The following is a 115343-nucleotide window of genomic DNA, read 5'->3' on the forward strand; positions in this document are numbered from 1 at the left end:
CGATGACGGCGTCGCCGCGCTGCACTGGATCGCCGACCAGCCCTGGTGCGACGGCAATATCGGCATGATGGGCATCAGCTGGGGCGGCTTCAACGCGCTGCAGATCGCCGCGATGCAGCCGGAGCCGCTGAAGGCCATCGTCACGGTCTGTTCCAGCGACGACCGCTATGCCGACGACATTCACCACATGGGGGGCGCGCTGCTGGGAGACAGCCTGTCGTGGTCGGGCGTGATGTTCTCCTTCAACACGATGCCGCCGGATCCGGCGCTCGTCGGCCCCAGGTGGCGTGACATGTGGCTGGAGCGTCTGCGCGGCTCGGGGCTGTGGCTGAAGACATGGTTGCAGCACCAGAGGCGTGACGCCTATTGGCGGCATGGCTCGGTCTGCGAGGATTTTTCGGCGATCCGCATCCCCGTCTACGCGGTCAGCGGTTGGCAGGACGGCTATACCAACAGCGTCTTTCGTCTGATGAGCAATCTCGACACGCCGCGAAAGGGTCTCGTCGGGCCGTGGGGGCACATCTATCCCCAGTTCGGCCGGCCGGGGCCGGCGATCGACTTTCTCTCGGAACTCCTGCGCTGGTGGGACCGCTGGCTGAAGGGGCGCGACACCGGGATCGAGGACGATCCGATGATCTGCGCCTGGATGCAGGACAGTGCGCCGCCCAACCCCGAATACGATCACCGCCCCGGTCGGTGGGTCGGGGAGGAGGCCTGGCCGTCGCCGCGCATCGAGGAACGCCGCTATACCATCGCGCCCGCCCGCGCTCTGGTCCGCGACGGCGCGGCCGAGGTCTGGCCGATGGACGTGCAGTCGCCGGTCACGCTCGGGCTGGCCTCCGGCAAGTGGTGTTCCTACGCCAATGCGCCCGACCTTGCGGGGGACCAGCGCACGGATGACGGTGGCGGCCTGGTGTTCCAGACCGACCCGCTGGACGAGGAGGTCGAGATCCTCGGCGCCCCGGAGGTCGAGCTGGAACTGGCCGCGGACCGGCCGGTGGCCCAGGTGGCGGTGCGGCTGTCGGACATGCGCCCCGACCACCAGGTGACGCGGATCACCTACGGCATCCTGAACCTCACGCACCGCAACAGCCGCCAGTGGCCCGAGGCGCTGGAGCCGGGCGAACGCTACCGGGTGCGCGTGCCGATGAACTACATCGCGCAGACCATCCCCCGTGGCCATCGTATCCGCCTGTCGGTCTCGACGGTCTACTGGCCGCTCGCCTGGACCCCGCCCGAGGACGTGAAGCTGACCGTCTGGACGGGGCTCAGCACCGTGACGATCCCGTGCCGGCCGCGGCGCGACGCCGAGGATGCCAACATAGCCTTCGGCGAGCCCGTCCAGGCGCCGGGCCCCGACCTGACGGCGATCGAGGTGCCCGAGCATCGCTGGCTCGTGCACCACGATCTCGGCGCCCAGAGGTCCGAGCTCGAGGTGATCGACGACCGCGGCACGTTCCGGCTGGAGGACATCGACCTGACCGTCGGCGCCCATTGCGTCGAGCGATACAGCGCCTCGCCGGGCAATTTCACCTCGCTGGTCGGAGAGGCCGAGTGGACCCGCAGCCTCGCGCGCGGGGCCTGGTCGGTGCGCACAAGGACCCGGACCCGGCTCACCTCGGATACCGAGAACTTCTACATCAGCGCCGAGCTCGATGCCTATGAGGGCGACACCCGGATCGAGTGTCTCAGTTGGAGCGAAACCATCCCACGCGACTTCCTGTGAGCCGGTGGGCTTTGGTGTGTGGGGGGCTGCGTTTGCCGTCGAACGTCGCCCGAATTCACATTCCGCAATCGGTGCAACATCCCGCCGGAACGGTGCGTTTGCACCCCACCCGCCACGCAGACGGTCCGGTGCGGTCGCTGTACCCGGGCCGCTCACGCACAGAATTCGACAGGAGACGATACCGATGCCCCAGCCCTTTCACGTCCCGGCCGAAGCACCCGAAGTCAAGGTGATGCAGGAGGCGCAACGCGGCGGGCTCAAGTATCGCCTGATGGTCGACGCCTCCGGCGGCCCGTCCGGCGAGGTGTGCCAAGGCTACTTCTACCTCTACGACGGTCACACCGAGAGCATGCACCGCCACGACGTGACCGAAACCATCTCGGTCGTGGAGGGGACGGGCACGGCGTGGCTCGGGGCGCGGGAGATCACGATGCGTCCGGGCGACTCCCTTTTCATCCCGGCGGGCCACATGCACGGCTTCGCGGCGGACGAGGACATGACCCTGTTCTTCACCTTCCCGACCGAAAGCTTCGACCAGGTGGGATACGAGTACGGCGAGGCCGCGTGACGCAGCTGACGCTGACGCGCCGTCGCGGCCAGTCGGGATGAATCGCGAGGGGGACTGGAGGGTCGCGCCGACCACGCGACGGTACTCACTACGGAGGGAAAGTGGCGGAGAGACAGGGATTCGAACCCTGGGACCCCTTGCAGGGTCAACGGTTTTCGAAACCGCCCCGTTCGACCACTCCGGCACCTCTCCGCGGTCTGGCGGCGAGATAGTGAATGTCCGGCGGGCATGCAAGCCGATTTTCTTCACCGTGTTCACCGGACATTTATGGCTGTGCCCTTGGCACCCGGTCGGGGCGTGCCTACTCTTTTCGGAACGCTTCAAAAACGAGGTCATCATGCGTCTTGCCCTAGCGCTTCTCTGTGCGACCGCAGCCGCTCCGCCCGTACTGGCGCAGCAGACGGACGCCGACGCGCTCTATGACGCGCTCGACCTCGGCACCGTGATCGAGGTGATGCGCGAGGAAGGGCTCGACTACGGCGAGGACCTGGGTCAGGACCTGCTGGGCGGGCAGGGTGGTACGGCGTGGACGAACCTCGTCGACGGGCTCTACGACACCGGGCGCATGGGCGACATCGTGCGGGCCAGGTTCACCCAGGAGCTCAGCGACGTGGACACCGCGCCGCTGGTGGAGTTCTTCAAAGGCGATCTCGGCCAGCGGGTGATCCGGCTGGAGAACGAGGCGCGGCAGGCGCTGACCGACGAAGAGATCGAGGACGCGGCGGCGGCGCGCGTGACGCAGATGCGGGCCGACGACGATCCGCGCATCGACCTGATCGGGACGTTCATCGAGGCAAACGATCTGGTCGAGTCGAACGTCGTCGGGGCGATGAACTCGAACTATGCCTTCTACACCGGGCTCCTGGACGGCGATGTCGTCGACGGCGGCATGACGGAAGAGCAGGCATTGAGCGATGTCTGGGCGCAGGAAGAGGCGATCCGCGAGGACACGCGCGACTGGGTCTATTCCTACCTGACGCTCGCCTACCAGCCGCTCTCCGACGAGGAGCTGAACCGTTACATCGACATCTCGCGCACCGACGCGGGGCAGGCGATGAACCAGGCGCTGTTCGATGCCTTCGACGAGATGTATGTCGACCTCAGCCGCCGGCTGGGCGAGGGCGCCGCGCGGATGATGGCCTCGGAGGATATCTGAGGCGCTCCGCCCCTTGACTTCGCGGGCGGTTCTGACGATAAGCCCGGCTCTGGCAGGCGGGGATTCCGCCTGTTTTCGTTCAAACCGACGTCCCCGACGGGACGCGCTGTCCAAGGTGGCCCGCACGACGGGCCGTGAACACCCCGGCACGGGGGACCAGCGGGCGCGGCAGAAAAGGAAGAGACGCAATGTTTGCGGTGCTCAAGACCGGCGGCAAGCAGTACCGGGTTCAGGCGGGAGATGTGCTCCGCGTCGAGAAACTCGCGGCCGATGCCGGTGAAAAGATTCAGTTCAACGACATCCTGATGGTCGGCGGCACCGTCGGCACGCCGCTGGTGGACGACGCCGGCGTGCAGGCCGAGGTCATCGACCAGATCAAGGGTGACAAGGTCATCAACTTCGTCAAGCGGCGCCGCAAGCACGGCAGCCAGCGGACGAAGGGCCACCGCCAGCAGCTGACGCTCCTGCGCGTGACCGACATCCTCGAATCGGGCGCGAAGAAGTCCGGCGTGAAGGAAGCGGTCGGCGCGGGCATCGCCGGCTATACCGGCGTCGCGTCGGACAAGGGCGACCTCGTGCACAATCGTACCGGTCAGGCCGAGATGGAAAAGCGCGTGAAGGCGGAGCCCACGCAGGAGAAGTCGGCCGAGCCCGCGGGCGCCGAGGACGACCTCAAGAAGCTGACCGGCGTCGGCCCGGCACTGGAAAAGAAGCTGGTCGAGGCCGGCATCACCAGCTTCGAGCAGATCGCATCGTGGTCGGCCGATGACGTCGCCGAGTGGGACGAGAAGGCCAACCTCAAGGGCAAGATCGAGAAGGAAGGCTGGGTCGACCAGGCCAAGGCCATCCTCGCAGAGAAGGAGTAACGACCGATGGCACACAAGAAGGCAGGCGGTTCGTCCAGGAACGGACGCGACTCCGCGGGACGCCGTCTGGGCGTCAAGAAGTACGGTGGCCAGGAGGTCATCCCCGGCAACATCATCGTCCGTCAGCGCGGCACGCGCTGGTGGCCCGGTGAGGGCGTGGGCCTTGGCAAGGATCACACCATCTTCGCCACGGCCGAAGGCCGCGTGACCTTTCACAAGGGTCTGAAAGGCCGTACGTTCATTTCGGTGCTTCCGCAGGCGGAGGCCGCCGAGTAAGCCGGACCCGAAAACCGCGTTACTTTTCAGGGGATCGGCAGACCGCCGGTCCCCTTTTCAATTAGAGCCGCGAGGCACGCGGCACCCGTTCGGGGCCGAAATGACGGAGGTCGGCCCCGTGCCGTCGTCCTTTCGCCATTCGGCGCGCGCCGCCGGTGTTAAACTGGATGACGGGGATTGCGTCCGCGACGGGGTTTGCGGCGTTGTCAGGGTGAAACCCGCCGGATGGCGGGCGCCGATGCTTCTCGGAGGAGGGAGGGCATGATGCTGGATAAGAGTCCCGAACAGCCGGTGATCGAGACCGAGCGGTTCGTTCTGCGGCCGCTGAGGAGGTCGGACGCAGGTCTGCTGTCGATGTATGCCGGGGACGAGAGGGTCGCACGGGGCACACGCTCCATTCCGCACCCGCTGCCGCCCGGCGCCATCGAGGCGTATATCGACCGGGCCGGCCAGCCGGAACGGACAGAGGATGTGTGGGCCATGGATGCCAGCACGAGCGGCATGTCCGAGGTTGTCGGCGTGATCTCGTTGCAGCGGCTCGACCGGCAGCAATCCCAGATCGGATACTGGGTGGCGCCGATGGTGTGGAACACCGGGATCGCGTCGGATGCCGTGCGGTCCATCCTCGTGGCCAACCCGCACCAGTCCGCCACGATCTTCGCCGAAGTCTTCCAGGACAACGCCCCGTCCGCGCGGGTGCTGACGAACGCGGGGTTCGTGTATCTCGGCGATGCCGAGGCCTACTCCGTGGCGCGCGGCGCGATGGTGCCGACCTGGACCTACACGGTCACCCCCAGCTGACATGAGACGCGGCGCCGGGCATACGTTGCGGACCCGGCGCCTGACCTTGCGGCCGGTGAACGCGCATGACGCCGACGACATCGCGGCAGGCGTGGGCAACTACGACGTCGCGCGCTGGTTGTCGGCCGTGCCGTATCCCTATGGCGTCGAGGACGCGCACCGCTTCATCGCATCCTCCGCGGCGGCGCCGGGGGGATGCTGGGCGATTTGCGACGCGGGCGGGTTCTGCGGCCTGATCTCCACCGGAGAGGAGCTTGGGTACTGGCTCCACCGCCGCGTCTGGGGCTTGGGTTATGGCACCGAGGCGGGCGTCGCCGTGATCGACGCCTGGTTCCGGGGCACACGCCGCCGCGACTTGGAGGCCACGTATTTCGAAGGCAACAGCCGCTCGGCGCGTGTGCTGGGCAAGCTGGGGTTCGTTCCCGAAGCCACCCAGCAGCGCTTTGCCCGGCCATTGCAGCAGGATGTGCCGACGGTGGTGATGCGCCTGACGCGGCAGCGCTGGCGGGCGATGCGACGGTTCCGCGTTGCGACGCCGCGCCTCCGCCTGCGCGAGGTGCGTCCCGGCGACGCTGCGGCGCTGGCCCGGATCGGCGGCGATCCCCGCGTGGCACCGATGTTGGGCGCGGTGACGTCGCCGTGGCCCGTCCATGCGGCGGCGGCGTGGATCTCGGAGCGGCGCTATCACGGGCAGCCCGGTTTCGCCGCTGCGATCTGCCTCAGGACCGGCCAGGTGATCGGCGCGGTCGCGCTTGGCCGCGAGGGTGCGGTGATGATCTTCGTCGATCCCCGGTACCAGGGTCGCGGCTACGGGACCGAGGCGCTTCAGGCATTTGCCGCGGATACCCTGTCGCGGTTCGACCTCGGGCATCTCACCGCCGACCAATTCACTTGCGGTGCCGCATCCGACCGCCTGCTTGCCGCCGCAGGCTTCCGCCCCGAGGGTGATGGCACGTCCCGCTCGGACGCACCGCTTGAGCCGGCGCCGATTGTGCTTTATCGGCTTGACGCCCACCAGTTGAGGCCCACGCCATGAAATTCCTCGATCTCGCCAAGGTCCAGATCCGCTCAGGCGCGGGCGGCTCGGGCTGTATCAGTTTCCGCCGCGAGAAATACGTCGAGTTCGGCGGTCCGAACGGCGGAGACGGCGGCCGGGGCGGCGACGTCTGGGCCGAGGCCGTCGACGGTCTGAACACCCTGATCGACTTCCGCTATCAGCAGCACTTCTTTGCCAAGTCCGGGCGACCGGGCGAGGGTCAGCAGAAGACCGGACGCGATGGCGACGACATCACCCTGCGGGTGCCTGTCGGGACCGAGATTCTCGACGAAGACCAGGAAACCGTGATCGCCGACATGACCGAGCTGGGGCAGCGGGTGCTGCTCGCCCGCGGCGGTAACGGTGGATGGGGCAATGTCCATTACAAGACCTCGACCAACCAGGCTCCCCGACGCGCGAATCCGGGGCAGGAAGGGATCGAGCGCAACATCTGGCTGCGGCTCAAGCTGATCGCTGATGCCGGACTGGTCGGCCTTCCCAATGCGGGCAAATCGACGTTCCTGTCGGCCACGTCCAACGCGCGGCCCAAGGTGGCCGACTATCCGTTCACCACGCTGCACCCGAATCTCGGCGTGGTCGGCGTGGACGATGCCGAATTCGTCATCGCCGACATCCCCGGCCTGATCGAGGGCGCGCACGAGGGACGGGGCCTGGGCGATACCTTCCTCGGCCATGTCGAACGCTGCGCGGTGTTGCTGCACCTGGTGGATGGCACCGCCGACGATCCGGCCGAAGACTGGCAGACCATCGTCGATGAATTGCAGGCCTATGGCGGCGGAATCCTGGCCGACAAGCCGCGCGTGACGGCGATGACCAAGGTCGATTCCCTCGATGCCGAGCTACGGCAGATGCAGCAGGAGGCGCTGGAGACCGTGGCGGGGCCGGTCTACCCGATCTCCGCCGTCAGCCGAGAGGGGCTGGCCGAGGTGCTGCGCGCGCTGCGGTCGCAGATCTCGGGAGATCGTCTGCGTCAGAAGGCTAGCGAAGAGGACGAGGACGCGCCGTGGAGCCCGTGAGCGGCCGCCCGAGCCTGAAACAGGCCAGGCGTCTCGTCATCAAGATCGGCTCGGCCCTGCTGGTCGATCGCGACAGCGCCACCCCGCGCGACACCTGGCTGCGCGGACTGGCCGAAGACGTTGCGGCGCTGCGGGCGCGGGGCACGTCGGTGATCCTGGTGTCCTCCGGCTCTATCGCGCTGGGGCGCGGCGTGCTGGGCCTGACCGCCGGGACGCTGCCGCTGGAACAGTCGCAGGCGGCTGCGGCCGTGGGCCAGATCCGTCTGGCCCGCGCCTATGAAGAGGCGCTCGCCCCGCACGGCATCACGGCGGCGCAGGTTCTGGTGACGCTCGAGGACAGCGCCGACCGCCGGCGCTACCTGAACTCGCGCGCGACGCTGGAGCAGCTGATCAGCTTCGGCGTGGTGCCGATCGTGAACGAGAACGATACCATCGCCACGGACGAAATCCGCTTCGGCGACAACGACCGGCTCGCCGCGCAGGTGGCGGTGACGGTCGGCGCCGACCAGCTGGTCCTGCTGTCGGATGTCGACGGGCTCTATACCGCCAATCCCCGCGAGGATCCGTCCGCACGGCGGCTCGACGTGGTCGACAGCGTCACACCCCAGATCGAGGCGATGGCCGGCGATGCCGGGTCGGGGCTGTCGAAAGGCGGCATGAAGACCAAGGTCATGGCGGCCAAGACGACTACCGGTGCGGGCTGCGCGCTGGCGATCACCGAAGGCTCGGTGCTGCGCCCCCTCGCGGCGCTGGAGGACGGGGCCCCCGCGACGTGGTTCCTGCCCCATGGCGACCCACAGGCCGCCCGCAAGCGCTGGATCGCCGCGATGAAGTCGCGCGGTGAGGTGACGGTCGATGCGGGCGCCGAGATGGCGCTGGGACAGGGCCGGTCGCTGCTGCCCATCGGCGTGACCGAGGTGATCGGCCGCTTCGGACGGGGCGACCCGGTCGATATCCGCGGTCCCGGCGGCGCGATGCTGGGCCGCGGGCTGACCCGCTATACGGCCGAAGAGGCCCGCGCCATCCGTGGCTGCCGCTCGGACCGCATCGAGGAGATGCTGGGCTACCCCGGCCGCGCGGCGCTGATCCACCGCGACGACATGGTTCTGTAGCCCCGATCAGACGCCGTAGATGGCGCCGAACTTGTGCTCGAGATAGTCCAGCAGCGGCGCCTCTGACGGGGCGAAGCCGCAGGCGCGCTCCACCACCTCGCGCGGACGGTAGAGGCCGCCGTGACGCTGCAGGTTGTCCCGCAGCCAGCCTGTCGCCGGTGCGGTGTCGCCCGCCGCCAGCGCCCCGTCGAGATCCGGCACCGCCTCGCGCAGCGCGGCGTGCAGGCAACCGGCATAGACGTTGCCCAGGCTGTAGGTCGGGAAATAGCCGAACAGACCCACCGACCAGTGCACGTCCTGCAGGCAGCCGTTCGAGGGCCTGTCCACCGGATAGCCGAAATCGGCCTCGAACCGTGCGTTCCAGGCTTCTTCCAGATCCGCGACCGCGAGCGATCCGTCGATGAGCTGCCGCTCGATGTCGAACCGCAGCAGGACATGGAGGTTGTATTGCACCTCGTCGGCCTCGGTGCGGATGAAGCCGCGGTGGACGCGATTCACGCACCCGAAGAACGCCTCGGGATCGTCGATGCCGATATCGCCGAAGGTGTCGACCATGCGCCCGTGCAACCAGCCCGTGAACGCGCGAGAGCGGCCTATCTGGTTCTCGTAGAGCCGGCTCTGGCTTTCGTGGACGCCCATCGAGACGCCGCCGCCCACGGGCGTCATCGCATAGGCCGGATCGATCGCCTGTTCGTAACAGGCGTGCCCGGTCTCGTGGATCGTCGAATAGAGGCAGTTGAACGGATCGTCCGCGGCGGTGCGCGTCGTGATGCGCACGTCACGACCCGAGCCGGACGAGAACGGATGGACGGCCTTGTCGATCCGCCCGGTGTGGAAGTCATAGCCGAAGGCGCCCGCAAGCTCACGCGACAACGCCAGCTGAGCGGCCTCGGGGAATTCTCCCGCTACGGCCGGCGGCTGATGCGCGGCGCCGAGAATCCGGTCGCGCAGGTTGACGAGCCGGGGGCGCATCGCGCCGAACATGCCCGTCAGGCTGTCGGCCGTCGCGCCGGGTTCGTAATCGTCGAGCAGCGCGTCGTAGGGATCGCCGCCATCGGCCAGGCACTCGGCCTGTTCCCGTACCAGCGACACGACCTTTTCCAGCGTCGGCGTGAAGGCCGAGACATCCTCGGCCGCCCGCCCCTCGGCCCAGACGCCCTGCGCCACCGATGTCGTCCGGGCCAGTTCCGCGGCCAGACGCGCCGGCACGCGCCGCGTCCGGTCATAGCTGCGCCGGATGTGGCGCAGTTGCGCCTCGCCGACGGCGTCGGGGGCTTCGGCCTTGTCCAGCCATTCGCCCACCCGCGGATCGATCCTGCGGGCATGCAGGACGCCCTCGATCGCGGCCATCTCCTCGCCGCGCTGCTCGGCCGCGCCGCGCGGCATGACGGTTTCCTGGTCCCAGGACAGGCGGCCCGCGATCGATCCCAGCGCTTCGGTCTCGCGCTGGAAGGCCATCAGGTCGTCATAGGCGCTCATGCAGAGGCTCCTCTGAGGGATTGGGCGCGCGGGAAGCGCGACTGGTGGCGGCTGCGCAGGATCAGCACCCACAGCACCACGGCGCCGATCTGGTGCACGATCGCGATGTGCCACTGCGCCTGGTAGATCACCGTGACGATGCCCAGCACGACCTGGAGCGTCATCATCGCCATCACGGCGTTGAAGGCAAAGCGCGTGGCGTTGAACGACGACCGGCGCGAGCGCAGCCAGGCGACGATGCCGAAGACGAACAGCAGGTAGCCGGCCATCCGGTGCATGAACTGCACGAGGCCCGCATTCTCGAAGAAGTTGCGCCACCAGGGCTGGATGTCGAACGGGTAGGGCGGAAGGAACCCGCCCGCCATCAGCGGCCAGTCGGGAAAGGCGCGGCCCGCGTCGATGCCGGCGACGAGCGCGCCCAGCAGGATCTGCAGGAAGGCGAAATGCATCAGCCCGGTGGAGAGCGAGACCATCTTGGGCTCCTGCGCCCGGCGGGCCTGAAGTAGATCGGCCTCGCTTCGGCCCAGCTGGAAGACGTACCACGCGATCAGGCCGAGGATGACAAAGGCCAGCCCCAGATGCGTCGCCAGCCGGTAGGACGCCACATCCAGCGCGTCGCCGCTCAGGCCCGACGACACCATCCACCAGCCGATCGCGCCCTGGATGCCGCCCAGCACGCCCGGCAGCAGCAGCCGCCCCGTCCATCCCGTCGGGATCTTGCGCGCGGCGAGGAAGCCTGCGAAGCCCACCGCCCACACAAGGCCGATGACCCGCCCGAGCTGCCGGTGGCTCCATTCCCACCAGTAGATGAACTCGAACTCGGCCAGCGTCATGTCGCTGTTCTGCAACTCGAATTCCGGGATCGCCTGATAGCTCTCGAACTCGGCCTGCCAGTCCGCCTCGGACATCGGCGGCAGCGCTCCGGTGATCGGTTTCCATTCGGTGATCGACAGGCCGCTGTCGGTCAGGCGTGTCAGGCCGCCCACCGCGATCATCACGACGACCAGCGCGAACAGCACCATCAGCCACGCCCGGATCGCCCGCCGCGCGCCGCGCGGCTTGGCGTCGATCGTGCCTGTGGTGCGGGGGGCCTTGCGGGTGTCCTCAGAGGACACCTCTTCGAAGATGGAGCGTTTCTGGGCCATTGGCGTCCCCTTGCGGAAGGCTGACGCCTAGGTATCGGGCGCGCGGGGGGCCTTCAAGTCACTCGCCGCGCTCTTTCCACCGCACCATTTGACGCATCATGCCGTGCAGCGTCTGCACATCGGCGCGGGTCAGCGGCATCCGACTCCAGAGATTGCGCAGCGTCCGCTTCATCGACTCCGCCTTGGCCTCGGGAAAGAAGAACCCAGCCTGATCCAGCCGCTCTTCGTAGTGCTGGGCGAGCCGCTCGACCTCGATGCCGGTGGCGGGCTCGGTGCCGGCCATCTCGTCGCTGCGGGCGGGCGCTGGCAGGGTGCGGCGGCGCCACTCGTAAGCCGTCAGCAGCACGCATTGCGCGAGGTTGAGTGAGGGGAAGTCCGGATTGACCGGCACCGATATGATCGCGTTGGCCCGGATGATGTCGTCATTCTCCAGCCCCGCGCGTTCGGGGCCGAACATGACTGCGACCTTCTCGCCGTGCGCCAGCCGCGTGCGCGCCTCGTCCATCGCGGCCTCGGGTGTGAAGACTGGCTTCGTCAGGCCGCGGGGCCGCGCGGTGGTGGCGAAGACGTAGGTGCAGTCTCCCAGGGCGTCGGGCAGCGTGTCGTAGAAAGGCGCGTTGTCCAGCAGCCGTCCCGCCCCGCTCGCCATCGCGACCGCCTTGGGGTTCGGCCAGCCGTCGCGCGGCGCAACCACGCGCATCCGGTCGAGCCCGAAATTCCACATCGCCCGCGCCGCCGCACCGATGTTCTCTCCCATCTGCGGGCGGACGAGGACGAAAGCGGGCTGGTCGGGCATTGCGGAGTCTCCGGCTGGGTGTCGGGCGTGATAGGCTGCGAGATGTTCGGCTGCAAGGAGGCGGGTCCATGGCCTATGACGAGGGTGTCGCGCAACTCTTCCGGGATGATTTGTTCGACTACGACGAGTTGAAGGAAAAGCACATGTTCGGCGGGCTGGCCTTCCTGTGGCGCGGTCACATGCTGGCCGGGGTCCGCGACGACGGCGTGATGGTGCGGGTGGGCAAGGCGAACGAGACGGCGGCCCTGTCGCTGGCCGGTGTCGAGCGCTTCGTGAATGCCGGCCGCGCGATGGGCGGCTACGTGGTGCTCGACGCGGTGGCGGCGGTGGATGACGGGGTCAGGCTGCGGCTTCTGACGATGGCGACCGAGTTCATCGGAGAGATGCCGCCGAAGTAGCCATTTCCGCCGCTCTCGGTTATGTGCGGCCTCGCAGCCAGCCAACGGAGAGCCGAAATGGCCGAAGACGCGCAGCCCCAACTCTACCTCATCACGCCGCCCGACCTGGATCTGGAGACATTTCCGGACGTCCTGTCACGGGTGCTCGACACGCACGAGATCGCCTGCCTGCGTCTGCGCCAGGCGGCCCGTGACGAGGATCGCCTGATCCGCGCCGCCGACACGCTGCGCGAGCTCACCCATGCGCGGGACATCCCCCTGGTGATCGAGGAGCATCTGCAACTGGTCGAGCGTCTCGGGCTCGACGGCGTGCACCTCAACGACGGCGCGCGCTCGGTCCGCGCGGCCCGCAAGCAACTGGGACAGGACCCGATCGTCGGCGCCTTCTGCGGCGGCCAGCGCCACGAGGGCATGAACGCCGGCGAATCCGGCGCCGACTACATCGCCTTCGGCCCGGTGGCCGAAACCAGCTTCGGCGACGGGCGCGTGGCCGAGGACGAACTGTTCGCATGGTGGTCCGAGATGATCGAAGTGCCGGTCGTGGCCGAGGGCGCGCTGGCGCCCGACCGTGTCGCCGCGCTGGCCCCGATGACCGACTTCTTCGCCATCGGGGACGAGATCTGGACGGCGGACGATCCCGTCTCCGCGCTCACCGGCCTCGTCTCGGCGATGCGCTAGTCGATGTGACGATCGAGACCCGCCCGCACGGCGGCTTCGGCGCGGCGGGCGAGAGTCTTGCGGTCGCCCGCCGCCGACGCTGCGATCGGCGGGTGATACACGAGCGTCACGTCGCCCTGACGCGGGGCTGCCAGCACCTTCAGCAGGTGGTCCCCGAATTCCATCTCGCCCCACCAGCCGTAGAACCGCGGATCGCCGCCCCGCGGCCCGCGATAGACGAGCGTCACGGGTTGAATCGCGGGTTCAGGGTTGAGGTCATCTTTGAAGAATGCAGCGAAGAGCGTTGAGTTGAAAGGAAGAACGCGCTTTCCGTCCGTCGATGTTCCCTCGGGGAAGAACAGCAGACGGTGACCGGCCGCAAGGCGGCGGCTGAACAGGTCGCGCTGGTCCGCCGCCTCGCGCGCGGCGCGGTTGATGAAGATCGTCCCGGTCGCCCGCGCCAGCCAGCCGATGCCGGGCCAGCCGCGTACCTCGGACTTGGACACGAAATAGATACGGTCGCCCGCGTTCAGCGCGAAGATGTCCAGCCAAGAGGCGTGGTTCGCCACCACGGCCCCCCGCTGCCGCATGGGGCGCCCCTGGCGCGAGAACCCGAGGCCGAGGATCACGAACGCCACCCGGCAGACCCCTTGGGTGAGCCACGGGGTAACCGGGCGTGACTGACCGCACAGCGGACGCTCGATCAGCCGCAGCGTCAGCAGAAGTGCCAGCCCGCCGAAGGTGACGGTGCCGAGCGTCACCCCACGCAGCACGACCCGGACCCACCCCGCAAGCGTGATCGGTGGCGTCGGGGCGGGCTCTGTCCCGTTCCAGGTGCGGCTCATCGCGCTCCGCCGGTATAGATCGCCGTCTGTTGCGCGTTCAGCTTTTCGGTGTCCATCACCAGGCAGATGTCGGTGGTGTTGAACGGGTGGTCGACGAAGGCGCCGTCGCCCACGAAACCGCCGAGCCGCAGGTAGGCCTTGATCAGCGCAGGCACGGCGCGCATGGCACGGGGGCGGTCGATGGCGCTTTCGTCCATCAGGTTCATCGGCTGATAGGTGCGCGAGCGGACCCGCAGTTCCGGCGGGGCCAGGTGCCGATGGTGCAACAGCGACAGCGGCGCGGCCAGCGCGTCGGAGTCGGTGCCGTGGAACGACGCCACGCCGAACAGAACCTCGATCCCGCGCTCCCGCACGTACCGCGCGAGCCCGCCCCAGAGATGCAGCATCGCCGTTCCGCCACGATAGTCGGGGTGCAGACACGAGCGGCCGAGTTCCAGAAGCGGCCGGCCGCTGTCGCGCAGCACCGTCAGGTCGTACTCGTCCTCGGAATAGAACTGCCCCATCCGCGCGGCGGCGGTGTCGGTCAGCAGGCGATAGACGCCGACGACATGGTCCAGCGCCTCGACGTCGCGCTGCCGGTCCACCAGCACGAGATGCTCGAAATAGGGATCGAACCGGTCCGTTTCGCGCCGCGCATCGTGGTCCACCATCGGCCCGTCGCCGCCCAGCTCTTCGACGAATACCGCGTAGCGCAGCCGCTGCGCCGCCGCGAGATCCCGCGGGTCGCTGGCAAGGCGCAACTCGAACTGGAGATCGGATACGAGCATCGTATGGGTGTCGGGCCGGGGGTGTCTGACCGGGGTTCTAGGGATCGGTCCCGGTGTTGGCAACAGTGGACGCCGCGGCGGTCATTGACGGTTCAGTAACGAATATTAGGCTGACTGAGCGCGATGATCGCTCTCATGGCGTGATGACGATCTCTAGTTCAACTCTGGTGGCGTCGATGACAACCTTTCCCTCGTCCTCGAACATGACGGTAACCCGTCCATTGATGTTGCTCTGCACCTGTCCCAGGCCCCATTCGGGCTTTTGCGGGTGGCGGACCAGCATTCCCGGTTCAAGGAGATCTTCCATTCCGTTCAAAACGTTACCTCGATGAGTGATGATCTTTCACATCTTGTCTGTGCCCGGATCTGCCACGATCTGGTCAGCCCGCTCGGCGCCATTTCCAACGGTGTCGAGCTCTTGTCACTCTCCAACGAGGGACAGAGCGCTCCGGAACTCGACCTGATCTCGCAATGCGCCGACGAGGCCAATGCGCGGCTTCTCCTCTATCGCGTGGCGTTCGGCCTCGGCTCCGACACGGTCATGAGCGACGCCGAGATCCATGAGACCCTTGCGCCGCTGACCCGTCATGGTCGGCTGACCCTGCAATGGGAGATATCGGCCCCAGTCACCCGCTCCGAACTGCGACTTGCCGCGCTCATCCTGATGGCGCTGGAGCGTGAGATGCCCCATGGCGGGCATGTCGTCGTCCAGGCCGGGGAAGACGGTCGATGGTACATCACGGCACAGTCTCCGCGGTTGGAGATTCGTTCGGAGCTGTGGGCCGGCATGACACAGCACGCCGAACCGCCCGAGGCGTGCGAGGCGCCGTCGGTTGTGCAGTTCCCGCTGGCCGGGCGCGTGGCCGCCTCCCTCGGACGGACGATCGACATTCGATTCGAGCCCGAGAGGATCACGATCACGGCCTGACCGTTCCCGCGCCGCGCACGAGGTACTTGAAGCTCGTCAATTGCTCGGCGCCGACGGGACCGCGGGCATGCATCTTGCCCGTGGCGATGCCGATCTCTGCGCCCATCCCGAACTCGCCGCCGTCGGCGAACTGGGTCGAGGCGTTGTGCATAAGGATCGCGCTGTCGAGCCGCTGGAAGAAGCGATCGCGCGCCGAAGTGTCTTCGGTGATGATGCAGTCGGTATGGCTCGACCCGTAGCGGCGCACATGGGTGATCGCGTCGTCGATGTCGTCCACCACCCGTGCGGCAATCTTCATGTCGAGGTATTCGCGGCCCCAATCGTCGTCGCCGGCGGGTTCGGTGCCCTCGATCGCCGCCAGCGTCTCGTCGGCATAGACGGTGACGCCCGCCTCGATCAGCGCGCGTATCACGTCGCGCCCCAGCGTGTCGGCCACGTCGCGGTGGATCAGCAGACACTCGGCCGCGCCGCAGATTCCCGTGCGCCGCGTCTTGGCGTTCATCACCACCTTCATCGCCGTGTCGGCATCGGCCGCGGCGTCGAGATAGATGTGCACGATCCCCTCGAGATGGGCAAAGACCGGCACGCGTGCCTCGCGCTGCACCAGCCCGACCAGCCCCTTTCCGCCGCGGGGAACGATCACGTCGATCGTGTCGGTCATCGTCAGCATCTCGGTCACGGCGGCACGGTCGCGCGTGGGCACGAGCTGGATCGAGTCCAGCGGCAGCCCGGCGGCCTCCAGCCCCTCGACCATGCAGGCATGGATCGCCGAGGATGAATGAAAACTCTCGGAACCGCCGCGCAGGATCACAGCGTTGCCGGCCTTGAGGCACAAGGCCCCGGCATCGGCGGTCACGTTGGGGCGGGATTCGTAGATCACGCCGACGACGCCCAGCGGCGTGCGCACCCGCTCGATCTGCAGCCCCGAGGGCATGTCCCAACTGGCGATGACGCCGCCCACCGGATCCTGCTGGTCCGCCACGGCGCGCAGCGATGCGGCGATCCCGGCGACCCGGTCCTCGGTCAGGGTCAGACGGTCCATCATCGCCTCGGACAGACCCTTGTCCCGGCCAAACACGAGATCGTCGGCATTGGCGGCGATGATCCGGTCGCTCTGCGCCTCGACCGCATTGGCGGCGGCGTGCAGAGCCCGTGCCTTGGCCTCTGGTGACGCATACGCCAGCTCGGCAGAGGCGGCGCGGGCACGCGCGCCGATCGAGGCCATGAGGGCGGGAATGTCGTCGAGGTCTTTCATCACGGGGGCTCTGGCTGTCTTGAGTGGGTGTGACGTCTTGGTAAGATAACGCCGCGGCACGCCGGGTTCCAGCGGTTCAGTCGAGCGGTCGGATCTTCAGGCGCGTGATGCGGTTGTCCTTGCGGCTCACGACCTCGAACCGGAAACCGTGGAAGCTGAACTTCTGGCCCTGTGTCGGGATCATCTGAGCCTCGTGGATGACCAGCCCCGCGATCGTGTTCGCCTCTTCGTCGGGAAGCGTCCAGTCGGTCGCGCGGTTGAGGTCGCGTATGGTCATCGCGCCGTCGACGATCACGTCACCGGACTCGGTCCGGCGCAGCGGGTGCTCGGCGTCGATGTCGAACTCGTCGGTGATCTCGCCCACGATCTCTTCCAGGATGTCCTCGAGCGTGATCAGCCCCTGCAACGCGCCGTATTCGTCCACGACGAGGGCGAAGTGCGTGTGGCGCCGCAGGAACTGGCGCATCTGGTCGTCGAGCGTGGTGGTCTCTGGCACGAAGTAGGGTTTCATCGCGACGGCGGCGATGTCGAAGCCCTTGAACGGATCCTCGGGGCCGCTGTCGCGGCGGAGCGCGAACAGCGACCGTAGCAGGTCCTTCGCGTGGATCACGCCGATGATGTTCTCGTGGCTCTCGCGGTAGACGGGCAGGCGGGTATGCGACGAGTTCAGGCACTGTTCGAGGATCTGCGCCGGTTCCATGTCGACATCGATCATCTCGATCTTCGAGCGGTGCAGCATGATCTCCTCGACCGTCCGGTCCGAAAGGTCCAGCGCGCCGAGGATACGGTCGCGGTCCTCCTTCTCGACCACGCCTTCGGAATGGCCGAGGTTCAGCGCGCCCTCGATCTCTTCGCGCACGGCGAGGACCTGGCTGTCGGGATCGGTCCGCACGCCGAAGATGCGCAGCACGATCCGGACGAAGGCGCGCACCGCCATGACCAGCGGGGCGAAGATGCGGATCACCACGGCGATCGGCCCCGACACGCCCGAGGCCGCCGTCTCGGCATTGGTGATGGCGTAGGTCTTGGGCAGCACCTCTGCAAAGATCAGCACCAGGAGCGTCATCACCAGCGTGGCCACCGCGACGCCCGATTCCCCCAGTGCTCGGGTAAAGAGCGCCGTGGCCAGCGAGGTCGCGAGGATGTTGACGAGGTTGTTGCCCAGCAGGACCGAGCCGATCAGCCGCTCGTTGTCCTCGGTGATCCGCAGCGCCCGCGCCGCGCCCTTGGACCCCTTGTCGGCCTGGGCGCGCAGCTTGCCGCGCGAGGCGGCCGTCAGCGCCGTCTCGGAGCCCGAGAAGAAGGCCGACAATACGAGAAGCCCAATAATGGCCGCGGCAATCATCCAGAAGGCGGCGTCAAGCGTCTGTGAGTCGGCGGCGTCCATGTCCACTTTCTTTCATCGGGAATTGCGGAGTTATGTGGCCCAGTGCGCCGGCTTTCAAGAGTGCGCCGGCGCCTGTTTCGCGGTCAGTCGCCCTGTGCCAGCGGGTGATGGTCCAGCACCAGGTCGCGCAGCCGCTCGTCCAGGACATGAGTGTAGATTTCCGTGGTCGACACGTCGGCATGGCCCAGAAGCGTCTGGATCGAGCGCAGGTCGGCGCCGGCGGCCAGCAGATGCGTTGCAAAGGCGTGGCGCAGGGTGTGCGGCGTGACCTTGTCGGGCGACACCCCGGCGGCCACCGCCAGCTCCTTGATCAGCACGTAGAAGCGATGGCGCGTCATGTGCCCGGCTTTCCCGCGCGACGGGAAGAGGTGGCGCGATGGCGCGGCGCCCGCCTTGGCCGCCTTGGCATCGGCGGCGTCCCGCAGGGGCAGCCAGGCCGCGAGGGCGGCCCGCGCGGGGGCCGAGAGGGGCACCATGCGCTCCTTGCCGCCCTTGCCCTTGACGAGCAGCATCCGCGGATCGCCCCGCGCGGCCGCCGCGGGCAGCGAGACAAGCTCGGTCACGCGCATGCCGGTCGCATAGAGCAGCTCCATCAGGCAGGTGTTGCGCACCCTGTCGGCCTCGGTCCGGCCGGTCTCTCGCGCGGCCTGAAGCAGGCGGTCGACCTCGGACAGGTCCAGCGTCTTGGGCAGCCGGCGCGTCCGGCCCGGCCCCTTGATCTGGATCGCGGGATTGTCGGCCCGCCAGCCTTCCTCGAAGGCGAAGCGATAGAGCTGGCGGATCGCGGACAGCCGCCGCGCCCGGGTCGACTGGGCGAGGCCCTGCGCGTCGCAATGGACGAGGTAGTCCTCGATGTCCTCGCGGGCGGCGCTGTCGAAGTCGCGTCCCTGGCCATCGAGCCAGCCGGCGAAGTCCTTGAGGTCGCGGGCATAGGCGAGCTGGGTGTTGTCCGCCGCGTCCAGTTCGGCGGCCTGCGCTTCGAGAAAGGCCTGGATGCGGTGGGCGGCGGTGGTCATGCCCCGCGGTCCAGCATCAGGATCTCCAGCGCCGTGCGCCGGGCGGTGCCGTCCAGCCCCATCTGCACGAGAAAGGCGAGGGAGGGCGCAAGCTCGTCGAGGTCGCCGGCGGCGCCCCGGTCGATGTCCTCGGCGGCCAGCAGCAGTGCCTCACCCGTCCGGTCCTCGTCGACCAGGCGCGTCAGCCGCTCGGGCGGCGCGACCTCGCCGGCGAGGCCCTCGCGCAGGGCCGTCACCTTTGGAGAGGCGTCGTCGGGCAGCGGCGCGCGTCCCAGAACGATGGCAACGTCACGGGGCAGCGCGTCTCCGGCGGAATCGGCGGCCGCGGCGTAGTCGTCGGTGAGCAGCGCCATCTCCAGCGCCGCCTCCTGCGCGGCCCCGTCGAGCGGCATGTTCGACAGGTCGGGCGACAGGTGGCGGGCAAAGACGCTGGCCAGTCCGGCGGCCTGCATCTCGGTCCAGGCGTCGGGCAGCGTGGCGTTCACCGCGTCGGGCATCGAGCCCGAGATCGCGCGCATCGCGTCCTGCACGGCCTCGACCCTGTCCCAGGTCCCGCCCGAGGCCGGGGGCTGTCGGTCATCGTAGACCTCGAACAGCCGCGCGGGCGCGATCGCCCCGGCGCGAGCCAGGCGCTCGGCCGCGGCGATGCGGTGGCTCCAGCCGGCGGTGGGCCGCAGATCGAAATGGGCGAAGGCGAGGGGCAGGCCGGTGGTGCCCATGGGTTCGCCGATCGCGGCGAGCATGGCGAAGGACAGCGGCGTCGGATCGCGCGGCGGCGGCAGCGACACCGTGGAATCGGCGATGGCGGGATCCAGGAAGCGTGCCAGCAGCCGGTCCTCGGCCGAACCGATGACGCCGAGCGCGTCGCCGGCCTCGAGCGTCAGCGCCGCGGCGCGCCAATCGCCGCCGCGCGCCAGGCAGAACACCCGCGCGGCATAGGTTGGCGCGATCTCGGGCGCCCGGCGCATGCGGGCGCAGGCGCGGTTCTCGGACCCGTTCAGCAGGGCCACATCGAAGGCCCGGCGAAACAGCCGGGGATCGGTGCCGCCCGCGCGTTCCAGCAGGCGTCCGGCGCGGTCGATGTCGCCCATCCGCAACAGCGCGTCGACGCGGGACAAGAACAGGCTGGCCCCGTCTCCGGGAGGCGGTGCGGCGCGCGCGCTCAGCAGATCCTTTGTCATCCGCCGCAGGCTCGGCAGGGCATCAACGGGCAGGCCGGCGAACAGCTCGGACAGGTGCCCGGTCTCGGCGCCGGACCACAGCGCGTCGGGCAGGCCCACCGCCTCTGGCGCGAACAGCCCGACGTCGTTGGGCCGTGGCGCGTCGAGCGGTTCGACCGTGATCTTGCCGGGCAGGGCGCCGTTGCTGACGGGCGCGTCGTCCTGCGACGGCTGGGCCGCGGTCGTCACGCTGTCGGAGAGCCAGTCGATCGCGGACAGGGGCTCCTGCGCGCTGGCGGCGGTGGTCGTCGTCAGCAGAAGAGCCAGGGCGGCGAGGTCACTGCGCATCCAGGATCACCGGCGCCTCGATGCGAACCTGCTCGGGCGACAGGTTGCCGAGATAGGCGAATCCCGCCAATCCCACGAACGCCGCCACCAGCAGAACCAGCAATAGCTTGAATACCCGCCCCATCATGCCTGCACCTTCGCCCCGGTTCCGTTGCAGGGGCGTCTGCGTCCCCCGTCAAGTTGAATTGTATATGGTCTTTCCGGGAAGATCACGCCATTCAGTGCCTTCGGAGGATTTTTTGAGCGAGAGGCCGCCATCTTGGCCGTGAAGCTGAAAAAGACAGTCGCGCTCGTCGGCATGATGGGCGCCGGCAAGACGGCCGTGGGAACCGCGCTGGCCCGCAAGCTGGGCGTGCCGTTCCGCGATTCGGATGCCGAGATCGAGACGGCCGCGAACCGCACCATCGCCGAAATCTTCGCCCGCGACGGCGAGGCGTTTTTTCGTCAGAAGGAGGCGCAGGTTATCTCGCGGCTGCTGGACGACCGCCCCTCCATCCTGTCCACCGGCGGTGGGGCGTTCCTGCAGGACGTCAACCGCGAGAATATCCATGCCCGCGGCCTGTCCGTCTGGCTGGACGCGCCGCTGTCGCTGTTGTGGCAGCGGGTGAAGCATCGCGACACACGACCGCTTCTCAAGACCGCCGATCCCTATGGAACGCTGGCCGACCTCTACGAGAGTCGGGGGCCGGTCTATGCGCTGGCCGATGTCACGGTGCGGTCGCGCCCGGCGTTCTCGGTGGACGACACCGCGATGGCGGTCATCGACGCGCTGACCGCGCGCCCGGACGTATTGGAGAGCAAGTGATGATCGAGACGGTTCACGTCGACCTCGGAGAGCGCGCCTACGACGTGCGGATCGGGCCGGGGCTCCTGTCCCGCGCGGGGGCGGAGATCGCGCCGGTCCTGTCGCGGCCCCGCGTCGCCATCGTGACCGACGAGACTGTCGGCGCCCGCCACCTCGCGGCGCTGCAATCCGCACTCGGCGCCGAGGGGATCGAAAGCACCGCGCTGACGCTGCCGCCGGGCGAGGCGACGAAGAGCTGGGCGCAGCTGTCGCGCACCGTCGAATGGCTGCTGGATCAGCGGATCGAGCGGCGCGACGTGGTCATCGCCCTTGGCGGCGGGGTTATCGGCGACCTCGTGGGGTTCGCCGCCGCGATCCTGCGCCGGGGGGTGCGCTTCGTGCAGATCCCGACCTCGCTGCTGGCGCAGGTGGACAGTTCCGTCGGAGGCAAGACCGGCATCAACGCGCCGCAGGGAAAGAACCTCGTCGGCGCGTTCCACCAGCCGACGCTCGTGCTGGCCGATACGGACGTCCTGTCGACGCTGGCCCGGCGCGATCTGCTGGCGGGCTATGGCGAGGTGGTGAAGTACGGGCTGTTGGGCGACGCCGCCTTCTTCGAATGGCTCGAAGGCGCGGGCCCTTTGCTGGCCGACGGCGACGGCGCGGCGCGGGTCCGCGCGGTGCGCCGGTCGGTCGAGATGAAGGCCGACATCGTGGTGCGGGACGAGACCGAGCAGGGCGACCGCGCGCTTCTGAACCTCGGCCACACCTTCTGCCACGCGCTCGAGGCCGCGACGGGGTATTCCGACCGACTGCTGCACGGCGAAGGCGTGGCGATCGGCTGCGCGCTGGCGTTCGAGACCTCGGCCCGCCTGGGGTTCTGCGCGCAGGAGGCGCCGTCGCGTGTGCGGGCGCATCTGCGCGAGATGGGCATGAAGACCGACCTGTCGGACATTCCCGGCGACCTGCCCGACGCCGCCGCGCTGCTCGACCTGATGGGGCAGGACAAGAAGGTCGTCGACGGCAAGCTGCGGTTCATCTTGGCCCGCGCGATCGGCGACAGCTTCGTGGCCGACGACGTCGACGGCGCGGTCGTGCAGCGTGTCCTCTCGGACGCGCTGGCCCAGCGGCGCTAGCGCCGGACGTGCGGGAAATGGACCGAGCGCATGCGCTGCTCCATCGCCTTGGCTTCGGCGCTGGCGGCCATGAAGACGAAGACGGCGATCAGCACCAGCAGCGGGTTGCCCGAGGTGACTCCCCAGACGGCAAAGCCGACGGCCAGCGCCTGACCCGCCCCTGCGGCGATCTTGGTGGCGCGCAACCGGTCGAAGCGTAGCGCCAGAACGGCCCGTAGCACGCGCCCGCCGTCCATCGGGAAGGCCGGGATCATGTTGAACAGGACGAGGAACAGGTTCACCGCCGACAGGCTGCCGAGGAAGCTGGCGCCGCCATCGCCGAAGAACATTCCGGTATCGGCCGAGGCGCCGAACGCCGTGAGAACCGCCCAGATCGCCACGTTCACCGCCGGTCCCGCGAGGGCGACCGCGATCTCGGCGCTCGGACGTTCGGGCATCCTTGCCAGCCGGGCGAGGCCGCCGATCGGCAACACCGTGATGTCCGGCGTCGGGATGCCATAGCGCCGCGCCATCAGCGCGTGCCCGTACTCGTGCGCCACGACGCAGAGGAACAGCGACAGCACGAAGCCCACGTTGATCGCCGCCGCCATCGGTCCGGCGGCCATGTAGGCTTCGCCGCCGATCCACGCGAGCAGCAGGAAGAAGGTGACGTGGACGCGCAGCTCGGATCCGAACAGCCGCCCGATGGGAAAGGACCAACTCATATCGGTCACATAGTCATTCCGGGCGGGATCGCACAGAGGCGCGTGGCGGCTATCGCGGGGTCAGCGGCGCGTGGCGGTTCACATCCTTGTAGAGCAGATAGCGGAACCGTCCGGGGCCGCCGGCATAGCAGGCCTGCGGGCAGAAGGCGCGCAACCACATGTAGTCGCCGGCCTCGACCTCGACCCAGTCCTGGTTGAGCCGGTAGACGGCCTTGCCCTCGAGGACATACAGCCCGTGCTCCATGACATGCGTCTCGGCAAAGGGGATCACCGCGCCGGGCTGGAACGTGACGATGGTGACGTGCATGTCGTGGCGCATGTCGGCCGGATCGACGAAGCGCGTCGTGGCCCATTTGCCGTCGGTGCCGGGCATCGGGGTTGGGGCGATGTCGTGCTCGTCGGCGATGATCGGATCGGGCGCGTCCAGCCCTTCGACCGGCTGGTACGCCTTGCGAATCCAGTGAAAGCGCGCCGGCGCGCTGCCGGTATTGCGGAGCGTCCAGGCGTGGCCGGGCGGCAGGTAGGCATAGCCGCCGGGCGCAAGGTCGTGCGCTGTGCCGTCGAGCGTGAGGGTGACGCCGCCCTCGACCACGAACAGCACCGCCTCGGCGGCGCTTTCGGTCTCGGGACGGTCCGAGCCGCCGCCCGGCGCCAGCTCGACGATGTACTGCGAGAACGTCTCGGCGAAACCGCTCATGGGACGCGAGAGGATCCACAGGCGCGTGTCTTCCCAGAACGGAAGGTAACTGGTGACGATGTCGCGCATCGTGCCCTTGGGGATGACGGCGTATGCCTCGGTAAAGACCGCGCGATCCGTCAGCAGTTGATCCTGCCCCGGATGCCCGCCGCTGGGCGCGTAGTAGGAATTGCGCATCGTCCGCCTGTCTCCCTGCCGGTGTCCGCCCGCGTTATGACCCGGCCGTCCCGGAAAGGCCACCGCGATCAGGCGGCGGCCGTCACCTCGACCTCGACCTTGAACTCGGGCCGGGTGAAGCCGCCGACGATCACCAGCGTCGAGGCGGGCAGGGGATGGATGCCCCCCAGCCAGGCGTCGCGCGCCGCCATGTAGGCGGGAAAGTGGGCGCGCTCGGTAACGAAGGCGTTGATCCGGATGACGTCCGACGGACCCAGGCCGCCTTCGGCCAGGATGGCCCCGATGCTGGCGAAGCAGAGCTCGGCCTGCGCCCCGGCGTCCTCGGGGACCGTGTCGTCGGGGGCGATGCCCAGCTGGCCCGAGGTGACCAGCAGCCGCTCCACCGGGCCGGTCAGGATGCCGTGGGAATATGCGCCGAACGGCGCGCGAATGTGCTTGGGGGTGACGTCGCGCATCTGGCCTGCCTCGTTGCTGATCGGTCGTGGGCGATTCATCGCGCCTCGTGCGCCCATGCGACAGGGCTTAGCCCCGCGCAGTGCCCGATTTCCGGTCGCGGAGCCAATTTGGCGATTAATCTTTCATCACCGGGGTCGGCTCCGTCGCCAATTCGCCGCCGTGGGAGGCAACTCCCGAACGCAGTTTCTAAGATGACGGTCGACGACAACCGGAGTGGGGACCGACCGATGCTTGCCAGACCTTCCGCCGCCGCGCTTATTGCCGGCCTTGCCGCGCTGCCGGCCACCGCGCAGGACCTCCAGGAGGTGTCCTTCGGCACGAACTGGGTGGCGCAGGCCGAACACGGCGGGTTCTATCAATCCGTGGCGGACGGCACCTACGAGGCGTGCGGTCTGGACGTGACCATCGTTCCCGGCGGCCCGCAGGTGAACAACCGCGCGCTGATGCTGGCGGGGCGGCTTGACTTCAACATGGGCGGCGATCTGCTGCAGGCTTTCAACGCGGTGGCCGAGGACATCCCGGTCGTCGTGGTGGCGGCGACGTTCCAGAAGCACCCGCAGGTGATCCTGGCGCATCCCGAAAGTGCCGAGACGTGGGAGGACCTCAAGGACCTCACCCTGCTGATCGGCGATAACGGCTATACCTCGTACTACCAGTGGATGATCTCGGCCTACGGCTTCACCGCCGAGCAGCGCGAGCCCTACACCTTCAACCCGGCCCCGTTCATCGCAAACCCCGACATGGGCATGCAGGGCTATCTCTCGTCCGAGCCATACCTCGTCGAACAGGAGGCCGGGTTCGAGCCGAACGTCTTCCTGATCGCGGATGCGGGCTATTCGTCCTACGCCACGACGATCGAGACGATGGCCGACACGGTCGAGAACCGGCCCGAGGTGGTGCAGTGCTTCGTCGATGGCTCGATCAAGGGCTGGTACAATTACATCTACGGTGACGGGAGCGCGGCGAACGAGCTGATCCTCGAGGCCAATCCCGACATGACCCAGGACAAGGTCGAATATGCCGTCCGCCGCATGAAGGAAGAGGGCATCGTCGATTCCGGCGACGCGTTGGAGCAGGGGATCGGCGTGGTCACCGACGACGTCGTGCAGGACTTCTACGGCAAGATGGTCGAGGCCGGCGTGATCGCCGACGGGCTGGACATCGCCGCCTCCTACACGACCGAGTTCGTCGGCAACGGCGTGGGCATGGACCTCAAGCCCCAGGACTGATCTCGGCGGCGGGGCCGACGGGTCCCGCGTGCCCCCGACGTTTGGAGACACCCATGGCCGCACCGGCCCCTCTCGGTCAGCGCTCCGCGCTTCTCGACATGCGCCACGTCACCAAGACCTTCAACGGTGACGTGGTCGCGCTGCACGGCATGTCGCTGACGGTGAACGAAGGCGACTTCATCTCCTTGCTGGGCCCCTCGGGCTGCGGCAAGTCCACGGCGCTGCGCCTGATCGCCGGCCTCAGCCATCCCAGCCAGGGCCGGATCGAATGGCAGGGCGGGGCCGATGACACCGACCTTGCCGTTGTCTTCCAGGAGCCGACGCTGATGCCCTGGGCCACGGTCGCGCAGAACGTCTGGCTGCCGTTCCGGCTGCGCGGCAAATCCTACGAACAGGTAAAGGACGACGTGCTCGAGGCGCTGCGGCTGGTGGGGCTCGAGAACTTCCAGCGGTCCTACCCACGCGAGCTGTCGGGCGGCATGAAGATGCGCGTGTCGATCGCCCGCGCCCTCGTCACACGGCCCAAGCTGATCCTGATGGACGAACCCTTTGCCGCGCTGGACGAGATCACCCGACACAAGCTGAACAACGACCTTCTCGAGATGAAGCAGAAGATCGGCTGCACCGTGATCTTCGTGACCCATTCGGTGTTCGAATCCGTGTTCCTGTCTGACCGGATCGTCGTTATGGCCGCGCGGCCCGGCCGCGTCATCGAGGAACTGACCGTGGACGCGCCCTATCCCCGCGACGAGGATTTCCGGACCTCGGCGGATTATGCCGGGCATTGCAGGGCGGCGTCCGACGCGCTGCATCAGGCAATGGAGGCCGCATGACCGTCACCGACCCCACCATCTCCGATCCGGTGATGGTCGACGAGGAAGAGACGCGCCGCGCCCGTGCCCGCCGCATCGAGCGCATCGCGAAATGGGTGCTGCCGGTCGTGATGATGGGCCTGACCCTGTTGGTCTGGGACCGCATCGTCGTCTGGAACGAGATCCCGCACTATATCCTGCCTGGGCCGCGGCTGGTCTTTGCCACGCTGGTCGAGGACTGGGCGATGCTGTTCGACGCGTTGCTGGTGACGTTGCAGATCACGCTGATGGCGCTGGCCGTCGCGGTGATCGGCGGGGTCGGGTTGGCCGTGCTGTTCACCCAGTCGCGGTGGATCGAGATGTCGTTCTATCCCTACGCGGTGATCCTGCAGGTGACGCCGGTGGTGTCGATCGCGCCGCTTATATTCATCTATGTCGAGAACCGCATGGCGGGACTTCTGATCTGCGCCTGGATCGTGGCGTTCTTCCCGGTGCTGGCGAACACGACGCTGGGCCTGAACTCGGCCGATCACAACCTGCGCGACCTGTTCCGCATCTACGGCGCGACGCGCTGGCAACGCCTGCGGTTCCTGCAACTGCCCTCGGCGCTGCCGTACTTCCTGGGCGGTCTGCGGATCGCGGGCGGGCTGTCGCTGATCGGCGCGGTGGTGGCCGAGTACGTCGCCGGCACGGGCGGTATCGGCTCGGGGCTGGCCTTCCGCATCCTCGAGGCCGGATACCGCCTGAACATCCCGCGGATGTTCGCGGCGCTGTTTCTGATCGCCGCCACGGGCGTCGTGATCTTTGCCGGGCTGTCCTTCCTCAGTCACATGCTGCTGCGCAAATGGCACGAGAGCGCGATGCAGGGGTCGACATGACCGATTTCCTCTCGCTGCCCGACGGCGGGCCCGTGACCCTCGCGGACGCGAGCGTGCCCGGCTGTCTCGTCGGCAGCTCCGCCGACCTAGTGCGCCGCGACATCACGGTCGCCGACGGCCGCATCGCCGAGGGCGAGGGCACCCGCGTCGACCTGGGCGGCGCGATGGTGCTGCCCAGCTTCGTCGACATGCACACGCATCTCGACAAGGGCCATATCTGGGACCGCGCCCCGAACCCCGACGGCACCTTCGCCGGCGCGCTCTCGTCCGTCGCCGACGACCGCGCCGCCCGCTGGTCGGCCGCGGACGTCCGGCGGCGGATGGAGTTCGGGCTGCGCTGCGCTGAAGCGCACGGCACCCGTGCGGTACGCACCCATCTCGACAGCCAGGCGCCGCAGGACACGATCACCTGGCCGGTCTTCGAGGACCTGCGCGCCGCGTGGGCGGGACGGGTCGAGTTGCAGGGCGTGTGCCTGGTGGGTTGCGACAGCGTCACCGTCGACGGACCCTTCGCCGCGACCGCCGACCTCGTCGCCCGCGCGGGCGGCGTGCTGGGCATGGTCGCCTACCCTGTGCCCGATCTGAAGGACAGGCTGCAGGCCTTCTTCGCGCTCGCCTCCGCACGGGGGCTTTCCGCGGATTTTCACGTCGACGAGACGCTCGACCCCGACAGCGCCTGCCTGCGGATGATTGCCGAGACGGTGATCGAGACCGGGTTCGACGCGCCGGTCGTGGTCGGGCATTGCTGCTCGCTCTCGACCCAGCCCGAGGCCGAGTGGCAGCGCACGCTGGACCTCGTGGCGCGGGCGGGGCTGCACGTGGTGTCGCTGCCGATGTGCAACCTCTACCTGCAGGACCGCCATGCGGGTCGCACGCCGCGGCTGCGCGGCATCACGCTGGTGCACGAGATGAAGACCCGCGGCATTCCCGTCAGCTTTGCCTCCGACAACACCCGCGACCCGTTCTACGCCTACGGCGATCTCGACATGCTCGAGGTGCTGCGGCAGGCGACGCGGATCGGCCACCTCGATCATTCCGACGCGGATTGGGTGGACTCGGTCCTGTCCGTGCCCGCCCGTGCCTGCGGCCTCGCCGCGCCGTCGCTTGCGCCCGGCGCGCCTGCCGACCTGTCGATCTTCCGCGCCCGCGGCTGGACCGAGCTGTTCGCGCGGCCGCAATCAGACCGGGTCGTGCTGCGCGAAGGCCAGCCGATCGACCGCACGCTGCCCGATTATTCCGACCTCGACGACCTGATGGGATGCCCCCGATGACCGCCAATATCGACGCCGCCAAGGCCGCGCTCTCGCACATGGAGATCGACGATGCCGGCCCGCAACTGAAAACCAAGAGCCGGGACTTCTTCTGGTACTCGCCGGTGCTGAAGGCGCGGCTGGATCACGTCCTGGGCGACTTCGTGGTCGCTCCGCGCAACGAGGCCGAGGTCATCGAGGTGCTGCGGACCTGCCATGCCCATGACGTGCCGGTCACCACGCGCGGCGCCGGGACGGGCAATTATGGCCAGGCGATGCCGCTGGCCGGGGGCTGCGTGATGCACATGAAGAACATGGCCGCGGTGAAGGACGTCGCACCGGGCCGTGTCGTGGTCGAGCCGGGCTGCCTTCTGAAGGACGTCGACGCCGCCTGCATCGAGCATTCGGGCCAAGAGCTGCGGATGTTCTCGTCGACCTGGGCCACGGCGACGATCGGCGGCTTCGTCGCCGGCGGCTCGGGCGGGATCGGGTCGATCACCTGGGGCTCTCTCCGCGATCCGGGCAACATCATCCGCCTGCGTGTGGTGACGATGGAGGCGGAGCCCCGCGTGCTCGAGTTCCGGGGCGAGGAGCTGGCCCGCGTCAGCCACGCCTACGGCACGAACGGCATCATCACCGAGGTCGAGATGCCGCTCGCCCCGGCCTATGACTGGGTCGAGATGTTCGTTGCCTTCGACGATTTCATGTCCGCCGCCACCTTCGCGGTGGACGTGGCCAACCTGGACGGCGTGCTGAGCAAGATCGCCAGCGTCTACGAGGCGCCGATCGCGCATGACTATTTCCAGCGGGTGCGCCCCCATGTGGACGAGGGCACGAATCTCGTGGGGCTGATGGTCGCCCCGCACTCGATGGACGGTTTCCTGACCTTCCTCGGGCGCACCCAAGGGGCCGAGCTGATCTATCGCTCGGACGACCACGATTGGCAGAAGCATCCCGGCCCGGTCTTCGAATACGGCTGGAACCACACCACGCTGCGCGCGCTCAAGGTCGATCCGTCGATCACCTACCTGCAGGTGCGCTTCGGCTTTCCCGAGCATCTCGAGAAGGTGGCGAAGATCCGCGAGATGTTCTCGCCCGAGGTGCTGCACCATCTCGAGGTCATCCGCGAGAACGGCAAGGCGATGTTCGCCGGGCTGAGCCTGGTCAAGTTCACCACCGAGGCGCGGCTGGACGAGATCGTGCGTCTCCACGAGGAAGCGGGCTGCATGATCTTCAACCCCCACCGCTACACCCTGGAGGAGGGCGGACGGCAGACCGTCGATGACCGCCAGCTCGCCTTCAAGCGCGAGGCCGACCCCAAGGGGCTGCTGAACCCCGGCAAGATGATCGCCTGGGACGACCCGGAGTTCGGGTTCGAGACGATGTATGCCTATCCCAAGCTGAAGGCGGCGGAATGAGGGGGCGCTGCCCCCGTCGCCTGCGGCGACTCCCCCGGGATATTTCGGGACAGAAGAAGACGAGGACGGTTTGACGAGGGCGATGGTCCTGTTCGCGCATCCCTGCGGGGAGAGTTTCTCGGCCGCGCTGCACGTGCGCGTCGTGGAAACCCTGCGGGCGCGCGGCTGGGAGGTCGACGATTGCGACCTGAACGCCGAAGGCTTCGATCCGGTCCTGAGCGCGGCCGAGCGGCGCGGGTACCATGACACCGACGGCAACATCGACCCGGTGGCATCGTATGTGGACCGGCTGCGCCGGGCGGACGCGCTGGTGCTGGTGTTCCCGGTGTGGAACTTCGGCTACCCGGCCATCCTGAAGGGGTTCTTTGACCGGGTGTTCCTGCCCGGGGTCTCGTTTCGGTTGGAGGAGGGGCGGGTGCGGCCGAACCTGACCCATATCCGGCGGCTGGCCGCGGTGACGACCTATGGCGGGACGCGCCGGCGCGCGTTCCTCGCGGGTGACCCGCCGCGGCGCGTGGTCAAGCGGGCGCTCTGGCACGTGACGCGGCCACGGAGGCTGCGGTACCTGGCGCTCTACGACATGAATCGGGCGGACGCGGCGCGTCGCGGGCGCTTCCTGGAGCGGGTGGGGCGCGAGATGGAGGCGTTATGATGCGGGCGCTGGTGATCTATTGCCATCCGCGCGGCGACAGCTTTACCGCCGCCGTCCGGGACACGGTGCTCGACCGGCTGGAGGCGGCGGGGGCGGAAACACGACTGCGGGACCTCTATGCCGAGGGGTTCGAGCCGGCGATGAGCGCCTACGAGCATGTCCGATACCTCGATCCGGGCGCCAACCGGCGGGACCTGGTGCGGGATTGCAACGACCTTGCCTGGTGCGACGCGATGGTCTTCGTCTATCCGACCTGGTGGTATGGTCTGCCGGCGATGCTGAAGGGGTGGCTGGACCGGGCGCTCTTGCCCGATGTGGCCTTCCTGATGCCCGACGGTGAGAACCGGACGATCCGGCCGGGGCTGACCCATGTCACGCGGCTGGGCGTTTTCACCACCTGCGGGGCGAGCCGGCGGCTGACCTTCCTGGTGGGGGCGCCGGGCAAGCGCACGTTGCTGCGCGGGGTGCGGCTGCTGTGCGCGCGGCGGGTGCGGACGGCGTACCGGGCGCATTACCTGATGGACAGCTCGACCGCGGAAAGCCGTGCGCGGCACCTGGAGCGGGTCGCGCGCGACGTGGATCGGCTGGCCGCCGGCGGTGCGGCGCGGCGCGGCGAGGTGACGGCATGATCCCGGTCCTCGACTGGCAGAGGTTTCTCTCGGGTGACGCCGCTGGCTTCGTCGCGGATCTGGGGCGGGCCTGCCGGGGGCCGGGCTTCTTCCTGTTGACAAACCATGCCATCCCGACCGCCCTGACCGACGGCATCTTCGGGGCGGCGGAGCGGTTCTTCGCGCTGCCGGAGGCCCAGAAAGCGCCGCTCGACATCCGGCGCAATCCACACAATCGCGGCTGGGTGCCCGGCGGCTCCGAGAGCCTGGACGCCGCGAGCGGGCAGGTGGACCGGAAGGAGGCGTTCAACGTCGGGCTGGACCTGGCGCCCGACGACCCTCGCATCCTGGCCGGAGAGCCGTTCCGGGGCGTGAACCTGTGGCCCGCGCTCGACGGGTTCGACGCCGCGTGCCTCGCCTATTACGACGCCGCGTGGCGGCAGGGCACAGCTCTCATGGGGGCCGTGGCGCGGGACCTGGGCCTGTCGCCGGCGCATTTCGACGGGGCGTTCCGCGCGCCCCTCGCGACGCTGCGCCTGTTGCATTATCCCCCCGGCGGCGGCGGGATCGGCGCCGGCGCGCATACCGATTACGGGGCGCTGACCCTTCTGGCGACGGATGGCGAGCCCGGACTGCAGGTGCTGCCGCGCGGCGGCGAGTGGACCGACGTACCGCACCTGGAGGGGGCGCTGGTCGTCAATATCGGCGATTGCCTGATGCGCTGGACCAACGACATCTACGCCTCGACGCCCCACAGGGTGCGGCCGCCGCGACGGCAGCGGCGGTCGGTCGCGTTCTTTCTCGACCCCGACCCCGATGCCGAGATCGCGGCGTTGCCGGGCACTGGAGCGCCGGTCTATCCGCCGGTGACGGGGGCCGCGTATCTGCGGTCGCGGCTCGAGGCCACCTACAGCGAGGACACATGATGCGGCGACTGGATTGGGCGGAGTACCGCAGCCACGAATACGGCGACATCGACCCGATGCGGACCATTGCCATCCTGCCCACGGCGGCGGTGGAGCAGCACGGCCCGCACCTGCCGGTAGGCGTCGACACGATGATCGCCGAGGGGATGCTGGGCGAGGTGCGGGCGAATTGCCCCGAGACGCTCGATATCCGCATCCTTCCGGTGCAGGCGGTGGGTAAGTCGAACGAGCACCTACACGCCCCGGGCACCCTGACCCTGACAGCGGAGACGGCGCTGCGGGCCTGGACCGAGATCGGCCTGTCGGTGGCGCGCGCCGGGGTGCGCAAGATCATCCTCGTCAACAGCCACGGCGGCAACTTGGACCTCGTGTCGATCCTGTCGCGCGAGTTGCGGGTGCGGGCGGGGATGCTGGCGGTGAAATGCCAGTGGAGCGGGTTCGGCACGCCCGAGGGGATGTATCCCGACGCCGAGCGCGCCTACGGCATCCACGGCGGCGACGTCGAGACCTCTCTGATGCTGCATTTCCGGCCCGAGACGGTGGACATGACCCAGGCGCAGGCGTTCCGTTCGAGTGCCGAGACCGGGAGGATCCCGCCGGTCGGGCCGTTGTCCTATGGCTGGATCGCGTCCGACCTGAACCCCGACGGCACGGTCGGCGACGCGGCTTCGGCGACGGCAGAGAAGGGGCGGGCGACGGCGGCGCACCAGGTATCGGCCTTCATCGACCTGCTGCATGACGTGGCCGAGACGGAGCTTGCACCGTTCGCGGCGGTGGTGCCGCCGGGCGGGATCGACTGACGCCGCGCGGCGCGCCCGCCCGCGCCGATTTTTGTATACATTGCGGTCGCATGGCCTGACTGACGGGAAATTTTTCTGGACATCGGGCAAATCCCCGTCAGTTTTGTATACGAACCGTGCGTTCGCCGGTCCGCTGGACGGATACGGACAGGGAGGGGCCATGGCCGAACTGGAAAAGAAGACCCGGTTCCTGAAGGCGCTGATGGCGCTGCGCGAACTGGTCATGGCCGGCGGCCTGAAGCCGGGAGAGCGCCTGTCCGAGGTAGCCGTGGCAGAGCGCGTGGGGATCTCGCGCACGCCGGTGCGCGAGGCCATGGCACAGCTTGTCGAGGAAGGGCTGCTCGACCGGATTTCCACCGGCGGCTACTGCGTGCGGCAGATCACCGTGGCGGACGTCGTCGACTCGATCGAGATGCGCGGCATGGTCGAGGGGCTCGCCCTGCGGATGGCCGCGGAACGCGGTGCCGCGCCCGAGCGGCTGTCGGCGTGCAGGACGATCCTGGACCGGATCGACGACGCGCTCGGCGAGCACGAGAGCCGGATGGACTTCTCGACCTATGCCGATCTCAATTCGGCGTTCCATGACGAACTGACGTCGCTCTGTAACAGTCCGATCGTGCTGCGCGAGCTCAAGCGGGTGTCGAACCTGCCGCTGGCCGCGCCGAGCGCGTTCCTGCAAGGGCAGACGGCGATCCGGATGATCCGGCGGTCGCTCTACCACGCGCAGGTGCATCACCGGGCCATGCTCGACGCCGTCTCGTCGCACGAGGGCGCGCGGGCCGAAGCGCTGGCGCGGGAACACGCGCGGCTCGCCCGCGTCAACCTCGACCACGTGATCCAGAGCCGCGAGGAGGTCGAGGCGCAAATACCGGGGCTGGCCCTCGTGACCGGCGTCTGATCTAGCTGTCTCCAAGGCAACAACTCGTACAGGGAGGAAGGTATGAGATTGAGCAAGTTCGCACTGACGTTTGGAAGCGTCGCCGCGGCCATCGCGGTGGCAAGTGCCGCACAGGCGCAGGAATACACGTTCAAGCTGCACCATCTGCTGCCGGCGCAGGCCGCCGCGCATACCGAGATGCTGGAGCCCTGGGCCCGTCAGGTCGAAGAGAACTCGGACGGGCAGGTCGCGATCGAGATCTATCCGAACATGACGCTTGGCGGGCGCCCGCCCGAACTGATCAACCAGGTGCGCGACGGGGTCGTCGACCTGATCTGGACGGTCAACGGCTATACCCCCGGTCTCTTTCCGCGGACCGAGGTGATGGAATTGCCGACGGTGTTCTACAACGATCCGCGGGCGGCCAACCTGGCGCTCCACGACATGTTTGAGAGCGATCTGGCAGAGGATTACAAGGGCGTCGAGGTGATGTTCCTGCACACCCACGCGGGACAGGCGCTGCAGACGGCCGAGACCGAGGTACGCACGCCAGAGGAGTTCGCCGGCCTCAACCTGCGGATCCCGACCCGCACCGGCGGTTGGGTGATCGAGGCGCTCGGCGGCAATCCCAAGGCGATGCCGGTACCCGAGCTGCCGCCGGCGCTGCAGAAGGGGGTTGTCGACGGCGCGCTGATCCCGTTCGAGATCGTCCCGGCGCTCAAGCTTCAGGACCAGACCCAGTACCAGATCGAGATGGCCGACGAAGAGCGCTTCGGTACGACGACGTTCCAGGTCACGATGAACAAGGCCCGGTGGGACGGCCTGCCCGAAGACATCCAGCAGGCCTTCCGCGACGCGTCGGACCGCGACTGGTGGGGCGAAGTCGGCGACATCTGGGACAATACGGACGATGTCGGCCTCAAGATCGCGACCGATGCGGGCAACACCCACATCATGCTCAACGACGAAGAGACGCAGGCCTTCCGTGACAAGATGACCCCGGTGGTCGATCGCTGGATCGAAGAGGTTACCGCCAAGGGTATCGACGGGGCCGCCCTTGTCGAGAAGGCGCGGTCGCTGGTGCAGGAAAACACCGAAGGCGGATCTTGATGGCGGCAGGCACAGGCCTGCGCGAGGGCCGCTCCGGACTTGCCGGGGCGGCCGCCGCCGTCATCACGGGCTGGGCGCTGCTGGGCGGCGTCGCGCTGCTGGCGGTGGTGGTGATGAACGTCGTCTCGGTCGTCGGTGCGATATTCGGCCACCCGTTTCCGGGCGACTTCGAGATGACCGAGATCGGCGTGGCCGTCGCGGCCTTCGCGTTCCTGCCGTATTGCCAGATGACCGACGCGAACGTCACCGCCGATATCTTCACCCAGAACGCGTCGCCGCGCTGGATCGCGATCTTCAAGCTGGCGGCGTCGGTCGTGGCGCTGCTCTTCGCGCTTCTGCTGCTGTGGCGGATGTCGGTGGGCATGAGTGATCAGCGCGAATACGGCTACGAGACGGCGATCCTGCAGTTCCCGATCTGGGTCGCGTTCATCCCGATCCTGATCTCGCTGGCGCTGCTGGCGGTCGCATCGGTCCTGACGCTGGCGGAAACCGGGGCGCGTGCCGCGGGCGGGGGGCGCGAATGACCGATCCCGTGACGCTGGGTCTTTTGGGCCTGGCCGTTCTGGTGGTGCTGATCGCGCTGCGGATGCCGATCGCCTATGCGATGATCCTTGTCGGCGGCGTCGGCATCACGCTGATCAACGGGCCGGCCCTGATGATGAGCCAGCTCAAGACGCTGGCTTACGGGCAGTTCTCGATCTACGACCTTTCGGTCGTGCCGATGTTCGTGCTGATGGGCGCGCTCGCGGCGCGCACGGGGCTCAGCCAGGCGCTGTTCCGAGGCGCGAATGCGTGGCTGGGCTGGCTGCGCGGCGGCACCGCGATGGCCGCCATCGCCGCCTGCGCCGGGTTCGGCGCCGTCGCGGGGTCGTCTCTGGCCACCGCGTCGACGATGGGGAAGGTGGCGCTGCCCGAGCTGAAGCGCTTCAATTACTCGGGCGCGCTCGCGACCGGCTCTCTTGCGGCCGGCGGGGTGCTGGGCATCCTGATCCCGCCGTCGGTCGTGCTGATCGTCTATGCCATCATCGTCGAGGCCAACATCGTCACGATGTTCGCCGCCGCTCTGATCCCCGGCGTGCTGGCGGTGATACTGTTCATCCTCACGATCGCCGCTTATGTCACGATCTGGCCGAATGCCGGCCCGCAGGGCGGCGCGGCGGACCGGGCCGAGTTCCGGGCCGCGACGCTGGGCGTGATCCCGGTGCTGGTGATTTTCGGCATCGTGCTGGGCGGCATCTACGCGGGCTTCTACAACCCGACCCCGGCGGCGGCGGTCGGCGTGGCGCTGGTGTGGATCTACGGCATGCTGCGCGGCAGCCTCGGGCCGGGGCCGATGGTGCAGGCGCTGAAGGAGACCGCCGGGACGACGGGCATGATCTACCTGATCCTCCTTGGCGCCGAGCTGATGAAGATCTTCATGTCCCGGATCGGTCTGCCACAGGCGACCGCCGACTGGATCCTGGCCAGCGACCTTGCGCCGATGACCGTCATGCTGCTCCTGCTGATGGCGCTGATCCTGCTGGGATGCCTGTTGGACAGCTTGTCGATGATCCTGCTGGTCATCCCGTTCTTCTGGCCGGTGCTGAGCGAGATCAACGGCGGTGTCTACGCTACCGCCGACAGCGCCGGTTTCGGCATGTCGACCGAGGACCTCAAGATCTGGTTCGGCATCCTTGCGCTGATCGTGGTGGAACTCGGACTCATCACGCCGCCGGTGGGCATGAATGTCTTCGTCATCTCGGCGCTGGCCAAGGACACGCCGATGATCGAGACGTTCAAGGGCGTCGCCCCGTTCTTCATCGCCGAGATGTTCCGAGTGGCGCTGTTGCTGGCGTTCCCGGCCCTGACGCTCTGGCTGCCGGGGGTCCTGTCGGGATGAGCGGTGCGCGACTGACGGCCGGCGGAGCAATCTTCCCGCGCCTCAAGGCGCTGGGGGTAGATTTCGTATTCGCCAATTCCGGCACCGATTTCCCGCCGGTGATCGAGGGGCTCGCCGAAGCCGCGGCCGAGGGCGCGGAACTGCCGCTGGCTCTGACAATCCCGCACGAGCATTGCGCGATGGGCATGGCCCACGGCGCCTACCTGATGACGGGGCGGGCGCAAGCGGTGATGCTGCATACGAATGTCGGTCTCGCGAACGGGGCCATCGGTGCGCTCAACGCAGCGTGCGAGCATGTGCCGATGCTGATGATGTCGGGCCGCACACCGGTGACCGAGGGCGGCCGTTTCGGTGCGCGCACCGTGCCCATCGGCTGGGGGCAGGAGATGCTGGACCAGGCCGGTCTGGTGCGCGAGGCGACCAAGTGGGACTACGAGCTGCGCTATCCCGAGCAGGTGCGCCCGATGCTGGACCGCGCCCATGCCATTGCCGCCTCGACGCCGAAGGGTCCGGTCTACCTGTCGCTCCCCCGCGAGGTTCTGTGCGAAGAGGTCGAGGCCGAGGAGATCGACGCCGCCTCGTCGATGCAGGCCGTCGCCATCGGCCCCGAGGCCGGGACACTGGACCGCGCGGCCGACCTGCTGGCCGCGGCCGAGCGACCGTTGATCATCGCGCAACGCGGTGCGGGCGATGCGGACAGCTTCGCGGCCTTCGCCCGTTGGGTCGAGGATTGGGGCATCGCCGTGTGCTCCTGGTGGCCCACGGCGCTGGCGATCCCGACCGACCATCCCTGCCATGTCGGCAGCGACCCGTCGCCCTGGCTCGAAGAGGCGGATGTCGTCGTGGTCCTCGACAGCCTCGCGCCCTGGTGGCCGGACGAACACGCCCTGAACCCCGAGGCGACGGTGATCCAGGTCGGGCCCGATCCGCTGTTCTCGCGCGCGGCGGCGCGGACGTTCCGGGCCGACCTGTCGCTCGCCGGCGAGACCGCGTCGACACTGCCGGCGCTGATCGCCGCGATGGAGCGGCGGCCGCGCGACGAGGACGCCATCGCCGTGCGACAGGCGCGGCTCAACGCGGCCGCGGGCAGGACCCGCCAGCGTCATCATGCCGCCGCCATCGCCGACGCGCCCGGCATCACCAAGGCGTATGTCGGTCACTGCCTTGGCGCGGCGCTGCGCGGGCGCCTCTCCACCGTGTTCTCGGAACTTGGCGTGCCGCTGCCGTCGATCGAGCGGCGCGAGCACAACAGCTGGTTCCAGGAACCGCATTCCGGCGGGCTGGGCTTTTCGTTTCCCGCCGCCCTGGGGGCCAAGCTGGCAGCGCCCGAGCGCGACATCGTCGCCACCATGGGGGACGGCAGCTACATGTTCGCCAATCCCACGGCCTGCCACCAGGTAGCCGAGGCGCTGGGACTGGCGCCGCTGATCGTCGTGCTGAACAATTCCGAATGGGGCGCGGTCCGCGGCTCGGTTGCGCAGCTTTATCCCGACGGCCACGCCGCGCGGGCGAACCGCATGCCCCTGACGGGCCTGGCCCCATCACCCGATTTCACGCTGACGGCCCGCGCCAGCCGCGCCTGGGCCGAGCGGGTGCGCGACCGCGACGCCCTGCCGGACGCCATCGACCGCGCACTCGCCGCGACACGAGACGGCACGCTCGCCCTTATCGAGGTCGAGACCCTGCCGGATTAGGAAGAGAAGGAGAAACACGATGCCCACACCGCCGTTCCGCGCCGATCACGTCGGCAGCCTGCTGCGCCCGCAACCGGTGATCGACGCACGCAAGAAGTTCTACGAGCAGAAGTCGATTCCGGTGGAAGAGTTGCGCGCCGCCGAGGACGCCGCGATCCCCGAGATCATCAAGATGCAGGAGGATGTCGGCCTGAAGGCGGTGACCGACGGCGAGGCGCGCCGGTCGTTCTGGCACTACGACTTCATGGGCATGCTCACGGGGCTGGACCTGGACGAGCGCGATCCCGAGCAGGGTGCGCAGTTCGCCGGTGTCAAGCTGCGCCCGATCTTCCCCACCATCACCTCCGAGTTGGACTTCCCCGACGATCACCCGATGCTCGAGCACTTCAAGTTCGTGAAGGACCACACGAACGTCGTGCCGAAGATCTCGATCCCCGGCCCGTCGGCCAGCCATTTCCGCGTGGCGCAGGACGACATCCACGTACAGGCCTACAAGGACGATCCGCAGAACATGTTCGACGCGCTGGCGCGGACCTACAAGAAGGCGGTCGACAAGTTCTACGAGGCCGGCTGCCGGTATCTTCAGATGGACGACATCTTCTTCGCCTATCTCTGCGACCCCAAGCACCGGGCCGAGAAGCAGGAGCAGGGGCAGGATCCCGACTGGCTGATCGACCGCTACGCCTGGATGATGAACGAGGCGATCAAGGACCGGCCGCGCGACATGTTCATCGGCATGCACATGTGCCGCGGCAACTTCCGCTCGACCCACGCGGCCGAGGGGGCCTACGACCAGGTGGCCGACGCGATCTTCAACAAGACCGACGTGGACATCTATTTCATGGAGTACGACTCCGACCGGGCCGGCGGGCTCGAGCCGCTGTCGATCCTGCCCAAGGGCACCAAGCGCGTGATGCCCGGCTTCATCACCACCAAGACCGGTGAGCTTGAGGACATGGACGGGCTCAAGCGCAAGTTCGAGGAAGCGTCAAAATACGCAGATCTCGATCAACTCGGGATCGCGCCCCAATGCGGCTTTGCCTCGACCGAAGAGGGCAACGCGATCACGCTGGACGACCAGAAGCGCAAGCTGGAACTGGTGGTCAAGACGGCCGAGGCCGTCTGGGGCGGCGTCTGATCCGACGGCGCGGGCGGGGCAGGATCGCCCCGCCACCCTCGCGCGAAAGAACGCCAAAATCCGTCCAAAGCGCTTGCGAAGCGATCGAGAGCCCTAGATAAGCGTCCGGGGAGGGCGCCGGTGGACGTGTGACGAGCCGCCGCGCGCCGGGGCACACGCTCCGGGCCACGCAACGCAAGTGAGCCGCCGGGTTCCGCGCCCGTCGGTCAGCCAAGAAGGGTTTCCCCGATGACCGCACCCGAATTGCGCGACGCCATCCTGCGTCACCTGACATACTCGCTCGGCAAGGACGCGGGGACGGCCACGGTGTACGATTGGCGGCTGGCGCTGAGCTATGCCGTGCGCGACCGGATCGTCGATCCGTGGTTCGCCTCGACGAAGGCGGCGTATGCCAAGCAGTCCAAGCGGGTCTACTACCTGTCGATGGAGTTCCTGATCGGGCGGCTTCTTGAGGACGCGATCGTCAATATCGGCCTGCTGGACGAGGCGGGCGAGGCGATGAACGCGCTCGGCCAGGACCTGACGACGGTGATGCTGGACGAACCCGACGCAGCGCTCGGCAATGGCGGGCTTGGGCGGCTTGCGGCGTGTTTCCTTGAATCGCTCTCGACCATCGGGACGCCGGCCTATGGCTACGGCATCCGCTACGAACACGGGCTGTTCAAGCAGTCGTTTTTCGAGGGCCGCCAGCAGGAGGCGCCGGAGGAGTGGCTGCAGCAGGTCCACACCTGGGAGTTCGAGCGTCCCGAGGCGGCGTTCCAGATCGGCTTCGGCGGCAGCGTGAAAGAGCAGGGCGGACGCATGCTCTGGTCTCCCGACGAGGCGGTCGTCGCCACCGCGCACGACACCCCGATCATCGGCTGGCGCGGCCGCTGGGCCAACACGCTGCGTCTGTGGGAGGCGCGCGCAGTGCACGGCTTCGATCTGGGCGCATTCAACCGCGGCGACTATTTCGGCGCCGCCGAGCCCGAGGCCTCGGCCCGCACGATCAGCCGCGTGCTCTATCCCGACGACACCACCGAGGACGGCAAGCGGCTGCGGCTCAAGCAGGAGTATTTCTTCACCGCCGCGTCGCTGCGCGATGTCGTCCGCCGGTTCGACAGCGAATACGACGACCTGTCGCTCTTGCCGCAGAAGGTGGCGATCCAGCTGAACGACACGCACCCCGCCATCGCCGGGCCGGAACTGGTGCGCATCCTGCACGACGAAAAGGGCATGGCTCTGGACACCGCGATCGAGACCGCGCGCGGCTGCCTGAACTACACCAACCACACCTTGTTGCCCGAGGCGCTGGAGCGCTGGTCCGAGGGGCTGATGGGCGATCTTCTGCCGCGCCACATGGACCTGATCCGCAAGATCGACGAAGTGCACGCCAAGGAATACCCCGCGCGCACGGTCGCCATGGTCGAGAACGGCGACGTCAAGATGGGCGAGTTGGCCTTCACCATGGCGAGCCACGTCAACGGCGTCTCGGCTCTGCACACCGAACTGATGAAGGAGACAGTGTTCCAGGAACTGCACGCGCTGCATCCCGAGCGCATCGTCAACCAGACGAACGGAGTCACGCCGCGCCGCTGGGTGCTGTCCGCCAACCCGCGCCTGTCCTCGCTGGTTTCCGGCAAGATCGGCATGAACTGGGTCGACGACCTGGAGCAGCTGAAGGAACTCGAGCCGTTGGCCGAGGATTCCGGTTTCCGCGGCGACTACGACACCGCCAAGCGGTCGAACAAGGCCGAGCTGTCGAACTGGTTCGCCAAGACCCATGGCGTGAAGCTGGACCCCGAGGCGATGTTCGACGTGCAGATCAAGCGGATCCACGAATACAAGCGCCAGCACCTCAACATCCTCGAGGCGATCGCGCTCTGGCAGGAAATCCACGACGACCCGAACGGCGACTGGACGCCGCGGGTCAAGATCTTCGGCGGCAAGGCGGCGCCGGGCTATTACTTCGCCAAGGAGATCATCTATCTGATCAACTCGGTGGCCGAGGTGCTGAACAACGATCCCGTCACCTCGAAGTATCTCAAGGTGGTCTATCCGCCGAACTACAATGTCAGCCTGGCCGAGCAGCTGATCCCCGCCGCGGACCTGAGCGAGCAGATCTCCACCGCCGGCAAGGAGGCGAGCGGCACGGGCAACATGAAGTTCGCGCTCAACGGCGCGCTGACGATCGGGACGCTGGATGGCGCGAATGTCGAGATCTGCGACCTCGTCGGACCAGACAATTTCTTCCTCTTCGGCATGACCGAGCCGCAGGTCGTCGCCCGTCGCGCCGACCCCGAGCATGCCGCCAACGCCATCGCCGCCGATCCGCGCCTGGCCCGCGCGATCGAGGCCATCCGCAACGGCGCCTTCTCGGGCGGCGATGCCGAGCGGTTCAAGCCCATCGCCGACGACCTGAGCGGCAAGGACTATTTCCTCGTCTGTTCGGACTTCACCGATTACTGGCGCGCGCAGCGAGAGGTCGACGCCGCCTACCGCGACAGCGACACCTGGACGCGCATGGCCGTTCTGAACACCGCGCGGTCGGGCTGGTTCAGCTCCGACAGGACGATCCGCGGATACATGTCGGACGTGTGGAGAGCGTCATCCGCGCTGGCATGAGCGGCGGGAACAGGCAGCGGACAAGCCTGTTGAGACGGTAGCGAAAAGCAATAGGGTGGTCATATGACATCGACACCGACCGGCGCCGCGACATTGGACGACACCCAGATCCGCCGTCTGGACGAGGGACGGCACGACGACCCTTTCGCTGTCCTGGGACCACGGGATACCGGCGAAGCGACCCGCGTGACGGCAATGGATCCGGGCGCCGATCGGATGTGCGCCGTGGTGGACGGGATCGAACACCCGCTCGAGCGGCTCGCCAAGGGCCGCGCGGTGTTTTCCGGCGACATCCCCCACGGCGCCCGCTACCGGTTGCGCGGACATACCTCCGACGGCCAGAGCTGGGAATACGAGGATCCCTATCGCTTCGGCCCGGTGATGGGCGCCCATGACGAATACTACCTGGGCGAAGGCACGCACCAGCGCATCTGGCAGGCCCTGGGCGCGCACGTGATGCAGCACCAGGGAGTCGACGGCACGCACTTCGCCGTCTGGGCGCCGAACGCGCAGCGCGTCAGCGTGGTGGGCGAGTTCAATTTCTGGGACGGTCGCCGCCATCAGATGCGCAAGCGCGGCATGACCGGCGTGTGGGAGATCTTCATCCCCGGCCTCGGCGAGGGCACGGTCTACAAGTACGAGATCCTCGGCGCGGACGGCGCGCTGCAGCCGCTCAAGGCCGATCCCGTCGGCTTCGGCAGCCAGCACCCGCCGCAGAATGCCAGCGTGGTCCGCGACATCCGCGGCTATGGTTGGGAGGATTACGATTGGATGGCGGGCAGGGCCGGACGCAACGCTGTGAGTGCGCCGATCTCGATCTACGAGGTGCACCTGGGCTCGTGGAAGCGCTTTGCCGACCAGGGCAACCGGCCCCTGTCCTACAAGGAGGCCGCCAAGCAGCTGGTCGAGTACGTCTACGACATGGGCTTTACCCATATCGAGTTCCTGCCGCTCAGCGAGTACCCCTTCGACGGCTCGTGGGGGTATCAGCCGGTGGGCCTGTTCGCGCCGACGATCCGCCACGGCCCCCCGCACGAGTTCCGCGACCTGATCGAGGCGGCCCACCTGAAAGGTCTGGGCGTGCTGATGGACTGGGTGCCCGGCCATTTCCCGACCGATCCGCACGGGCTGGGCTATTTCGACGGCACGCATCTCTATGAGCATGCGGACCCGCGCGAGGGCTTCCACCAGGACTGGAACACACTGATCTACAATTACGGCCGGACCGAGGTGCGCAACTTCCTCGTGTCGAACGCGCTCTACTGGCTGGACGAGTACCATGTCGACGGCCTGCGCGTGGATGCCGTGGCCTCGATGCTGTACCGCGACTATTCGCGCGGCGAGGGCGAGTGGGTACCCAACAAGGACGGCGGGCGCGAGAACTACGAGGCGATCGACACGCTGCAGAAGGTCAACGAGATCGCCTATTCCCAGTCGCCGGGCATCATGACTGCGGCCGAGGAATCCACGTCGTATCCGGGCGTGTCCCACCCTGTCTCCGAAGGCGGTCTTGGCTTCGGCTACAAGTGGAACATGGGCTGGATGAACGACACGCTCGATTACATCAAGCAGGACCCGATCAACCGGAAATACCGGCACAACCAGATCACCTTCGGTCTGCACTATGCCTTTTCCGAGAACTTCATCCTGCCGATCAGCCACGACGAGGTCGTGCACGGCAAGGGGTCGATGCTGGGCAAGATGCCCGGCGAGCCGTCCGAGAAATTCGCGAACCTGCGCGCCTATTACGGCTTCATGTGGGGGCATCCAGGCAAGAAACTGCTGTTCATGGGACAGGAGTTCGCGCAGCCGTCCGAGTGGAACCACGACACCGGGCTCGACTGGGCGAAGCTCGACGATCCCGCGCACGAGGGCATGCGGCGGCTGGTGCGGGACCTGAACTCGGTCTACCGCGCCTATCCCGCGCTGCACGTCAAGGATTGCGACAAGGACGGCTTCCAGTGGGTCGTGGCCGACGACGACGCGAACTCGGTCTTCGCATGGATCCGGCGCGGCGGCAGCTTCGAGGATGCCGAGGTGATGGTCGCCTGCAACTTCACGCCGGTCGAGCGGTCGGCCTATCGCATCGGTCTGCCGCAGACCGGGCGCTGGCGCGAGGTGATGAACACCGATGCGGCCCTGTATGGCGGGAAGGATCGCGGCAACATGGGGGCGATCACGGCGGAGGAGACGCCGTCGCACGGCCAGCCGGCATCGGCGACCGTCGTGCTGCCGCCGCTCTCGACGCTGATCTTCGTGCACGAGAAATGACGCCGCCCTCCTTTGGGCGATGTCGCCACCGGTCCGGCAGGGCCAGTTGAGGGGAGGGACAGAAACATGGCGAGACCAAATGCACGGCTGTCGAGCAAGACGATGGCCTTCGTGCTCGCGGGGGGGCGGGGGAGCCGCCTGCGGGAACTGACCGACATGCGTGCCAAGCCCGCCGTCTATTTCGGCGGCAAATCCCGCATCATCGACTTCGCTCTGTCGAACGCGCTGAACTCCGGCATCCGGAAGATGGCGATCGCCACGCAGTACAAGGCCCACAGCCTGATCCGCCACTGTCAGCGGGGCTGGTCGTTCTTCCGCGCCGAGCGGAACGAGTATCTCGACATCCTTCCGGCGAGCCAGCGGGTCAGCGAGGACAAGTGGTATGTCGGGACCGCCGACGCGGTAACGCAGAACATCGACATCATCGACAGCTACGACGTCGAGTACATCCTGATCCTCGCGGGCGACCACATCTACAAGATGGACTACGAGGTCATGCTCGAAGAGCATGTCGAAACGAACGCCGACGTGACCGTGGGCTGCCTGACCGTCCCGCGCGAAGAGGCGTCGGCCTTCGGTGTGATGGACGTGGACGACAGCCTGCGCATCACCTCGTTCCTGGAAAAGCCGGCCGATCCGCCGGGCATGCCCGGCGACCCCGACAAGACGCTGGCCTCGATGGGCATCTATGTCTTCAAGTGGTCGTACCTGCGCGAGCTTTTGCTGAACGATGCCGAAGAGTCCGAGAGCAAGCACGATTTCGGCGGCGACATCATTCCCTACATCGTCCGCAACGGCCGGGCGCAGGCGCACCGCTTCACCGACAGCTGCGTCAAGCACGACCCCTCGGCGCCCGCCTACTGGCGCGACGTCGGGACGGTCGACGCCTATTGGAAAGCCAATATCGACCTAACCAACTTTACGCCCGACCTCGATCTCTGGGACAAGAACTGGCCGATCTGGACCTATTCTGAGTCCGTTCCTCCGGCGAAATTCATCCATGACGAGGCGAAGAGGCGGGGCACCGCGGTGTCATCCCTGGTGTCCGGCGGTTGCATCATTTCGGGCACCGAGGTGCGCAATTCGCTGTTGTTCACGATGGTGCACACCAATTCCTATGCGCAACTCGACCATTCCGTGCTGCTGCCGTATGTGGAGGTGGGCCGTCACGCGCGGCTGACCAAGGCGGTTGTGGACCGCGGTGTCGAAATCCCGGAGGGCCTGATCGTGGGCGAGGATCCAAAAGAGGATGCCAAGTGGTTCCGGGTGACGGACACGGGCGTGACGCTGATCACCCAGGCGATGCTGGACGCGAGGGCCGCCGCGACATGATCCCCGTCCTCTCGGTCGCCTCGGAATGTGCACCGCTGATCAAGACCGGCGGTCTCGCCGACGTGGTCGGGGCGTTGCCGCACGCCCTGGCGGCCGAGGGTATCGAGACGCGGGTGATGCTGCCGGGCTATCCGTCGGTGATGACCGCCTGCGCCCCCGGCGATCCGGTGATGGAAGAGGCGGGCCTGTTCGGCGGAGCCGCCTGCCTTCGCCCAGCGACCTACAGGGGATTGTCGCTCTACATTCTCGACGCGCCGCACCTCTTTGCCCGCGAAGGCTCGATCTATCTCGATGCCGAGGGCGAGGATTGGCCGGACAATCCCGAACGCTTCGCCGCGCTGTCGTGGATGGGCGCGCGACTCGCGGCCGAGGGGGGCGAGGACGGATGGGTGCCCCGCGTGCTGCACTGCCACGACTGGCAGGCCGGGTTTGCGCCGCTCTACCTGCGCGAGATGGGCGCGGCCGAGCGCTGCGCCTCGGTGATGACGGTCCACAACATCGCCTTCCACGGCTTCGCCCCAGCCGAGCGGCGGCACGAGCTGCGCCTGCCCGAAGAGGGCTGGCGGCCGGAAGGCTACGAATACTGGGGCCGGATCTCGGCCCTGAAGGCGGGGCTGACCTCGGCCGACCGGATCACCACGGTCAGCCCGACCTATGCCGCCGAACTGACGACGCAGGAATTCGGCATGGGGCTCGAGGGCGTCATCTCGGAACGGTCCTCGGACCTGGCGGGGATCCTGAACGGGATCGACCTCGATGCGTGGAATCCCGCGACGGACCCGGCGATCCTGACCTACAAGACCCATCGCGGAAAGGCGCGGAACCGCGCCGCGCTCAGGGCCGAGCTGGGGCTGTACGACAGCGGCGGCCCGCTGGCCGTTGTCGTGTCGCGGCTGACGCATCAGAAGGGGTTGGACCTTCTGCTCGAGGCGCTGCCGGAGTTTCTGGAGGCGGGCGGACAGCTTGGCATGCTGGGCTCGGGCGACCGGCGGATGGAGGTCGCCTGGCAGGAGATCGCCGCCGAGCATCCGAACGTCGCCGTGCGCATCGGCTATGACGAGGCGCTGGCCCACCGGTTGATCGCCGGCGGCGACGCGATCCTCGTGCCCTCGCGGTTCGAACCGTGCGGGCTGACGCAGCTTTACGGTCTGCGCTACGGCACGGTGCCCGTCGTCGCCCAGACCGGCGGACTGGCCGACACGGTCATCTCCGCCAACGATGCCGCACTCAGGGCGGGCGTGGCCACCGGTCTGACCTTTTCGCCCGTCACGGCGCCGGCGCTCGGGCGGGCGCTGTCGCGGGTGACGGCCCTCTTTGCCGATCACGAGGTCTGGGGCCGGATACAGCGCAACGCGATGCGCCATCCTGTGGGCTGGGACGTGTCGGCGGCGGCCTATGCCGCTCTCTACCACGATCTTCTTCGGGATAAATGAGCCAAAGCTATCCGATCAGCGCGGGTCGCCCCGCTCCGCTTGGCGCGACCTTCGACGGGGACGGCGTGAACTTTGCCGTCTTCTCAGAGAACGCGCGCCGCATGATCCTGTGCCTGTTCTCGGGGGACGGGCGGGACGAGATCGCGCGCATCGACCTGCCCGAACGCAACGGCGATGTCTGGCACGGATATGTCTCGGGCCTGCGGCCGGGGCAGAAATACGGGTTCCGCGCGCATGGCCCCTATCGCCCGGACGAAGGACACCGCTTCAACCATCACAAGCTGCTGATGGACCCGTATGCCAAGCGGCTCACCGGGCAGCCGCACTGGCACGACGCGCTCATGGGCTTCAAGGTCGGCGCCGCGCGCAAGGACCTGACCTTCGACAGCCGCGACAGCGCGCCGTACATGCCGCGCTCGGTCGTCGAGGACCCGAGCTTTTCCTGGGGCGACGACACGCCGCCGCGCACCCCGATCCCCGAGACGGTGATCTACGAGGCGCACGTCAAGGGCCTGACCGCGCGCTATCCCAAGATGGACGCGCCGGGGACGTTCCTGGCGATGTCGTCCGATCCGATGCTGGAACACCTGACGAAGCTGGGCATCACGGCGGTCGAGCTGTTGCCGGCGCAGGCGTTCCTGAACGACAGCTTCCTGGTCGAGAAGGGGCTGACGAACTACTGGGGATACCAGACGTTCGGCTTCTTCGCGCCCGAGCCGCGATACCTCGACCGCGGGCAGATCGCCGAGTTCCAGCAGATGGTGGCGCGCTTTCACTCCGCCGGGATCGAGGTGTATCTCGACGTGGTCTATAACCACACTTGCGAGGGAAACGAGCTGGGCCCGACGCTGTCCTTCCGCGGGCTCGACAACGCAAGCTACTACCGCCTCGAGCAGGACGCGCGCTACTACGTCAACGACACCGGCACGGGCAACACGGTGAACGTGGATCATCCGATGGTGCTGCGGATGATCATGGACAGCCTGCGTTACTGGGTCGAGACGATGCATGTCGACGGCTTCCGCTTCGACCTGTGCTCGACCCTGGGCCGCGTCGACGAGGGCGGGTTCGACCGCGGGGCTGCGTTCTTCGATGCGGTGCGGCAGGATCCGGTGCTCACACGGGTCAAGCTGATCGCCGAACCCTGGGACATCGGGCCGGGCGGCTATCAGCTGGGGGCGTTTCCGCCGCCCTTCATGGAGTGGAACGACAAGTTCCGCGACACCGTCCGGCGGTTCTGGCGCAACGATCCCGGCGTGACCCCGATGCTCGCCGACCGCCTGCTGGGCTCTGCCACGCAGTTCGACCATTCGGGCCGGCCCGCGACCTCGTCCGTGAACCTGCTGACCGCGCATGACGGCTTCACGCTGCACGACGTCGTCAGCTATCGCCAGAAGCACAACCAGGCCAACGGCGAGAACGGCAACGACGGCCATGGCGAGAACTTCTCGGACAACATGGGCGTCGAGGGTGCCAGCGACGATCCCGAGATCGTCGCCGCCCGCGACCGGCGCAAGCGCAACATGATGGCGACGCTGCTTTTGTCGCAGGGCACGCCGATGCTGCTGGCCGGAGACGAGCTGGGCAACAGCCAGTTCGGCAACAACAACGCCTATTGCCAGGACAACGAGATCAGCTGGCTCGACTGGAAGAACGCCGACCGCGATTTCCTTGAGTTCACTCGCCGCCTGATCGCGTTCCGCAAGGCGCACCCGGTGCTGCGGCAGAAGCTGTTCCTGCATGCCCGCGAACGCGCCATCGACGGGATCGAGGATGTGTTCTGGCGCCGGCCGGACGGTGAGCCGATGACCTCGGCCGATTGGGAGGATCCGGACACCGCTTGCATCTGCGTCGAGCTGCGCACCGCCTCGGGGACGCCGCGCTATGCCGCGCTTGAAACCGCGGTCTTCGCCGTGCTGAACGCGGGCCCGGCCGAGACGATCATCCTGCCCGAGCAGCCCAAGGGGCTGAGCTGGTGGTGGGAGATCGACACCGCCCGGCCCGAGCAGAGCCCCGGAGAGCCCGACAACGGCAGCGTCAACGTCGCGGCGAACTCGGTCGCCGTGCTGGTGCTGGAGGTGGACGAATGAGCGACGCCGACCTGGCCTCCCTGGCCGAGTACATGGGCATCCTGCCGTGGTACCTGGATTCCACCGGCACCCGGCACGACACCGGGCCCGAGACGGCCCGTGCCCTGCTGCGCGCGATGGGCGAGACGACCGAGCGGCCGGACCGGCGGCTGGGGCAGCTCTATGCCGCGCAGGCCACTCGGTATCTTCCCCAGTGGCTCGTGGTCGAGGCCGACGCGCCGACGCATCTGCCGGAGCGGGCCGCCGGTCTGCAATGGAGCCTCGATCTCGAGGACGGCAGCCGCCGCAGCGGGCGTGGCCCCGAGATGGAGCCGCTGCCGCTGGGAATCCACCGGCTGCGCTATGGCGGCAATGTCTGCTGGATTCTCTCGGTCCCCGCACGCCTGCCGTGGCCCGAGCGGGGATGGGGCGTGACGCTGCCGCTCTACGGGTTGCGCACGGCCGAGCAGGGCGGCATCGGAAGCTATTCCGACCTCGCCACGGCGCTGGCCTCGCTGGGCCGTCACGGCGCGGATTTCGTCGGCGTGAACCCGATCCATGCCGGGTTCCCCACGGACCCCGAGGCGTTCAGCCCTTATTCGCCCTCAAGCCGCCGCCGGCTGTCGACCCAGCACATCCACACTGACGCGCCCGTGCCGGCGGGCGATGCGCTGATCGACTATGCCGAGGCCTCTCCCCGCCATCTAGAGGCGCTGGAGCAGGCGTGGGCCGCGTCCGGTCCCGATCCCGATTTCGACGCCTGGCGCGCCGCCGAGGGAGAGCCGCTGGAACGCTTCGCTCTGCACCAGGCGCTGGCCGAGGTGCACGGACCCTACTGGCCCGACTGGCCGCCGATCTGCCGCACGCCCGACGCGCCCGAGATCGTCGCCTTTGCAGAGGCGCACCGCGACCGCGTCGATTTCCACGCCTGGCTGCAATACCGGGCCGAACGTCAGCTGGCCGAAGTGCGCCGCGCCGGGGAAGAAGCCGGGATGCGGCACGGCCTGTATCTGGATCTTGCCGTGGGCACCAATCCCGGCGGGGCCGAGACGTGGGCCGATCCTACGCTCTTTGCGCAGGGCGTGTCGCTCGGGGCGCCGCCGGATGCGTTTTCGGCCGATGGTCAGACTTGGGGCCTCGCGCCGCTGAACCCGCACGAGCTGGCGCGGCGCGGCTTTCGGCCTCTTGCCGAGATCCTGCGCGCCCAGCTGCGGTATGCCAAGCTTTTGCGGATCGACCATATCCTCGGCTTCGACCGCGCGTTCTGGCAACCGGCGGAAGACGGCGTGCCGGGCGGCTACGTGCGGATGCCGAAGGAGGCGCTGCTGGCCGTTGCGCGGATCGAGGCCGCCCGCGCCGGGGCGACGATCATCGGCGAGGATCTGGGCAACATTCCCGATGGCCTGCAGGAGGATCTCAGCGCCAGCGGCATCCTTGGCTGCCGTGTCGCGGTGTTCGAGCGAGACTGGGACGCGGGCGATCGCGCCTTCCGACGGGCCGGAGAGTTCGCCGAGGCGGCGCTGACCTCGTTCGCAACCCACGACCTGCCGACGCTGGCGGGATGGCGCGTGGCGCGCGACATCGACTGGCGCGAACGCCTGGGCAGTCTCGACGCCGAACAGGCTGCGGCAGCGCGCGAGGGTCGCGCGCTGGAGGTCGCCGCGCTGGACGCGACGGTGGGCGGCGCGGGGGTCGACAGCATGCATGCCTTCCTCGGCGCGACCCCCTCGCGGCTGGTCGCGGTGCAGATCGAGGATATACTCGGTCTCGAAGAGCAGCCGAACCTGCCGGGCACGATCCACGATCATCCGAACTGGAGGCGGCGTCTGCCCGTTGATGCAAAGAGCCTGGGCGACGACGAACGGGTCGCCCGCACCGCGGCGATCCTGAAGGACGCCGGACGTTGAAGATAAAGGGACAGTGATGGAACGCCTGACGATTGAGACGCGCCCGATCGAGGGGCAGAAACCCGGAACAAGCGGCCTGCGCAAGAAGACCCGCACCTTCATGGAGCCGCATTACCTCGAGAATTTCGTCGCGGCGATCTTCCAGGGGATCGGCGGCGCGAAGGACAAGACGTTCGTGCTGGGCGGCGACGGGCGGTATTTCAACGACCGCGCGGCGCAGGTCATCCTGCGCATGGCGGCGGCCGCGGGTGCGCAGCGTGTGATCGTCGGGCGCGACGCGCTGCTGTCGACGCCGGCCGCCTCGAACCTTATCCGCACGCGCAAGACCGACGGCGGCATCATCCTGTCGGCCAGCCACAATCCCGGCGGCCCTGACGAGGATTTCGGCGTCAAGTTCAACACGCCCAACGGCGGGCCGGCCCCCGAGGAGGTCACGAACCGCATCTTCGAGGCGTCGAAGCGGATCGAGACCTACACCATCGTCGAGACCACCGATGTCGACCTCTCGGCCCCCGGCATGACGACGCTCGGCGGCATGGAGATCGAGGTGGTCGATCCGGTCGAGGATTACGCCGCGCTGATGGAGACGCTGTTCGACTTCGACAAGATCCGCGGGCTCTTCGCCGGCGGGTTCACCATGCGCTACGACGCAATGCATGCGGTGACGGGGCCCTATGCCGCCGAGATTCTGGAGACGCGGCTGGGGGCGCCGGAAGGGACCGTCGTGAACGCCGAGCCGAAGCCGGATTTCGGCGGCGGCCATCCCGACCCGAACCCAATCTGGGCGAAGGATCTGCTCGACCTGATTATGTCGGGCTCGGCGCCCGATTTCGGCGCGGCGAGCGACGGCGACGGCGACCGCAACATGATCCTCGGGCGGGGCGTCTACGTGACGCCGTCCGACAGCCTGGCGGTGCTGGCCGCGAACGCCCATCTGGCGCCGGGCTATTCCGGCGGACTCAAGGGTGTCGCGCGCTCGATGCCGACCTCGCGCGCGGTGGACCGCGTGGCCGAGAAGCTGGGCATCGACTGCTACGAGACGCCGACGGGCTGGAAGTTCTTCGGCAATCTCCTTGACGCCGGGCGCGCGACGCTCTGCGGAGAGGAAAGCGCCGGCACCGGCAGCGACCATGTCCGCGAGAAGGACGGCCTCTGGGCGGTGCTTCTGTGGCTCAACATCCTCGCCGAAAGCGGGCAGAGCGTGGCCGAGGTGATGCATGCGCACTGGACGGCGTTTGGGCGCAACTTCTACTCGCGCCACGATTACGAGGCGGTCGACGCCGATGCCGCGACCCGGATGATGGACGCGCTGCGCGACCGGCTGGACGAGTTGCCGGGGCAGAGCGTCGCGGGCCGCACGGTCGAGTCGGCGGACGAGTTCTCGTACCGCGATCCGGTCGACGGCTCGACGGCGAGCGGGCAGGGTCTGCGCGTGAACCTGAAGGGCGGCGGACGCATCGTCTATCGCCTGTCGGGCACCGGCACCGTGGGCGCCACGCTGCGCGTCTACATCGAGGACGAGGGCGCGGATCCGTCGACCTTCGACATGGACACGCAGGAGGCGCTGGCCGACATGATCGCCGCCGCCGACGAGATCGCCGGGATCAAGACGTATACGGGCCGCGATGTGCCCGACGTCCGTACCTGAGCCACCCAGAAGGAGATCGCATGGCACTGAAAGACCGGATTTCGGCCGAGACATCCGTGGCCGACGGCCTGGCCTACAAGTGCAGGACCATTCTCACCGAGGCGCCCACCGCCTTCGAGGCGCACGAGACGATCGCCCGGATGCTGGGCGGACAGGTGGACGGCGACGTCGCGACCTTCGGGTTCTGGACGCCGGAGCTGCTGGACCACCGTGTGCCCGATGGCGACGTGTTCCTAGAGGTGCTGTCGCCCAAGGGGCCGCTGGACCTGACCCGCGCGCACCAGGATGTGACGTTCGAGCGGGTCTACGTCCCGGTGGCGCGCTACGAGGCGCACAGCTTTGCCGCGGTGAAGGGGATGCGCGCGGGGACGCGCGAGGAAGGCGGCGACTTCTACGCGCTTGTCTGGCGCGATGCCGACGAGACGTGGCACCGCATCCTCGATCCTCTGGCCGCCTCCCTGCCGTTCGGCGCCTTCGCCCCGGCCGAGCTGTATGACGTGCGCTCGATGCAGGCGGCGCGGAAGGACAAGGCCTATTTCGAGGCCTTGCGCGGCGATGAGCCCTACAAGTTCAAGCCGCCGGTCAACATCCTGCAGCTGCACGTTCCCACCGCCACGGCCGGCGGCACGCTGGGCAGCCTGACGCGCCAGTTCGAGCGCCTGGCCGAGCGGCTGGAGGCCGATCTGCCCCGCGACCCGATGGACGAGCTGTTCCTGGGCTACGACGCGGTGCAACTTCTGCCGGTGGAGCCCACGACCGTCTACGAGATGGGGCCGGATTTCTGGCACGAGATCACCGGGGACGACACGGAGGTCGAGGTTTCCCTGACGCGGCCCGACACGACCAACTGGGGCTACGACATCGTCATCTCGGGGATGTCGACAGTGAATCCCGTGCTGCTCGAAAGCGGGCGCCCGGACGAGCTGGTGGATTTCGCGGCGGCGCTGCACAATTTCCCGGGCCGCTCGAAGATGCTGATCTTCGACGTAGTGTTCGGGCATTCCGACAACCAGGGCCTCAAGGCGCTGAACCCGCACTTCTTCGCCGGGCCGAACATGTACGGCCAGAACCTCGACTACAAGAACCCGGCCGTCCGCGCGATCCTGCTGGAGATGCAGCGGCGCAAGGTGGATTTCGGCGCCGACGGCGTGCGCGTCGACGGGGCGCAGGACTTCAAGTGGTGGGACCACACCGCCCAGACCCTGCGGCACGACGACGATTATCTTCAGGCGATGGCCGACACGGTGCAGAACGTGGCCGGCACCAGCTACAAGCCGTGGTTCGTGTTCGAGGACGGCCGCCCCTGGCCGCAGGAGGACTGGGAGCTGAGCTCGACCTACCGCGCGGTGATCGAGGGGCAGGACGACCCGGACGTGTTCCAGTGGGGGCCGCTGACCTTCGCCCACAACACGCCCTTCATCTACGGCTTCTGGCTGTCGAAATGGTGGCGCATCAAGGAGATGCTGGACGTGGGCGAGAACTGGATCTCGGGCACGGCCAACCACGACACGCTGCGGCGGGGTACGCAGGTGAACCCCAAGCTGAACATCAACACCCGTCTCGGCGAGACGAAGATGGAGATCCTCGACAAGGCCTATGACAACCCGGCGGTCGCGATGCTGACCTACACGGCGTTTCCGGGCGTGCCGATGGATTTCATCAACGCCACCTCGCGGGCGAACTGGGGCTTCATCCGCAACCAGGACGACCAGTACGGCGTGAAGGTCGTTTCGGAAGAGGCGATCTCGCTGAAATGGCAGGTCGACGAATACGCCTATTCCGTTCCCGCCAATTTCCGCCGCCTCAAGGAGCTGGGCTTTCCCGCGCGCGCGGACCTCGCGCGGTTCCTCGAGTTCCTGCCGGCGCTGGTCGAGGTGACGGATTACGATCTCGACCACATCGCCAAACTCCTGAACGAGGTCGAGCCACCGCTGGCCGGGCCCGGCTATTTCGACGTGCCCGTCCTCAAGCAGATCGCGCGGGCCTGGATGGACGACATGCACGAGTACTGCAATGTCGCGAACCGCGTCTCCGCCCTGGACCCGAACCAGACGCAGTACATGCTGGGTCTGCGGAACTTCCGCCGCGACCACCCGTGGCTGCGCGGCAACCTGACGGCCGAGGATCACTTCGACTACATCAAGCCGGTGAACGGGCGGACGATCTTCACCTCGCTGCGGCACGGACCGGACGGGCGGCAGGTCTACACGATCACGCACATGGAAGGCGGCGACACGGAGGATTTCGATCCCCTGCGGCTGGACATACCCGGCCTTGAAGGCGCGGGCTGGGTCTGCCAGCTGCGCACGCCGAATATCGGGCCGGACTACATTTCGGGACCGATCGTGATGCGCGACAGCATGGGGCTGGTCTTCACGCGCGGTGGCGCCTGATCCGATGCAGACATCGCAACGCTACATCGTTTTCGTCGCCTGCGCCGTCCTGGCGCTGGCGAGCCTGGGGCTCTGCCTCGTCTCGGCGTGGTATGTCCTGCCCTTCGCCGTGTTCGGCGGTCTCACCGCGCTCGGCATCTACGACCTGCGTCAGCGGTCGCACGCGATCCTGCGGAATTATCCGGTCATCGGGCATCTGCGCTTCATGTTCGAGGCGATCCGCCCGGAGATCCGGCAGTACCTGATCGAGAGCGACATGGAGGAGGTGCCGTTCAGCCGCGAGGAGCGCAGCCTCGTCTACCAGAGGGCCAAGGGCATGGTCGCGGCCCGGCCCTTCGGCACGCGCGAGCGTGTCTACCAGGGCGGCTACGCCTGGCTGACACACTCGATCGCGCCAACGCACCTGGATCACCACGATTTCCGCGTGACGATCGGCGGCCCGGACTGCGCCCAACCCTATTCGGCCTCGCTCTACAACATTTCGGCGATGTCCTTCGGCGCGTTGTCGGGCAACGCGATCACCGCGTTGAACCGCGGTGCCAAGAAGGGCGGGTTCGCCCACGACACCGGCGAGGGCGGCATCAGCCGGTTCCACCGTGAGGGCGGCGACCTGATCTGGGAGATCGGCTCGGGCTATTTCGGCTGCCGGACGACGGAGGGACGGTTCGACCCGGACCGCTTCGCCGAACAGGCGACCGAGCCGGCGGTCAAGATGATCGAGCTGAAGCTGAGCCAGGGCGCCAAGCCGGGCCATGGCGGGATGCTGCCGGCGGCCAAGATCACGCCGGAGATCGCCGAGGCGCGGGGCATCCCGATGGGGCAGGACTGCATCTCGCCCGCCGGTCATCGCGAGTTCGACACGCCGATCGGCATGATGCACTTCATCGGCCGCCTGCGGGAGTTGTCGGGCGGCAAGCCCGTGGGATTCAAGCTGTGCATCGGCCACCGGCGAGAGTTCATGTGCATCCTGCGCGCCATGGCCGAGACCGGCATCGCCCCCGACTTCATCGTCGTGGACGGGAAGGAGGGCGGGACCGGCGCGGCGCCGCTCGAATTCGCGGACCACGTGGGCATGCCGCTGGTCGAGGGCCTGAGCTTCGTGCACAACGCCCTGCGCGGCGCGGGCCTGCGCGACCGAGTCAAGGTCGGCGCGTCGGGCAAGCTGATCCATGCCTTCGACATCGCCAAGGCCTTCGCCACGGGGGCTGACTGGGCGAACTCGGCCCGCGGCTTCATGTTCTCGGTCGGGTGCATCCAGGCGCAGGCCTGCCACACCAACAAGTGCCCGACCGGGGTGACCACGACGGACCCGGTCCGCCAGCGCGCGCTGGACGTGCCAGACAAGGCCGAGCGGGTGACGCAGTTCCACGCCAACACGATGAAGGCACTGGCCGAACTGGCCGGGGCGGCGGCGCTGACGACGCCCGTGGACTTCCTGCCGCGCCACTTCATGCAGCGCGAGGCCGACCGCGACATGGCGACGGGCGACGAGGCCTGGCCCTATATCGCGGAAGGCTGCTTCCTGCGGCAGGAGGATGACGGTCACGGCTACCTGATGCGCTGGAACCGCGCCCGGGCCGACAGTTTCGCGCCGGTGGACTGACCTGGCGGAGCGCCTTCGGCGCATGGGACGTTCGGATGGCGCCTCTGGCGCCATCGTTTCGTGGGGGCGCTGCCCCCACGCCCCCGGGATATTTTCAGGCAGAAGAAGGGGTTCGGAGGTCGTCAGGCGGTGGTGGCGCGGCCTGCGAGATGCGACGCGCAGCCGGTCAGGGCGGCGTAGTCGTCTTCGACCAGGGAGACGGGGAAGGCCTGCATGAACTCGGCGAAGCGTCCCTTGGCGTGGAACGCCTCGGCAAAGCCGAACTCCTGCGCGACGGGGGCCACGGCGCGGGCCATGCCGCCCACCAGGTAGATGCCGCCGAAGGGCAGGTGGATCAGCGCGAGATCGCCCGCGACTTCGCCCAGGAGCCGGACGAAGACGCGGACCGCCTCGGTTGCCGTGGCGTCCGACCGGTCCGCGAGATCGTCGATGATGGCACGGGAATCGTGCGTGGCTCTGGTGCCGGCCTCGTCCGAGAGCCAGGCGTGGATACGCTCGAGCCCACGGCCCGAGAGCACGTCCTCTATCGCGGGGAAGCCGTGGGCCGTCTCGACGAAGCGGGCGAGGCGCAGCATGCGCTCGTCCCGGACCGGCAGGCCGGCATGGCCCGATTCCGACGGCGTGACGAGGCGGCGCGGCAGGCCTTCCTCGTGCACCGCGGCGGCATTGAAGCCGGTGCCGACACCGATGACGAGCTTGTCGCCCGCCGCCGCGGCGTCGCCTGTGGAGACCAGGGGCGTGACCGTGTCGACGGCGAGCCGGCCCAGGGCGTGGCCTTGGGCCTGGAGGTCGTTGAGGATCGCGACGTCGTCGGCCCCGGCGGCGCGGGACAGGGTCTCTTCGTCGATCGTCCAGTCGAGGTTGGTCAGCGACCCGCGGCCGTTCCGCACGGGACCGGCGACGGCGACGCAGGCTGCAGTGCAGCCGGCACCCTCGCTGCTGTCGGCGAGATAGGCCGAGAGCAGGGGCGCGAGACCGTCGTGGTCTGCGTTGCGGAAGCGGCGGACCGTCCCGGTTTCGACAATGGCGCCGCGGGCCAGGGCCACGCGGGTGTTGGTCCCGCCGATATCGGCGACCAGCGCCAGCCGGTCGGTCGCACTCGTCATCTGCGGCTCCTCAGCGTGCGATGGCCGTGGCGAGCGCGTGGTAGGACGCCTTTGGCGTGCGCTCGAGCGTGTTGAAGTCGACATGGACGAGGCCGAAGCGCTTGTCGTAGCCGAGCGCCCACTCGTAATTGTCCATCAGCGACCAGACGAAATAGCCCTTCACGGGGATGTCCTCGTCGATGGCCTGCTTCACGCGGGCGAGGTGGGCATCGAGGTAGTCGACCCGGGCGGTGTCGTTGACCGCCCCGTTCGAGACGGTGTCGGGGGCGGCCATGCCGTTCTCGGTGACGTAGAGCGGCAGGCCGCGGGTATAGGCGTCGTGGGTGCGCTTGAGGAAGGCGTGCAGGCCGTCCGGATAGATCTCCCAGCCCATCTGCGTCTTGGGCAGCGGACCGTCGACCTCCTCCAGCGCGGGCCAGGGGCCGTTCGCGGGGGCGATGATCTTGCGCGTGTAGTAGTTGATGCCGCACCAGTCGACCGGGGCGGTGATCGTGTCGAAATCGTCCTGCCAGCCGGCGGGCAGATGGGGGCCAATGCCCTCGAGGACGTCCTCGGGGTAGGCGCCGTTGAACAGGCCCGACAGGAAGAACCGGTTGTAATAGCCGTCGTAGGTCCGGGCGGCGCGCTGCGCCTCGGGCGAGTTGTCGACCGGCACCGCGTATTCGAAGTTGCAGATGGCGCCGAGGTTGTCCATGCCGCGCCCGCGCATCACCTGCGTCGCGCGACCATGGGCGAGCAGGACATGGTGCATGGCGCGGGCAGTGGCCCGGATGTCGCGCAGACCGGGCGCGTGGTGGCCCAGGAAATGACCCATCCAGCTGACGCACCACGGCTCGTTGATCGGCGCGGCGGACCAGACGCGGTCGCCGATCCGGCCCATGATCACCTCGGTGAAGTCCGCGAACCAGCTGGCGATGTCGCGGTTGGCCCAGCCGCCCAGGTCGGCGAGGGCGGAGGGCAGTTCCCAGTGGTAGAGGGTCGCGGCGGGCTTGATGCCGCGTTCCAGCAGGCCGTCGACCAGGCGGTCGTAGAAGTCGAGCCCTGCCTCGTTCACATTGCCGCGGCCCTCGGGCATCACCCGCGCCCAGGAGGTCGAGAACCGGTAGACGTCGACGCCGAGATCCTTGAGCAGGTCGAGATCCGCGTCGAGGCGGTTGTAGTGGTCGCAGGCCCGGCCGCCATGTTCGCCGCGGACGACATTGCCCGGCGTCCGCGCGAAGGTATCCCAGTGGGTCTGACCCGCCCCGCCCTGGGCGTGGCCCTCGATCTGGTAACTGGAGGTCGAGGCGCCGAACAGGAAGTCGCCGGGGAAGTCATTTCGGGTCAGTGTCAGCATGTGATCCTCGTCTGAAATCTCTCAACGGTCGCGCGGCGCGGGGCCGGTCGTGTGGCCGACCCTCAGCTCTGCCTCCAGCAGTCGGGTCATCGGGGTGGTGCCGGGATCGGCCACCAGTTGCAACAGCATTCGGGCGCAGAGGGTCCCGTGTTCGCGCACGGGGGAGCGCAGCGCGGTATAGATCGCCTCGTCCGTGCCGTTCCGGAAATAGCTGAGGTCGTCGTCGTGGGTCACCAGGGACACGTCGCGACCGAGGGTCAGACCGGCCTCTTCGCAGGCGCGGCGGATGCCGATGGCGATGATGAGCGAGGAGGCAAGGAAGGCGGTCGGCGGATCAACGCCGGCCAGCAAGTCGTGGGCGCTGCGGTAGCCGTGATGCTCGGTCATCTCGCCGTGGAGCAGCAGTGCGGGATCGGCGGCGATCCCCACGTCGTCGAGGGCGCCGGAATAGCCGTCGGCGCGGCGGGCTGCGAAATCCATGTCGGCCACGCCGTTGACCAGCGCGATCCGGCGATGGCCCAGATCGGTGAGAAAGCGGGTGGCCCGCGCGAAGGCGCGGCGGTTGTTCATGTCGAGCCAGCTGTACCCCTCGGTCGCGTTGCCGAAACGGCCGTGCACCACGAAGGGCAGACCGAGTGACAGCAAGAGCTGCAGGCGGGCGTCGTCGACGCGGGGGGCGTGGACGATGACGCCGTCGACGCTGCGGCGCGAGGCGAGGTCGCGGTAGATCGCTTCTTCGTCGCCGTCGTCGGCAACGGAGAGCAGCATGTCATAGCCGCTCTGGGCGTAGACGTCGCTCGCGCCGGCGATGAAGTCGGCGAAGACGGGATTCACCATCTCGTGCCGCGCGGGCACGGGGATGACATGGGCGATGGCCATGCTGCGGCCCGTGGCGAGGCTCTTGGCGCGGGATGAGGGGCGGTAATTGTGCTGCGCGGCCGCCTCGACGACGCGGCGACGGGTGGCATCGCTGACCTCCGGGTAGCCGTTCAGCGCACGACTGACGGTTGTCTGCGACAAACCGAGCTTTTCAGAGAGTTCGCGCAGATTCATTGGCCGTTCCGTTCAAAGCGCTTTCAAGCCCGAGAGACTTTAGGCAGTCGGCGCGGGCGGGTCAAAGCCCTCCGTTCGCCGCGCTGCAGCGGGGGCGGTGCGGCAAAAGGACGGAATTTTAGGGGGTTGCCATGACTCGGATTGACAGTTGAGATACGTTTAGAAACTGTTGCGGTGTTCAAAGCGCTTTGGCTTTCGGGCCTCGGCCATCGTGACGGAAACGACGTGCGGGCCGCCGCGCGCAACCGGGAGGATATGTCATGAAACGTTCGTTAACCGCCAGCGCGGCCGCCATCGGGCTGCTCGCAGGTGCGGCGCAGGGGCAGGATCTGCGGTTTCCCGTGGGCGAGGGGGCCTTCAACTGGGACAGCTACAATTCTTACGCCGACAGCCACGACTATTCCGGCGCATCCCTGTCGATCGAGGGGCCGTGGACTGGCTCGGACAAGGACCTGGTCGACAGCGTGATCGCCTATTTCAACGAGGCGACCGGCGCGGACGTGCGCTATTCCGGGTCGGACAGCTTTGAGAACGACTTCGTCATCGCGGCCGAGGCGGGCACGCCGCCGGACATGGCGGTGTTCCCGCAGCCGGGTCTGGCCGCGGACATGGCGCAGCGCGGCTATCTCGAGCCGCTGGCGGACGGCACCGGGGACTGGGTGCGAGAGAACTATGCCGCCGGCGAGAGCTGGGTCGACCTGGGCACCTTCGAGGGGGCGGAGGGCGAGGAGGACCTTTACGGCTTCTTCTATAAGATCGATGTTAAATCGCTGGTCTGGTACGTGCCCGAGGCCTTCGACGAGATGGGCTATGAAGTGCCCGAGACGATGGAAGAGCTCAAGGCGCTGACCGAGCAGATCGTCGAGGACGGCGAGACGCCGTGGTGCATCGGCCTTGGCAGCGGCGCGGCGACCGGGTGGCCGGCGACCGACTGGGTCGAGGACATGATGCTGCGGACCGCCGATCCGTCGGTCTACGACCAGTGGGTCACCAACGAGATCCCGTTCAACGACGAGGCCGTGGTCAACGCGATAGAGGAATTCGGCTGGTTCGCCAAGAACCCCGACTTCGTCGAGGGCGGGCCGGATGCCGTGGCCTCGACCGACTTCCGCGACTCGCCGTCGGGGCTCTTCACGCTGCCGCCGGAATGCTACATGCACAAGCAGGCGACGTTCATCCCGACCTTCTTCCCCGAAGGCACCGAAATGGGGCTCGACGTCGACTTCTTCTACTTCCCCGCCTACGCGGAGCAGGACCTGGGCCGGCCGGTGCTGGGCGCGGGCACGCTGTTCGCCAAGACCGTCGACACGGACGTGGCCCAGGGCTTCCTCGAGTTCCTGCAGACCCCGATCGCACATGAGATCTGGATGGCGCAGTCGGGCTTCCTGACGCCCTATACCGAGGTCAACCCCGAGGTGTTCCCGACGGACGTGCAGCGGAACCTGAACGAGATCCTGACGGATGCGACCACGTTCCGCTTCGACGGCTCGGACCTGATGCCCGGCGAGATCGGCGCGGGCGCGTTCTGGTCCGGCATGGTCGACTACACGACCGGCGCCGACGCCGAGACCGTCGCGCAGGACATCCAGGACCGCTGGGACCAAATTCAGTGAGCCTGCTGCGGCGCGGGGCATGATCCCCGCGCCGCCCGACGACGGGCCGTCGGGCCCGACGCCATAGGGGAGGACTGCCATGAGCCCGGTTCTGCAGGGACTCGTCACGATCGTGATCGGTGTCGCCAGCTGCGTCGCCTACTTCTTCTTTTCGAACATGATCCTCGACAAGGTTCTGTTTCCGCCGCGCGGCGAGAACGCCGGCCGGAACATCAACCGGGCGAACCAGTGGCGACCGTGGCTGTTCATGTTCCCCGCGATGTTCGTGCTGGGGCTCTACCTCGTCTACCCGGTGGTCGGCTCGTTCTGGCGGTCGCTGTTCAACCGCTCGGGTGACGAGTTCGTGGGCTTGGGCAACTACGCGATCCTGTTCAACTCTCCCGAGTTCCAGACCGCCGTCTTCAACAACATCCTCTGGCTCATCTTCGTGCCCGCGGCCTCGACCTTTCTGGGACTGCTGGCGGCACAGCTGACCGACGACCTCAAATGGGGCAACATCGCCAAGTCGCTGATCTTCATGCCGATGGCGATCAGCTTCGTCGGCGCCTCGCTGATCTGGAAGTTCGTCTATGCCAACGATTTCGACATCGGGCTGATCAACGCGATCCGCGGGCTGTTCGGGGCGGAAGAGCCGATAGACCTGATGCAGGTGCCGTTCTGGAACAACTTCTTCCTGATGGTGATCCTGATATGGATTCAGACCGGCTTTGCCATGGTGATCCTCTCGGCCGCGCTGCGCGGCATCCCTGAAGAGACGGTCGAGGCGGCGATCATCGACGGCGCGAACCCGTTCCAGGTGTTCTTCAAGATCAAGGTGCCGCAGGTGATGTCGACGATCATGGTGGTCTGGACGACGATCACCGTGTTGGTGCTGAAGATCTTCGACATCGTCTACACAATGACGGGGGGCAATTTCGGCACCGAGATCCTGCCGAGTTACATGATGACCTTCATGTTCAGGGATGATGGGCGGGCCACCGCTGTCGCCATCGTCATCATGGTCCTGACGCTGCCGGTGCTGTGGTGGAACATCCACAACGCCCGCAAGGAAATGCGCTGAGGAGGGACCGACATGAGCGATATCGCCGGACAGAAGAGCAGCCTCACCTGGGCCACCCACATCTCGGTCGTCTTTCTCGTCGTGATCTGGCTGGTGCCCACGATCGGGCTTCTGGTGTCGTCCTTCCGCGAGAGGGACCAGATCTCGGCCTCGGGCTGGTGGGAGGCGCCGTTCTCGGTCGAGCTGACCTACAGGACACGCGCCGACAGCGAACCCGAGCCCGTGGACGGTGGATACCGCATCACCGGCAATATCTTCGAGACATCCGAGGTGCAGGAGGCCTTCGCCGACGGCGAGGGCCGGATCACCGCCTTCGGTGACAGCGCCCGCGCGCCCGGCGGCTACGAGGTGGGAACCGAGGCGGACCTAGGCGACGGCGAACGGCTGACCGTGAACGCCGACGGCTCCTACACCTACATCGTGCCCGAAGAGCCGCGACGTCCGCCCCGCGTCTATTTCGAGGCCGCGTCGCCGCCGCAGTTCACGCTGGACAACTACCGAACGGTGCTGACGGCGGACAACATGGACCGGGCCTTCATCAACACGCTGACGGTGACAGTGCCGGCGACGATCATCCCGATCCTAATCGCGGCGTTTGCGGCCTATGCGCTGGCGTGGATGGACTTTCCGGGGCGCGGGCTGCTGATCGCCGCGATCGTGGGACTGCTGGTCGTGCCCTTGCAGCTTGCGCTGGTGCCATTGCTGAAGCTGCACCAGACCATCGGCATCGGGCAGAGCTTCATGGGAATCTGGCTGGCGCACACCGCCTTCGGGATGCCACTCGCCGTGTACCTGTTACGCAACTACATGGCCGGCCTGCCACGCGACATCATCGAATCCGCCAAGGTTGACGGGGCGACCGACTTCGAACTGTTCGTGCGGATCATCCTGCCTCTCAGCTTCCCCGCGCTCGCCGCGTTCTCGATCTTCCAGTTTCTCTGGACCTGGAACGACCTGCTGGTGGCCAAGGTGTTCCTGCCGTCCGGCGATGCCAGCAAGGTGATGACGGTGAAGATCGCCGACGACCTCCTGGGCTCTCGCGGGGGCGACTGGGGCATCCTCGCGACGGCGGCTTTTGTCTCGATCGCCGTGCCTCTGGTGGTCTTCTTCGCCATGCAGCGTTACCTCGTCCGCGGACTTTTGGCTGGATCGGTAAAGTAGGAACGCATGAGTTTTCTTGCGGACATGGGACAACCCGCTGCGCGGCGGGACGAGGTGGTCGACAAGGACTGGTGGCGCGGGGCGGTGATCTATCAGATCTATCCGCGCAGCTACCAGGACAGCAACGGGGACGGCATCGGCGACCTGCCGGGCATCATCCACCGCATCGACCACATCGCGCGGCTCGGGGTGGACGCGATCTGGATTTCGCCGTTCTTCCGCTCGCCGATGCTCGATTTCGGCTACGACGTCAGCGACTATCGCGACATCGACCCGATGTTCGGCACGCTCGAGGATTTCGATGCGCTGGTCGAGCACGCGCACGGCCACGGCATCAAGGTGCTGATCGACCTGGTGCTGTCGCACACGTCCGAACAGCACGCCTGGTTCAAGGAAAGCCGCAGCTCGCGCGACAATGCACGGGCGGACTGGTATGTTTGGGCGGATGCCAAGCCGGACGGGACGCCGCCGAACAACTGGTTGTCGATCTTCGGCGGCTCGGCCTGGGAATGGGACGGCGAGCGGATGCAGTACTATCTGCACAACTTCCTGGCCGAACAGCCCGACCTGAACTTTCACAACATCGAGGTTCAGGACGCCCTTCTCGACGTGGCACGCTATTGGCTGGACCGTGGCGTCGACGGGTTCCGGCTGGATACCGTCAACTTCTACGTCCACGACAAGTACCTGCGGGACAATCCGCCGCTGGCGCCGGAATTTCAGAACGAAAACACCGCGCCGGCGGTGAACCCCTACAACTTCCAGGATCACCTCTACGACAAGACCCAGCCCGAAAACCTGGACTTCCTCCGCCGCCTGCGCGGCGTGATGGAGGAATATCCGGCGATCACATCGGTGGGTGAAGTCGGCGAAAGCCAGCGCGGGATGGAGACGCAGCGCGACTATACCGCGGGCGACGATCTTCTGCACATGGCCTACGACTTCGACTTCCTCGGCTCGGTCTATCCCTCGGGCAGCCGCATCCGCGAAGTGCTCGAACGGTTCGACCGCATCGTGAGCGAGGGCTGGGCCTGCTGGGCGTTCTCGAACCACGACGTCGTGCGCTATTCCTCGCGCTGGCACCTCAGCGAACCGGCGCGCAAGCTCTACGCGGCGCTATTGATGTGCATGAAGGGGACCGTCTGTCTCTATCAGGGCGAGGAGCTGGGCCTGACCGAGGCCTACGTGCGCTACGAGGAATTGCAGGATCCCTACGGCAAGCGGTTCTGGCCCAAGTTCAAGGGCCGCGACGGGTGCCGCACGCCGATGCCCTGGTCGACCGAGCGCAATGGCGGGTTCTCTGACGTGACGCCGTGGCTTCCGGTCGCGGTGGAGCACATCGACCGGGCGGTGACGGTGCAGGAACAGGATGCGCAGTCGATCCTGAACTTCTACCGCGCCTTTATAGATTTCAGGAAGGGCCACCCGACGCTGGCGAAGGGCGATTTCGACATCGCCCGCGCGGATGACGCCGTGCTCTGCCTGGTGCGCAGCCACGAGGGCAAGCGCGTCTGCTGCGTCTTCAACCTGACCGACCAGACCCAGACCGCCGACCTGCCGGACGGCGCCTGGCGGCAGGATCAAGCGGCGCCGTTCGAGACGCGCCTGGACGACCGTACCGTGACCCTGCCTCCGTGGCAGGCCTTCTTCGCCGTGGGCGAGAGGGAACACTAACAAAGGGGAGGGAGAGATGGCCGATCTCAAGATGACCGACGTCGCCAAGGCCTATGGCAGCGTCGAGGTGCTATCCAACATCAATCTCGAGATCGGCAAGGGCGAACTGATCGTCTTCGTCGGACCCTCGGGCTGCGGCAAGTCCACTCTCCTGCGCATGATCGCCGGTCTCGAGAAGATCTCGGGCGGGACGCTCGAGATCGGCGGACAGGTCGTCAACGACATGCCTCCCGCGCAGCGCGGCATCGCCATGGTGTTCCAATCCTACGCGCTCTATCCGCACATGACCGTGCGCGACAACATGGCCTTCGCGCTGAAAATCGCGCGAAAGTCGAAGGACGAAATCGACAAGGCGATCCAGAACGCCGCCCGGATCCTGCAGCTCGAACCTTATCTCGACCGTCTGCCCAAGGCGCTCTCGGGCGGTCAGCGTCAGCGGGTGGCGATCGGCCGCTCCATCGTGCGTGATCCCAAGGTGTATCTCTTCGACGAGCCGCTCTCGAACCTCGACGCGGCGCTGCGCGTGGCCACGCGGATCGAGATCGCGCAGCTCAAGGAGTCGATGCCGGACTCGACGATGATCTACGTCACCCACGACCAGATCGAGGCGATGACGCTGGCCAGCCGCATCGTCGTGCTGGCGGGCGGCGGCATCAGTCAGGTCGGCACGCCGCTGGAGCTTTACGAGAAGCCGCAGAACGAGTTCGTGGCACAGTTCATCGGCTCGCCCGCGATGAACCTGCTCAAGGGCAGGATCGTGGGCACCGGCGAGCAGACGACGGTCGAGATGGAAGGCGGCGGAAAGGCCGTCTCGCACTATCCGACCACGGAAAGCGACATGGGCGCCGAGGTGAATGTCGGCGTGCGCCCCGAGGACTTCAAGGAAACCGAGGGCGAGGATGCCATCTACAGGGGCACCGTCGACATCACCGAGGCCCTGGGCGAGGTCACGCTCCTGTACTTCGAGGCGAAGAAGGGGAGCGAACCCCAGGTCATCGCCAAGCTGCTCGGCATCCATGCGGGCCTGAAGGGCCGGACGGTGCGGCTGACGGCGGAACCGAAGACGGTGCACCTGTTCCGCAACGGGCAGTCGCTGCTCTATCGGTAACGTAAGGTTAAGTCTTGGCGGCCCAAGCTGGCCGTCATGGAGGCCCGTCCGACCCGATTGTCATCCTCAGCGTGGGAGGCCGCGATCGGCGCTGCGCCGATCCAGCATGCGTGGACCTACGGGGCGGTGGCCGCCGACTTCGGAGCGGAGCCGCTGCGATATGAACTATGGTCGCGGGGCGCCCGCATCGGCCTGTCGCAATGCCTGATGCGGCGGACCCGGCTCGGTGCCGTAGTCCTGATGCCCCGTCCGCCGGTATGGGACCGCGCCCCGCGGGAGGGCTTGGTTGACGCGATCCGCCATGTCCTGCCGGCCCGCGCTCCGCGGCTGTTCCTTGCACCTACCGGGCAGGGAGCGCCGGTGCTTCCTCTGTCCCGCGGGAGAGAGGAGGCAAGCCTCGATCTGAAGCCCGATCCCGACACCCTTCGCGCCCGGCTCCACGGAAAGTGGCGCAACCGGCTTGTGCGGGCCGAGCGGGAGGGGTTGGTCTGCCGGGCGGTCTCCGGGATCCCCGAATGGCTGATCGCGCGGGAAGCGGCGCAACGTCGGGCCAAGGGCTATGCCGGCCTGCCGCCCGCCTGGCTCAGGGCGTGGTCCCGGCACGGAGCTATCCTGACCCTCGTCGCCGGAGCGGACGGCGCCGAGATTGCCGGCATGGCCTTTCTCGTCCATGGCCGCGCAGCGACGTACCAGGTCGGCTGGAGCAGTGAAGAAGGTCGTCGAAGAAGCGCCCATAACCTTCTGTTCTGGAACGCTTGTATCCACCTGAGGGCGGCAGGGGTGGAGCGGCTCGACCTCGGGCGGATCGCGCGGCGCCACGCGCCGGGACTGGCACGGTTCAAGCTCGGGACCGGTGCCGCGATCGACCGGGCCCCGCCGATCGGCCTCGCACTGCCTCACGCGCGGCTTACCTCGCGTCTTGCCGGGGGTTTCCTTTTCCCCGACGGCGTGAAATAGCGACGTGCCAAACGAGATCCCCGAGGAGGTTCGGAATGGAGATTCGCGAGGCGCTCACCTTCGACGATGTGTTGTTGCTTCCGGCCGCGTCCAGCGTGCTGCCGTCGACGGCGGATACGCGGACCCACGCGACGCGTGAGATCGCGATGAATATCCCGCTCCTCAGTTCAGCGATGGACACGGTGACCGAGGGCCCGATGGCCATTGCCATGGCCCAGGCGGGCGGGATCGGCGTGATCCACCGCAACCTGGACGTCGAGACGCAGGCGAACGAGGTCCGCCGCGTCAAGCGGTTCGAAAGCGGCATCGTCTACAACCCGATCACGCTGAAGTCCGACCAGACGCTCGCCGATGCGAAGGCGCTGCAGGAACGCTTTCGGGTGACCGGCTTTCCGGTTGTTGACGACAGCGGCCGCGTCGTGGGCATCGTCACGAACCGCGACATGCGCTTCGCCGAGGACGACGCCACGCCGGTGCGCGTGATGATGACGTCCGACAATCTCGCCATGCTGACCGAGCCCGCCGATCTCGAAGAGGCCCGGAACCTGATGAAGGCGCGGCGGATCGAGAAGCTGCTGGTCACCGACGGCGACGGCAAGCTCACCGGGCTCCTGACCCTGAAGGACAGCGAGCAGGCGGTGCTGAACCCCGCCGCGTGCAAGGATCGGCTGGGCCGCCTGCGTGTCGCGGCGGCCAGCACGGTGGGCGATGCCGGCTTCGAGCGGAGCGAGGCGCTCATCGACGCGGGCTGCGACGTCATCGTCATCGACACCGCCCACGGCCATTCGGCCAGTGTCGCCGAAGCGGTGAAGCGGGCGAAGCAGCTGTCGAACGAGGTCCAGATCATCGCCGGCAACGTCGCCACCGCCGAGGGCACACGCGCCCTGATCGACGCGGGCGCGGACGCGGTGAAGGTCGGGATCGGCCCCGGCTCGATCTGCACGACCCGCGTCGTTGCCGGTGTCGGCGTGCCGCAGCTGACGGCGGTGATGCAATGCGCCGAGGCGGCGGGCGACGTGCCCGTCATCGCCGACGGCGGGATCAAGTTCTCGGGCGATTTCGCCAAGGCGGTCGCCGCCGGCGCCTCTTGCGCGATGGTCGGCTCGATGCTGGCCGGCACCGATGAAAGCCCCGGCGAGGTGATCCTCTATCAGGGTCGCAGCTTCAAGACGTATCGCGGGATGGGCAGCCTCGGCGCAATGGCGCGCGGCTCGGCCGATCGCTATTTCCAGAAGGACGCCGCCTCGGACAAGCTCGTGCCCGAAGGCATCGAGGGGCAGGTGCCCTACAAGGGTCCGGCCGGCGCGGTGATCCACCAGCTTGTCGGCGGCCTGCGCGCCGCGATGGGCTATACCGGCTGCGCCACGGTGGCCGAGATGCGGCGCGACTGCAACTTCGTCCGGATCACCGGCGCGGGCCTGCGCGAGAGCCACGTGCACGACGTCGCGATCACGCGTGAGTCTCCAAATTATCGCGGAACGTGAGGAATGTCAGCGACTTGCGATAGGCTTTTGATGTCGCAGTTGAGGCCACTTCGATGACGCCGGCCGCGAGGGTAGCGGCGGCAATCGAGGTGCTGGACGAGATCCTTGCCGGCGCGCCGGCGGAAAAGGCGCTCACCGGCTGGGCCCGGCGCAGCCGCTTTGCTGGGTCCGGAGACCGTGCCGCGATCCGCGATCACGTCTTCGACGCCATCCGGTGCCGCCGCTCTTTCGCGGCACTCGGGGGCGCCGAGACCGGGCGCGGCCTGATGATCGGCGCGATGCGGGCGGCGGACACGGACCCCGCCGCCCTCTTCACCGGCGAGGGTCACGCCCCCGCGCCCTTGTCGGCCGCAGACGGGCAGGGCGCGCCGCCCGAGGGTCGGTTCGCCGCACTCGACTGTCCCGACTGGCTGGGCCCCGAACTGGAGGCGAGCCTCGCCCCCGATTTCGAGCCGGTGATGCAGGCGCTGCGCCTCCGTGCCCCGGTGACGCTCCGCGTGAACGCGCGCAAGGCGGATGTCGAAGAGGTGCGGCGGGCCTTGACCGACGAAGGCATCGAGGCCAAGCCGCACCCCCTTGCCAGCATGGCCCTGACCCTCGGCGCCGGCGCCAGGCGCATCGGGAATTCGCCGCTCTACCACGAGGGCTTGGTCGAGATTCAGGACGCGGCCAGCCAGGCGGTCGTCGAGGCCCTGCCGCTCAGGGACGGCCAGCGCGTGCTCGATCTCTGCGCCGGCGGTGGTGGCAAGACGCTCGCCATGGCGGCACGGGCCGAACTTGACCTTCACGCCTTCGATATCGCCCCGCGCCGGATGAAGGACCTGCCGGCACGGGCCGACCGAGCGAGCGTCCGCGTGACGCTGCACGACCATGACAGCCTCGACCGCGCGGGCACGTTCGACCTGGTGCTCGTGGACGCGCCCTGTTCCGGCAGCGGCAGCTGGCGACGCACCCCGCAGGCCAAGTGGGACCTGACGCCGGAGCGCCTCGACGAACTGACGGCGATGCAGGACACGGTGCTGAGTGAGGCAACGGCCCGCACCGCGCAAGGCGGGGTGCTGGCCTATGCCACCTGCTCGCTGCTGTCGCGTGAGAACGACGCCCGTGTCGCCGCGCTTCGCGCGTCGGAGCCGGGGCTGGACCTGCAATTCGAGCGGCGCTGGACGCCACGCGACGGTGGCGATGGCTTCTATCTGGCCGTGATGGATCGCAATTGATCGAAAGATCGGTTCACGGGCAGGATGTTGGTTAAGCCGCTCTTAACCCCCAGTTGCGAAGAGGGCGAAACGGAACGATTTCGGCAGGGTCATGCGGTTTTCATCGTCACGTCCAGCGGGGCCGAGGTGGCCGGCTTTCGCGGTTTCGGTTTCAGGCCTCGTTGTCCTGCTCGGCGTCGTGCTGGTCCTCTCCGGCTTCCCGGCATGGTTCGGTATCGTTGCCGGCACGAGCGGTCTGGCCATGCTCGCGGCTTTGTGGTGGGCGGACGTGCGCACGCGCGCCGCAGTCCGCGATCTCGCGCGGCAGCTACATGAGGACGACCCCGTGCCCTGCTTCGTGGGCAGCGGCCTGCGCTCGCTGACGCCGGTCAATGCTGCCGCCCGTGACATCTGCGTCGAGACCGTGCTGTCGACCTACATGGCGCAGCCCGAGAGTTTTCTCGACGAACTGGGCACCCGTGCCGCCACCGAACGTTACGCCGCCGCCGACCGCCGGCTGAGCGAAACGGCGATTCACGTGACGGCACGGTCGCTTGGCCAGGGGCAGGTTCTCTGGCGACTGGATGAGCGCCGCGTCGGTCAGACCCACGACCCGGTGCCGCGTGTGGCGCTCGACGCAGAGGACCGTGTGACATGGGCAAGCCCCGCCGTCCGGACGCTTCTGGGCTTCTCGCCGGAACGGCTGTCCGACTGCCTGGACGAGCTGCCGGTGCGCCAGTTCGGGCTGCACCAGCTTGCCGGCAGCGGCGGGCAGCGGCAGGTCATCCTGTGCGACCGGGGCCCTGACTGCGGTGGGCGTGACGTCCTGTTCCTGCCCCCGATGGCGACCGAAGGCGATGCCGCGTTCTTCGAACGCCTGCCGGTGCCGCTCCTGCGGCTGACCCGCGACGGCAGTGTCCGTCAGGCGAACAGGATGGCAAGAACCCTCCTGGAGATGGAGGCGCAGCAGGACTACCTCCTGCGCGAAGTCGTGGACGGCCCCGGCCGCCCGATCCACGACTGGCTCGACGAGGCGTTCGAGCGCAATGGCCCCGGCCGCTCGGAAGTGGTGCGCGCGATGCTGGCGGCGCAAGAGCTGCACGTCCAGATCACTCTCGGTGCTGTGGAGGACGGCGAAGAGCCCACGATCACCGCCGTCCTCACCGACGCGACCGAGCTGAAATCGCTCGAGGCGCAGTTCGTGCAGAGCCAGAAGATGCAGGCGATCGGCCAGCTCGCCGGCGGTGTCGCGCACGACTTCAACAACCTGCTGACGGCGATCAGCGGCCATTGCGATCTTCTGCTCTTGCGCCGCGATCCCGGCGATCCGGACTACCCCGATCTCGAACAGATCAACCAGAACACCAACCGGGCGGCGAGCCTGGTGGGACAACTGCTCGCCTATTCGCGCAAGCAGAACCTCCGGCCGCAACTGCTGGAGGTGCGCGATACCCTGTCGGATCTGACCCACCTGCTGAACCGGCTGGTCGGGGCCCAGGTCGCGCTGACCTTCCGCCACGATCCCGATCTCCTGATGATCCGGGCGGACAAGCGACAGCTTGAACAGGTGGTAATGAACCTCGTCCTCAATGCGCGTGACGCGATGCCGGGCGGCGGCACGATCTCGATCGAGACCCAGGGCGTGACGCTGAACAAGGAGCTTCACCGCGACCGCGCCGTGGTGGCGCCGGGGCGCTATGTCGTGGTCCGGGTGATCGACGACGGCATCGGTATTCCCGCCGACAAGATCGGCAAGATCTTCGAGCCGTTCTTCACCACGAAGGGCGTCGGCGAAGGCACCGGTCTGGGCCTCTCGACTGCCTACGGCATCATCAAGCAGACGGGTGGCTACATCTTCGCGGACAGCGCCGAGGGCAAGGGGACCACCTTCACGCTCTATTTCCCGGCCTATTCGCGTCCTGTAGACCTGACGCCGTCCGAACCTCGGGCAGAGGCGGTCAGGGACAATGCCCGCGCCAGCGGCACCGTCCTGCTGGTCGAGGACGAGGCTCCGGTCCGCGCCTTCGCGGCCCGTGCACTGCGGATGCGGGGCCTGAAGGTGATCGAGGCGGCGAACGCCGAGGACGCGCTCGCGCTGCTCGAGGACGCGGAGCTGTCGGTCGACGTGTTCGTCAGCGATGTCATCATGCCGGGAATCGACGGCCCGACATGGGTCGCCCAGGCGCTGGAACGCCGCCCCGGAACACGCACGGTCTTCGTCTCGGGCTATGCCGCCGAGAGCCTGTCCGAGGCACAGCTCCGAATCCCCCACTCGGTGTTCCTGCAGAAGCCGTTCTCGCTGGCGCAGCTGGTCGCTTCAGTGAAGGACCGGATCGAGGACGCCGCGTGGGCCGAGCGGGAAACGGAGGACGCGTAGGCGTCAGGTAAGCCATTGTTAACCCCACAAGGCGACCCTTGCGTCAGTTAAGGCTTGATTTGTTCCTCTTTTGATCCGATATCTCATTGCGGAACAAGAGGCGAACATCAGCAGTCATTGCCGCTCGTCCGACGGTATGAAATAAGGATCGCAACACATGGCCACGGCAAACCTACTCGACATGGCAGACAAGCGAACGGCGGACAAACAAAAGGCCCTCGACTCGGCGCTCGCGCAGATCGAGCGGCAGTTCGGCAAGGGCTCCATCATGAAGCTCGGCGCCGACAACCCGGTGTCTGAGATCGCGTCGACCTCGACCGGCTCGCTCGGGCTCGACATCGCGCTCGGCATCGGCGGCATCCCCAAGGGCCGCATCATCGAGGTCTACGGGCCCGAATCCTCGGGCAAGACCACGCTCACGCTGCATTGCGTGGCCGAGGAACAGAAAAACGGCGGCGTCTGCGCCTTCGTCGACGCCGAGCATGCCCTCGACCCGCAATACGCCAAGCGGCTGGGCATCGACCTGGACGAACTCCTGATCTCGCAGCCCGACACGGGCGAGCAGGCGCTTGAGATCACCGATACACTCGTGCGGTCGGGCGCGGTCAACATGGTGGTCGTCGATTCGGTCGCCGCGCTGACGCCCAAGAGCGAGCTCGAAGGCGACATGGGCGATTCCAGCGTCGGTGTGCAGGCCCGCCTGATGAGCCAGGCGATGCGCAAGCTGACCGGGTCGATCCACCGCTCGAACTGCACCGTGATCTTCATCAACCAGATCCGCATGAAGATCGGCGTGATGTTCGGCAGCCCCGAGACGACCACGGGCGGCAATGCGCTGAAATTCTATTCCTCCGTCCGGCTCGACATCCGCCGTATCGGTTCGGTCAAGGACCGTGACGAGGTCGTCGGCAACCAGACCCGCGTGAAGGTCGTCAAGAACAAGGTCGCCCCGCCGTTCAAGCAGGTCGAGTTCGACATCATGTATGGCGACGGCATCTCGAAGACGGGCGAACTGCTGGACCTCGGCGTGAAGGCGGGGGTCGTGGAAAAGGCCGGCTCCTGGTTCTCCTACGGGGACGAGAGGATCGGCCAGGGACGCGAGAACGCCAAGACCTTCCTTAAGGAGCATGCCGACATCGCGCTGCAGATCGAGGACAAGATCCGCGCGGCCCACGGGCTCGAGTTCGACATGACTGGCAACGAAGACTCCGACTCGGACGTCATGGAAGAGTAGGGCACGCGTCCTCTTCGGACGACGCCGGAAAAGGGCCGCGCTCCGCCGCGGCCCTTTCGCGTTCGGGTCCGTGCCGGAGCGAGCGGTGGACAGCCCCCCGGCCGCCCGGTAAACGAGCGGAAACCCACGCTCCAGCCAGGACCGACGCCGACGATGCCCAGCCTGAACGACATCCGCTCCACCTTCCTCGACTACTTCGCGCGTCAGGATCACGCGGTGGTCGACAGTTCGCCGCTCGTGCCGCGCAACGACCCCACGCTTATGTTCGTCAACGCGGGCATGGTCCAGTTCAAGAACCTCTTCACGGGGCTCGAGACGCGCGATTACACCCGCGCCGCGACCAGTCAGAAATGCGTTCGCGCCGGCGGCAAGCACAACGATCTCGACAACGTCGGCTACACCGCCCGACACCACACGTTCTTCGAGATGCTGGGCAATTTCAGCTTCGGCGACTATTTCAAGGAACAGGCGATCCCGTTCGCGTGGGACCTGATCACCAAGGAATTCGGTATCGACCCGGAGCGCCTGCTGGTCACCATCTATCACACGGATGACGAGGCCGCGGCGATCTGGAAGAAATACGCCGGTCTGCCGGACGAGCGGATCATCCGCATCCCGACCTCCGACAACTTCTGGGCGATGGGCGATACCGGCCCCTGCGGCCCCTGTTCCGAGATCTTCTACGATCACGGCCCCGAGATCCCCGGCGGCCCGCCGGGAAGCCCGGACGAGGACGGCGACCGCTTCATCGAGATCTGGAACCTCGTCTTCATGCAATTCGAGCAGATGGAGGACGGCACCCGCCGCGATCTCCCGAAGCCCTCGATCGACACCGGTATGGGGCTCGAGCGGATCGGGGCGCTGCTCCAGGGCAAGCACGACAATTACGACACCGACCTGATGCGCCACCTGATCGAGGCGTCGGCCCATGCCACCAGCGCCGATCCCGACGGTCCGGGCAACGTGCATCACCGGGTGATCGCCGACCACCTGCGCTCCACCTCGTTCCTGATGGCCGACGGCGTGCTGCCCTCGAACGACGGCCGCGGCTATGTGCTGCGTCGGATCATGCGCCGGGCGATGCGCCACGCGCACCTGCTGGGCACCCAGGACCCGGTCATGCACCGCCTCGTGCCGGCCCTCGTGCGCGAGATGGGCCAGGCCTATCCCGAACTCGGCCGTGCGCAGCCGATGATCGAAGAGACGCTGCTGAGCGAAGAGACCCGCTTCCGCCAGACGCTCGACCGCGGCCTTCGGATGCTGGACGACGAGCTCGGCAAGCTGCCCGAGGGAAAGGCGCTGCCGGGTGAGGTCGCCTTCAAGCTCTACGACACCTACGGCTTCCCGCTGGACCTGACGCAGGACGCGTTGCGCGAACGCGGCCGCGAGGTGCAGATCGCGGGCTTCGATTCCGCGATGGCCGAGCAGAAGGCCAAGGCCCGCGCGTCCTGGTCCGGATCGGGCGAGACGGCCGAATCGCCGATCTGGTTCGACCTGGCCGACGACCACGGCACGACCGAGTTCCTCGGCTACGAGACCGAGAGCGCCGAGGCACAGATCCTCGACATCGTCGTCGGCGGCACGGCGCAGGACAAGGCCGCCGAAGGCACCGAGCTGCAGCTCGTCGTGAACCAGACCCCGTTCTACGCCGAGGCCGGCGGCCAGGTGGGCGACACGGGCACCGTTCGGACCGATGCCGGGACGGTCACCGTGACCGACACCCGCAAGATCGCCGGGCTCCACGTGCATTTCGGCAAGGTGACCGATGGCGCTGTCTCCAAGGGCGAGGCCGCCCGTCTGGAGGTGGATCACGACCGCCGCACGGCGATCCGCGCCAACCACTCGGCCACGCATCTCCTGCACGAGGCGCTGCGCCGCGCGCTCGGTGAGCATGTCGCGCAGCGGGGCTCGCTCAACGCGCCGGACCGCCTGCGCTTCGACTTCTCGCACGCCAAGGCGCTGACCGCCGAAGAGATGACGCAGGTCGAGGACGAGGTGAACGCCTATGTCCGCCAGAACACCGCCGTCGAGACGCGCATCATGACGCCCGACGACGCTCGCGCCCTCGGGGCCCAGGCGCTCTTCGGCGAGAAATACGGCGACGAGGTGCGCGTCGTCTCCATGGGCCGGGCCGACACCGGCAAGGGCACCGACCGGCAGACCTACTCGATCGAGCTCTGCGGCGGCACCCATGTCACCCGCACCGGCGATATCGGCACCTTCGTCCTGCTGGGCGACAGCGCCTCCTCCGCCGGTGTCCGCCGTGTCGAGGCGCTGACCGGCGCCGCCGCCTTCCGCCACCTGTCCGACCAGGATCACCGCGTCGCCGCAGCGGCCTCGGCGCTTAAGGCGCGCCCGGAGGACCTGACCGACCGGATCAAGGCCCTTCAGGACGAGCGCCGCGGCCTGCAGAACGAGGTTGCCGAACTCCGCCGCCAGCTGGCGGTGGGCGGTGGCTCGGGCGCGGACGCACCGCCGCCGCGGGACGTGGCCGGCGTGCCGTTCCTCTCGCAGGTGCTGCAGGGCGTCACCGGCAAGGATCTGCCCGCCCTCATCGACCAGATGAAGGACCGCATGGGCTCGGGCGCCGTGCTGCTGATCGCCGACGCCGACGGCAAGGCCGCGGTCGCCGCGGGCGTGACCGATGACCTGACCGCCCGCGTCTCGGCGGTCGACCTCGTCAGGGCGGCCGTGGCCGAACTGGGCGGCAAGGGCGGCGGCGGCCGTCCCGACATGGCCCAGGGCGGCGGCAAGGAGCCCGGCAACGCCGACGCCGCGATCGCCGCGGCCGAAAAAGTGATGGAGGGATCATGAGCGCACTCTGGATCGCGCATGTCGACGTGTCCGATGCCGAGGCCTATGGCCGCTACGCCAAACTCGCGACCGAGGCGATCGCGGCCCATGGTGGCGCCTTCCTCGCGCGCGGCAGCCGCACGGTGCATCTCGAGGGACGGGAATGGCCACGCAATGTCGTGGCGCGGTTTCCCTCCGTGGAGGATGCGGTCGCCTGCTACAACTCCGACCTCTACCAAGAGGCTCTGAGCCACGCCAAGGGCGCGGCCGAACGCGACCTGATGGTTGTGGAGGAGAGCTGACCACGCTCTCCATCGGCGAACTGTCGGCGCGGCATGCCCGCAACGGCCGGATCGACTGGATCGGCCTTCGCCCGTCCCGTCGTGCGCCGCTCGAATCCGTTTCGGCGGTCGACATCACTCCGGACGGCCTCGCCGGCGACCATGCTCGCCCCGGCAAACGCGCCCTCACGCTCCTCCAGGCCGAGCATCTTCCGGTCATCGCCGCGCTGGCCGGACACGCCGAGGTCCAGCCCGAAACACTCCAACGGAACCTGGTGATCTCGGGCCTCAACCTGTCGGCTTGCCGCGGTGTGGACCTCGCACTCGGCACCGCCCGCATCCGCGTCACCGGCCCCTGCGCGCCCTGTTCGCGGATGGAAGCGGCCCTCGGCCACGGCGGCTATACCGCCATGCGCGGCCACGGCGGCTGGTGCGCAACAATCCTCACACCCGGCCGCATCGCGGTAGGAGACACGATCCGCCCAGCCCCCTGACCCCACCTTCTTCTGCCCCGAAATATCCCGGGGTCGCGGGGCAGAGCCCCGCGCACGCGCCGGCCAGCGGCCGGCGCAATGCTCGTGCGCCGCGCGTCAGCGCGGCTCCGGTGGAAAACCCTACGACGCCTTGGCGTGGCGCTTGCGCTCGTGCGGGTCAAGGTGGATCTTGCGCAGCCGGATCGCGTTCGGCGTCACCTCGACAAGCTCGTCGTCGTCGATATAGGCGATCGCCTGCTCCAGCGTCAGCGTCGTCGGCGTGGTCAGCCGAACCGCGTCGTCCGAGCCCGAGGCCCGGACGTTGGTCAGCTTCTTGCCCTTGAGCGGATTGACCTCGAGGTCGTTCTCGCGCGCATGCTCGCCGATGATCATGCCGCCATAGACCTGTTCCTGCGCCCCGATGAAGAGCTTGCCGCGCTCTTCCAGGTTCCACAGTGCGAAGGCCACGCTCTGGCCGGTCTCCATCGACACCAGCACGCCCTCGCGGCGGCCGGGGATCGCGCCCTTGTGGGGCGCCCAGTCGTGGAAGTTGCGGTTCATCACGCCGGTGCCGCGGGTGTCGGTCAGGAACTCGCCCTGATAGCCGATCAGCCCACGCGCGGGGACGTGGGCGACGATCCGGGTCTTGCCGGCGCCCGAGGGCTTCATCTCGACGAGGTCGCCCTTGCGGGGGCCCGTCAGCTTTTCGATCACGGGGCCGGAATACTCGTCGTCCACGTCGATGGTGACTTCCTCGATCGGCTCCATCTGCTGACCGTCGACTTCGCGGATCAGCACCTTCGGGCGCGAGATTGACAGTTCGAAGCCTTCGCGGCGCATGTTTTCGATCAGCACGCCCATCTGCAGCTCGCCGCGGCCCGCGACATCGAACGCCTCGCCGCCGGGTGTGTCGGTGATGCGGATCGAGACGTTGGTCTCGGCCTCCTTCATCAGCCGCTCGCGGATCACCCGGCTCTGGACCTTCTTGCCGTCGCGGCCCGCCAGCGGGCTGTCGTTGATCCCGAAGGTGACCGAGATCGTCGGCGGGTCGATCGGCAGGGCGGGCAGGGGCTCTTCGACGGCGAGCGCGCAGAGCGTGTCGGCGACGGTTGCCTTCTGCATGCCCGACAGGGTGACGATGTCGCCGGCGCGGCCCTCTTCGATCTCCTGCTGGCCGAGGCCGCGGAAGGCCATGACCTTCGAGACGCGGAACTGTTCGATCTTCTGTCCGACGCGGCTCAGCGCCTGGACCGTCGCGCCGGTCTTGACGGTGCCGGATTCGATGCGGCCCGTCAGGATGCGGCCGAGGAACGGATCGGCGCTGAGCGTCGTGGCCAACATGCGGAATGGCTCGTCCACGCGGTTCATCACGCGGGGCCGGGGAACGTGGTTGCTGATCAGGCGGAACAGCGCGTCGAGATTCTTGCGCGGCCCGTCGATCTCCTCGTCGGCCCAGCCGGAACGGCCCGAGGCGTAGAGGTGGGGAAAATCCAGCTGGTCGTCGTCGGCACCGAGGTTGGAGAAGAGGTCGAACACCTCGTCCAGGGCGCGGTCGGGCTCGGCGTCCGGCTTGTCGACCTTGTTCAGCACCACGATCGGCCGCAGGCCGAGCGCCAGCGCCTTCGCGGTCACGAACTTGGTCTGCGGCATCGGCCCCTCGGCGGCGTCGACCAGCAGGACGACACCGTCGACCATCGACAGGATGCGCTCGACCTCGCCGCCGAAATCGGCGTGGCCGGGCGTGTCGACGATGTTGATCCGGGTATCCTTCCACTCGACACTGGTACACTTCGCCAGGATCGTGATGCCGCGCTCGCGCTCGAGATCGTTGGAATCGAGCGCCCGTTCGGACACCTGCTGGTTCTCGCGGAAGGCCCCGGACTGTTTCAGGAGCTCGTCCACAAGCGTGGTCTTGCCGTGGTCGACGTGGGCGATGATCGCGATATTGCGAAGATCCATGTAAACTGCCTTTTCGCGGAAGCGTCCGGCGGGCCTTAACGTGCAGGGCCGTCGATGGCCAGCGCCTAGTGCTGCGTGTTCGAGGAAAACAGGTGAATGACGAGGATGCCGGCGATGATCAGCGCGATGCCGATCAGCGCGGGCAGGTCCAGCGTCTGCCGGAACAGGACATAGCCGATCGCGGCGATGAACACGATCCCGAGCCCCGACCAGATCGCGTAGACGATGCCCACCGGCATGTATTTCAACGCCATGGCCATCAGCCAGAACGACAGGCCGTAGCCCACCAGCACCACGAGCGAGGGGCCGAGGCGGGTGAATTGCTGGCTCATCTGCAGCGCCGTCGTACCGATGGTCTCGGTCGCGATGGCAAGGATCAGGTACACGTACTGCACCGGCATGGGGCTCTCCGATGTGGAATCCCCCGTCTCCTAGACGTCGCGGCGGCGAAGGAAAAGCCTCAGGTCGCCACGTAGCGGTCGCGGCGGTGGTTGAAGGCGATTGTCATGTTCAGGACGAAAGCGCCCAAAAGCGACCAGATCACCACGTCGAGCGGGAACAGGAACAGGGCGGTGGCGAAGATCACCACGTCGGCGATCAGCTGGACATAGCCCGCGCGGAACCCGGTCGTGTCCTGCACCAGAAGCGCGACGACGCCCAACCCGCCCAGCGACCCGCGGTGCCGGAACATCGCCAGTATCCCGATCCCTGTGGTGGCGCCGAACATCAGGGCGGCCAGCCATGTCTCGAGCCGCGCGATCTCGAACCCCATGGGGAGCAGGTCCGTCAGTACCGACAGAAGCGTCACCGAGATCAGCGACTTGACGGTGAATTCCAGTCCCAAACGGCGATAGGCCAGAACGTAGAACGGCAGGTTGATGACGAAGAAGATCGTGCCGAAGGAAAAGCCGGTGACATAGGACAGGATCACCGCGATCCCGGCTGTCTGGCCCGTGATCAGTCCGGCATGGGTCAGGATCGTCAGACCGATCGAGCACAGGAAGACACCCAGCCCCAGGCCCTGCACATCGTCGGTCAGGCTGTGCCTGACCTGCTCTTCATCGATTTCCATTGGACAGACCTAATCCACCGTGCGGCTGCCGGCCAAGGGCCGGACGAAAAAGGGGCCGGCGCATGGCCGGCCCCCGTGGCTGTGCTGCCCAAAAACTGGACGTTCGCCTCAGTTGAGGGCTTTCTGCAGGTTCTCGTCGATCTTGTCGAGGAAACCCTGCGTGGTCAGCCAGCCCTGGTCGGGGCCGACCAGAAGGGCGAGGTCCTTGGTCATATGGCCGCTTTCCACGGTCTCGACGACGACGCGCTCGAGCGTCTCGGCGAAGTGCTTGAGGTCGTCGTTCTTGTCGAGGTCGGCGCGGTGCTTGAGGCCGCCGGTCCAGGCGTAGATCGACGCGACCGAGTTGGTCGAGGTCTGCTCGCCGCGCTGGTGCTGGCGGAAGTGGCGCGTGACCGTGCCGTGCGCGGCCTCGGCCTCGACCACCTTGCCGTCGGGCGTCATCAGCTGCGAGGTCATCAGGCCGAGCGAGCCGAAGCCCTGTGCGACCGTATCCGACTGCACGTCGCCGTCGTAGTTCTTGCAGGCCCAGACATAGCCGCCCGACCACTTCATCGCGGCGGCGACCATGTCGTCGATCAGGCGGTGCTCGTAGGTGATGCCGGCCTTCTCGAACTTGTCCTTGAACTCGGTGTCGTAGACCTCCTGGAACAGGTCCTTGAAGCGGCCGTCATAGACCTTGAGGATGGTGTTCTTGGTCGACAGGTAGACCGGCCAGCCAAGGCTGAGGCCGTAGTTGAACGAGGCGCGGGCGAAGTCGCGGATCGACTCGTCGAGGTTGTACATGCCCATGTACACGCCGGCCGACGGAGCGTCGTAGACCTCTTCCTCGATCTCGGTGCCGTCCTCGCCGACGAATTTCATCGACAGCTTGCCCGGTCCGGGGAACTTGATGTCGGTGGCGCGATACTGGTCGCCGAAGGCGTGACGGCCGATGACGATGGGCTGGGTCCAGCCGGGGACGAGCCGGGGGACGTTTTGGCAGATGATCGGCGCGCGGAAGACGACGCCGCCGAGGATGTTGCGGATCGTGCCGTTGGGCGAGCGGTACATACGCTTGAGCTTGAACTCTTCCATCCGCCCCTCGTCGGGGGTGATGGTGGCGCATTTCACGCCGACGCCGATTTCCTTGATCTTGTTGGCCGCGTCGACGGTGATCTGGTCGTCTGTGTCGTCGCGCGCCTCGATGCCCAGATCGTAGTAGAGCAGGTCGATGTCGAGATAGGGCAGGATCAGCTTCTGCTTGATGAAGTCCCAGATGATCCGGGTCATCTCGTCGCCGTCGAGCTCGACGACGGGGTTTTCCACCTTGATTTTCGCCATGGGGCACACATCCCTTGCGGTTGAACGGGTTTCGGCTGTGGCGAGCCATAGCCGAAACGTGCCCGTGAGGGAAGATGGTATGCCGCGGTATACAGAAAACCGCGGCCGCGGCCGCTAACGCGTGTTCTCGGTCAGCCGCCGGCGGACGTAATCGTCCACCGTGCCGATCATCTGCTCCATGTTCGGATCCTCGAAGAAGTGGCCCGCGCCCTCGATCTCGGAATGGGTGATCGTGATGCCCTTCTGGTCCTGAAGCTTTCCGACCAGGGCGTGCGTGTCCTTGGGCGGTGCGACGCGGTCGGCGCCGCCGTTCACGATCAGGCCCGAGGACGGGCAGGGCGCGAGGAACGAGAAGTCGTACATGTTGGCCGGCGGGCTGACCGAGACGAAGCCGGTGATCTCGGGCCGGCGCATCAGCAGCTGCATGCCGATCCAGGCCCCGAACGAGAAGCCGGCGACCCAGCAATGCTTGGCGTTCTGGTTCATCGACTGGAGATAGTCGAGTGCGCTGGCCGCATCCGACAATTCGCCGACGCCCTGGTCGTACTCGCCCTGGCTGCGCCCGACGCCGCGGAAGTTGAAGCGCAGGACGTTGAAGCCAAGGTTGTGGAACGCGTAGTGCAGGTTGTAGACGACCCTGTTGTTCATCGTCCCGCCGAATTGCGGATGCGGGTGCAGGATGATCGCGATCGGCGAATCCTTTGTCGTCTGCGGATGGTAGCGCCCCTCCAGTCGACCTTCGGGACCGGGAAAAATGACCTCGGGCATGGGCGTTCTGCGATCCTTTCTCGGGGAGCCGCGGCGTTAGTTGACGAAAACGCTCGGAAAGTTTAGAAAAGTTCTAAATTATGGCGGCACCGGTGCTTCGGGGTGCGCGTGACCTAATCCGCCGTGGCATGAGCGTCAACTGAACAAGGATCGCAGCGCGTGAAACTGAGTACCAAGGGACGGTATGCGATGGTCGCGCTGTGCGACCTGGCCCTGGCGGGCGGCGAGGGACTGGTGTCCCTGGCCGACCTGAGCCGGCGGCAGAAGATTTCTCTTCCCTATCTCGAGCAGCTCTTCGTCAAGCTCCGGCGGGCGGGGCTGGTGACGTCGGTGCGCGGGCCCGGCGGTGGGTATCGCCTGGCACGCCCGGCCGCCGAGATCCGCGTGGCCGACATCCTGGGCGCCGTGGACGAGACCGTCAGCGCGATGCATACCGGCGGCGGCGCCAGCGGCGGGCTGTCGGGCACCAAGGCGCAATCCCTGTCGAACCGGCTGTGGGAAGGGCTCAGCGCCCATGTCTATGTCTTCCTGCACCAGACGCGGTTGTCGGACGTGGTCGCCAACGAGCTGGCCCCGTGCCCAGCGGTCCCGACCCTGTTCACCGTCGTGGAGGAGGACGAGGCGTGACCCCGCGGCATGACCTTTCGGTGCGCCTGCGGTGCGCGCGATGTTCAGGGGGCGCTGCCCCCGTCGCCTTTCGGCGACTCCCCCGGGATATTTCGGGGCAGAAGAAGGTGCGGCCGTGATGGGCGGGCGCATCTACCTCGATTGGAATGCGACGGCGCCGCTGCGCGACGAGGCGCGGGCGGCGATGGTCGCGGCGATGGATGTCACCGGAAACCCGTCCTCGGTCCATACAGAGGGGCGGGCGGCAAAGGGTATCGTGGAGCGCGCGCGGGCGCAGCTCGCGGCGGCCTTCGGGGCCGAGGGGGCCGACGTGGTCTTTACCTCGGGCGCGACGGAGGCGGCGGCGCTGGCCTGTGGCGGCCGCGACCTGGTGTGCGGCGACATCGAGCATGACGCGGTGGCGGCCTGGTGCGCGGCCGACCTGCCGGTTGATGGCGCAGGCCAGGTGAGGGTGAGCGATCCCGCGCGCAGCGTGCTGCAGATGGCCAATTCCGAGACCGGCGTGATCCAGGATCTGCCCGAGGGGCTGGCCGTGACGGACGCGACCCAGGCGCTGGGGAAGCTGCCGGTGGCGTTCAACTGGTCGGGCGCGGAGATGGCGCTGGTGTCGGCCCACAAGATCGGCGGGCCGAAGGGTGTCGGCGCGCTGGTGATGCGGCAGGGCACCGACCTGGCCGCGCAGATCCGTGGCGGCGGACAGGAGATGGGCCGCCGCTCGGGCACCGAGAACGTCATCGGCATCGCCGGATTCGGCGCGGCGGCCGAGGCGGCAGGGCGTGAGTTGGCCGACGGCGCCTGGGAGCGGGTCCGCGAACTTAGAAATATTCTAGAAAGCGCACTGGCGTCTGCCGACACAGATATTATCTTTGCGGGCAAGGAGGCGGGACGCCTGCCGAACACCACCTGCCTTGCCGTTCCGGGCTGGAAGGGCGAGACCCAGGTCATGGCGATGGACCTTGCGGGGGTCGCGGTGTCGGCGGGGGCGGCCTGCTCCAGCGGCAAGGTCCGCGCGAGCCGGGTGCTGCGGGCGATGGGCTTCGACGAGCGGACGGCCGGGTCGGCGATCCGCGTGTCCCTCGGGCCCTCGACGACGGAAGAGGATGTCTTGCGCTTCGCCGACACATGGACGAAGGCGATCAAACGGTACCGGGCGCGCGCCGCCTGAGAGGAGAGAACGACACATGGCTGCTTTGGACAATGCGGACGTCAAGGAAGGCGTCGATCAGGATACCGTCGAGCAGGTGAAGGCCCTGTCGGGCACCTACAAGCACGGCTGGGAAACCGACATCGAGATGGATTACGCTCCGAAGGGGCTGAACGAGGACATCGTTCGGCTGATCTCGGAGAAGAACAACGAGCCTCAGTGGATGACCGACTGGCGGCTCGAGGCCTATCGTCGCTGGCTGACGATGGCCGAGCCCGACTGGTCGATGGTGAACTATCCGCCGATCGACTACCAGGAGCAGTATTACTACGCCAAGCCCAAGTCGATGACGGAGAAGCCGAAGTCGCTGGACGACGTGGATCCGAAACTGCTCGAGACCTACGAGAAGCTGGGCATCCCGCTGAAGGAACAGATGATCCTGGCCGGGGTGGAGAACCCTGAGGAGCAGGCGGTCGAGGAGCCAGACGGCGAGGAGGACCAGAGCGGTCGCAAGGTGGCCGTGGACGCCGTGTTCGACTCGGTCAGCGTCGGGACGACGTTCCAGAAGGAGCTGGAGAAGGCCGGCGTGATCTTCTGCTCTATCTCGGAGGCGATCCAGAACCACCCCGAGCTGGTGCGCAAGTATCTGGGCAGCGTGATCCCGAACTCGGACAACTTCTTTGCCACGCTGAACGCGGCAGTGTTCTCGGACGGGTCGTTCGTCTACGTGCCCAAGGGCGTGAAATGCCCGATGGAGCTGTCGACCTATTTCCGGATCAACGCCGAGAATACCGGCCAGTTCGAGCGCACGCTGATCATCGCGGACGAGCGCGCCTCGGTCAGCTATCTCGAGGGCTGCACGGCGCCGCAGCGCGATACCCACCAGCTGCACGCGGCCTGCGTCGAGCTGGTTGCGCTGGACGATGCCGAGATCAAGTACTCGACCGTGCAGAACTGGTTCCCCGGCGACGAAGAGGGCAAGGGCGGCATCTTCAACTTTGTGACCAAGCGCGCGGAATGCCGCGGCGACCGGTCCAAGGTGATGTGGACCCAGGTCGAGACCGGTTCGGCGGTGACGTGGAAGTATCCCTCGTGCGTGCTCAAGGGCAACGAGAGCCAGGGCGAGTTCTACTCGATCGCGATCACCAACAACTACCAGCAGGCCGATACCGGCACGAAGATGATCCACCTGGGCAAGAACACCCGGTCGCGGATCGTGTCGAAGGGGATCAGCGCCGGCAAGGCGCAGAACACCTATCGCGGGCTGGTGTCGATTCACCCCAAGGCGAAGGATAGCCGTAACTTCACCCAGTGCGACTCGCTGCTGATCGGGGACAAGTGCGGTGCGCACACGGTTCCCTACATCGAGGTCAAGAACAACTCGAGCCGCGTCGAGCACGAGGCGACGACCTCGAAAGTGGACGACGACCAGATGTTCTATTGCCGTCAGCGCGGCATGGACGAGGAAGAGGCCGTCGCGCTGGTCGTCAACGGGTTCTGCAAGGAAGTGCTGCAGGCGCTCCCGATGGAATTTGCGATGGAGGCGCAGCAGCTGGTCGCGATCAGCCTTGAAGGGTCGGTCGGATGAGCAAGGAGCTCGACGCCATACGGGCCCCGAAGAGCGGGCGCTTCCTGCGCATGGTCTTCATCGGGGCGGCGGTGGCGCTCGGCCTGATCGCGAGCCTGTCGTGGTGGCTTGACGCGCCGATGTGGCGGCTGCCGCTGGCGGCAGTGATCTGCGTCGCCGCGGGCGAGGCGTTGGCGCGGATGGTGCTGCGCAGCGCCCGTCGGCGCCACTGAACCGACATCCGGGAGTGAACGCATGGCATTCTGGGGAAAGACGGACCTGATCGTCACCACGACACCCACCGTCGAGGGACGCACCATCACCGCCTACAAGGGCATCGTGGTGGGCGAGGCGATCCTGGGTGCGAACGTGTTCCGGGACTTCTTTGCCGGCATCACGGATGTGCTGGGCGGACGCTCGGGGTCGTACGAGAAGAGCCTGAACGAGGCGCGCGAGACCGCTATCGCGGAACTCGAGGAACGGGCGCGGGCGGCGGGCGGCAACGCCGTCGTCGGCGTCGATCTGGATTACGAGGTCATCGAGAAGATGCTGATGGTGTCGGCCTCCGGCACCGCCGTCGTGCTCGACTGAGCTCTGGACACTACAGGCGGGCCGATGGGTCCGCGCAAGGATGAGACATGGGAAATATGCTGGAAATCAAGAACCTGCACGTCAAGCTTGAGGAGGAGGACAAGCAAATCCTCAAGGGTGTCGACCTGAATGTCGAAGCCGGCAAGGTACATGCGATCATGGGCCCGAACGGGTCGGGCAAGTCGACGCTGAGCTATGTCCTGTCGGGCCGCGACGGGTACGAGGTCACCAACGGGTCGGCCACGCTGCTGGGCGAGGACATCCTCGGGATGGAGCCGGAAGAGCGCGCCGCCGCGGGCGTCTTCATGGCGTTCCAGTATCCGGTGGAGATCCCGGGCGTTGGCAACATGACCTTCATGCGCACCGCCCTGAACGCGCAGCGCAAGGCGCGTGGCGAGGACGAGATCAGCTCGGCCGACTTCCTCAAGCTGGTGCGCGAGCGCGCCAAGGAGCTGAAGATCGACGCCGAAATGCTGAAGCGTCCGGTGAATGTCGGCTTCTCGGGCGGTGAGAAGAAGCGCAACGAGATCCTTCAGATGGCGATGCTCGAGCCGAAGATGTGCATCCTCGACGAGACCGACTCGGGCCTCGACGTCGACGCGATGAAGCTCGTCGCCCAGGGCGTCAACGCGCTGCGCAGCCCAGATCGCGGCTTCCTCGTGATCACGCACTACCAGCGGCTGCTCGACCACATTGAGCCCGATGTCGTGCACATCATGTCCGAGGGCCGTATCATCAAGACGGGTGGTCCCGACCTTGCGCTCGAAGTCGAGCGGAACGGCTACGAGAACCTGAAGGCGGAGGACGCGTAAATGGCGCTGCCGCAAGTCAAGGAAACCGCCACCGAGGCGAAACTGGCCGCTCTGTCCATTCCCGAGGGCGCCGCTTGGTCGACGAGCATCCGCGAGGACGCGCTGGCGCGTCTGCGCAAGGTCGGCCTGCCGCATCGCCGCGACGAGTACTGGAAGTGGACGAAACCCGACAGCCTGAACGCGCCCGAGCCGACGCCGGCCGCGCTGTTCGACGCGGGCGGCGAGAACCCGGTCTTCGACGCGATCGACCGGTTGAAGGTCGTGTTCGTGGACGGCGTGTTCGATCCCGAGGCCTCGGACGACCTGTCGCTCACCGGGCTCGAGATCACGCGCCTGAGCGACGCGATGGCGACCGACATCCACTGGGCCAAGGATCTTTACGGCACGCTCGAGGCCCGCGGTCAGGATCCGGTGGCGCGGCCCTTCGCGATCCTGAACACCGCCTTCGCGACCGACGGGGTGGTGATCCGGGCGACCGGCAAGGCGGAAAAGCCCGTCTCGCTGATCTACCGTCACCAGTCCGAGACGTCGGATGCGATCCTGCACCACGTCATCAAGGTCGAGGAAGGCGCCGAGGTGACCGTGCTTGAGAACGGTCCGGCCGCCGCGCGGTTCAACAAGGTGATGGAGGTCGATGTCGCCGACACCGGCACCTTCCACCATGTCCGGGCCCAAGGCCGCGATCATGAGCGTCAGGCCGTGACCCATCTCTTCGGCCGCCTCGGCGAACGGAGTACGTTCAAGTCCTTCACCCTGACGGTGAACGGCGTGCTGACGCGCAACGAGTGCGTGCTGGAGTTCACCGGCGACGACGCGACCGCGCATGTCGCGGGTGCCTCGGTGGGCGACGGCAAGTTCCATGACGACGACACCGTGTTCGTCACCCATGACGCCGAGCGTTGCGAAAGCCGCCAGGTGTTCAAGAAGGTGCTGCGGAACGGCGCCATCGGCGTGTTCCAGGGCAAGATCCTCGTGAAGGAGGGTGCGCAGAAGACGGACGGCTACCAGATCAGCCAGTCGCTGCTGCTGGACGACGACAGCCAGTTCCTCGCCAAGCCCGAGCTCGAGATCTACGCCGACGACGTGGCGTGCTCGCATGGCTCGACCACGGGCGCCATCGACGAGGAGGCCCTGTTCTACATGCGGGCGCGCGGCGTGCCGCATCACATCGCGCAGGACCTTCTGGTGCTCGCCTTCCTCGCCGAAGCGATCGAGGAGATCGAGGATCAGGAGCTGGCCGACGACATCCTGGAACGTCTCGACGGCTGGCTCTCGCGCCGGCGTGGCTGAATGGCCCTGACGACCGACATCGTGGCCACCTATCGCAATCCCGCCGCCGCCCTGCGACGCAGGGCGGTCGGGCCTCCGCGTGAGGACCGGGCGCTGGTGACGCTGATGCTGGCCTGCGGGCTGTATTACATCGCCCAGTGGCCCCGCATCGCGCGCGAGGCCCATGCCGACGAGTCCCTGACGCTGCAGGCACTTCTGGGCGGGGCGTTGCTGGGCTGGATCTTCGTTGCGCCGTTGCTGTTTTACCTGATCGCGGCGCTGTCGCACCTCGTGGCCAGGCTGTTCGGCGGCAAGGCGCGGTGGTATGACGCGCGCATGGCGCTGTTCTGGGCGCTGCTGGCGACGACGCCGCTGGCGTTGCTTCAGGGGCTCACCGCCGGCTTTGTCGGTCCGGGGCCGGCCGAGACGCTGGTTGCGGTGGTCTCGTTCGGTACGTTTCTTGTGTTCTGGTTCCTCGGCCTCAGACTGGCCGAAAGCGGGGAGTTCGCCGATGCGGCTTGACGCCTTCGTGCCGATGATCGGCCGTACCTTGCGCAACCCGCGCGGCACAGCGCGGGAATTGCTGAAACTCGACCTGCCGCTCGACGCGCTGTGGGCGGCACTCGTTCTGGTGGTCATCCTGAGCGTGCTGCTGACCGGGGTGGCCGACCTGATGGTCCCGCCGCCGCCCGAGGCCGAGTCGATCGCCGTCCTGACGCTGTCGCCCTTCGCTCAGGTCGGACTGCTCGCGTCGATGCAGGCGGCGCTGGTGCTGGGGCTCTGGCGCGTCGGCCGTGGCATGGGCGGGCAGGGCAGCCTGTCGGACACGCTCCTGCTGATGACGTTCCTGCAATTCGTGCTGCTCGCGGCACAGCTGGCGCAACTGGTGCTCATGCTGTTGCTGCCGCCGATCGGCGGGTTGTTCATGATCGCCGTGTTCTTCGGCGCGATCGTGCTGCTGTTGATCTATGTCGACGAGATGCACCGTTTCAATTCGCTGGGTCGGTCGCTCTTGCTGTTCCTGCTCGTCTCGGTGGGGATCGGGCTTGTCCTGATGTTCCTGATCACGCTCACCGGCCAAACCCTCAACGGAGCCGCCTGATGTACGATGTCGACCGCATCCGCGCCGACTTTCCGATCCTCGGCCGCGAGGTGAACGGCAAGCCGCTCGTCTATCTCGACAACGGGGCGTCGGCGCAGAAGCCGACGGCGGTGATCGACGCGATGACACGTGCCTATTCCGAGGAATACGCCAACGTCCATCGCGGCCTGCACACCCTGTCGACCATCGCGACCGAGAAATACGAGGGCGTGCGCGAGACCATCGCGCGCTTCCTCGGCGCGGGCAATTCCGAAGAGATCGTGATGAATTCGGGAACGACCGAGGGGATCAACCTTGTCGCCTATGGCTGGGCAATGCCGCGGATGGAGCCGGGCGACGAGATCGTTCTCAGCGTGATGGAGCACCATGCCAACATCGTGCCGTGGCATTTCCTGCGCGAGCGGCAAGGCGTCGTGCTGAATTGGGTCGAGACGGATTCGACCGGCGCGCTCGATCCGCAGAAGGTGATCGACGCGATCGGCCCCCGGACCAAGCTCGTCGCCGTCAGCCAATTGTCGAACGTGTTGGGCACCAAGGTCGACGTCAAGGCGATCACCGAAGCCGCCCATGCGCGGGACGTTCCCGTACTCGTCGACGGCAGTCAGGCGGCGGTGCACATGCCGGTCGACGTCTCTGACATCGGCTGCGACTTCTACGCGATCACCGGGCACAAGCTCTATGGGCCGTCGGGCTCGGGCGCGATCTACATCCGCAAGGAGCGGATGGCCGAGATGCGCCCGTTCATCGGCGGCGGCGACATGATCAAGGAGGTCCATCGGGACGAGATCACCTGGGCCGACCCGCCGATGAAGTTCGAGGCGGGCACGCCGGGCATCGTCCAGCAGATCGGCCTTGGTGTCGCGCTGGACTACATGATGGACGTTGGCATGGACAGCATCGCCGCGCACGAGGATTCACTGCGCGACTATGCCGTCGACCGGCTGAGCGGGCTGAACTGGTTGCAGCAGCAGGGCACGACGCCGGACAAGGCTGCGATCTTCTCGTTCACGCTCGACGGGGCGGCCCATGCCCACGACATCTCGACGGTGCTCGACAAGAAGGGCGTCGCGGTAAGGGCGGGCCACCATTGCTGCGGCCCGCTCATGGATCATCTGGGCGTCACGGCCACCTGCCGCGCGTCGTTCGGCATGTACAACACCAAGGCCGAGATCGACGTCCTGGTCGACGCACTGGAGCTCTGCCACGAACTGTTCGCCTGAGGCGGGATCAGAACTCCAGCCCCAGCGCGATCCCGCCCAGCAGATAGGCGATCGCCGTGATCAGCACGATGCCGGTGAGGTTCAGGAAGAACCCGCCGCGCGCCATCTGGCCGATCGTCACCGCGCCCGAGCCGAACACGATGGCGTTGGGCGGCGTCCCCACGGGCAGCATGAACGCGCAGGTCGCCGCGAAGGCCGCCGGGATCAGCAGGGTCATCGGGTCGGTGCCGATCCCCGCTGCGACACCACCCAGCACGGGAATGAATGTCGCGGCGGTGGCCGTGTTGCTGGTGATCTCGGTCAGGAACATCACCAGCGCCACCACCGAGGCGACCAGCAGGATCGTCGGCAGGACGCCCAGGCCGCTCACCTGCTCGCCGAACCAGCTGTCGAGTCCGGTGGCCGCCACCGCACCCGCAAGGCTCAGGCCGCCACCGAACAGGAGCAGCACGCCCCAGGGCAGTCCGTTCTCGGCATCGCGCCAGTTCAGCACCATCTCGCCCCGTCCGCGGCCCGGCAGGATGAACAGCGTCAGACCCGCCGCGATGGCGATGGCGGTATCGTCGAGATTGTCCAGGAAGGCGAGGCCAGGAATGTTCGCCAGAAGGCCGGGCACGATCCACAGGAACGCCGCGCCGGCAAAGACGGCCATCACCATCTTCTCGCCCTGGCTCAGAGAGCCGAGCCCGGCGATCTGCTCGTCGATCATCTCGCGGCCGCCGGGGATCTCCTCGAGGTCGAAACGATAGAACAGCCGCGTCATCATGATCCATCCGATGAAGATGAAGATCGCGGCCAGCGGCAGGCCGACCATCATCCATTCGAGAAACCCGATCTCGCGGCCCAACTCGTCGGCGGCATAGCCCGCGACGATGGCATTGGGCGGGCTGCCCAGAAGCGTGCCGAGCCCGCCCATGCTGGCCGACCACGCGATCGCGAGCACCAGGCACACCCCGAACGCCCTGGTGTTCGGGTCGTCGATCACGTCAGACACACGGTGCCCGGCCTGAAGGTCCTCGCCCACCTCCTTGCCCTGTGACGACGACGACCGCTCGACCACCAGCGTCAGAACGGACAGCCCGATCGGCAGCATCATCAGCGTCGTCGCGGTGTTCGACACCCACATCGACAGGAACCCGGTGGCGATCATCAGGCCCAGGATGATCCGCTTGGGCTCGACCCCGACCTGCCGCAGCGTGAGCAGGGCGATGCGGCGGTGCAACTCCCATTTCTCCATGGCGATGGCGATCAGGAAGCCGCCGAGAAACAGGAACACGATCGAACTGGCATAGGGCGCTGTGGTTTCGTCCACCGTCCGGTCGGTTAAAAGAGGCAGCAGCACGATCGGTAGCAGCGACGTCGCGGCCAGCGGGATCGCCTCGGTCATCCACCACACGGCCATCAGCGTGCCCACCGCGGCAACCCAGCGCGCGTCAGGAGACAGAGACTCTGATCCGCCGAGCAGCAGGTAGACGATGCCGGCAGCGACCAGTCCCGCCAGCCGCAAGCCCCAGATCAACTTGGGATTCGACCCGTTGGGACCGGGAGCACCCTCGTCGGGTTCGGCGGGCTGTCGCGCTTGTTCTTCCATGACGATCCTGACCGTGGCACGCAATTACAGGGCAGGGCGACGCTTCGCAGGGACGCCACGCCCGAAGGGACAAGCCTTTGCGGCGTCACCGGTTCCGCCGACCGCGAATGACGGTTGCGGCCCTTCGCCATGACAGCTATAGAGCCGCCAACGCACCCGTAGCTCAGCTGGATAGAGCGCTGCCCTCCGAAGGCAGAGGCCCAAGGTTCGAATCCTTGCGGGTGCGCCATCTCACTTTTTCCAGTACAGAATTCACCTAAAGCCTTGAATGGGAAGGCTAAATTAGGTGTTCGAAGTCCCTCGTTCCGGCGATACGGAAGAGGCTCCGAAAATGCTAGTCTGAGCACCGTTTTCTTGAGTGTCAGGTCAGCATTTTTCCAAATAGTCCAAGGGCTTGATAGGAACCGCATCGCGTGTTCGAACGACTCCTCCAAGGTCATGCGGGGCTTGGTGCCTGCGCCCAGCTTTTCTACAGCGAGCGCCTTCTCGTGTTCCAACTTCGCTATACGCTTTTCGTAGGCGCGGATCACTGAATCGCTCTCAGCGGCCACGATACGGTCGAGAAGCTGTTCAATCTGCTTCTCCGTGTCCTGGATACTCTTCTTGATCGCCTTAGCAGCGTCTGCGGCCTGTGCCAGTCTCATGTCCCAGGCATCGCGGAACATGGCCTTTACAAGCTCATAGAGGCCCTTGGAGGGCTCTATTTGCTGTAGCAGCTCCTCGAACTCGCCTTCGAGTTCGTCGCGCTTGATGGACTTCCTGTAGCTCTCGCAGCCTTTCGTCGGGCAGAGATAATAGGGGTACTTCTGTTTCTTGCCCTGCGACCAGCACGCTGTCAGCGGCTTGCCGCAGTCGTCACAAAGAACAAAGCCGCGCAGAGGGAAGTCGGCGCTGATGTCACTGCGTGCCGGAGCCTTGGCGGTGCCTTTGAGGCGCGTCTGTATGTGGTCGAACGTCTCGAAGCTGATCAGCCCCTCGTGCTGCCCCTTTCTGAGACTGACGCCCCAGCTCGGCACTTCAATGTAACCGGCGTAGACAGGACGCGTCAGAATCTCGGCGATTCGCTGATTGCGGATTTCGCCGTTGGGCAGGTCTTTCGGGTAGGCCGGTTGGCGTTCGAGGAAGCGTTTAACTTCGACCTGTGTCTCGAAGCGCCCCGAGGCATAACCTTCGAGGGCTTCTTGCAGGATCGAGGCGAACGGTTCGTTCCGGACGAGGACGTTGCCGTGTCCGGACTTCCGCTCGTACCTATAACCGATCGGCGCGTGAAAGACCCAATAGCCGTTCAGCGTGCGAGCACGCATCCGGTTTTTGGTCTGCTCGCTGTTCTTCTCGCGCTGATGCTGCGAGACCGAAGCGAGCATGTTTTCCACGAGGATCGAGTCACTGTCTTCACCGAACTCGACGGTCGGACTTTTCAGAGTTCCGCCCGCAGCTCCAAGCAACTTGCGCAGCTTGATATGCGTTTCCATGTCGCGCGCGAAGCGGCTGATATCGTCGATGATCACGACCGGTGCTTCGCGCTTGTGCTTCCGCAGCCATGACAGCATCGACAGCATGCCTGGGCGCTCGGCGAGCTTGCCGGTCACGTCATCGACAAATACCTGCTGGACAGCATAGCCCTTATAACCTGCATACTCACGGCAGCGGTTCTCTTGCGAGCCAAGGCCGTCACCACGCGTGGTCTGGGCCTTGGATGACACGCGGCAGTAGATGACAGCCGGTGTCCCTGGACCAGGCTCATCCTGTCTGTGTGCGTAGTTCATGTGGCCTCCTCCGCGCGTGGGCTATGTCTGGCCCTGCGCTGTTTGTGTTCGTTCCTATTTTGGTCTCATCCCATTGGAATCCGTTTCCGCTCCGCAAGCAACGCTTTTGACCTGTTTTCCACAGGCTTCTTGAACAGGATGAGTGCCGAGGCCGAGGTCAACGAAGTTAAGCACGACAGGCACCAGCGCTTGGACAAGAGCCAGCTTCTCGGCCTCTGCCATGTCAACATGATCCAGATGGTGAAGATACGCTGCGATATTGAAAGAAGACGAGCCACTAGCCGCATCCTCAAAATGCCGAATAATCGCGGCATATTCGAATTGCGGTTTCTCGTGCTTCATTGTCTTTTCCATTCTTCAGCGTTTGATTGTGGCCTTATTAAGTATACAGCCTAAAGTATTGGTTATGGAAATTAGCCCTAATAAATTACGGATTTTCAAAGGATTAGCACCCGTCATCGCTGCGCCGCGTTCTTCGGAAAATGGGCCGGTTCGGGAGAGCCGGCCCTGAGTGCCTCACTTCTTGCTGGCGTTGTTGCCAGCGACGCGGGACTCTTTCTCCTGCGACGTCATTCCGTTGAGGTTGCCGACCGGCTTTCCTTGTTCGGCGTCCTTCTTGCCTTGCTGAAACTGATAGTTCGACATCGTCTTCTCCTTCTAAGTTTGCGGTAGCCGTTGCGGCCTCCTTGAACATAGACACTCGGTACAGCACTGTTCCTTGCGGATTCCTCGCGGGGCTCTTATCGGTCACGTCCACTTTCCCGTTGACGGGTGGAGCGTTTGAATGTCATCGCGATTGAGCGGGTAGCGTCGTCTCGGTTCTTGGCCCGATCGTTAAAGCGGTCCAGCAGCAGTTCTTTCACTTGCTGAACGTCTTTTCGCTTCTCGTCGAACTTGCGTTCGATCAATTCGCGCCGTTGTGCAAACTCGTTCCGCTTCTTCCGGAACTCGTAATTGATGGAGGGGCGCTGAACGAACCCGTAATCGAACGCCTTGTAGTGCTTCTGGCTCGCGGCGAATTTCCTTCGTGCCGCGTCCCACTCCTGATCATGTTTGAAGAGGGCGAGGTCGCGCTCTTCTTCGATCTTGTATGCGTAGTTCTTGAGCCCGTTCAGCGCGACTTGAGCCGCCGTGCTCACGTTCGCGAAATCGTTCGAAGCCTTTTTCATGAGAAACCTCATTCAGGAAGTTGACCAGGCGCGGATAGAGCGCCTTGTGTGCGGTTCGCGCCTTCGCGGCGTTCGAGAAGCCGGTCCATCTGATGGAGAGCGCGGTTGCACCGGTCGACGAAGCGGTGGGCATCGCGGGCTCTTGCCATGTCGGCGATCTTGATGCGCTCGCCCGCGACGATCAGGACGACGTGCGCGGCCTCCTGGTAGTAGCGGGTGCGGTTGCGCGCACGGCGTTTCACCTGGTCGCGTCGAGCTTCGAACTCGTGCTTCGTACGCTCTTGCTCGGCCAGCTCGTGCTTCTCGACAGCAAAGCCCTGAATGTCCTCGCGGGCGTAACGGCGCGGGAAAAGCAGCCCCCGCACAGTCACGCCGCCCTCCATCACATCGACGGTGACGGACGGACGCACAGCGGCGCGCGCGCCCCATTTGATCGGCAAGTACAGGCATGCGACCAGCAGAGGCTCTTCCCACTTGGGGTCCGGCATCTCGGCAGTTGCGTGTACGCTCATGACGACCAGTGTTGTCGTCCCGAGAAACGCGGCTGCGTCAGCAACCTTGTTCCCGAAGGGTGTCTTGAAGCTCGTATTGATCCGGATGCCGCTCATCGTGCCGGAAAGGTCCGAGAGAACGGTGGACCTCGGCCACCCTTTGAAGGCTTTGACCTTCGTATCCTTGATCCCGCGTAGTAAATCCATCTAGGCTTTCCTCCAATGCAGGCGGGAGCGCCGCGTTCAGGAGGAAAAGTAGGGATCGCATGTCGTCCGGTGCCTCGCGGATTCCTCGCGTAGGGTGGATCAATAATGGACATGAGCCGTCAAACCGAGCCGGAGTATACTCACTGGCAAATTTTGCTTTTGCGTGATGCGCTGGAAGCTTACCGGCGTTTCACGCCCGACGAAGAAACCGGTAGACGCCCTCTGAGCTGGAATGCTCTACGGGAAAGAGTGGCCGTCTATACAGATGTGGAGTTCGGCAAAGATGATCTCAGGCAGTTCGTTGAGGGTAAGAAGCAAGGACATGCCAACTTCCGCGTCCCCCAGGCTCATAGGCTGCGAGCCATATTCGATTTCTTGTCGGATGAGAATATTGCGATTTTAACACCCGAGGAGTTGGATCAAGCGAATTTTGTCGGCGTGCATGCTCCATTGCACTTGGCGCGATATCTCGTGAGCCTGTCGACACCTGATCCGGTAGCGTTTCCTAGGTCGTTGGTTGGGCAATATGATACGATTGCACGAACTGATGGAAGTGTTGTGGAAAAGCACATGCAAATCAGTTTTGACGGGCGGGGGTTTGCGTCCGTTGATGAGACGCATGAATTTTACCATGTCAATCTTCCGTCTGGCGAGCTAACTGAAGGACGGCTGAAGAGGAAGATTTCATTGAGGCGCAGGCCGGATGCTAGAATTCGGCACAATGGCTGGGCGCTTGTAACGCCGGAAGACAATCTTCTGATGTTCATGAAATCTGCGGACACGAGGGAAAATCATTTCTGGAAACTGGCTGTGGAGCATTCAATATGGGAGGGTGAGCCCGTAACTGATCTCTTACTGAACAAGTTTGACTGGCCTTTATTCCTGGAGAAGGAGGCTACGACCGGCGAGGCGGTCGGCCTTTCCGCAAAGAACGCAGCATCGAATACGTGGCATTTCACAAGACGAGGCGATCTCTGAAATGGAGAATGATCCGAGAAAGTCCCGCGCGAGCCACGCACAAGAATCCGCTAGCGCTGCCGTCAGCGAGCAGACATTGGTCGAGTTCTTCTCCGCAGCGCGGACGGGAAGCCGCAAAAAAATAGAGGCGCTACTATATTCGGGTGTTTCGCCAAATCTTGCTGAGCCAAGCACCGGTTTTACACTATTGCATTATATCTCTTCGAGAGGAATTACGGCGGGGCTGAACACGTTGCTTCGGCGTTACGAATTCGATCACCTGGTGCGGGATCATTTAGGGCGACTGCCTTCGGAACTCGCGGCGACCGTTGCTGAGGACTTCCGTCTAGCAGATCGTCTGCGAACGCTTGAGATCGAGCAAGCCGACCGCAATGGCGTTACTTTGACATATCGCCCGCGCCCGCCTATTTCCGAGGGCTGAATTTCCCTGCAAACGCCCAGACCGCAGGGCTCTGCGGATCGTAGTACTCGACACGCTGCAAGATCATCGGGTGGTAACCTGACCAGATTACGAGCTGGCGCTTGTGCGCGTCGCTGCGCGCAAAATATCGTGTGATCTCATCCGGCGACAACAGATCGAACATCTGGACAGATGCTTGCCGCCCCGACACGCCCTCGGAGAGTTGCTTGGTTGCGACATCGCTCTGCGTGGCAACCTCGACCGGAGCCTTGCCGAGCCTTCGCGCGATATACTCACTTGTGGCGACATCGTTGACGCCGAAGGCCTGAAAGATACCAGCATTGGCGGTGAAGCTCTCCCATCGCTCTTTGTAGAGCGCTTTGCCTTGACCCCAGTCTTGTACGATTACCCAGAGTTTCAGGCCGAATCCCGCGACCTGAGCAATAGCGTCTTCAAGCGCCCGCATCCGGCCCAGAGAGGCGAATTCATCGAGGATCATTAGGGCAGGCGGCGCAGCAGGCCGTGAGGGCGTGCGTTCGACGCTATCGAGCATCTGATAGATGAACATGCGCAGCCAGCGCGCGCAGCTTGTCAGCCGTCCCGCTGGCAGGCAAAGGTAAATGCTCAGGCCATGTTCATGCGTCTTGAGTTCATCAAGGCTGAAATCATGGCCCGAGAGAACGCGGTGCATCGCCTTGTAGTCCAGAAACTTCGTGTGACGACGCACAGTCGATAGCACGCTGGATCGTTCGCTATCGCCCTTGTCATAGAAATCCCGCGCCGCGCCTTCGATGGCGAGCGCCACAGGATTGAATTCGTCATGCTCCTTTAGCCGTTCGGCATTGGACAGCATCGCGTATTCAATCTTGCAGAAACCTTCGAGGTCGGGGTCGAGCGCAGCGCGCGGCTCCGCAATCAACGCGTCACGAATGAGCGTCCGGACGGTAATGAGGTTGCGGGCTCCGGCAAATTCACTCGCGGTTACGATATGAAGGATCAAGCCCTCGATGAAGTTGCGGGCGCTCTCGTCCCAATGCGGTTCTTTCTGATCGGGGCTCGCGATGACCAGTGCATCCGCGATTAGGCCCGCATCCTCGATGATGGTATCGGAGTCTGGATCGAGGACAGATAGCGGGTTGTAGCTGGTGCGGTACTTGGCAACATCCGGTGCGCAGCGTTCAAAGGGATCGAGGATGCAGACCTTCTGCCCGAGACGCGCGCGCTGCGCCGCCGTGATGCTGGCCAGCTCCGCTTTGGGATCGGTGCACATCACCGGCCCACGATAGCACAGCAGGTTCCCGATGATCGCGACCGACTTGCCGCCGCGCGATCCGGCAACTGTCATGAGGTGCCGGTCGTCGGCAATGCCGATGAGCCGGTCACCGACAGCACCGACAAGTATCTTGTCGCCAGGGTTGTCGGGATCGTACCCAAGCGTCTGGCTCGCGACGACCGAGGCGGTGTCTGCCCACTGCGCATGAGGGGCGGCCTGATAACGCTTGGCGAGGCCTTTCACGCCCCGAGGCAGGTCGTCCTGAAGGAAGTCCTTAGTCGTCATAAGCGGGCGAATCCAAATATCGTTTCCCAAGGGTTACACGATTTTCCCGCTTCCCGCGTCTGTAGTACAAGATCGCGCTTGTAATACACGGTGACGAAATGCTTGTATTACGGCGAAATCGGAGTCGTTAGAGCGAACGCAAGATGTGTGTTGTACTACAACACCATCTTGGCAAGGGGGCCACTGCGCGCCCCCGTTGCATCCCCCAGGCCGTGGCTCTTTCAGGGCATTGAGCCCGTTCCAGAGCCAGCAGGCCGTATCGCCGGTCAACCACTCGCAGGGCTTGGAGACGTCCCTCTCCACCTGCACCGAACCATGGATCAAAGGGCGTATCGCCGCCCCTTGAAACCCACTCGCAAAGGAGCCTTCGACGCTCCCCTGCACCCCATCGACTTGGCGAGCGTTCCTGCCCCCAAGACCCATGACCACTTCATGGAGACAACTTCATCGAGACCCTGGAAGGGAGCTTTCGCGCTACCCTTGCCCTGGACCCATCCCACCGACTTGGGGTCGTCTGCCCCAAGACCCCGACCATGTCCGCCAAGAGCCACCTTGTCAGGACGCCGCGTCAGGACCGACCGACGCCTCCAGCACGTGTGGATATCTCGACATTTTGCGCCAGCCGGTGATGCATACCACAACCAGTGCTGCTAGTGTGAGCAGCAAAATGGGAGTCGTTGAGCAGTGAACGCTGTCGAGATTGAAGAAGCAATATCCGCCCTGGCCGAGCAACCGTTCGATGCCGAGGAGTTCCCGTTCGCGTTCCTGGAAGCGTTCGGCAATAAGGCTACCACGATCAAGCGACTCCGCTCCGGCGCATCGAATAAGTCGGACATCGGCGGCGTGCTCCAGACAAACCATATCCACATCAAGGTTTGCCCCGAGGGTCAGGTCACCGACGCGATCCGCGAGCTACGAGACAGCTCCGCGACTAAGAATGCCCGTAACCGCGTGAAGTACATCCTCGCCACGGACGGCGTCACGCTAGAGGCCGAAGACCTCTTGTCGGACGAGCCGCCGATCGTCACGCCGTTCAAATACTTCCCGGATCGCTTCGGTTTTTTTCTGCCACTAGCGGGCATCAGCACAGTCAAGCAAATCCGAGAGAGTGCATTCGACATCAGGGCGACACGCCGCCTAAACAACCTTTATGTCGAGCTTTTGAAGGATAACCCCGAATGGGGCGCCGCCGATCGTCGTCATGACATGAACCACTTCATGGCGCGATTGATCTTCTGTTTCTTCGCCGAGGATACCGAAATCTTCGAGAAGGAGGATCAGTTCACCGCCACGGTCAAGCAGATGAGCGCACCCGACAGCTCGAACACGCATGAGGTGATCAGCACGCTCTTCCTCGCCATGAACACGAAGGCGGCAGATCGTGACACCGCGGGTTTGCCGCGATGGGCAAGCAGCCTGCCGTATGTGAATGGCGGGCTCTTTTCTGAAAGCGTGGACGTGCCGCGCTTCAGCAAGATTGCGCGCTCTTACCTTCTCCATATCGGCAATCTCGATTGGAAAAAGGTCAACCCCGACATCTTCGGTTCGATGATTCAGGCCGTGGCGGATGACGACGAACGTAGCGCGCTCGGGATGCATTACACGAGCGTTCCGAACATTCTGAAGGTGCTCAACCCGCTTTTCCTCAACGACCTGCGTGAGAAGCTTGATGAGGCGGAGGAAAACCACCGAAAACTCCTCAACCTGCGCAACCGAATGTCCAAGATCAGAGTCTTCGACCCGGCATGCGGTTCCGGCAACTTTCTCGTGATCGCATACAAGGAGATGCGGGCGATCGAAGCCGAGATCAATAAGCGGCGGGGTGAACCTGACGCTCGCTCAGCAATACCGCTCACCAATTTCAGAGGAATCGAGCTTCGTGATTTCTCGGCTGAGGTCGCACGCTTGGCGCTGATTATTGCCGAGTATCAATGCGACGTGCTCTATCGTGGTCAAAAAGAGGCCCTTCGAGATTTTTTACCACTCGACGCTATGAATTGGATCACCTGCGGCAACGCGCTGCGGCTCGATTGGTTGAGCATCTGCCCACCTACGGGAACGGGAGTAAAAATGCATGGCGATGATTTGTTCAGCACGCCACTTGATCAGGCTGAAATTGACTTCGAGAACGAGGGAGGCGAAACATACATCTGCGGTAACCCGCCATATTATGGTGGAAAGCTTCAGTCTGATGAACAAAAAGAAGACCTGGAGCTAACATTTCGCTCGACAAGGGTGAACTGGAAGTCACTCGACTACGTAGCGGGATGGTTCTTTAAATCTGCACAGTTTGCATCGCGTCTGGACGCTCATGCCGCGTTGGTGAGTACGAATTCGATCTGTCAAGGGCAACAAGTTCCAGTGCTCTGGCCGACCTTGAATTCTCAAGGCGTGTGCATTCGGTTTGCTCACACTTCATTTCGCTGGGCGAATCTAGCTACACACAACGCCGTTGTTACCGTTGCAATTGTTGGGTTAAGCCCCGCGAATAAAACTTACAAAAAGCACTTGTTTTCAATCTCAGAGGATGGCGGTACGATCTCGCGCGAGGTCGCCAACATAAATCCATATCTTGTTGCAGCGCCTGACGTGATCGTCGAAGCCAACTCGAAGCCAAACAACAATCTACCGCCCATGGTATTTGGAAACATGCCGCGAGACGCAGGCCATCTCTTGTTATCGCCGAACGAGCGAGATGAACTTTTGTCTGAAGATCAGCGGTCGGAGAAGTATATATTTGATTTTCGGGGGTCGGACGACTTTATACATGGAAAACAGAGATATTGCCTTTGGATTTCAGACAAGGACCGGGATGAGGTCAGAAAGATTGATGGGATAAGAGATCGACTGGAATTGGTTGCGAGTGCCCGCAAGCAGATGAAAGCTGCTTCAACTCAGAAGTTTTCTTCTCGTCCTCATCGGTTTGTGCAGATTCAGGGCGTCGCCAAGCGGCAGTCAATTATAATTCCGCGCCACACTTCCGAGCGAAGATCGTACCTTCCCGTCGGCCTACTAGATTCAAAATCGATCGTCGCGGACAGTGCTCTTGCCATTTATGATGCGCCGCTTTGGTGCTTGTCCATCATTGCATCTCGACTTCACCGCGTTTGGATCGCATCCGTGTGCGGTAAAATCAAAACGGATTTCAGGTATTCCAATACTATTGGTTGGAATGCGTTCCCTATACCAAGTCTAAGCGGGAAAAATAAAGAGGATCTTACCTTCACAGCGCAAGAAATTCTTCTGGCGCGAGAGACCCATTTCCCGGCCTCCATCGGGAAGCTCTACAATCCGGATGAAATGCCCGCTGATTTGGTTGCGGCGCACGACCACAATGATGAGGTTTTGGAGCGCGCTTATATCGGCAGGCGCTTCCGAAACGATACTGAGCGCCTAGAGAAGCTATTCTCTCTTTATTCAGATGGCTCTAATCCTGCGGTCCCGAGGGCGTCAGGTAACTTTGTAGGAGAGCGAGAGCAAGGATGATAGCGGTTGACAGCATACGGCAACCTACTGACCGGACGACAGCTCAGGCGCTGAACAAGATTCTCCGAGATTCACCTCCCGCAGAGATGGATATCGCTGCTGCATACATTACTGGGAGTGGAATGCGTGACTTGATCAAGGTTTTCGAGAACGCATTGGGCAAAAACCACAGCACAATGGCGTGTCGGTGGCTCACCTCCTTTGATTATTGCAGAACCGAACCGATCGCCTTGGAGGCGATACGGTCTCTACCGAATTCGAGCGTAAGAATATTTGATGCGGAATTCTGTCTTTCGCGGGAGTGCACCCCCAGGGTGCCGTTTCATCCAAAAGCCTTTTTTGTTCGAAACTCGGATTATGAATATTTACTCGCTGGGTCTGGAAATATTTCGCGATCTGGGCTTGCACGTGGCTATGAGGCAGGGCTTTCCGTCGGCATTGACCTCAAGGCCACCCCCAAGAAATCGAGTGCCTTTCGGTCGATGCAGCAGTCTCGGAAATGGTTCGATGCCGCATGGGGCGGAGCGTTACCCCTGAGCGACAAAATCCTATCAAGGTATACTAGCATCTTTGAGAGTGTTGATAGGCAGAAAAGCCCAGCTATCACTGAAGATGATATTGCTTCTGATCATCCCACCAACGGGGCGCTTAGGAATGCAGACTTACAGAAGCTTCGAATCTGTCGAAATTTTTGGATTGAAGCTGGCAATATAACAAAGAATCGCGGCCCCAATTTGCCGGGAAATCAACTGATGATGAAACGGTTGACGCGAGTTTATTTCGGGTTTCCCCCGACAGTGGCTCCAGAGAATTCAGCAATTGGCACGGTGGAGCTATCTTTTGGTGGAGGTGATTTTGACGATTACTCTGTTACCTACAGCGACAACAAGATGGACAAACTAGTTCTGCCGATACCTGGTGCGGATGGACCAGCTAGCTATGATCAGAAGAACCTCATTTTTAGGAATGTGGCACCTGGAAGGTTCGAGCTTAGCATTGGTTCTGATGCGGATAAGAAGGGGTGGCTAAGGAATAGTAAGAAGATTGATGCTAATTTTGCCATGAAAGGCGGAAGAAAATGGGGAGTATTTTAATGAGTGATAAAGTCGTTCCATCCGTAGCTGTTGACTACGCTCAGACTGGCAGCTCCACAAAGTCGAACGAGCTTGGCATGCGGCCTATGCAGGAGCGCGCCTATGAGAAGCGCGGCGAGCAGTATCTCCTGATCAAGTCGCCGCCTGCTTCGGGCAAGAGCCGCGCGCTCATGTTCATCGCGCTCGACAAGCTCCAGAATCAGGGCATCCGCAAGGCGATCATCACTGTGCCGGAGAAGTCGATCGGATCGAGCTTCGCCGATGAGCCTTTGGCGAAGTTCGGCTTCTGGTCCGATTGGCATGTCGAGCCGAAATGGAACCTGTGCAACGCGCCAGGCGAAGATGGCAGCAAGGCTGCCTCGGTGGGGAGTTTCCTCAACAGCGCTGATCAGGTTTTGGTTTGCCCGCACGCGACCTTCCGAAATGCCGTCGAGAAGTTCGGGGTTGAAGCGTTCGATGATTGCCTTGTCGCCGTAGACGAGTTTCACCATGTCTCGGCCAACCCCGACAACAAGCTGGGCGCGCAACTCGCCGAGCTGATTGCGCGCGACAAGGTGCATGTCGTCGCCATGACGGGATCATACTTCCGTGGCGACGCCGAGCCTGTGCTGCTTCCCCATGACGAGGCGCGGTTCGAGACGGTGACCTACACCTATTATGAACAGCTTAACGGCTACAAGTACCTGAAGACACTCGATATCGGCTATTATTTCTACACCGGACCATATTCTGACGACATCCTGAAGGTGCTCGATCCGAGCGAGAAGACCATCATTCACATCCCTTCGGTCAATTCGCGCGAGAGCACGAAGGACAAGATCAGGGAAGTCGAGCACATCATCGAGGAGCTGGGCGAGTGGCAAGGGACCGACCCGGCCACGGGCTTCCAGCTTGTGAAGACCTCCGATGGCCGCGTGCTGCGCATCGCCGATCTTGTCGATGATGATGCCAAGCGGGAAAAGGTGTCTGCGGCACTCAAAGACCCGACGCAGAAGAACAACCGCGACTATGTGGACATCATCATCGCGCTCGGCATGGCCAAAGAAGGCTTCGATTGGATTTGGTGCGAGCATGCGCTGACCGTCGGCTACCGCGCCAGCCTTACAGAAATCGTGCAAATCATTGGCCGTGCCACTCGTGATGCCGAGGGTAAGACACGCGCCCGCTTCACAAACCTGATTGCCGAACCCGACGCTTCCGAAGAAGCCGTCACCGAAGCCGTCAACGACACGCTCAAAGCGATCGCGGCGAGCTTGCTTATGGAGCAGGTGCTCGCCCCGCGTTTCAACTTCACTCCGAAGGCTCAAGCCAGCGGGCCGCAGGAAGGCTTCGACTATGGAGAGGGTGGATACAAGGAAGGCGAATGCAATGTCGGCTTCAACGAAGATAGCGGTCAATTCCAGATCGAGATAAAGGGTCTTGCCGAACCGAAGAGTAAGGAAGCTGAGCGTATCTGCCAGCAAGACCTCAATGAGGTAATCGCTGCCTTCGCCCAGGACAAAACCGCTGTCGAGCGTGGCCTTTTCGATGAAGAGCTGGTTCCAGAGGAACTGACTCAGGTGCGCATGGGCAAGATCATCAAGGACAAATACCCAGAGCTGGATGAAGAGGATCAAGAAGCAGTCCGGCAGCACGCAATCGCTGCGTTGAACCTGACACAGAAGGCCAAAGAAGTTGCGCTTGGCAATGACGACGACGAGTCTGAGAAGGGCAATACGGCGTTCACCGACGGCGTACGCAAGTTCGCTATGGATGTCCGCGAGCTGGATATTGACCTAATTGACCGGATCAACCCGTTTGCCGAAGCCTACGCCATTCTCGCCAAGACGATGAGCGAGGAAAGCCTGAAGCAGGTTCAGGCGATCATTTCGGCAAAGAAGGTGCAGCTCACACCTGAGGAAGCCCGCGATCTCGCTCGCCGTGCCGTCAAATTCAAGCAGGAACGCGGGAGGCTTCCGTCCATCACGTCGCCGGATGCTTGGGAACGGAAGATGGCGGAAGGTGTGGCGTTCCTCGCCCGCATGAAGGCGGAGGCCGCCAATGGCTAAGCAGTTCACCGAAGAAGATGACGCCCTTCTCGCCGAGCTGGGTGTCGAGGTCGAAGAAAAGAAGACCGCAGCCCGGACCCCACGAGAGGAACGGATCATCGCAGGCTTCGAAGAAATCCAGCGTTTCGTGGACGAGCATGGCCGATCGCCGCAACATGGTGAGGACCGCGATATCTTTGAACGGCTATACGCGGTGCGCCTAGATCGCATCGGCGAGCAGCAGGATTGCATGGAACTGGTCGAGCCTCTTGATCATCAAGGGCTTCTGAGCGGTGCGCAGCCCGTTCCGGTCAACGAGGAAGAACTTGACGATGATGCGTTGCTCGCTGAACTGGGTATCGAGGCCGAAGTATCACCCTTGACCGAGCTGAAGCATGTTCGATCCAGCGCGGAGAAGAGAGCCGCTGAAGAAGTGGCGGGCCGTGAGAGATGCGAGGACTTCGAGACCTTCAAGCCGCTGTTCGAGCAGGTTCAGAAGGAACTCGAGTCCGGCCTGAGGGAGACGCGCCCCTTCGAGATGAAGGCAGAAATCGAGAAAGGGCGTTTCTTCATTGTTGGTGGGCAGAAGGCATACGTGGCCGAGATCGGCGAAATGACGTTGACCGATCAAGGCCGAACCGACGCCAGGCTCCGGGTGATCTTTGACAACGGAACGGAGAGCAACATGCTTATGCGTTCCCTTCAGCGCGCGCTGAACAAGGACGAAGCAGGAAGACGCATCACCGATCCGACTGCTGGTCCGCTCTTCTCTGATGACATGATCGACGCCGACGAGGCCAGCGGCACTATCTATGTATTGCGCAGCAAGTCCGATCACCCGCTCGTCGCCGACAACCGCAAGCTTGTACACAAAATCGGCGTTACGAACATGAGCGTGGAGAAGAGGATCGCTGGTGCTCGCCTCCAACCCACTTTCCTCATGTCGGATGTAGAGGTTGTTGCGACCTACGATCTCTACAATATCAATCGCACCAAACTTGAAAATCTAATCCACCGCATCTTCGCTCCTGCGAAGCTGGATATTCAGATCAACGATCGCTTCGGCAATCCAGTGGTGCCGCGCGAGTGGTTTCTTGTGCCGCTGAATGTTGTAGACGAAGCAGTTGAGCGGATAAAGGATGGAACAATTGGGGGATTCTATTACGATGTGAACAACGCACGGCTAGAGAGACGTGCCTAGAAAAAAAGAGAATGTGCACGCGTGGCATGCGCATTTTCGGTTGAGAGGTAGAGCTTGAAGCATGCAGAACTCATAAATCAATTCCGTGATGAAATTTCGCGACTGGTTACCGAAGTGGAGTCAGCCGTCGCAATGGGACATCTCGATATCAATAAGATATCTGAAGATGTTGCATGTGGACTCTTTCGCGAGCTGTACGGATTCAGTCACTTGCGAAACCTCAATGACGAAGAGGCCATGAACTTTCCTGGAATAGACTTGGCCGATGACGAAGCTCGCGTCGCCATTCAGGTTACATCCGATAAGTCACTTGAAAAAGTCAAGAGCACGATCCAGAAAATATTGGATCACAAACTTTACGAAAGATATGATCGCTTCATTATTTATAATCTGACGCGGAAACAATCCAGCTATTCTGATCAAGCGGTTGCGGCAATTTCTGGCGACAAAATCACTTTTGACGCACGCACCGACATATTAGATTTCAAAGACTTGTCCACGAAGGCGGCACAAGCCGAACCACGCCAGTTGAAAGCTGCTCTCGACCTCCTTCTGGTCTATACTCGTGGACATGACGTTGGCCTAGCCGACGAGGACTTTGATCCGCCGCAAGAACCTCCCGAGAGCTTGGCGATGAATCTCGTAGAGGTGTTCTTCCCCCCGAGGCTCTTTATCGCGGAAATTCGGGCAGAGGCTTTGAAAGGGAAGAAGGGCGCCAAGATCAGAAACCAAAGGAAAGCGGTCAAGGAGTTTTGTCGAGGAAAAGATCAACCCGTTCCATCTGATTTTGAAGCGAGTGGAGGTCGTCTTATTACTTTTCATGATCTTGATGCCGGGGAAAGTCCGTTCAGGCAGGTGATTGAAGAGGGCACTGTCGAAGAGTTTGCCCCGATCGACTACTATGGGGTTGACGAAGATCACGAACGGGTTTTCAAATCACTGCTGCGTTTTACCCTTCAACAGAAGTTACACAAGCATGATGTGATGTGGCAGCATCATGAGAAGATATTCATTTTTCTTCCGCGTAGTGCTGGACAAAGAAAGCGAACTGAAAATTGGACAGGGCAGAAAGTGTCCTCGCGTATGGTTTTCGAACGCAAGTTTAAGAGAGAGAAAAAAGATGAGGTGCTTTCATCACGGCATCTGGCCTTCAGCGTAGATTTCATTCAGTTGGACGATCGCTGGTACGTAGTTGTCACGCCAGATTGGTTTTTTAGCTACGGCGACGAATACCGTCGTTCGCGCTATGGGGACAAACTCCTTAGCGGCTTGAAGAGGATGGAAAAGAATCGATCGGTCTATGATCAGTTTCGGTTTATTGCTTCCTGGCTTGAAGATATTGACGGGCAAGACTTGTTTTCGGATCAGAATGCGTCTGGACCTACATTGAGTTTTGCATCACCGCTCAAACTTACAGGAGCCAGACCTCTCGATGAAAAGCTGTGGGAGCCATTGCAGGCGGAAGAACCTGATGCGTTGCAGGAAAGGTTTGGCACCCTGTGAAGTTAGAATTTGTGAATGAGCCAAGACTGATCTTCGCTCGCGGCGACCATGTATGTCCGCGTAGGGGAATTTCAGCCTATGGGGTTTATGATGGAACCCAAGAGACGAGACGCAATGAAATATACGTTGGAGGAGTTGGCTCTTCAGAATGTATGGAGATGCTAGAAGCTTGGCTTGGAAGGTGTAGGGAAGGAATTGATGCGCCTCCAGATACGAAGCAAGAAAACCTAAAACTTAGGTTCTGTGGCTTTAGCAAAGAAAGTGGCTTCGGCGCAGATATCCGTTTTTCCGGTGATCTGACGCGCCCGATCAAAAATTCAGATATACAGCGGGTCGTGGCAATTAAGTCACGGACGGAGCGTATTAATGCGGCGATCGAACTCTACTATGAGAATGTAAAATTTCTTGCTCAGAACCGACACGTTGATGTAATCGTCTGTGTAATACCCGAGGAACTGTACAGAGTAGTTTCCACAGATAAAGAGACTAGTGACGATGTCCTCGACGCAGAGTCGGATGATCGTGAGCTAAATTTTCGTCGCGCCTTGAAGGCCCGGTCAATGTCTTTGGGTAAACCGCTCCAGTTGATCCGGAATGTTAATCTGGACGAGAGAAAATCGGCTGGGCAGCAAGATGATGCGACGAAAGCATGGAATTTCTGTACTGCACTCTATTACAAGTCAGGCCCAACAATCCCCTGGAAGCTCGAACAGGATAGCTCGCGAACGACATCTTGCGCGGTCGGTATTGCGTTCTATCGTAGTCGTGATCGACAGTCTTTGTGCACGAGTCTTGCTCAAATTTTCGACGAGCTGGGCAATGGCCTTATCCTTCGTGGGACGCCAGTCCATATAGACAAAGATGACCGAGTGCCTAAGCTTTCTTCTCAACAAGCTTATGACCTGATCTCGGCGGCGCTCAAAGAGTACCGTGTCGCTCTTCGGACTTTTCCTGCACGGCTTGTCGTTCATAAGTCTTCAAATTTTACAGGTGAAGAAATTGCGGGAATCGAAGGGGCGGTTCAAGATGCTCATGTCGACTCTGTTGACTTCATTACGGTTTTAGATTCCAGACTTCGGCTATTCCGCGATGGGAATTATCCGCCCTTCAGAGGTACCCTGGCTCGTGTAGATCGGGATCGCCTACTTCTCTATACGAGGGGTTCGGTCTGGTATTATCAAACCTATCCTGGGCTATATGTACCGCAGCCGATCGAGTTGCGTGTTCAGAAATCTGAAGAGTCACCGATGTTTCTCGCGAGGGAGGTACTTGGCCTGACCAAAATGAACTGGAATAATACGCAGTTCGACGGTAAATACCCCGTCACGCTTGGTTGCGCTAGAAAGGTGGGCGAGATCATGAAGTACCTCGAAGAGCATGATACTCCGCAAGTGCGCTACGGCTTTTATATGTGAAAAACTCAAGCGCCACCGTATTCAGATACTACCAGGATGATAACTTTTTAGCGCACTCATTACGTGTCGGGCTGTTGTGAACCGAGCCAGCCTGCGGCGGTCTCGGCCATTCGGCTTCCATCCCTTGCGCATCATAGGCCAGCCCTGACGGGCTGACGCTTTCTTTCTTTGATTGGGGCCTGCGGCCCCGTCCTCCGTCAAGACCAAGCCCTCCGCATGTGCTGCGGGCGCAGCCAGCGGTCTCCCCGTCCTTCCGCGCTTCGCTTGTGCAGGACGGGTGATCCCCCTCCGCTGTCTGCGGTCCTGACGGTCTCCCCCCGCTCATTGGCGCGGGCCTAGTCCGGTTGCATGTGCAACCGGCTTTAAAAGGAGAAAGGGCCAATGAAACAGGACATTTACCAGAAAGTTACAGACAAGATCATTGCTGATCTGGAGCAAGGCGAACTGACATGGCACAAGCCATGGTCCGCCGGAAACATGGACGGGCGGATCATCAAGCCGCTGCGCCATAACGGCATGGCATACAGCGGAATTAATGTGCTGATGCTTTGGGGCGCGGCCATGGAAGGCGGCTATCTGTCGCCGTTCTGGATGACCTACCGCCAAGCCAAGGAATATGGCGCGCATGTGCGCAAGGGCGAGCGCGGCAATCTTGTTGTCTACGCCAACACCATCACCAAGACCGAAGAGCAGGACGACGGCAGCGAGGAAGAGCGCAAAATCCCGTTTATGAGGGGCTATAGCGTCTTTAACGTCGAGCAGATCGAAGGGCTGCCGGAGCATTTCTATACCAAGCCCAAGCCGGTCATCGACCCCGCGCAACGGATCGACCATGCCGAAGCATTCTTTACCGCCACGGGCGCGGATATCCGCAGCGGCGGGAACAGAGCATATTACAGCGGCGGCAGCGATCATGTGCAGATGCCGCATTTCGAGAGCTTCCGCAGCCCCGAAGCCTACTATGCAACCCTTGCCCATGAGCTGACCCACTGGACGAAGCACGAAAAGCGCCTTGACCGTGAATTCGGGCGCAAGCGATGGGGCGATGAAGGCTATGCCCGCGAAGAGCTGGTCGCCGAGCTTGGCGCGGCATTCCTTTGTGCCGATCTGACCCTGACGCCCGAGCCTGGCACCGATCGCGCCGCCTATATCCAGAGCTGGCTCAAGGTCTTGAAGAACGACAAGCGCGCCATTTTCAGCGCCGCCGCCCATGCGCAGCGTGCAGCGGATTTCCTGCACGGCTTGCAGCCTGTGATTGAGGAACCCCAGCAGCAGGAAGGAGCCGCCGCGTAAGCGGCGGCTTCGGCCACAAAATTTCGGCTGGCCTCACGGCCAGCCTCTGGTTTGAAGCTTTCTGTATTTGCTCAGGTTGACTGAGTAATCTGGCAGAAGGGCAAACTTGCCATCGGTTTGATAAGTGTGTAAAATACTCAGTATGACTGAGCGAAGCACGTCACATCTAAACCGCCTTGAACAGGACCTCCCCGAAGGGCTGGTCGTCGATGCGGCGTGGCTCGAACAGCGCGGCATCGCCAGCAACCTGCGCTCTTACTACGTCAAGCACGGTTGGCTGGAACAGCCTGCGCGCGGTGTCTACCGCCGTCCGCGCGGCTCTCTGGGGTGGCAGCAGGTGGTCATATCCCTTCAAACCTTGCTGCAAGTTCCGCTGATCGTCGGCGGACGCACGGCGCTAGAGCTACAGGGCTTCGCCCACTATCTCACGCACGAAACCAAGACGATCCACTTGCACGGGCCAGAGAAGCCGCCGCACTGGCTTTCCAAACTCGGCATGCCGCAACGCTTCGTCTACCGGAACAGCGCAACCCTGTTTCACAATGATCCGATCAGTTTCGGCCTTGGGAGCCTTGCCTGGAATACAGAGCAGAACGAGGGCCGCGATCTTGAGCGCCTTCAAGGCGGGAGCCTTGAGAGAATGACTTGGGGGCAATGGGACTGGCCGCTTACCCTGTCAAAGCCGGAACGCGCCTATCTTGAAATGCTCGACGAACTGCCGCGTCATGAGAGCTTTCACCAGGCGGACATGATCATGCAGGGCGCAGCGAACCTGAGCCCCCGCCGCCTGACAAAGCTCTTGGGCGATTGCCGGAGCGTTAAGGTCAAGCGGCTGTTTTTCTTTTTTGCGGACCGGCACGGTCATGCGTGGCGCAAGCGACTCGATCCCGACGATTTCGATCTCGGCAAGGGGAAGCGGATGCTCGTCAAGGGCGGACGCCTTGATCCGGTATACCAGATCACCGTACCGGAGGACCTTGATGGCATTTGAAGAACGATATCAGCAACAAGTCCGGCTGCTCATGCGGCTCTTGCCTATTGTGGCGCGCGAGGATTGCTTTGCGCTCAAGGGCGGAACCGCAATCAACCTGTTTGTCCGTGATCTGCCGCGCCTGTCCGTTGATATCGACCTGATGTACCTGCCGATGCACGGAAGGCCGGATGCGCTCGCTGGCATCGACGCCGCGATGAAACGGATCGCGGAAAGCGCCCAGAAAGAGATACCAGGCGCCCGCGTGACGCCGAACACCAATGACGGAACGGTACTGCGCTTGCTCGTCGCCGCCGACCGTACACAGGTCAAGATCGAGGTGTCGCCGGTCCTGCGCGGCGTCGTCAAGGAGCCCCGCGTCCAGCCTGTTGTCGCGGAGGTCGAAGATGCCTTCGGCTTTGCCGAAACGAATGTGGTTTCCTTCGAGGACCTTTACGCGGGGAAGCTGGTGGCTGCTCTGGATCGACAGCACCCGCGCGATCTGTTCGACGTGCGCGACCTGTTTGCCAACGAAGGGCTGACAGATGAGCTGCGGAAGACGTTTCTGGTCTATCTGCTGAGCCACAACCGTCCGATGGGGGAGGTGCTTTCTGGACGCGTCAAGAACCTTGCCGACGAATACAGGGACGGGTTCGAGGGCATGACCGAGACCACCGTACCAATAGAAGAGCTGGTCGCGACACAAAAACGCCTGATCGCCGAATTGATCGGGCAAATGCCTGCCGAGCATCGCGCCTTCCTGATAGGTTTTGAGCGCGGAGACCCCGATTGGTCACTTCTCGGCATCCCCCATGCGAGCGAGTTACCAGCCGTTCGCTGGCGACAGCGGAATCTTGACGGCTTGCCCCCTGAAAAGCGGGCCGAACTCGTGTCCCTCTTGCAGCAATCACTCGACACCAAGGACTGACCTTTCCAACGCCGGAGAGCGGTGCAACCCGCCAGCGGCGGGCTGCGCGAAGCGCTAGGGCTTGAAGCGTGATCGTGCCGCCGGTCTGGCATGGCAGCCCATGGCGCGTTCGATGTTTTCGAGGCTCGCCAGAATATTGCGGCGATCCGGTGTGTCGGGTTCGGTTTCAATCAAAAGCATCGAAAAGAGCTGGTGCAGTTCGCCGAGTTCCTGGGCCGTCAGGCCGTGTAGTTCGTGCGTGGTGAGAAGCGTGATCATGTAATTCTCCTTTTCCGTTTGCGACCCGACCAATTCGGGCCTTCTCGGGATCAGGAGGCGCAGAACGCGGCTGTAATCGGACACCCTCGGGCGCAACGTAGTGGAGCAGGCACACCGCCTTGGCCGCATGCGCAGCCCTTTCTGCCATTCATGATTTCAGGAAGCGCCGATGGACGGGGCGGGAGAAATGGGGAATTGCATGGTCAACGCTGATCAGCGGTTACGTACTGCACGCGCGAGGGACCAAACCCTTGGCCCGTGGTCGTGCCTCGTTCTGAAACGCCTGAATTCCTGACCGCACGCGGTCAGCCGTCAATATCCTGCCCGCACCACTCCGGCCAAGCCGGACCGTGTTGGATATGACGCCCGACCTTCTCCGTCCGGTCCTGCGGAATGGCGTAACGAGCCAAACCACAAACCAAAGGAGACCCATCATGGCACGCCCTAACACGAAACCCGCCAGCCAGCAGCCGAAAGCCCCCGATTTCCTCGCCTGGCATGTCATCGACAAAGGGGAGAGATCATTCTGGAACAAGGTCGGAGCTGCATGGCGGCACAAGGACGACAAGGGCTACACGCTCCAGCTTGAGACCGTTCCGATCAATGGCCGCATTGTCCTGCGCCAGCCCCTCGAAGAACCGGACCGCGCTGACGGCCAAAACGAAAATGGGCGCGGCTGAGCGCGCCCATCGCCCCAATACGAAACATCAAAGAAAGAAAAAGATCATGACCAGATATATCATCTCTCGCGGCGAGTACGTCGTGCACAACATCACCATCGAGGCCGAAGATGAGGACTCCGCCGTCCAGATTGCGAGGGAAACATCATTCCACGACGAGCGTTGGTGTGAGTGCGGTCCACTCGGACACGACACGCTCTACCAATGTGAGGGGGAGGCATAGCGCCCTAGACGACAGGAACGCCGCTTCCCATTCTAGCGGCCTCCTATAATCCGCGTTTGCCGGTGAGCTGCAATGCCTCGGTCGCGAGCAGATGCAGCGTCAAACTCATCGCCTGATCAAGCGTGCGCTCAAGATAAAGATTGCGCAGCCGGTTCAGGCGCTTTTCTGCTCTGCTATCTTCCGGAGTCGTTTTGACGTAGTTCCAGAAGTTTAATGGGTCCTGCTGTTCCTCATCCACTACCGCCAGGAAGGCGGCGAGTTCCACATATGCGCGCGGCAGCGTGAGAATCACCTTCTGCATGTCCATGTCGCCATCAAGTTGCCCACGGCCCACCGGTCCGTCGAGCAGGTCGTGGACTTCACCAACGAATTTCCGGATCGCCGCTTGAAGCTCGGGGCTGCGTTCGGGCTGTTGCGGTTCTTCATCAATCAGTCGGGTCATATTCGCGTCCTTTCGCTACGGTTTTGGTGTTCGGGGCCGGTTATTGGTGCGCTTGGGGCTAC

At 65.1% G+C, this 115343-nt stretch carries 104 protein-coding genes, 2 tRNA genes and 1 pseudogene (2 of these 107 only partly in view); 74 read left to right on the plus strand and 33 right to left on the minus strand.

All coding sequences use genetic code 11. From position 1 onward, the window contains the following. On the plus strand, nt 1–1726 hold the 3' portion of the coding sequence (locus BMZ25_RS12850; protein ID WP_092694223.1) for a CocE/NonD family hydrolase. 290 nt of this gene lie to the left of the window's left edge; 1726 of the gene's 2016 nt are visible here — the last part of the coding sequence; its start codon lies off the left edge, out of view; the stop codon is at nt 1724–1726. 184 nt (nt 1727–1910) lie between these two features. Next, a complete protein-coding gene (locus BMZ25_RS20890) occupies nt 1911–2294 on the plus strand; it encodes a cupin domain-containing protein (RefSeq protein WP_177190462.1) in 384 nt (127 codons plus the stop codon). A gap of 102 nt (nt 2295–2396) precedes the next feature. On the opposite strand, the gene BMZ25_RS12860 is transcribed toward BMZ25_RS20890, so the two are convergent. Continuing rightward, nucleotides 2397–2486: transfer RNA gene (locus BMZ25_RS12860), tRNA-Ser, on the minus strand. A 145-nt stretch (nt 2487–2631) separates the two neighbouring features. Between BMZ25_RS12860 and BMZ25_RS12865 the strand changes: the two genes are divergently transcribed. The 7 genes from BMZ25_RS12865 (at nt 2632) to proB (ending at nt 8578) form a co-directional block, all read left to right on the plus strand. Continuing rightward, nucleotides 2632–3450 (plus strand): DUF2059 domain-containing protein, encoded by an 819-nt coding sequence (locus BMZ25_RS12865; RefSeq protein ID WP_092694225.1) that lies wholly within the window; start codon nt 2632–2634, stop codon nt 3448–3450. Nucleotides 3451–3638: 188 nt separating this feature from the next. Further along, entirely contained in the window at nt 3639–4316 is a 678-nt protein-coding gene (locus BMZ25_RS12870; RefSeq protein WP_092694227.1) for a 50S ribosomal protein L21, read from the plus strand. A gap of 6 nt (nt 4317–4322) precedes the next feature. Beyond that, entirely contained in the window at nt 4323–4592 is a 270-nt protein-coding gene (gene rpmA, locus BMZ25_RS12875; RefSeq protein ID WP_092694228.1) for a 50S ribosomal protein L27, read from the plus strand. 261 nt (nt 4593–4853) lie between these two features. Further along, complete coding sequence (locus BMZ25_RS12880) at nt 4854–5393, plus strand: GNAT family N-acetyltransferase (protein ID WP_092694230.1); 540 nt, start codon at nt 4854–4856, stop codon at nt 5391–5393. Between the two features lies 1 nt (nt 5394). Then, the gene (locus tag BMZ25_RS12885; RefSeq protein ID WP_177190463.1) at nt 5395–6429 is read left to right on the plus strand and encodes a GNAT family N-acetyltransferase; all 1035 of its coding nucleotides are present in this window, start codon (nt 5395–5397) and stop codon (nt 6427–6429) included. After that, a complete protein-coding gene (gene obgE, locus BMZ25_RS12890; protein WP_092694234.1) occupies nt 6426–7466 on the plus strand; it encodes a GTPase ObgE in 1041 nt (346 codons plus the stop codon). Before BMZ25_RS12885 ends, obgE begins: the two co-directional genes overlap by 4 nt. After that, the gene (gene proB, locus BMZ25_RS12895) at nt 7454–8578 is read left to right on the plus strand and encodes a glutamate 5-kinase (RefSeq protein ID WP_235859867.1); all 1125 of its coding nucleotides are present in this window, start codon (nt 7454–7456) and stop codon (nt 8576–8578) included. The genes obgE and proB overlap by 13 nt, the downstream gene beginning before the upstream one ends. Before the next feature lie 6 nt (nt 8579–8584). Here proB and BMZ25_RS12900 read toward each other — a convergent pair whose 3' ends face one another. The 3 genes from BMZ25_RS12900 to BMZ25_RS12910 are packed head-to-tail and all read right to left on the minus strand — an operon-like array spanning nt 8585 to nt 11998. Further along, nucleotides 8585–10057, minus strand: coding sequence for a carboxypeptidase M32 (locus tag BMZ25_RS12900; RefSeq protein WP_092694236.1), 1473 nt, complete (start codon nt 10055–10057; stop codon nt 8585–8587). After that, entirely contained in the window at nt 10054–11202 is a 1149-nt protein-coding gene (gene ctaA / locus BMZ25_RS12905; protein WP_092694238.1) for a heme A synthase, read from the minus strand. The genes BMZ25_RS12900 and ctaA overlap by 4 nt, the downstream gene beginning before the upstream one ends. A 58-nt stretch (nt 11203–11260) precedes the next feature. After that, nucleotides 11261–11998 carry an RNA methyltransferase gene (locus BMZ25_RS12910; protein WP_092694240.1) on the minus strand — a complete coding sequence of 246 codons (738 nt, stop codon included), beginning with the start codon at nt 11996–11998 and terminating at the stop codon, nt 11261–11263. A 68-nt stretch (nt 11999–12066) separates the two neighbouring features. Here BMZ25_RS12910 and BMZ25_RS12915 point away from each other — a divergent pair, with 68 nt between their 5' ends. Continuing rightward, a complete protein-coding gene (locus BMZ25_RS12915) occupies nt 12067–12396 on the plus strand; it encodes a TfoX/Sxy family protein (protein ID WP_092694242.1) in 330 nt (109 codons plus the stop codon). Between the two features lie 57 nt (nt 12397–12453). After that, nucleotides 12454–13074, plus strand: a complete 621-nt coding sequence (locus BMZ25_RS12920) for a thiamine phosphate synthase (RefSeq protein WP_092694244.1) — start codon at nt 12454–12456, stop codon at nt 13072–13074. On the opposite strand, the gene BMZ25_RS12925 is transcribed toward BMZ25_RS12920, so the two are convergent. From BMZ25_RS12925 to BMZ25_RS12935, 3 genes are all read right to left on the minus strand, one after another. After that, a complete protein-coding gene (locus tag BMZ25_RS12925; RefSeq protein ID WP_092694246.1) occupies nt 13071–13898 on the minus strand; it encodes a lyso-ornithine lipid O-acyltransferase in 828 nt (275 codons plus the stop codon). The two genes, BMZ25_RS12920 and BMZ25_RS12925, sit on opposite strands and share 4 nt — an antisense overlap. After that, nucleotides 13895–14665 (minus strand): L-ornithine N(alpha)-acyltransferase, encoded by a 771-nt coding sequence (locus BMZ25_RS12930; RefSeq protein WP_092694248.1) that lies wholly within the window; start codon nt 14663–14665, stop codon nt 13895–13897. Before BMZ25_RS12930 ends, BMZ25_RS12925 begins: the two co-directional genes overlap by 4 nt. Before the next feature lie 133 nt (nt 14666–14798). Continuing rightward, complete coding sequence (locus BMZ25_RS12935) at nt 14799–14972, minus strand: DUF3553 domain-containing protein (RefSeq protein WP_092694250.1); 174 nt, start codon at nt 14970–14972, stop codon at nt 14799–14801. 21 nt (nt 14973–14993) lie between these two features. Here BMZ25_RS12935 and BMZ25_RS12940 point away from each other — a divergent pair, with 21 nt between their 5' ends. Beyond that, nucleotides 14994–15593 (plus strand): histidine phosphotransferase family protein, encoded by a 600-nt coding sequence (locus tag BMZ25_RS12940; protein ID WP_092694252.1) that lies wholly within the window; start codon nt 14994–14996, stop codon nt 15591–15593. Here the strand turns inward: BMZ25_RS12940 and BMZ25_RS12945 are convergent. The 5 genes from BMZ25_RS12945 to BMZ25_RS20895 all read right to left on the minus strand — a co-directional run bounded on the left by BMZ25_RS12945 (nt 15583) and on the right by BMZ25_RS20895 (nt 20886). Then, nucleotides 15583–16848 (minus strand): glutamate-5-semialdehyde dehydrogenase, encoded by a 1266-nt coding sequence (locus BMZ25_RS12945; protein ID WP_092694254.1) that lies wholly within the window; start codon nt 16846–16848, stop codon nt 15583–15585. The genes BMZ25_RS12940 and BMZ25_RS12945 overlap by 11 nt on opposite strands. 76 nt (nt 16849–16924) lie before the next feature. Beyond that, nucleotides 16925–18235, minus strand: coding sequence for an HlyC/CorC family transporter (locus BMZ25_RS12950; protein ID WP_092694256.1), 1311 nt, complete (start codon nt 18233–18235; stop codon nt 16925–16927). Between the two features lie 83 nt (nt 18236–18318). Continuing rightward, entirely contained in the window at nt 18319–19251 is a 933-nt protein-coding gene (locus BMZ25_RS12955) for a tyrosine recombinase (RefSeq protein WP_092694258.1), read from the minus strand. Further along, nucleotides 19248–20759, minus strand: a complete 1512-nt coding sequence (locus tag BMZ25_RS12960; protein WP_092694260.1) for a hypothetical protein — start codon at nt 20757–20759, stop codon at nt 19248–19250. The genes BMZ25_RS12955 and BMZ25_RS12960 overlap by 4 nt, the downstream gene beginning before the upstream one ends. Next, complete coding sequence (locus tag BMZ25_RS20895) at nt 20749–20886, minus strand: hypothetical protein (RefSeq protein WP_177190459.1); 138 nt, start codon at nt 20884–20886, stop codon at nt 20749–20751. Before BMZ25_RS20895 ends, BMZ25_RS12960 begins: the two co-directional genes overlap by 11 nt. Nucleotides 20887–21015: 129 nt before the next feature. Here BMZ25_RS20895 and BMZ25_RS12970 point away from each other — a divergent pair, with 129 nt between their 5' ends. Together BMZ25_RS12970 and aroB are read left to right on the plus strand one after the other, a co-directional pair. After that, a complete protein-coding gene (locus BMZ25_RS12970) occupies nt 21016–21564 on the plus strand; it encodes a shikimate kinase (RefSeq protein WP_092694262.1) in 549 nt (182 codons plus the stop codon). Continuing rightward, nucleotides 21564–22679: a 3-dehydroquinate synthase gene (gene aroB, locus BMZ25_RS12975; protein ID WP_092694264.1), complete on the plus strand. Its 1116-nt coding sequence runs from the start codon at nt 21564–21566 to the stop codon at nt 22677–22679. Before BMZ25_RS12970 ends, aroB begins: the two co-directional genes overlap by 1 nt. On the opposite strand, the gene BMZ25_RS12980 is transcribed toward aroB, so the two are convergent. The 3 genes from BMZ25_RS12980 to BMZ25_RS12990 all read right to left on the minus strand — a co-directional run bounded on the left by BMZ25_RS12980 (nt 22676) and on the right by BMZ25_RS12990 (nt 24712). Beyond that, nucleotides 22676–23383 carry a site-2 protease family protein gene (locus BMZ25_RS12980; RefSeq protein WP_143071540.1) on the minus strand — a complete coding sequence of 236 codons (708 nt, stop codon included), beginning with the start codon at nt 23381–23383 and terminating at the stop codon, nt 22676–22678. The genes aroB and BMZ25_RS12980 overlap by 4 nt on opposite strands. A gap of 49 nt (nt 23384–23432) precedes the next feature. After that, nucleotides 23433–24257: a bifunctional allantoicase/(S)-ureidoglycine aminohydrolase gene (locus BMZ25_RS12985; RefSeq protein ID WP_092694266.1), complete on the minus strand. Its 825-nt coding sequence runs from the start codon at nt 24255–24257 to the stop codon at nt 23433–23435. 68 nt (nt 24258–24325) lie between these two features. Then, the gene (locus tag BMZ25_RS12990; RefSeq protein WP_092694268.1) at nt 24326–24712 is read right to left on the minus strand and encodes a RidA family protein; all 387 of its coding nucleotides are present in this window, start codon (nt 24710–24712) and stop codon (nt 24326–24328) included. 228 nt (nt 24713–24940) lie between these two features. Between BMZ25_RS12990 and BMZ25_RS12995 the strand changes: the two genes are divergently transcribed. The 24 genes from BMZ25_RS12995 (at nt 24941) to BMZ25_RS13110 (ending at nt 57244) form a co-directional block, all read left to right on the plus strand. Further along, entirely contained in the window at nt 24941–25942 is a 1002-nt protein-coding gene (locus BMZ25_RS12995; protein WP_092694270.1) for an ABC transporter substrate-binding protein, read from the plus strand. 53 nt (nt 25943–25995) lie between these two features. Beyond that, nucleotides 25996–26775, plus strand: a complete 780-nt coding sequence (locus BMZ25_RS13000) for an ABC transporter ATP-binding protein (protein WP_235859868.1) — start codon at nt 25996–25998, stop codon at nt 26773–26775. After that, nucleotides 26772–27632 (plus strand): ABC transporter permease, encoded by an 861-nt coding sequence (locus BMZ25_RS13005; RefSeq protein WP_092694272.1) that lies wholly within the window; start codon nt 26772–26774, stop codon nt 27630–27632. Before BMZ25_RS13000 ends, BMZ25_RS13005 begins: the two co-directional genes overlap by 4 nt. Continuing rightward, the gene (locus tag BMZ25_RS13010) at nt 27629–28903 is read left to right on the plus strand and encodes a cytosine deaminase (protein ID WP_092694274.1); all 1275 of its coding nucleotides are present in this window, start codon (nt 27629–27631) and stop codon (nt 28901–28903) included. The genes BMZ25_RS13005 and BMZ25_RS13010 overlap by 4 nt, the downstream gene beginning before the upstream one ends. Then, nucleotides 28900–30300 carry an FAD-binding oxidoreductase gene (locus BMZ25_RS13015; protein ID WP_092694517.1) on the plus strand — a complete coding sequence of 467 codons (1401 nt, stop codon included), beginning with the start codon at nt 28900–28902 and terminating at the stop codon, nt 30298–30300. The genes BMZ25_RS13010 and BMZ25_RS13015 overlap by 4 nt, the downstream gene beginning before the upstream one ends. Before the next feature lie 82 nt (nt 30301–30382). Next, nucleotides 30383–30952 carry an NAD(P)H-dependent oxidoreductase gene (locus BMZ25_RS13020; RefSeq protein WP_092694276.1) on the plus strand — a complete coding sequence of 190 codons (570 nt, stop codon included), beginning with the start codon at nt 30383–30385 and terminating at the stop codon, nt 30950–30952. Continuing rightward, nucleotides 30949–31581 (plus strand): NAD(P)H-dependent oxidoreductase, encoded by a 633-nt coding sequence (locus tag BMZ25_RS13025; RefSeq protein WP_328586860.1) that lies wholly within the window; start codon nt 30949–30951, stop codon nt 31579–31581. Before BMZ25_RS13020 ends, BMZ25_RS13025 begins: the two co-directional genes overlap by 4 nt. After that, nucleotides 31578–32486, plus strand: a complete 909-nt coding sequence (locus BMZ25_RS13030; protein WP_092694278.1) for an isopenicillin N synthase family dioxygenase — start codon at nt 31578–31580, stop codon at nt 32484–32486. Before BMZ25_RS13025 ends, BMZ25_RS13030 begins: the two co-directional genes overlap by 4 nt. Then, nucleotides 32483–33286 (plus strand): creatininase family protein, encoded by an 804-nt coding sequence (locus BMZ25_RS13035; protein WP_092694280.1) that lies wholly within the window; start codon nt 32483–32485, stop codon nt 33284–33286. The genes BMZ25_RS13030 and BMZ25_RS13035 overlap by 4 nt, the downstream gene beginning before the upstream one ends. A 160-nt stretch (nt 33287–33446) precedes the next feature. Continuing rightward, nucleotides 33447–34184 (plus strand): GntR family transcriptional regulator, encoded by a 738-nt coding sequence (locus BMZ25_RS13040; RefSeq protein ID WP_092694282.1) that lies wholly within the window; start codon nt 33447–33449, stop codon nt 34182–34184. A gap of 42 nt (nt 34185–34226) precedes the next feature. After that, nucleotides 34227–35273 (plus strand): TRAP transporter substrate-binding protein, encoded by a 1047-nt coding sequence (locus BMZ25_RS13045; RefSeq protein WP_092694284.1) that lies wholly within the window; start codon nt 34227–34229, stop codon nt 35271–35273. Beyond that, nucleotides 35273–35797 carry a TRAP transporter small permease gene (locus BMZ25_RS13050; protein WP_092694286.1) on the plus strand — a complete coding sequence of 175 codons (525 nt, stop codon included), beginning with the start codon at nt 35273–35275 and terminating at the stop codon, nt 35795–35797. The genes BMZ25_RS13045 and BMZ25_RS13050 overlap by 1 nt, the downstream gene beginning before the upstream one ends. Further along, a complete protein-coding gene (locus tag BMZ25_RS13055) occupies nt 35794–37152 on the plus strand; it encodes a TRAP transporter large permease (RefSeq protein ID WP_092694289.1) in 1359 nt (452 codons plus the stop codon). The genes BMZ25_RS13050 and BMZ25_RS13055 overlap by 4 nt, the downstream gene beginning before the upstream one ends. Further along, nucleotides 37149–38846, plus strand: coding sequence for a thiamine pyrophosphate-requiring protein (locus tag BMZ25_RS13060; RefSeq protein WP_092694291.1), 1698 nt, complete (start codon nt 37149–37151; stop codon nt 38844–38846). Before BMZ25_RS13055 ends, BMZ25_RS13060 begins: the two co-directional genes overlap by 4 nt. Before the next feature lie 19 nt (nt 38847–38865). Beyond that, nucleotides 38866–39984, plus strand: a complete 1119-nt coding sequence (locus BMZ25_RS13065) for a 5-methyltetrahydropteroyltriglutamate--homocysteine S-methyltransferase (protein WP_092694293.1) — start codon at nt 38866–38868, stop codon at nt 39982–39984. Between the two features lie 228 nt (nt 39985–40212). Further along, a complete protein-coding gene (locus BMZ25_RS13070) occupies nt 40213–42588 on the plus strand; it encodes a glycogen/starch/alpha-glucan phosphorylase (protein WP_092694295.1) in 2376 nt (791 codons plus the stop codon). A gap of 63 nt (nt 42589–42651) precedes the next feature. Further along, on the plus strand, nt 42652–44859 hold the full coding sequence (glgB, locus tag BMZ25_RS13075; RefSeq protein WP_092694297.1) for a 1,4-alpha-glucan branching protein GlgB: 2208 nt from the start codon (nt 42652–42654) through the stop codon (nt 44857–44859). A gap of 66 nt (nt 44860–44925) precedes the next feature. Further along, complete coding sequence (gene glgC, locus BMZ25_RS13080; protein ID WP_092694298.1) at nt 44926–46191, plus strand: glucose-1-phosphate adenylyltransferase; 1266 nt, start codon at nt 44926–44928, stop codon at nt 46189–46191. Further along, complete coding sequence (gene glgA / locus BMZ25_RS13085; protein WP_092694300.1) at nt 46188–47624, plus strand: glycogen synthase GlgA; 1437 nt, start codon at nt 46188–46190, stop codon at nt 47622–47624. Before glgC ends, glgA begins: the two co-directional genes overlap by 4 nt. Beyond that, a complete protein-coding gene (gene glgX / locus BMZ25_RS13090; protein ID WP_092694302.1) occupies nt 47621–49714 on the plus strand; it encodes a glycogen debranching protein GlgX in 2094 nt (697 codons plus the stop codon). The genes glgA and glgX overlap by 4 nt, the downstream gene beginning before the upstream one ends. Continuing rightward, nucleotides 49711–51600 (plus strand): 4-alpha-glucanotransferase, encoded by a 1890-nt coding sequence (gene malQ / locus BMZ25_RS13095; protein WP_092694303.1) that lies wholly within the window; start codon nt 49711–49713, stop codon nt 51598–51600. Before glgX ends, malQ begins: the two co-directional genes overlap by 4 nt. Nucleotides 51601–51616: 16 nt before the next feature. Next, nucleotides 51617–53248 carry an alpha-D-glucose phosphate-specific phosphoglucomutase gene (locus BMZ25_RS13100; protein ID WP_092694305.1) on the plus strand — a complete coding sequence of 544 codons (1632 nt, stop codon included), beginning with the start codon at nt 51617–51619 and terminating at the stop codon, nt 53246–53248. A 20-nt stretch (nt 53249–53268) separates the two neighbouring features. Next, complete coding sequence (gene gghA / locus BMZ25_RS13105) at nt 53269–55641, plus strand: glucosylglycerol hydrolase (RefSeq protein ID WP_092694307.1); 2373 nt, start codon at nt 53269–53271, stop codon at nt 55639–55641. Between the two features lie 4 nt (nt 55642–55645). Next, nucleotides 55646–57244 (plus strand): FMN-binding glutamate synthase family protein, encoded by a 1599-nt coding sequence (locus tag BMZ25_RS13110; RefSeq protein ID WP_092694309.1) that lies wholly within the window; start codon nt 55646–55648, stop codon nt 57242–57244. Nucleotides 57245–57366: 122 nt separating this feature from the next. On the opposite strand, the gene BMZ25_RS13115 is transcribed toward BMZ25_RS13110, so the two are convergent. The 3 genes from BMZ25_RS13115 to BMZ25_RS13125 are packed head-to-tail and all read right to left on the minus strand — an operon-like array spanning nt 57367 to nt 60739. Further along, nucleotides 57367–58350: a glucokinase gene (locus BMZ25_RS13115; protein ID WP_092694311.1), complete on the minus strand. Its 984-nt coding sequence runs from the start codon at nt 58348–58350 to the stop codon at nt 57367–57369. Nucleotides 58351–58360: 10 nt separating this feature from the next. Beyond that, nucleotides 58361–59683: a GH1 family beta-glucosidase gene (locus tag BMZ25_RS13120; RefSeq protein WP_218142546.1), complete on the minus strand. Its 1323-nt coding sequence runs from the start codon at nt 59681–59683 to the stop codon at nt 58361–58363. Between the two features lie 24 nt (nt 59684–59707). Next, nucleotides 59708–60739, minus strand: a complete 1032-nt coding sequence (locus BMZ25_RS13125) for a LacI family DNA-binding transcriptional regulator (RefSeq protein ID WP_092694315.1) — start codon at nt 60737–60739, stop codon at nt 59708–59710. Between the two features lie 260 nt (nt 60740–60999). Here BMZ25_RS13125 and BMZ25_RS13130 point away from each other — a divergent pair, with 260 nt between their 5' ends. The 13 genes from BMZ25_RS13130 to BMZ25_RS13190 all read left to right on the plus strand — a co-directional run bounded on the left by BMZ25_RS13130 (nt 61000) and on the right by BMZ25_RS13190 (nt 78171). After that, entirely contained in the window at nt 61000–62352 is a 1353-nt protein-coding gene (locus tag BMZ25_RS13130) for an ABC transporter substrate-binding protein (protein ID WP_092694317.1), read from the plus strand. Between the two features lie 79 nt (nt 62353–62431). Further along, nucleotides 62432–63412: a carbohydrate ABC transporter permease gene (locus BMZ25_RS13135; protein ID WP_092694319.1), complete on the plus strand. Its 981-nt coding sequence runs from the start codon at nt 62432–62434 to the stop codon at nt 63410–63412. Between the two features lie 12 nt (nt 63413–63424). Continuing rightward, entirely contained in the window at nt 63425–64573 is a 1149-nt protein-coding gene (locus BMZ25_RS13140; protein WP_092694321.1) for a carbohydrate ABC transporter permease, read from the plus strand. A 6-nt stretch (nt 64574–64579) separates the two neighbouring features. Beyond that, the gene (locus BMZ25_RS13145) at nt 64580–66247 is read left to right on the plus strand and encodes an alpha-glucosidase (RefSeq protein ID WP_235859869.1); all 1668 of its coding nucleotides are present in this window, start codon (nt 64580–64582) and stop codon (nt 66245–66247) included. Nucleotides 66248–66263: 16 nt separating this feature from the next. Beyond that, a complete protein-coding gene (locus BMZ25_RS13150; protein WP_092694323.1) occupies nt 66264–67355 on the plus strand; it encodes an ABC transporter ATP-binding protein in 1092 nt (363 codons plus the stop codon). A 36-nt stretch (nt 67356–67391) separates the two neighbouring features. Continuing rightward, nucleotides 67392–68312 carry a GNAT family N-acetyltransferase gene (locus BMZ25_RS13155; protein ID WP_092694325.1) on the plus strand — a complete coding sequence of 307 codons (921 nt, stop codon included), beginning with the start codon at nt 67392–67394 and terminating at the stop codon, nt 68310–68312. 35 nt (nt 68313–68347) lie between these two features. Then, on the plus strand, nt 68348–69796 hold the full coding sequence (guaB, locus tag BMZ25_RS13160) for an IMP dehydrogenase (RefSeq protein WP_092694327.1): 1449 nt from the start codon (nt 68348–68350) through the stop codon (nt 69794–69796). 53 nt (nt 69797–69849) lie between these two features. Then, the gene (locus BMZ25_RS13165) at nt 69850–71013 is read left to right on the plus strand and encodes an RsmB/NOP family class I SAM-dependent RNA methyltransferase (protein ID WP_092694329.1); all 1164 of its coding nucleotides are present in this window, start codon (nt 69850–69852) and stop codon (nt 71011–71013) included. Between the two features lie 241 nt (nt 71014–71254). Beyond that, the gene (locus tag BMZ25_RS13170; RefSeq protein ID WP_235859870.1) at nt 71255–73369 is read left to right on the plus strand and encodes an ATP-binding protein; all 2115 of its coding nucleotides are present in this window, start codon (nt 71255–71257) and stop codon (nt 73367–73369) included. Nucleotides 73370–73526: 157 nt separating this feature from the next. Beyond that, nucleotides 73527–74603 carry a recombinase RecA gene (recA, locus tag BMZ25_RS13175; protein ID WP_092694333.1) on the plus strand — a complete coding sequence of 359 codons (1077 nt, stop codon included), beginning with the start codon at nt 73527–73529 and terminating at the stop codon, nt 74601–74603. 153 nt (nt 74604–74756) lie between these two features. Then, nucleotides 74757–77417: an alanine--tRNA ligase gene (gene alaS, locus BMZ25_RS13180; protein WP_092694335.1), complete on the plus strand. Its 2661-nt coding sequence runs from the start codon at nt 74757–74759 to the stop codon at nt 77415–77417. Further along, on the plus strand, nt 77414–77698 hold the full coding sequence (locus tag BMZ25_RS13185) for a DUF1330 domain-containing protein (RefSeq protein WP_092694337.1): 285 nt from the start codon (nt 77414–77416) through the stop codon (nt 77696–77698). Before alaS ends, BMZ25_RS13185 begins: the two co-directional genes overlap by 4 nt. Before the next feature lie 113 nt (nt 77699–77811). After that, complete coding sequence (locus BMZ25_RS13190) at nt 77812–78171, plus strand: MOSC domain-containing protein (RefSeq protein ID WP_328586862.1); 360 nt, start codon at nt 77812–77814, stop codon at nt 78169–78171. A 120-nt stretch (nt 78172–78291) separates the two neighbouring features. On the opposite strand, the gene typA is transcribed toward BMZ25_RS13190, so the two are convergent. From typA to BMZ25_RS13215, 5 genes are all read right to left on the minus strand, one after another. Beyond that, a complete protein-coding gene (typA, locus tag BMZ25_RS13195; RefSeq protein ID WP_092694339.1) occupies nt 78292–80109 on the minus strand; it encodes a translational GTPase TypA in 1818 nt (605 codons plus the stop codon). Between the two features lie 65 nt (nt 80110–80174). Beyond that, nucleotides 80175–80510, minus strand: a complete 336-nt coding sequence (locus tag BMZ25_RS13200) for a DMT family transporter (protein ID WP_092694341.1) — start codon at nt 80508–80510, stop codon at nt 80175–80177. A gap of 59 nt (nt 80511–80569) precedes the next feature. Beyond that, nucleotides 80570–81181 carry a YitT family protein gene (locus BMZ25_RS13205; protein WP_092694343.1) on the minus strand — a complete coding sequence of 204 codons (612 nt, stop codon included), beginning with the start codon at nt 81179–81181 and terminating at the stop codon, nt 80570–80572. 108 nt (nt 81182–81289) lie between these two features. After that, the gene (locus tag BMZ25_RS13210; RefSeq protein ID WP_092694345.1) at nt 81290–82501 is read right to left on the minus strand and encodes an NADP-dependent isocitrate dehydrogenase; all 1212 of its coding nucleotides are present in this window, start codon (nt 82499–82501) and stop codon (nt 81290–81292) included. Nucleotides 82502–82615: 114 nt separating this feature from the next. Next, a complete protein-coding gene (locus tag BMZ25_RS13215; RefSeq protein ID WP_092694347.1) occupies nt 82616–83269 on the minus strand; it encodes an alpha/beta hydrolase in 654 nt (217 codons plus the stop codon). Between the two features lie 159 nt (nt 83270–83428). Between BMZ25_RS13215 and iscR the strand changes: the two genes are divergently transcribed. The 10 genes from iscR to BMZ25_RS13265 all read left to right on the plus strand — a co-directional run bounded on the left by iscR (nt 83429) and on the right by BMZ25_RS13265 (nt 91601). Further along, entirely contained in the window at nt 83429–83896 is a 468-nt protein-coding gene (gene iscR, locus BMZ25_RS13220; protein ID WP_092694349.1) for a Fe-S cluster assembly transcriptional regulator IscR, read from the plus strand. Nucleotides 83897–84014: 118 nt separating this feature from the next. After that, complete coding sequence (locus tag BMZ25_RS13225) at nt 84015–85061, plus strand: cysteine desulfurase family protein (RefSeq protein ID WP_092694351.1); 1047 nt, start codon at nt 84015–84017, stop codon at nt 85059–85061. Nucleotides 85062–85077: 16 nt separating this feature from the next. After that, the gene (sufB, locus tag BMZ25_RS13230) at nt 85078–86628 is read left to right on the plus strand and encodes a Fe-S cluster assembly protein SufB (protein WP_092694353.1); all 1551 of its coding nucleotides are present in this window, start codon (nt 85078–85080) and stop codon (nt 86626–86628) included. Continuing rightward, nucleotides 86625–86840, plus strand: coding sequence for a hypothetical protein (locus BMZ25_RS13235; RefSeq protein ID WP_092694355.1), 216 nt, complete (start codon nt 86625–86627; stop codon nt 86838–86840). Before sufB ends, BMZ25_RS13235 begins: the two co-directional genes overlap by 4 nt. A gap of 46 nt (nt 86841–86886) precedes the next feature. Beyond that, nucleotides 86887–87198, plus strand: coding sequence for a heavy metal-binding domain-containing protein (locus BMZ25_RS13240; protein ID WP_092694525.1), 312 nt, complete (start codon nt 86887–86889; stop codon nt 87196–87198). Nucleotides 87199–87254: 56 nt separating this feature from the next. Further along, a complete protein-coding gene (gene sufC / locus BMZ25_RS13245; protein WP_092694527.1) occupies nt 87255–88010 on the plus strand; it encodes a Fe-S cluster assembly ATPase SufC in 756 nt (251 codons plus the stop codon). Beyond that, on the plus strand, nt 88011–89300 hold the full coding sequence (locus tag BMZ25_RS13250) for a SufB/SufD family protein (RefSeq protein WP_092694357.1): 1290 nt from the start codon (nt 88011–88013) through the stop codon (nt 89298–89300). Next, on the plus strand, nt 89301–89801 hold the full coding sequence (locus BMZ25_RS13255; RefSeq protein ID WP_092694359.1) for a YIP1 family protein: 501 nt from the start codon (nt 89301–89303) through the stop codon (nt 89799–89801). Continuing rightward, nucleotides 89791–90381, plus strand: a complete 591-nt coding sequence (locus BMZ25_RS13260) for a YIP1 family protein (protein ID WP_092694361.1) — start codon at nt 89791–89793, stop codon at nt 90379–90381. The genes BMZ25_RS13255 and BMZ25_RS13260 overlap by 11 nt, the downstream gene beginning before the upstream one ends. Beyond that, nucleotides 90381–91601 carry a cysteine desulfurase gene (locus BMZ25_RS13265; protein WP_092694363.1) on the plus strand — a complete coding sequence of 407 codons (1221 nt, stop codon included), beginning with the start codon at nt 90381–90383 and terminating at the stop codon, nt 91599–91601. Before BMZ25_RS13260 ends, BMZ25_RS13265 begins: the two co-directional genes overlap by 1 nt. A gap of 7 nt (nt 91602–91608) precedes the next feature. On the opposite strand, the gene BMZ25_RS13270 is transcribed toward BMZ25_RS13265, so the two are convergent. Beyond that, entirely contained in the window at nt 91609–93192 is a 1584-nt protein-coding gene (locus BMZ25_RS13270; RefSeq protein WP_092694365.1) for an SLC13 family permease, read from the minus strand. A 152-nt stretch (nt 93193–93344) separates the two neighbouring features. On the opposite strand from BMZ25_RS13270, the gene BMZ25_RS13275 reads away from it, so the two are divergent. Further along, a tRNA-Arg gene (locus BMZ25_RS13275) sits at nt 93345–93421 on the plus strand. Between the two features lie 541 nt (nt 93422–93962). Here the strand turns inward: BMZ25_RS13275 and BMZ25_RS13280 are convergent. The 5 genes and pseudogenes from BMZ25_RS13280 to BMZ25_RS13290 all read right to left on the minus strand — a co-directional run. Further along, a pseudogene (locus tag BMZ25_RS13280) lies at nt 93963–94958 on the minus strand (recombinase family protein); the annotation flags it as partial. A 54-nt stretch (nt 94959–95012) separates the two neighbouring features. Next, complete coding sequence (locus tag BMZ25_RS20480) at nt 95013–95300, minus strand: hypothetical protein (protein ID WP_143071532.1); 288 nt, start codon at nt 95298–95300, stop codon at nt 95013–95015. A gap of 174 nt (nt 95301–95474) precedes the next feature. Further along, complete coding sequence (locus tag BMZ25_RS21300) at nt 95475–95603, minus strand: hypothetical protein (protein ID WP_268874220.1); 129 nt, start codon at nt 95601–95603, stop codon at nt 95475–95477. Between the two features lie 95 nt (nt 95604–95698). Continuing rightward, nucleotides 95699–96127 (minus strand): hypothetical protein, encoded by a 429-nt coding sequence (locus BMZ25_RS13285; protein ID WP_092694367.1) that lies wholly within the window; start codon nt 96125–96127, stop codon nt 95699–95701. Nucleotides 96128–96135: 8 nt separating this feature from the next. Then, the gene (locus BMZ25_RS13290; protein ID WP_092694369.1) at nt 96136–96825 is read right to left on the minus strand and encodes a hypothetical protein; all 690 of its coding nucleotides are present in this window, start codon (nt 96823–96825) and stop codon (nt 96136–96138) included. A 111-nt stretch (nt 96826–96936) separates the two neighbouring features. Here BMZ25_RS13290 and BMZ25_RS20485 point away from each other — a divergent pair, with 111 nt between their 5' ends. Beyond that, complete coding sequence (locus tag BMZ25_RS20485; RefSeq protein WP_143071533.1) at nt 96937–97803, plus strand: hypothetical protein; 867 nt, start codon at nt 96937–96939, stop codon at nt 97801–97803. A 1-nt stretch (nt 97804) separates the two neighbouring features. Continuing rightward, the gene (locus tag BMZ25_RS20490; protein WP_143071534.1) at nt 97805–98224 is read left to right on the plus strand and encodes a hypothetical protein; all 420 of its coding nucleotides are present in this window, start codon (nt 97805–97807) and stop codon (nt 98222–98224) included. On the opposite strand, the gene BMZ25_RS13295 is transcribed toward BMZ25_RS20490, so the two are convergent. Beyond that, nucleotides 98208–99761, minus strand: coding sequence for a type IV secretory system conjugative DNA transfer family protein (locus BMZ25_RS13295; RefSeq protein WP_092694371.1), 1554 nt, complete (start codon nt 99759–99761; stop codon nt 98208–98210). The genes BMZ25_RS20490 and BMZ25_RS13295 overlap by 17 nt on opposite strands. A 684-nt stretch (nt 99762–100445) precedes the next feature. Between BMZ25_RS13295 and BMZ25_RS13300 the strand changes: the two genes are divergently transcribed. The 9 genes from BMZ25_RS13300 to BMZ25_RS13330 all read left to right on the plus strand — a co-directional run bounded on the left by BMZ25_RS13300 (nt 100446) and on the right by BMZ25_RS13330 (nt 113678). Continuing rightward, on the plus strand, nt 100446–103247 hold the full coding sequence (locus BMZ25_RS13300) for a class I SAM-dependent DNA methyltransferase (protein ID WP_235859871.1): 2802 nt from the start codon (nt 100446–100448) through the stop codon (nt 103245–103247). Between the two features lie 122 nt (nt 103248–103369). Further along, nucleotides 103370–104341 carry a hypothetical protein gene (locus BMZ25_RS20495; RefSeq protein WP_143071535.1) on the plus strand — a complete coding sequence of 324 codons (972 nt, stop codon included), beginning with the start codon at nt 103370–103372 and terminating at the stop codon, nt 104339–104341. Then, nucleotides 104341–106389, plus strand: coding sequence for a pseudomurein-binding repeat-containing protein (locus BMZ25_RS13305; protein ID WP_092694373.1), 2049 nt, complete (start codon nt 104341–104343; stop codon nt 106387–106389). Before BMZ25_RS20495 ends, BMZ25_RS13305 begins: the two co-directional genes overlap by 1 nt. Beyond that, nucleotides 106382–107569: a GIY-YIG nuclease family protein gene (locus tag BMZ25_RS13310; RefSeq protein ID WP_092694375.1), complete on the plus strand. Its 1188-nt coding sequence runs from the start codon at nt 106382–106384 to the stop codon at nt 107567–107569. The genes BMZ25_RS13305 and BMZ25_RS13310 overlap by 8 nt, the downstream gene beginning before the upstream one ends. 54 nt (nt 107570–107623) lie before the next feature. Next, the gene (locus tag BMZ25_RS20500) at nt 107624–109072 is read left to right on the plus strand and encodes an SMEK domain-containing protein (protein ID WP_143071536.1); all 1449 of its coding nucleotides are present in this window, start codon (nt 107624–107626) and stop codon (nt 109070–109072) included. A 158-nt stretch (nt 109073–109230) separates the two neighbouring features. Beyond that, nucleotides 109231–110487 (plus strand): argonaute/piwi family protein, encoded by a 1257-nt coding sequence (locus tag BMZ25_RS13315; RefSeq protein WP_218142543.1) that lies wholly within the window; start codon nt 109231–109233, stop codon nt 110485–110487. A 381-nt stretch (nt 110488–110868) separates the two neighbouring features. Further along, a complete protein-coding gene (locus BMZ25_RS13320) occupies nt 110869–111780 on the plus strand; it encodes an ArdC family protein (RefSeq protein ID WP_092694379.1) in 912 nt (303 codons plus the stop codon). A gap of 142 nt (nt 111781–111922) precedes the next feature. After that, complete coding sequence (locus tag BMZ25_RS13325) at nt 111923–112771, plus strand: type IV toxin-antitoxin system AbiEi family antitoxin domain-containing protein (RefSeq protein WP_092694381.1); 849 nt, start codon at nt 111923–111925, stop codon at nt 112769–112771. Next, nucleotides 112761–113678 carry a nucleotidyl transferase AbiEii/AbiGii toxin family protein gene (locus BMZ25_RS13330; protein WP_092694382.1) on the plus strand — a complete coding sequence of 306 codons (918 nt, stop codon included), beginning with the start codon at nt 112761–112763 and terminating at the stop codon, nt 113676–113678. Before BMZ25_RS13325 ends, BMZ25_RS13330 begins: the two co-directional genes overlap by 11 nt. Before the next feature lie 54 nt (nt 113679–113732). Here the strand turns inward: BMZ25_RS13330 and BMZ25_RS13335 are convergent, their stop codons facing one another. Continuing rightward, nucleotides 113733–113936 (minus strand): hypothetical protein, encoded by a 204-nt coding sequence (locus BMZ25_RS13335; RefSeq protein WP_092694384.1) that lies wholly within the window; start codon nt 113934–113936, stop codon nt 113733–113735. 434 nt (nt 113937–114370) lie between these two features. Here BMZ25_RS13335 and BMZ25_RS13340 point away from each other — a divergent pair, with 434 nt between their 5' ends. Next, nucleotides 114371–114616 carry a hypothetical protein gene (locus tag BMZ25_RS13340; protein ID WP_092694386.1) on the plus strand — a complete coding sequence of 82 codons (246 nt, stop codon included), beginning with the start codon at nt 114371–114373 and terminating at the stop codon, nt 114614–114616. A gap of 266 nt (nt 114617–114882) precedes the next feature. Here the strand turns inward: BMZ25_RS13340 and BMZ25_RS13345 are convergent, their stop codons facing one another. Further along, nucleotides 114883–115281: a hypothetical protein gene (locus BMZ25_RS13345; RefSeq protein WP_092694389.1), complete on the minus strand. Its 399-nt coding sequence runs from the start codon at nt 115279–115281 to the stop codon at nt 114883–114885. Between the two features lie 15 nt (nt 115282–115296). Continuing rightward, a protein-coding gene (locus tag BMZ25_RS13350) for a relaxase/mobilization nuclease domain-containing protein (protein ID WP_092694391.1) crosses the window boundary here: on the minus strand, nt 115297–115343 show its 3' end. The gene runs 1258 nt beyond the window's last position; the window shows 47 of its 1305 coding nt (coding positions 1259–1305); the start codon falls outside the window, past its right edge; the stop codon is at nt 115297–115299.

It is taken from the genome of Tranquillimonas rosea (assembly GCF_900111315.1).
GTDB classification, from domain to species: Bacteria; Pseudomonadota; Alphaproteobacteria; order Rhodobacterales; family Rhodobacteraceae; genus Tranquillimonas; species Tranquillimonas rosea.

Coding starts and splice junctions, on each gene's coding strand:
- BMZ25_RS20890 (WP_177190462.1), top strand. CDS start 1,911: ATGCCCCAGCCCTTTCACGTCCCGGCCGAAGCACCCGAAGTCAAGGTG.
- BMZ25_RS12865 (WP_092694225.1), top strand. CDS start 2,632: ATGCGTCTTGCCCTAGCGCTTCTCTGTGCGACCGCAGCCGCTCCGCCC.
- BMZ25_RS12870 (WP_092694227.1), top strand. CDS start 3,639: ATGTTTGCGGTGCTCAAGACCGGCGGCAAGCAGTACCGGGTTCAGGCG.
- rpmA (WP_092694228.1), top strand. CDS start 4,323: ATGGCACACAAGAAGGCAGGCGGTTCGTCCAGGAACGGACGCGACTCC.
- BMZ25_RS12880 (WP_092694230.1), top strand. CDS start 4,854: ATGATGCTGGATAAGAGTCCCGAACAGCCGGTGATCGAGACCGAGCGG.
- BMZ25_RS12885 (WP_177190463.1), top strand. CDS start 5,395: ATGAGACGCGGCGCCGGGCATACGTTGCGGACCCGGCGCCTGACCTTG.
- obgE (WP_092694234.1), top strand. CDS start 6,426: ATGAAATTCCTCGATCTCGCCAAGGTCCAGATCCGCTCAGGCGCGGGC.
- BMZ25_RS12900 (WP_092694236.1), bottom strand. CDS start 10,057: ATGAGCGCCTATGACGACCTGATGGCCTTCCAGCGCGAGACCGAAGCG.
- ctaA (WP_092694238.1), bottom strand. CDS start 11,202: ATGGCCCAGAAACGCTCCATCTTCGAAGAGGTGTCCTCTGAGGACACC.
- BMZ25_RS12910 (WP_092694240.1), bottom strand. CDS start 11,998: ATGCCCGACCAGCCCGCTTTCGTCCTCGTCCGCCCGCAGATGGGAGAG.
- BMZ25_RS12915 (WP_092694242.1), top strand. CDS start 12,067: ATGGCCTATGACGAGGGTGTCGCGCAACTCTTCCGGGATGATTTGTTC.
- BMZ25_RS12920 (WP_092694244.1), top strand. CDS start 12,454: ATGGCCGAAGACGCGCAGCCCCAACTCTACCTCATCACGCCGCCCGAC.
- BMZ25_RS12925 (WP_092694246.1), bottom strand. CDS start 13,898: ATGAGCCGCACCTGGAACGGGACAGAGCCCGCCCCGACGCCACCGATC.
- BMZ25_RS12930 (WP_092694248.1), bottom strand. CDS start 14,665: ATGCTCGTATCCGATCTCCAGTTCGAGTTGCGCCTTGCCAGCGACCCG.
- BMZ25_RS12935 (WP_092694250.1), bottom strand. CDS start 14,972: ATGGAAGATCTCCTTGAACCGGGAATGCTGGTCCGCCACCCGCAAAAG.
- BMZ25_RS12940 (WP_092694252.1), top strand. CDS start 14,994: ATGAGTGATGATCTTTCACATCTTGTCTGTGCCCGGATCTGCCACGAT.
- BMZ25_RS12945 (WP_092694254.1), bottom strand. CDS start 16,848: ATGAAAGACCTCGACGACATTCCCGCCCTCATGGCCTCGATCGGCGCG.
- BMZ25_RS12950 (WP_092694256.1), bottom strand. CDS start 18,235: ATGGACGCCGCCGACTCACAGACGCTTGACGCCGCCTTCTGGATGATT.
- BMZ25_RS12955 (WP_092694258.1), bottom strand. CDS start 19,251: ATGACCACCGCCGCCCACCGCATCCAGGCCTTTCTCGAAGCGCAGGCC.
- BMZ25_RS12960 (WP_092694260.1), bottom strand. CDS start 20,759: ATGCGCAGTGACCTCGCCGCCCTGGCTCTTCTGCTGACGACGACCACC.
- BMZ25_RS20895 (WP_177190459.1), bottom strand. CDS start 20,886: ATGATGGGGCGGGTATTCAAGCTATTGCTGGTTCTGCTGGTGGCGGCG.
- aroB (WP_092694264.1), top strand. CDS start 21,564: ATGATCGAGACGGTTCACGTCGACCTCGGAGAGCGCGCCTACGACGTG.
- BMZ25_RS12980 (WP_143071540.1), bottom strand. CDS start 23,383: ATGAGTTGGTCCTTTCCCATCGGGCGGCTGTTCGGATCCGAGCTGCGC.
- BMZ25_RS12985 (WP_092694266.1), bottom strand. CDS start 24,257: ATGCGCAATTCCTACTACGCGCCCAGCGGCGGGCATCCGGGGCAGGAT.
- BMZ25_RS12990 (WP_092694268.1), bottom strand. CDS start 24,712: ATGCGCGACGTCACCCCCAAGCACATTCGCGCGCCGTTCGGCGCATAT.
- BMZ25_RS12995 (WP_092694270.1), top strand. CDS start 24,941: ATGCTTGCCAGACCTTCCGCCGCCGCGCTTATTGCCGGCCTTGCCGCG.
- BMZ25_RS13000 (WP_235859868.1), top strand. CDS start 25,996: ATGGCCGCACCGGCCCCTCTCGGTCAGCGCTCCGCGCTTCTCGACATG.
- BMZ25_RS13005 (WP_092694272.1), top strand. CDS start 26,772: ATGACCGTCACCGACCCCACCATCTCCGATCCGGTGATGGTCGACGAG.
- BMZ25_RS13010 (WP_092694274.1), top strand. CDS start 27,629: ATGACCGATTTCCTCTCGCTGCCCGACGGCGGGCCCGTGACCCTCGCG.
- BMZ25_RS13015 (WP_092694517.1), top strand. CDS start 28,900: ATGACCGCCAATATCGACGCCGCCAAGGCCGCGCTCTCGCACATGGAG.
- BMZ25_RS13020 (WP_092694276.1), top strand. CDS start 30,383: ATGGTCCTGTTCGCGCATCCCTGCGGGGAGAGTTTCTCGGCCGCGCTG.
- BMZ25_RS13025 (WP_328586860.1), top strand. CDS start 30,949: ATGATGCGGGCGCTGGTGATCTATTGCCATCCGCGCGGCGACAGCTTT.
- BMZ25_RS13030 (WP_092694278.1), top strand. CDS start 31,578: ATGATCCCGGTCCTCGACTGGCAGAGGTTTCTCTCGGGTGACGCCGCT.
- BMZ25_RS13035 (WP_092694280.1), top strand. CDS start 32,483: ATGATGCGGCGACTGGATTGGGCGGAGTACCGCAGCCACGAATACGGC.
- BMZ25_RS13040 (WP_092694282.1), top strand. CDS start 33,447: ATGGCCGAACTGGAAAAGAAGACCCGGTTCCTGAAGGCGCTGATGGCG.
- BMZ25_RS13045 (WP_092694284.1), top strand. CDS start 34,227: ATGAGATTGAGCAAGTTCGCACTGACGTTTGGAAGCGTCGCCGCGGCC.
- BMZ25_RS13050 (WP_092694286.1), top strand. CDS start 35,273: ATGGCGGCAGGCACAGGCCTGCGCGAGGGCCGCTCCGGACTTGCCGGG.
- BMZ25_RS13055 (WP_092694289.1), top strand. CDS start 35,794: ATGACCGATCCCGTGACGCTGGGTCTTTTGGGCCTGGCCGTTCTGGTG.
- BMZ25_RS13060 (WP_092694291.1), top strand. CDS start 37,149: ATGAGCGGTGCGCGACTGACGGCCGGCGGAGCAATCTTCCCGCGCCTC.
- BMZ25_RS13065 (WP_092694293.1), top strand. CDS start 38,866: ATGCCCACACCGCCGTTCCGCGCCGATCACGTCGGCAGCCTGCTGCGC.
- BMZ25_RS13070 (WP_092694295.1), top strand. CDS start 40,213: ATGACCGCACCCGAATTGCGCGACGCCATCCTGCGTCACCTGACATAC.
- glgB (WP_092694297.1), top strand. CDS start 42,652: ATGACATCGACACCGACCGGCGCCGCGACATTGGACGACACCCAGATC.
- glgC (WP_092694298.1), top strand. CDS start 44,926: ATGGCGAGACCAAATGCACGGCTGTCGAGCAAGACGATGGCCTTCGTG.
- glgA (WP_092694300.1), top strand. CDS start 46,188: ATGATCCCCGTCCTCTCGGTCGCCTCGGAATGTGCACCGCTGATCAAG.
- glgX (WP_092694302.1), top strand. CDS start 47,621: ATGAGCCAAAGCTATCCGATCAGCGCGGGTCGCCCCGCTCCGCTTGGC.
- malQ (WP_092694303.1), top strand. CDS start 49,711: ATGAGCGACGCCGACCTGGCCTCCCTGGCCGAGTACATGGGCATCCTG.
- BMZ25_RS13100 (WP_092694305.1), top strand. CDS start 51,617: ATGGAACGCCTGACGATTGAGACGCGCCCGATCGAGGGGCAGAAACCC.
- gghA (WP_092694307.1), top strand. CDS start 53,269: ATGGCACTGAAAGACCGGATTTCGGCCGAGACATCCGTGGCCGACGGC.
- BMZ25_RS13110 (WP_092694309.1), top strand. CDS start 55,646: ATGCAGACATCGCAACGCTACATCGTTTTCGTCGCCTGCGCCGTCCTG.
- BMZ25_RS13115 (WP_092694311.1), bottom strand. CDS start 58,350: ATGACGAGTGCGACCGACCGGCTGGCGCTGGTCGCCGATATCGGCGGG.
- BMZ25_RS13125 (WP_092694315.1), bottom strand. CDS start 60,739: ATGAATCTGCGCGAACTCTCTGAAAAGCTCGGTTTGTCGCAGACAACC.
- BMZ25_RS13130 (WP_092694317.1), top strand. CDS start 61,000: ATGAAACGTTCGTTAACCGCCAGCGCGGCCGCCATCGGGCTGCTCGCA.
- BMZ25_RS13135 (WP_092694319.1), top strand. CDS start 62,432: ATGAGCCCGGTTCTGCAGGGACTCGTCACGATCGTGATCGGTGTCGCC.
- BMZ25_RS13140 (WP_092694321.1), top strand. CDS start 63,425: ATGAGCGATATCGCCGGACAGAAGAGCAGCCTCACCTGGGCCACCCAC.
- BMZ25_RS13145 (WP_235859869.1), top strand. CDS start 64,580: ATGAGTTTTCTTGCGGACATGGGACAACCCGCTGCGCGGCGGGACGAG.
- BMZ25_RS13150 (WP_092694323.1), top strand. CDS start 66,264: ATGGCCGATCTCAAGATGACCGACGTCGCCAAGGCCTATGGCAGCGTC.
- BMZ25_RS13155 (WP_092694325.1), top strand. CDS start 67,392: ATGGAGGCCCGTCCGACCCGATTGTCATCCTCAGCGTGGGAGGCCGCG.
- guaB (WP_092694327.1), top strand. CDS start 68,348: ATGGAGATTCGCGAGGCGCTCACCTTCGACGATGTGTTGTTGCTTCCG.
- BMZ25_RS13165 (WP_092694329.1), top strand. CDS start 69,850: ATGACGCCGGCCGCGAGGGTAGCGGCGGCAATCGAGGTGCTGGACGAG.
- BMZ25_RS13170 (WP_235859870.1), top strand. CDS start 71,255: ATGCTCGCGGCTTTGTGGTGGGCGGACGTGCGCACGCGCGCCGCAGTC.
- recA (WP_092694333.1), top strand. CDS start 73,527: ATGGCCACGGCAAACCTACTCGACATGGCAGACAAGCGAACGGCGGAC.
- alaS (WP_092694335.1), top strand. CDS start 74,757: ATGCCCAGCCTGAACGACATCCGCTCCACCTTCCTCGACTACTTCGCG.
- BMZ25_RS13185 (WP_092694337.1), top strand. CDS start 77,414: ATGAGCGCACTCTGGATCGCGCATGTCGACGTGTCCGATGCCGAGGCC.
- typA (WP_092694339.1), bottom strand. CDS start 80,109: ATGGATCTTCGCAATATCGCGATCATCGCCCACGTCGACCACGGCAAG.
- BMZ25_RS13200 (WP_092694341.1), bottom strand. CDS start 80,510: ATGCCGGTGCAGTACGTGTACCTGATCCTTGCCATCGCGACCGAGACC.
- BMZ25_RS13205 (WP_092694343.1), bottom strand. CDS start 81,181: ATGGAAATCGATGAAGAGCAGGTCAGGCACAGCCTGACCGACGATGTG.
- BMZ25_RS13210 (WP_092694345.1), bottom strand. CDS start 82,501: ATGGCGAAAATCAAGGTGGAAAACCCCGTCGTCGAGCTCGACGGCGAC.
- BMZ25_RS13215 (WP_092694347.1), bottom strand. CDS start 83,269: ATGCCCGAGGTCATTTTTCCCGGTCCCGAAGGTCGACTGGAGGGGCGC.
- BMZ25_RS13225 (WP_092694351.1), top strand. CDS start 84,015: ATGGGCGGGCGCATCTACCTCGATTGGAATGCGACGGCGCCGCTGCGC.
- sufB (WP_092694353.1), top strand. CDS start 85,078: ATGGCTGCTTTGGACAATGCGGACGTCAAGGAAGGCGTCGATCAGGAT.
- BMZ25_RS13235 (WP_092694355.1), top strand. CDS start 86,625: ATGAGCAAGGAGCTCGACGCCATACGGGCCCCGAAGAGCGGGCGCTTC.
- sufC (WP_092694527.1), top strand. CDS start 87,255: ATGCTGGAAATCAAGAACCTGCACGTCAAGCTTGAGGAGGAGGACAAG.
- BMZ25_RS13250 (WP_092694357.1), top strand. CDS start 88,011: ATGGCGCTGCCGCAAGTCAAGGAAACCGCCACCGAGGCGAAACTGGCC.
- BMZ25_RS13255 (WP_092694359.1), top strand. CDS start 89,301: ATGGCCCTGACGACCGACATCGTGGCCACCTATCGCAATCCCGCCGCC.
- BMZ25_RS13260 (WP_092694361.1), top strand. CDS start 89,791: ATGCGGCTTGACGCCTTCGTGCCGATGATCGGCCGTACCTTGCGCAAC.
- BMZ25_RS13265 (WP_092694363.1), top strand. CDS start 90,381: ATGTACGATGTCGACCGCATCCGCGCCGACTTTCCGATCCTCGGCCGC.
- BMZ25_RS13270 (WP_092694365.1), bottom strand. CDS start 93,192: ATGGAAGAACAAGCGCGACAGCCCGCCGAACCCGACGAGGGTGCTCCC.
- BMZ25_RS20480 (WP_143071532.1), bottom strand. CDS start 95,300: ATGAAGCACGAGAAACCGCAATTCGAATATGCCGCGATTATTCGGCAT.
- BMZ25_RS21300 (WP_268874220.1), bottom strand. CDS start 95,603: ATGTCGAACTATCAGTTTCAGCAAGGCAAGAAGGACGCCGAACAAGGA.
- BMZ25_RS13285 (WP_092694367.1), bottom strand. CDS start 96,127: ATGAAAAAGGCTTCGAACGATTTCGCGAACGTGAGCACGGCGGCTCAA.
- BMZ25_RS13290 (WP_092694369.1), bottom strand. CDS start 96,825: ATGGATTTACTACGCGGGATCAAGGATACGAAGGTCAAAGCCTTCAAA.
- BMZ25_RS20485 (WP_143071533.1), top strand. CDS start 96,937: ATGAGCCGTCAAACCGAGCCGGAGTATACTCACTGGCAAATTTTGCTT.
- BMZ25_RS20490 (WP_143071534.1), top strand. CDS start 97,805: ATGGAGAATGATCCGAGAAAGTCCCGCGCGAGCCACGCACAAGAATCC.
- BMZ25_RS13295 (WP_092694371.1), bottom strand. CDS start 99,761: ATGACGACTAAGGACTTCCTTCAGGACGACCTGCCTCGGGGCGTGAAA.
- BMZ25_RS20495 (WP_143071535.1), top strand. CDS start 103,370: ATGCGTGACTTGATCAAGGTTTTCGAGAACGCATTGGGCAAAAACCAC.
- BMZ25_RS13305 (WP_092694373.1), top strand. CDS start 104,341: ATGAGTGATAAAGTCGTTCCATCCGTAGCTGTTGACTACGCTCAGACT.
- BMZ25_RS13310 (WP_092694375.1), top strand. CDS start 106,382: ATGGCTAAGCAGTTCACCGAAGAAGATGACGCCCTTCTCGCCGAGCTG.
- BMZ25_RS13315 (WP_218142543.1), top strand. CDS start 109,231: ATGCTAGAAGCTTGGCTTGGAAGGTGTAGGGAAGGAATTGATGCGCCT.
- BMZ25_RS13320 (WP_092694379.1), top strand. CDS start 110,869: ATGAAACAGGACATTTACCAGAAAGTTACAGACAAGATCATTGCTGAT.
- BMZ25_RS13325 (WP_092694381.1), top strand. CDS start 111,923: ATGACTGAGCGAAGCACGTCACATCTAAACCGCCTTGAACAGGACCTC.
- BMZ25_RS13330 (WP_092694382.1), top strand. CDS start 112,761: ATGGCATTTGAAGAACGATATCAGCAACAAGTCCGGCTGCTCATGCGG.
- BMZ25_RS13335 (WP_092694384.1), bottom strand. CDS start 113,936: ATGATCACGCTTCTCACCACGCACGAACTACACGGCCTGACGGCCCAG.
- BMZ25_RS13340 (WP_092694386.1), top strand. CDS start 114,371: ATGGCACGCCCTAACACGAAACCCGCCAGCCAGCAGCCGAAAGCCCCC.
- BMZ25_RS13345 (WP_092694389.1), bottom strand. CDS start 115,281: ATGACCCGACTGATTGATGAAGAACCGCAACAGCCCGAACGCAGCCCC.